Genomic DNA, 113,322 nt, shown 5'->3' on the forward strand with positions numbered 1-113,322 from the left:
TGGTGTCCCAGATGTCTTTTTTCTTTTTGCGCTTCAGGCTGGCCTTCAGAATCTTCTGTTGATCTTCCGGGTAGATGAAAGAAACGTATGGATTGTAATCCTTGCGTCGGGAAACAAGCTTCAGATGATAGACTCTGCGGTCAGTGGGAATGACGGCAGTAGTCACAAGCCCTGCATCAAGGGGCTTGATAAGAATATGTGTAGCTTCCCTTCCCGGAGTTCCGGACTTGCTTAGTGCAATCATCCAGCGTGCGGTATCACCGACAATCACATCATTGACGTTTTCACCAGGCTGAAGTTCCAGATCAGAGGTCATGAACGGTGAGCAGATGATGCTCGGCATGGTAGCCCCGAAGATGTGAACCACTTTGCCGTTCTCCAGCAGGATTGGGTTAATCTTGCGGTTGATCCACTCCTTGGAAAGCTTCAGGGCTTCCCATTCTTTACTATTAAGACGAACGTTTGTTTTAGAGATGTAATCCGGCTGCGCCATCACAGCGGTCGAATAAGACTGATTTTTACCCGTTTTGGCGGCATTTTTTCCAGTTTTAGGCGGTGAATGCTGTGCAAATACCTTGTTCATCAATCCCTGATTAGGATCTTGCTGTTCGGCCTGCTGCTGATTAGGAGCAGCCCAGCCGGAACAGGCTATGAGAACAAGGAATAACGTTAAAATGAGGTGCTTCATTTCGGCTCCTATTGTTCGAGAAGTTTTGCCCAGGATAATTCCGTGACATAAATGCCAAGCGGATTCCTGAGGATCTGGCTTTCTGTTTCTGGGGGAGAGATGCGAACTTTCACAGTCGCTTCGTAATGAGTGCTGGACTGGGCAACACCGGAGTGATTGCGCACGGTTTCCAGCCATTCGATACGCCAGCTTTCTGAGCTGACCGGAAGGGGAATCCCTTTAACATCAACCTCAACGAGAACCTTCTGGCCGCGCTGATATGGGTTGTTTTTCTCGTACCAACTTTTGGTTGCACCACGGGCTGCGCCGGTTACGAATGAAGACATCCGCTTAACCATTTTCTTCTGAAGCCCGATGTCAGCGGTAACGGTCCGCCAGTTGACGATGAGATTGGCCACTTCAGCTTGAATAATACGTTTGGGAACCGGGCCGATTTCATCCGCGCGGGTTACGGAAAGGACTTGGCCATGTTTGTCGACTTCGACGGTGTACGGAACAACCTTGCTTTGTGTTGCCTGCACAAAATTCATGGTCATGGATATGGCGGTAATTAGAAGGCAGCCAAAAGCGAAGAGTCTCCAGTTCTCAGCGCGTTTGATGTATGAACCATATCGTTCAAGCCACTCTTCTTTGGCTGTGAGATATGGGTTTTCAGTAGATTTAGACATAGATCATTACTCCAATTAGTTAGGGAAGCTGGAAGTTGGTGGATGGTCCAGCAGGTTGTTGCATTTTGAAGGCTTCATGATGGGAAGTAATGGTGCTGCGCAGATTGCCCATATTGGTCGCGCCTATGTTGTCCCGGACTGCGCCGCCGAGGTTTTTAAATGCTTGCATGCCTTTGCCGAACCCGGTGGCACCTTGCGATCCGGCCATGTTGAATGCTTCCTTGAGGGTGTCCATTCCGCGCTTAGCTTCGACCGCACCGCCAAGGGTTTGTGCCGGCATTTGCATCGCGGTCATGGTTGTGATCCCGATTGCAGACATTGCAGAAGTCAGCGCGCCTCCGCCGGAAACTTGGGAGACGTTGACTATTTCCGCTACTTTGGCAGGAATGAATTTGACGAGGGCCAGAATGAGTATTGATGAGCACACGACTAGGAAAATGTCGGCGAAGCTATGAGTGTTGAGGCTTGTGAACTTAACGATGAAGTCCATGCTCATGCCCATAAGTAGCTGTAAGGTAAAAAGCTTTGCCGCAACAGCAAGGGAGTATTTGAGATAATTGACCGCGTAATCTTTTGTGAATTTAGAGCCACCAAAACCGAGAAGAATAGCTCCTGCGTTTAAGACGATGATTGATTCACATTTGACCATCACGATTTGTGCGGTCATAAGGGCAAAAGTTACTGCTATTATAATGCAGCAGATTACAAGCCCAAGACTGACATGAGGTTTAGTGATGGTTAAATTGTTCAGTAGGTTGCATATGATGTCATATCCATACAAGAATACAACTAAAGGCTTTGCTTCTGGTGCCCCTGTCTTTGTTGCAACGCTGTTGAAAGAATCAATTAATGCTGTTGTCCATTCCGCGCTATGAAAGACAATTGAAGCCATGAAACTTGCGTAAATAATTAGCAGTACGAACTCAGCGAGTTTCTGTTTCAGGTCGTATTGTTTGAGTGTTGCTTGAATTCCAAGCCACGCTAATTCAATGGTGACTAGATATTTGAAGAGTGTAATTGAATAGCCCTGAATGGTTGGTCCCCATGTTTCGGCTGTGCTTTTAAAGTCGCTAAGTAAATCTAAAGGGAATTTTCTGTTCTGTGAGACTTTTTCCAATTCTTCGGCAAATACTGATTCTGGGAAAAAAAAGATAAATACTATGCAGATCAACAAGCTGAAAATATTGACGTAAATGTATTTTGAATCTATTTTTTTAAAAAATAAAGATAGGAGTTCTAATGCGCTTGTTAATTTCTCTTTTAAATATTTGTTTTTTAACTGTTTTCCTTTCAGCTTGTGATGGGAGTGACGACGTAATAAAGTCCCAAGGAACTGAAAAAAAAGCTCAGGTAAGTGAACAAGAAGTTGATCAAGACACAAAGGCTTACTTTCAGAATAATGAAAGGAAAGAAATCGATGCAATATTGAAAGATATTGGTGAGAAAAAGGATTAAGAGTAATGTGTTTGTTCATGTTACTCCCCTAAGTCCTTTAGAAGTTTGGCTATTTCTTCCTGCTCATTGTTTTTAAAATAGCGCAAGCTATCCAGTTCCTGAATCTGATCAATCTTTTCCTTCTTCTGCTGGATCTGAGCCTGATTCTGGATATGCATAGCCATGAGGGCGCGCAGCTTTCGCATCTCTGAAATTTGGATGGAAGATAGTTGGTTGGCAGCTTCTAATGCCTGCATGCGTCCTTCCGGCGTGCTCAAAAGATCATCTATGTATGAATCAAATTCTTCTGACTCACTGATTTCTTTGAGCTGCTGCCCGGAAAGTTTAAAGGTGGCCTCGGTCGCTTCATCTACTCGACCAGACCACTTGCTGTAGTATTCGTAATACTGGGGATTCACTTCACTGGCGGGAAGTCCAACTAGCTCTTTCGCTGAGTTGAAGTTTGGATAAGCTGCATGATAAATTCCACCTAGCACATCAATATCTGCAACGGTTTCGCGTAATCCCATGGTAAGAGACGCCAATTGTTTAAAGTCTCTGATCACACTGTTTTTTATGGCAAAGGGCAGGCGGACGGTGTTTTTGACCATGTTGACGTACTGATCAATATTTTGCTTCACCATCATGATTTGTTGCTGGGTCTGCATCATTTCTTCAGCATAAGTCCGGTACATGGATTCAAGCTGTTCAATGTTGGTCACGCGCTCCAGCATTTGCAGGATTTTATCACTGCAATTGGTGCAGGTGACGGTCATGGCGCTAGCCGGAGCTGAGTTCATGAGCAGAACAACTGTGAGAATGAAGGTAACTGCTGATCTCATTTTGTGTTTTCCTTGTTTCTGGGTGCCCATTTGAAATCTCCCTGCCTTTCTTCAAGCCATTGTTCCGGCCAGCTTGGGCCATGTTCTTTTTCAAGTTCCTTGATACGGGCGATGTGTCCTTTGCCGGATGAACCGACAAAAGAGAGCGCGACAGGACCGAGGGCTAAGTTTATGAGCCTGCGTCCTTCAGGTGTCACAACGTAGTAGTCGCGTTTTGGAGCTGCTGAGGTAATGATCTGGATCTGGGTGGAGTTGAGGCCTAGACCTTCATAGTGCGGTCGTTGGTCTTTGTCTGATGCACTGGGATTAGCCAGATAGATTTTGGTCGGGCAGGATTCAGACAGAACGCCCATGAGACCCGATTTAGCCGCATCTTCTAAAGACTGCGTAGCCAGAATAACTGCGCAGTTTGCTTTACGCAGAACCTTCAGCCATTCATAAATCTTGTCCCGGAAAACTTTATGGCCAAGCATGATCCATGCTTCATCCAGAATGAGCAGAGAGGGCTGTCCTTTAAAGGACTTTTCTATGCAGTGGAAAAGATAAAGAAGGACAGGAATGAGGTTCTTGTCTCCAAGGTTCATCAAGTTTTCAATCTCGAAGACCATTAAGTTCTCAATGCCAAATCCATCCGTCTTAGCATCAAGTAGATGGCCCATAGCCCCGGCATTGGTGTAATGCTTAATGGCTTCCCTGAGTTCTTCATCCTGCACAAAGTGGTAAAAATCAGTAAGAGAGCGCATGTCTTTCGGGTTGTTCCGGATTGAATTCATTGCCAGATGAATTGCATTGCGATGCGCAGGAAGGACAACAAATCCTTGCAGAGTCACAAGAGTTTCAATCCATTCTTCAGCCCAGGCCTGCTCGGCATCAGAATCAACATTCGAAAGCGGGGCAAAAGCCAGTTCGGAATCATCGCCGGCTATTTCATAGTGAGTTCCCCCGGCAGCTTTGCAGAGCGGAAACATGGACATGCCTTTATCGAAGGCAAAAATGGATGCATTTTTATATCTTCTGAACTGGGCGTTAATAATGCCGAGAAGTGTAGATTTACCGGCTCCGGTCGGGCCGAAAATCAAGGTGTGCCCGATATCGCCAGTATGCAGGTTTAATCTGAAAGGTGTTGAACCATCAGTGGCGCAATACATAAGGGCCGGGGAATTGGCTGGAAATTCCGGTGAAGGGTTAAATTCATTACCAGGCCAGATTGTCGCTAATGGAAGCATGTCCGAAAGGTTCATTGAATTAATGATCGGCCTGCGGACATTTGCATATGAGTTGCCGGGATGAGTTCCAAGCCATGCTTCAAGAGCATTGATTGTTTCAATGCGGCATCCGAATCCTTGACCTTGAATCAGCCGGCTGATGAGTCTGGTATTATCTTCAAGCTCTTCGGGATCTGTTCCATGCAAGACAATGCATGCTGTATAGAAGCCGGCAGAAACTAGGCCGGATTGAACTTCAGCAAGTGCTGTTTCTGCATCTCCAGCCATGTTGAGTGCATCCTGATTCGGTCTTGGATTGGCCTTGTTGAACATCAGGTCGAAAAATTTAAATACCTGCTGCTGCCATGTTTTACGATATAAGGTGAGCTCTTTTTCTGCTTCAAATTGATCCATGCAGATGAAGCGGCTTGAAAATCTGTATTCTAAAGGGATTCCTTCAAGGCAGGATAATATTGAGGGCCAGCTCTCGGCTGGAAATCCGTCTATGGCGATGATCTGGATCTGGTTCTTCCCTATGAAAAGTGAATCGCCGGCGATCAAATCTTTGCAGCCGATAATTGCATCAAGATACATGGGGGTGGAGGGCAGAATTACCGGGTGGTTTTCGCCAGTGGTACATATCTGTAAGAATGTGAGCAGCGGTGAAACTGTTTTGCTGTTTCCGAATTCATCTTCATATGTATAGTCGGCCAGTCTCTCAAGCTGAAGGCAGAGAGAAAGAGAGTCTTCAAGCTGAAATAGTGTTTTCTTGAATTCGTTGATCTGCTTGTCGAGCTGGTTGTGACCACCAGTCTGCCCAGTTGCATATCTTTTGATTTTTTCTTGCCCTAACTGTGGTGTGCAGGTCACAGCCAGAAAAGTACTGGTTGTGTAGAATTCACCGGATTCAAAAATGTTCCTCCGCTCCTCATCGATCATCGCCGTGATTCTATCCGGAAAGTAACTTGCCGCCGGAGCAGGGTAGCCAGTTGCAGGAGTTCGAATGGCCTCAACATGACACATCCAGCCAGAGCCAAGAGGCGCAAGAGCTTGATTTACTCGTGCGCTTATTGTCGCCAGTTCCTGAGGTGTGCTTGATGCTGTATCTTGGGATCTGAATATCCAGCCGGCCAGAAGCGCGCCGTTTTTGCAAAGGACAATTCCATTATCCACCATGGCGGCATATGAAAGTAGGTCCGGTAGGCTTTTCTGTTTATGGCGGTAGTCTTTAAGCTTGAGCATGATTACTTCCTACCTACGCCAAGGTGTAGATTTGGCGGGATATACGGTCTGGTATGCGTTTCTTCTCAGCCATACCTGTGACATTTGAGGATCTTCTTTCGCCATCATCCGAAGCAGAATTACGCTGGTGAGCCAAAATAAGAGAGCTGCGCCGGCAGAGATGAGGTCTTTGCCGACCACGACAAGAATGAAGCTGATCAGAGCTGAAGACATGACCAGTTCTCGTTCCGCACCAAGGACCAGAGTATGTCTATGTAATGAACGGTGAATGACAACCGTCCTTACAAGTAATTCTTGGCTCAAACTCACAGGATTGCTCCTGTGAAGGTAAAAACGGCATTCACTATGGCGGATGCAAAAGCGATAAAGCTAATACCAATAATTATGCTCAAGAACATCTTAAATCCCTCACCAAGCTCAGCCTTTTTCATGATGAAGGTAATCCCAGAGATTGCGAGCGCGATGGCAGAGATTATTCCGCCGACAGGACCAGCTACGGTGCCTAAAACCTTTTCAACCGGTCCTTTGAACTCAGCAATTCCACTGGCTGAAGCTATTTCCGGGAACAGCAAAATTGCCGATAAAAGAAGTAAGGTAATTTTAGTGTTGTTTTTCATTATGAATGTACTCCAACATGTATTTTTGATTTACCGGGTCGTAGCCGGAAACCGTTGCCACTTCAGTAACCGCGCGGCCTGTCCGCGTGCGGCAAATGAAAATTATAAAATCCACGGCAGAGCCGATTAGATGCGGCATGGGAGATTTTGAAGCTTCGGAAATAAGTTGCTCAATACGATAGAGTCCTTCTGCCGCAGAGTTGGCGTGAACCGTTGCGATCCCGCCAGGGTGGCCTGTGTTCCATGCCTTGAGCAGATCCAGAGCCTCCCCTCCACGAACCTCACCTACAAGTATCCGGTCCGGGCGCAGTCTCATTGTCGCCCGGACCAATGTCTGGATGGAGGTGTGTCTGGAGGCCCGGAGAAAAAGCGTGTTATGGGATTGGCTTTGCAGCTCCGCAGTATCTTCAATGATGATCAGGCGTGCGTCCGGCTCAATTTCAGAAATTGAATTGATGACTCCATTAACCAGAGTCGTTTTTCCGGAACCGGTTCCACCCACCACCACAATGTTCTTTTTTGCAGTTACAGCAGTCTTAATTGAGTCCATGACTTCCATGGTCATGATTTCATTTTCCACATAATCTTCCAGTGGGAAGACCTTGCTGGCTTTTTTGCGGATAGTGAAAGAAGCTGCCTTGACGATGGGAGGAAACAATCCTTCAAAGCGACTGCCGTCAATGGGTAGCTCTCCCTCAACTATTGGAGATTCTTTCGTGACTGTGGTTTCCAGAGAACTTGCGACAAGCGAGATGATCATTCTTGTCTGCTGGGGCTGAATTTCTCCAGCTTCTTTCATTTCTTCGCCAAGTTTTTCAACCCACAGTTTGCCATCAGGGTTAACCATGATCTCAACAACCTCCGGATCTTCAAGAGCTGCCATTATGATGGCTCCCATATTGTGACGAAGGTTTTCAATAAGACGGTCATCTTGTTCGTGTGCAGGGCCATTCATTATGAACCCCACACAATGACTGAAAGTGAAACAGCAATAGACAGACAGAACATGACCCCGGCAAAGATAGCTAATCCCCTCACTGATCCAAGGAAGTTGTTCATCTGGCCCTGATGTTCATTGATTACACTCAGGCAGTTTTCGATGTTCGCTTTGACTGCTTTGCTAAGCAGGCTGTTGGTGGATTTGCGCACTTCCAGAGCAAAGGAAGCAACATGTTCTTCCATGTCCTCTGAAAGTTGCTGCTTATGGTTTTGCAGCAGCCTTTCATACTCATCCAGAGCTGCGCGATTTATAGTCACGGCAACGAGGATGGGATCATCCTCATCGAGCAGCAGATTGTGCTCTTTTGCAATGAGATCGCGCACACTCTGAATGGTGAGGGGGGCGTTGTCAGGAGTCTGGTCAGACATCGTAATCCCTTACATTCCGCAGTTCACAAGTTCTGTTCTCATTTCATTCCAGAACATTTTGAGACGCTGCCTGGTCATGATCGGCAGAGTGCTTTCCTGTGCTTCTTGAAAGGACATTTTTGCTGTCAGCAAGTTTTCAATGTCCCGGCCAAAGGTTTCCTTTTTCTTCACAGGAATGCGGACTAATGCGGCAAGGCGATGTGAATTGTCTTTGTAGACTTTGAATTCTTCGAAGCTTTTACCTTTCATGGCGATATGGCCGAAAAAGCCATTGAGCCAGATGTAAATGGGAACCTGAAATGTCTTGAGCAGGGAGCTGAGTCCGCTGAGTGTGTCAGGGAGTGCCTGACCTCCGGTAATTACTGTGTGCAGGTTGATGTTGTGGCCGGCTTCAGCAAGCATCGGGAAGACTTGGTTGTCAGCAAGATAGCTGGCAAGAGGGACGAAAGTAGCGGCTCCGTTATCAATGACCATTTCCGCATCATCAGGCAGGGCCATCATCAATTCGACAAGAGTATCGAATCGTCTGGGATCAATGTCGTCGCCGTCCATGATATCAAGAGAAGTGACGCCAAACTTTTGGTATCCTGAGAATGTTGCGTTTACCGGGTCGGTATCCACGCAGGAGACTTCTTTGCCTGACTCCAGAAGATGTTGAGTAAGAAAGCTGGCGACAAGGCTTTTGCCCACTCCGCCTTTACCTTGAAAAATTGCATTAATAGTAGCCATAGTTTCACTCCTTGTATTTATTTACCGATGAGCTCATCGAGCTTTTCGTCGGTAACGTTCTTTTCGTGGATAAATGCTAAATCGTTTTCAGGCTGCCCTGCATGAGGACCGCCTCCGCGTAGGGGTACAGGGAGTGCGGAGACGGTCCTTACAGCAGGAGTGCCTGTTATGGCCGGGGGTTGGGTGTTTGTCATAGATGCAGGCGAACAATGCGGACTGTAGAGCGCTACGTAATGGCAGAAACGCTGATAGCTAATGGTCATCCTGCCATCACTGGTGAGGTGGTCATGAACAGCTTTGCGGGTATGTCCTGCAAGGAGGTTTTGTTCGATTTCCTTAACAAGGCCGAGATACTCAACCCGTCCTTTGCCTCGCTGGGAAGGTTTGATCTTAGAGGTCATGCAGCCGCTCTTTGTTATATTGATGGAAAGTGGGTAGACTGTGTCCTGAATGTGTCTCAGGGCACGGGAAAAGAGTGCGGTGATAGGCATCATCGCATTTATTGGAAAGATTGCTTTATTAGAGAAAGGTGGGACAGGAGTGGGACAACCCCAGTGATTTATATAAAAAGAGGACTCACCAACTGTTGTTCTGTAGTTGGTAAGTTCTTGATTTTGAATCTTTATTTGCTTGTCGGTGACACAAAGTAGAAGGGCACAAAAAAGGGACCGCGAGGTCCCTTTCAAAGCTTTAGCAAGATGTGTCTTAGAAAAGCGCGAAGCGTATCAACTTCCTAGATGGCCGCAATGCACTTGATTTCCACGAGTCCGCCTTTGGGGAGGCCGCTTACTTCGATGGCGGCCCGTGCAGGCTTGTGGCTGGAGAAAAATTCGGAATAGACTTCGTTTACTTTGCCAAAGTCGTTCATGTCTGTCAGGAAAACATCCACACTGATAACCTTGGTCATGGAGCTTCTGCAGGCTTCGAGGATGGATTTGAGATTTTTAAGGGCTTGCCTTGTCTGGTCCTGTACGTCATCAGAGATAAATTCCCCGGTTTCCGGTACAAGGCCAAGCTGACCACTGACAAAAGCCTGCGAGTTATAGATAGTGGCCTGCGAGTACGGGCCGATTGCTGCGGGAGCATTTTCGGTGTTTACGGTAGTAACGATCATAGCCATTCCTTTAGTTTTTTAAGATTGTTTGGGGAGACCCCATAAATATTTGTCGGCAAAACCGGCCGGAATAAATTTTGTTATCTGGACCAAAGCGGCGACTATCATACAGGACATGATCAGTCGTCCCCAGAACAGGCCGGATACGTGTCCACCTATCATCATGAGCAGCAGGGTGTCTTCAATCAGGCTGTGGCAGATACTCATCAGTGTCAGTGAATAAAAGACATCCTTTTTATCAATGCGCCCTGATTTTGTTTCATGGATGATCATTCCGCCGCCGTATGAAAGCCCCATTGTCAGGCCGACTACGGTAAGAGCTGAAGCCTTGGTGCCGATTCCCATCATGGTCAGGAAGGGGCGCAGCAGGAAATCCATTGCTGCAATTACCCGTAATTTGGTCAGGATACGCATGATTGCCAGCAGGCATAAAATGATACCGAAGATGGAAATCAGGTTGCGCAGTTCACCAAAGGCCCATTCTAAAATTGTTTTTTCGACTGCGGAATTGTCCGGAGTCAGCAGGATGTTTGCAGGTCCCTGCAGAACGTCGAAATTTTGGTAAATAAAGTGAAGTACCAGGCCCATCAGGAATGCAGCCCCCATTCGGATAAGCAACTGGAATCCCAGTTTGGGACCGGAGCTTTGTACTACCCGTAGTTCAACAGGCATCGAGTGGGCGACAAGAATCATCGTGCCGAGCACAGTTGCTTGAGCGGCGGTAAGGGGCTGGTCCTGAGCCAGACTCAAGAAAACGATTAATCCGCTGTATATGTTGTTAATTAATGCAGTAGCCCAGACAAGTCCCATTTCTCCGGGCAGGCCTACCATCTTCATAATCGGTGCCAGCGGGGCGGCTAGATATCCGACCAGATTAAATTCCTGGAGAATTTTGACGGCAATGACTACCGGGATCATGATTTTGAACAGATCGAGACTGATGCGGGCAGCATCTTTGAAGGTAGCAAGAGCAGGTTGAATTAAATTATCTTTGAGAGACATATTGGCAGTGGGTGGAGGTGGGAAAAAAATAAACCGGGCAGACTTTTCAGCCTGCCCGGTTTTATATCAATTTCAGTTAGGCCAGCATTTTGTCTTTCAGGCCATTAACCGCATCATCTTCTGTTTCAAAAAGATCAAAAACTTTGTGCAGGGCGGCAATGTCGATAATTTTCTTTACCCTGTCACTGATGTTGAACATGGCAATGTTGCCTTTTTCTTTCATCAGTTTATTCCGCAGTGTGATCAAGGTTCCGATGCCCATGCTGTCCATGAAATCAACACTGTCCATATCGAGTGCTACATTAAACTGTTTCTCTTCGAAAATGGGTTGAATCTGACGCTGAAAATCGTGACTTACTACGTGGTTCAGTTCGGGAGATTCAATTTTTACAACGGTGATTTCATCTATTTGTTTAAAACTAAGTTCCATTCTTTATTCCTTCTTCAGTAGTTCTATTGCAAGGATCACGGCTAGCAAACTACACCGCCTTTTGATTTCAATCAAGTCTGAGTTTATCCCGGAAAACTGATTTGAAAGGTGGCTCCATTATCATTGAAAAAATGAACTTCTCCATTTAGTTGTTGCGCAAGCGTTTCCACAAGGGTCATGCCCAGAGTTCGTGAACCGCTGATGGAGAAATTTTCAGGTAATCCGACTCCATTGTCTGAGACTTCCAATTTAATTCGGTCGTTATCTCTGTGCATGGAGACTTTTAGTTCACCACCAGAATTCATTTCATAGGCATGGGTCAAAGCATTTGAAACCAGTTCATTGATGATCAGACCGCACGGGATAGCTGAATCAATCCCCATATGGATGTCATTAATATTATAGGTAGGGTTGACTTTGCCATCAACAGAATACGAGCGAAGTAAAAAGTTGATCAGGGTCAGGGCGTATTCACTCATATCAATGCGGGAAAGGTCTTCTGAACGGTACAGCTTTTCGTGCAGCATGGACATGGATCTGACTCTGTGCTGGCATTCTCGCAGCAGGTTGCTTGCCTCTTTATCATCAGTATAGCCGCTTTGCAGGCTTAGCAGGCTTGAGATTACCTGCAGGTTATTCTTGACCCGATGATGGATTTCTTTGAGCATGACCTCTTTTTCAGCCAAAGATGCCCGGACCAGCCCTTCAGATTTTTTACGTGCGGTAATCTCCTCAGAAAGAACTTTGTTCATTAATTGCAGCTCTTCGGTTCTTTCGCGGATTTTGCATTCGAGCTCTTCTTTGTAGCGTTCGTTTTCAACTAAAAGTCTCGCTCTTTCGCGGGTTCGCAGGATTGCATTTTCCAGATCAGTAAGATCTGTGATCGGTTTTGGAATATAGTCCCATGAACCAAGTCTTACCGTGGCAATTACATCCTCAAATGATCCTGTTCCGGAGACTACTATTACCGGAGTTTGAGGTGCTTCCTGACCAAGCTGCTTGAGAACTGAAAGACCGTCCATTTCCGGCATTCTCAAGTCAAGAAGGACAACATCCGGTTCCTGCTCGTGAAATATTCTTAATCCTTCATGGCCATTGCTGGCTTGGAGGACTTCATACCCGCTATCTTCAAGATAGTGTGCAATGGAAAGGCGAACGCTCTCATCGTCATCAATCGTCAGTATTTTAGGCGTTTCATTCATGGACAGTATCCGATTTATAGTTAGATAGGATTTTGAATTGGAATCTGATGCGCATTAATTTGCGATGTCGGTTGTTTGAAGCAGAGGCTTAAGTTATATTAATGCTTGAAAACCTTTATAACTGTGTAATTTTTGATTTTGTGAGTATATATTGTTAATGGCTGTTAGCCAAGCGGATTTTATTTTATGGAGGTTGATTAAGGGTGGATAGAATGAGAATCCTGCTCGTTGCAGCTCCCGGAGATAACCGGGGGGTATATGTTCAGGCTTTAAAAAGCTTTGATTTGGATTGCGACGTTGCCGAGTCCCTTCATGAGATTTCTCGTAAGCATAATAAGGTAAAGTACAACGGATTTTTGATTGATATTCCTACCTTGCTTCGTTCTACTGCTGCGGATAAGGCGGATGCAAATCTTTTGAGCGATAATTTCCCGGTTATGAGACTTAGCTATAAAGCGGCTGAAGGTATAAGGTGTATTCCTACAGGGAAATTTTCCGGGCATGGCACTTCTTTAGAGGAGTTTTTTCGGGAAAGCTGCAGGAACTTTACAGCGAGGTCTTTACGTGGCACCAAAAGGGCGAACAAGGTTTTGAATGTTTTGCTGAACAGGGACATCAATTCCTCTAAAAGCCAGATGGAAAAAAGCGTAGCCTTGAATTTTTCAGCTGAAGGCTGTTTTTTATTTTCTGTTACACGGTGGAAGAAGGGCGATACCCTCTGGGTGGCATTTATGGAGTTGGATGACAAAACTCCAATTAAATCGGAAGTCTTGTGGACTGTGCCTTGGGGAGTGAAATCGCAGATGCCCGGTATCGGGCTGAGATTTATGTCTCTTTCTGAGGAACAAGCGGACCAACTTGATGAATTAATACAGGCTAAGAAGGTGTGACGTGAGTGAATTAAAGGAAGATAAGAATTTTGAGAGACTGCTGGAATGCATGGCTCGCGGAATTCTTGTGGGTGGATCAGTAGGAGCCATTGCGGGATGGTTTTTCATGGATCTCCAGCGAGCATTGTTGCTGGGAATGCTTGTGGGGTGTGTTGCGGGATTAACCATGAAGAATGTACGTGATAAGCGTGACAAGAAAGATTAAACCTTTACATATTTCTAATAAAAAAGGCCGCTTCCATATGGGAGCGGCCTTTTTTATTGTTGTCATAAGGGCTACAGGATCTGACTGAGGAAAGCCTTGGTCCTGTCTGATTCAGGATTGGTGAAGAAGTGGTCCGGGGTGCCTTTTTCAATGAGCATCCCTTGATCCATGAAGACAACTTCGTCTGCAACTTCGCGGGCAAAACCCATTTCGTGGGTAACCACGACCATGGTCATGCCTTCCTTTGCAACTGTCTTCATTACATCAAGAACTTCACCTACCATTTCCGGGTCAAGAGCTGAGGTCGGCTCATCGAAGAGCAGAACCTTGGGCTCCATAGCCAGTGAACGGGCGATGGCAACACGCTGCTGCTGTCCGCCTGAAAGCTGGGTAGGGTAAACTCCGGCCTTGTCGTGGATGCCTACTTTCTTAAGCAGTTCCATGGCTACTTCACCGGCTTCCTTTTTTGTCCTTTTGCGGACTACGGTCTGGGCGATGGTCAGGTTTTCCAGCACGGTTTTGTGCGGGAAAAGGTTGAAGGACTGGAATACCATGCCTACTTCTTCGCGGATTTTGTTGATATTTGTCTTGGGAGAGAGAATATCAATTCCGTCAATGAAGATGTGGCCGGAATCAGCGTATTCAAGTCTGTTCAGGCAGCGCAGGAAGGTTGATTTACCGGAACCGGAAGGGCCGATAACAACTACGACCTGTCCTTTGTCCACAGTATGTGAAACATTGGAAAGGGCCTGCACTTCATGGGGAACATAGAAAGTTTTGTATATGTTTTTTACTTCAATCATTATCTCTGCACCATTTTCTTCTCAAGGTACTGTACAAACATGGAGAAAGCAAAAGTCAGTACGAGGTAGAGCAGTGCACAAAGGAACCACAGCTCAAACGGCTGCAGGCTTGTGGATACCGCTTCCCTTGTGCCTTTGGTAAGTTCTCTGATTGCGATAACTCCAAGCAGCGAGGAGTCCTTGATCATACTGATGAACTGTCCTGCCAGCGGGGGGAGGATTCTCCGGAAAGCCTGAGGCAGGATAATGTGTTTCATGGCATAGTATTTTGACATACCCAGTGAACGGGCTGCTTCCATCTGTCCGCGGTGAACGGACTGAATACCGGCACGAACGATCTCAGCAACATAAGCACCCGCGAAAATTGCCAGTGATGCTATACCGAACCAGAGCGGTGGGATCTGGGGGATATCGTATTTTGCAAGCATGTTGTTGACGAGTGTTCCCAGTACGAAATACCAGATGAACATCTGTACCAGCAGGGGGGTACCGCGGATAAGTTCAATGTAGGTAATTGCGGAAAGCTTTAACGCAGGGTTCTGAGAAATACGGGCCAATCCTGTGAAAAGCCCGAGTATGATAGCGAAGACAATGGCTATGGCACTGACCTTGAGGGTTACAAATAAACCGTCAAGGATGACACCGGGTTTCCATTCTTTTAGGACTCCGATAGTGTCGCCGACAAAAACTGTGTCGTCTTCGTAAACACGTATCCCGGAAGCAGGTATTTCATACTGCTCGGATTCGTGGTTTTCCCCGGTTACAGTAACGATGGCATTTTTCCCCTGCTCTTTAATAGAGGTAATGTTGCCTTCGATATCTGAATTGATATTGATTTCGTCCTGATAATAGAAGTAGTTCGGAATACGCTCCCAACGCCAGACATAATCTACCTGCTGTGTTGCCCAGTATAGGCCGAACATGGTGGCAAACAGGCCGATGAAAAATACAGTCTTCCAGAAAAGTTCGTAGTTCCGGCCTTTGCCGGGAGCTCTCAATGATGTTCCACTCATAATATAAGCCGATTTTTAAAATTTAAGTTCTTACTACAAAAAGCAAAAATTCAGATTGCCGGGAAAGGGTCGATGAATATGGCGCTATCGACCGTTTGTCAACAATCTGAATAAAGGGGCGGATAATCCGCCCCTCATAAAACTCATAGGTGTTACTACATGTTTTTACGCCAGGAGGTGCTTTCGAACCACTTGTTGTAAAGTTTTTCGTAACGTCCGTCGTTCTTGATCTGGTGCAGGAAGTTTCCGAGGAAGTTCAGGAAATCGGGATCACCTTTGCTGATACCCCAGCCCAGAGGCTCGTAAGTAAAAGGCTTGTCGAGGAATACGAGCTTGCCTTCACCCTGTTCAGCCATGAAGATAGCGTTGAAGGGCAGGTCGTAAATCATAGCATCGGCTTTGCCGTTGAGGACTTCAAGAGCTGCGTCGGTTTCAAGGTCGAAAGACTTGTAATTTGCTTTAGGGATAAAGCGTTTTGCAGCCTGTTCGCCAGTGGTGCCGAGCTTGGAAACAATAGTGTACTCAGGCTTGTTCAGGTCTTTGTAGGACTTGATTTTGCCTTCGTGTTTTTTGTTAAGCAGAACAGTCTGACCTACAACCATGAAAGGTTCAGCAAAGTTGATCTGCAGGTTACGCTCCTGGTTGACGGTCATACCGGCGGTGATGATGTCAATTTTGTTGGTAAGAAGAGCGGGGATGATGCCATCGAACTCCATGTTGACCGGAACAAATTTTACACCCATGGCTTTAGCCATTTCACGTGCGAGGTCGATTTCGAAACCGACGATGCGGCCTTTTTTATCAGTCATCTGAAAGGGGATGTATCCGGACGCGATACCGCAGCGCAGTTCACCGCTTTTCAGAACGGAGTTGAGGGTTGATTTCTTGGCCAGATCAATGTCAGCTGCATTGGCAGTGGCTGCAAAGCCGAGTGCCAGCACCATGATCAGCATCATGCAAATTCTTTTCATAGCTGTCTCCTTTAAAGTCCTTGTCTGCGATTAAGTCAAAATGTGTAGTAGAACCGATCAACCGTATTTGCCTTCTGTAAGTACTTCCTTAACAATCATTTCGACCTTGCAGACAGGGCAGGTCGGCATTGATTCCTTAGGGAAATAGACAATCCGGGTTTCACGGCATTTGGGGCAGATCACCTCGACGGCTTCCTGCCTTTCTTCTTTGACTTTGTTTTTCATGAGTAATGCCCCTTTGAAAAAAAGAATCTGGAAAATTAACTTTTTTTTGAATAAAGTTCAAGAAAACATTTTTTTACACGCTTTATAGTTCAAAGAAAACAATATTGTGCATGTAAACCGTTATTGACACCGTTACGGTTTTGTATAATTTTCATGTTTGTTATTTAGAGGGTATTTTAACTTATTTGGAGGAATATTTTTATGAAGAGGATTATAGTTGCTCTGTTGTTGACTATTCTTGCTGCGACACCTGCTCTTGCCGGAAAAAAGGTGATTAACATTGCATCCGACTGCACATGGCCCCCCATGGAGTTTGTCAACAAAGATAAGCAGATCGTTGGTTTTTCTGTCGATTTGATGAAAGCGTGCGCCAAAGCTGCAGGATACGAAGTGAAAATTAAAAACGTAGCCTGGGATGGTATTTTTGCTGGTCTTGCCGCCGGAAAATACGATGCAATCTGCTCTTCCGTATCCATTAACGAAAAACGTAAAAAAGTGATGGACTTTGCTGAGCCTTACTTTGAAGTACAGCAGTCTGTTGTTACTGCTAAAGATTCAACAGCGAAAACTCTTGCTGATTTCAAAGGCATGAATGTCGGTGCTCAGATCGGAACTACCGGATATTTCGCTATTAAAGGTGTAGAAGGCGTAATCCCCAAATCTTATGATGAAATCGGCCTCGCCATGGAAGACCTTTACAATGGCCGTCTCGCAGCAGTTGTTTGTGATGACCCCATCGCTGCTGACTTTGCACTGCAGCAGGAAGAGTATTCCAAGAAGCTCAAAATCGCTTTCATTGTAAAAAGCGATAAAGCTGAGTACCTCGGCGTAGCCGTTAAAAAAGGGAATACCGAAGTTCTGGACCTGATCAACAAAGGTCTTGCTGCTGTAAGAGCAGACGGCACTTACGATAAAATCAAAGCCAAATGGTTCGGCAGCAACTAATTGCAGACCAGCAGGCTTGAGTTGAAAACAAATGGCCGGGATCGGAAGTTAGCCGGTCCCGGCATTTTCATGCAGCCCGGGTATATATATGAAAGAAAAACAAGTTAAGATTGAGGTTACGGACGGGGCCAGCATTCCTGACAGCAGTGACAAAAGTCTGCTGAATGCTTGGTGGGTTTCCTTTATCGGTGCAGTCGGTGTCATTGCCTATTTGATCATTACCAAGCCTGATCCTTACAGGGATATTCTGCTTTTTATTCCTGATGGTATCGTAGTCACTTTTGAGGTTACCATCTGTTCAATTTTCGGGGCGTTGATCATCGGCCTTTTCACCGGGTTGGGACGAATTTCAAGTAATAAATTCATTAACCTCGTGGCTTCAACATATGTAGAAATTGTCAGGGGTATTCCGCTTCTGGTACAGCTTTTCTACATTTATTATGCCATGGGCCGCGTTCTGCAGGTACCGGACATGCTCTCGGCTATCATCGCCATGAGTGTTTGTTACGGTGCATATATGGGTGAAGTTTTCCGCGCCGGGATCGAATCCATTGATGAAGGTCAGACTGAGGCAGCAAGGTCTCTTGGATTCGACAAAAAAGAAACGATGTTTCTGGTCATCCTGCCGCAGGCATGGCGTACTATTCTGCCTCCGGTCGGTAACGAATTCATTGCTCTCTTGAAGGATTCTTCTCTCGTTTCTATTCTGGCTGTTGCTGATATTCTCAGGCGCGGACGTGAATTCGCAGCTGAGAGTTTTCAGTATTTTGAAACCTACACAATGATCGCACTTGTTTATCTGTTGATTACTTTGATTCTTTCAAGAGCGGTGAGCCACATGGAAGAGAGGTTGAATCATTATGACCGCTAATCCCATTATCGAAATTAAGAACGTATACAAATTCTTTGGTGATCTGGCTGCTCTCAGTGATGTTTCACTTGATATCAAGCAGGGTGAAAAGGTCGTTATTATCGGTCCTTCCGGTTCAGGTAAAAGTACATTGCTGCGTTCCATCAACCGTCTAGAGGAAATCAATAAAGGTTCTATTATTGTTGACGGTCTGGATGTTCATGACAAGGAAAATGACATAAATAGCATTCGCCAGGAACTGGGGATGGTTTTTCAGTCTTTTAACCTTTTTCCGCATAAGACTGTTCTGGAAAACCTGACCATGGCTCCGATCCGCCTCAAAGGTATGGAGAAGGAAGAAGCAAAAGCTATTGCCGTTGATCTGCTCAAGAAAGTCGGTATTCGTGAGAAGGCTAATGTCTATCCTTCCAAGCTTTCCGGTGGACAGCAGCAGCGTGTGGCAATTGCCCGTGCGTTGGCCATGAATCCCAAGATCATGCTTTTTGATGAACCGACTTCCGCTTTGGACCCTGAGATGATCGGGGAGGTTCTGGATGTAATGAAAAATCTGGCCCGCGAAGGTATGACCATGGTTGTCGTAACTCACGAAATGGGTTTTGCCCGCGAAGTTGCGGACAGGATCGTTTTTATGGAAGACGGTAGAATCATTGCCTGCGCGCCCCCTGAAGAGTTTTTCAACAGTGCTGATCATCCGCGTTTGAAGCAGTTTTTGGATCAGATTCTTTAATTGCTTTTGTAATTTTGTGTGAGAAAACCGACCCTGAAGATTCAGGGTCGGTTTTTTAATTATTAAATAACCGGAATGTGTTTTCAATTCTGTGAATATTTATTATACCGTGATTGATCCTTATTTTTAATTAAATGCTAATGGGGTAGAGTTGATGGCTGGTAAGCGGATTCTGGTTGTTGATGATGAAAAGATTGTTAACCTTGATATTCAGGCTACTTTAAAACGCTTAGGTTACATTATTGCCGGTGATGCCGTAACAGGTGATGAGGCAATTGAAAAAGCCGGTGCAACCCGTCCTGATTTGGTTTTGATGGATATTAAGCTTCAGGGTGAAATGGATGGAATTGAAGCTGCTAATATAATTATTAAAACATATGATATTCCCGTTGTATTTCTTACAGCTTTCTCAGATGAAAAGACTCTTAGCAGGGCTAAGCTTTCAGGGCCGTTCGGTTATCTGCTGAAACCATTTGAAGAACGTGAGTTACGTTCGTCCATTGAGATTGCTCTCTATAAACATGGTATGGAGCAGGAGTACCGGCAGGCTGTAGCTGATGCAGAAGCAGCCAACGAGGCTAAAAGTTCCTTTCTTGCAACTATCAGTCATGAATTGCGTACGCCCATGAATGGAATTCTGGGATTGAGTGAGATTTTGCTGGGTAGCGGCCTCGCTCCCGAGCAAAAAGAGTACGTTGAATTGATAAAAGGCTCTGCTTCCTCATTGTTGCGGGTGCTTAATGATATGCTCGATTATTCAAAGATTGAGCGGCGCATACTTGAATTGCGTGAAGGTATTTTTGATGTCCGTCAGATTTTATCGCTGGTTATGAATTCTCATGGTCCGAATGCTATAAATAAAGGATTGAACATTGAGTGTTTTATCCATCCGCAGATTTCCGGTGAATTACAGGGTGATTCCGGTAGGTTGACCCAGATTTTAAATAATATAGTCAGCAACGCCATAAAATATACCGACAAAGGCGGGATTACTATCGAGGTTATGCCTGACGATTGTATGGATGATCCATATCCAGCAGGTTCTATCAGGTTGCTCTTTGTTGTTTCCGATACAGGGGTGGGAATTTCCCGGGGCAAAGCTGATTCTATTTTTGAAAGTTTTACCCAGCTTGAAGATTATATGACCCGCAAACATGGCGGCATAGGGCTTGGGCTTGCGATTACCCATAATCTTGTAAATATGTTGCAAGGGGCTATCTGGCTGGAAACCAAACCCTCTCAGGGCAGTAGTTTCTATTTTACAGCTGTGTTCAAAACCGTAACAGGCAATCAGCACAGCAGGCATCCCAAGTCTAATTATGAATGTATGGATTTCAGTAGGTTCAAGCGGATATTGCTGGCTGATGATAATATTATCACCCGGAGGGTGGTTTCTGCTTTCCTTGAAGATGCCAATTGTGAGTTGGAGATGGTTGAGAATGGTCAGGAAGCAATCAGTCTTTTGGCGACAAAGTCTTTTGATTTAGTCATTATGGATATTCAGATGCCGGTTATGGATGGTTTGGAAGCTACACGGCTGATTCGCACCGGCTATATAGATAATGTTGAGCCTCATGTTCCTGTTCTTGCGCTTACAGCCCATGCCATGAAAGGAGATCGGGAACGATGCCTTGAGGTCGGCATGAATGGCTATCTGTCGAAGCCGTTTAATTCAAGTGAGTTGATGCGGGCAATGCTTTCTATTGTGAAAGGTGAAGACCGTGCTGCTCCGGTCCGGGTTGAGCATGATACAGATTGTGAAAACGGAATCAACCTTGATTTAAAGGGTACAATAAGACGTCTGGACGGTAATGATAAGCTTGTCAGGGAAATCTATCGCCATTTCTTAAAGCTTGTCCCAGACCATCTTGCCAAGGTGGATGAGGCTATTGCTAGGACTGATCTGGAAGTTTTGAAGTCAGAGGTGGTCTTTTTGCGTGGTTTGTCACTTGATGTCGGAGCTCACAAGCTTTCTTCCTTAGCAAGTGAGATTGAAAAATATCTTCAGCATGGAAATTTAGAGATTGTGGAAGGTTTGGTTTCCCGGATGAAGAAAGAGGCGGACAATACTTTTGAGGTAATGTCTGATTATATTTTAAAATCGACCTGATTTTAATTGTGCTTGCTATTGTTATCTGGAAGGATGGGCATCCCTTAGCATAATTAATCAGATTCAAGGACTTTTCATGACTCCCCCTCCTGAAGGTAAAATAATTAAATCTCCGGCAATATATACTTTTTTTCTTATACTATTGCTTCTCTCCGCTATTGCGTTGGGATATTCTGTTATCAAGCCTTTCATAAATACGATCATCATTTCAGTTGTTTTGAGTGGTATTTTTTATCCGTTGAGCAAGAAGATATCTTCTCGGCTTGGCGAAAGACCTGCTCTTGGGGCATTTTTAACTGTATGCATTATCATTTTCGCCATTATTATCCCGGCCGTTGTGTTTTTCTTAGGTCTGATAGGGCAGGGGGTTGATTCCGTTACTGCCATTAACGAGTGGTTGCGTACTACGGATTTTTCGACTCTTTTTGACTCACAACATTACAGTACCTATCTGCAATGGTTTGAACAGAAATTCCCATTTTTTGAGATCAGTTCTAGGGATATTCAGTCCAAGGTTCTCGAGATTTCGAGAAGTTTCGGGCAGGCCATGTTGACTTCCGGGACGTGGCTGGCCACTAACATGGCAAGTCTGGTTGCACATTTCCTGATTATGAATTTTCTGGTTTTTTCTTTTTTAAAGGACGGAGAACGGTTTATTGGACGAGTGAGATATCTTTCTCCCTTAAGGGCTGAACAAGAGGATTTTATTATTGAAAGCCTTAGAAAAGTTTCAAAATCAGTGCTTTTCGGGAGTCTTTTTATCGCATTTCTCCAAGGTATTGTCGGCGGAATAGGGCTGGCAATCGCTGGTATCCCGGCTCTTTTTTGGGGTACAATGATGAGTTTTGCTTCCCTTATTCCTGTTCTTGGAACCGGATTAATATGGGTTCCGGCCACAATCTATCTGCTAATTGTCGGAAAATTGAAACTTGCTGTTTTTCTGCTGCTCTGGTGCGGAGTGTTGGTAACAGGTATCGATACAGTGCTCCGCCCCATGATTGTGCGCGAAGCTTCGCGGGTTTCCACCATTTATGTTTTTCTGGCAATTCTTGGCGGAATTAATGCTTTCGGCCCGCTGGGAATTTTGTACGGCCCGCTTATTTTATCTTTTCTGATGGTTATGCTCCACATTTACGGTGTGGAATATCAAGACGTGCTGACCAATAAAAAATAGCTTTTTTAAGACTCTAAATTATTGAGTGATTTTGCACCCGTTTGAAGGCAGAGAGTTAAAGTCTTTTTTTATAAGGTGAACCGTCCGGTGAATAGATTACTTGCGGGAATTCTGTTTTCAGTTTTTTCATTTTCAGCATGCCGGATTTGATCACTTCGTTGACCTTTACAAATGTCGCGACTTTTTCCGGTACGTCTTTGAGCATGATGTATCCATCTCCGCCTCTTGCTAAGTAAGAGTTGGTAGCGATGGAATATTTACGCGTTTCGTTTATGGATTTGTAGTTCCCTGATTTATCCATGATTTTAATATTGGAAACTCGTGAACCAGCTGTTTTGATTTTAGTCGGTTTACCTGTGCTGTTTAATTCCAGCTCTTGAGCTTGTCCGGTTATATCCAAAGTGAATTTTAGGCCTGAAATCTGGAGGAATGCTCCTGAAGAAGCAGGTAGTTTGTGCACTGAACGCTCAAGAATTTGTTTTAGGATCTTCCCTGAAACTTTAATCACAGTCATTTTGTTCCCAAAGGGGAACATTGTGTTGATATCTTGGTCTGTTAGCGGTCCTGCTGGGATTATCTTATTTCCTCTGAATCCACCGCCATTCTGAAACGCGATATCCGTATTGAATTTCTCTCGCATGATGGAACTTACCAGGCTTCCGGCGATTGTTTCACCAGTACGTATGGATGCGGCACGGGTGTCCAGCGCAACCGGGGAAATAGCAACAGGAATGCTCGTGGTGTCTTGTACCTTTGATGAGAGAAATGCTTTTATCCGGCTGTCTTCCTGTGTATTGTCGGTTACCGGAATAATCGTCCACTCGTGCTTATTGATTGCTCTAGCATTCATGTTGATCTTTAAAACGCCGACATAGCGTCCTTGGCTTCCGCATTGAACCATTAAACCGGGGGTAGCAGCGTCGCGGGCGATGATTTCCTGTCCGGGATATATATCTTTGTAGCTTTGTCCGCCGCAGACAATATCTATTTCCGGGACTTCCTGCAGGAGCTGTTTCTGGGCTTCAAGAGGTAGATGGCTTAAAAGAATAATCAGGTCTGTCTTTTGGTTAAATTTTAAATCGTGCGCAGTTTTTCGGGCGGACTTAATGTAGTCGACAGGTATTGAAATCCCTGATCCGGGATTTGATATAAGCTTGAGTTCCGGCAGAATCATACCCATAAATCCGACTTTTATGAAATTACGTTCGAGGATTACTGTGCTGGCTATGTGATTACTTAAGGGATTGCCTTTCGCTATGTTCAGGTTACTGCATACAGTAGGGAATTTTTTGCTTTTCAGGCAATTAGCCAAAAATTTAGTCCCCCTATTGAATTCATGGTTTCCGAGTGTGGATACATCGAATCCCATCATATTCATTGCTTCAAAAACAGTCCTGCCTTTTTCGTTTGTCAGTGATTCTCCCATGAGATCGTCGCCGGTAGCCACGGTTATTGTCGATCCGGGATATTTGTCTCTATATGATTCAAATACTGACTGAATTCTTGCAAATCCTCCGAAAGTACGTACCATGCCGGTACTATGTTGCTCATTTTTTTCTTCCGCTGGAAGCAATTGCCCGTTGAGGCCGGAGGTTGTAAGAATAACCAAGTCCCAGCGGTAGGCTAGGCTGGGAGAAGATGTCATCAAAATGGCAATGATAGCTGCTAAGATAGGAAAAAAGCGCATATTTGTTCCTGTGGCAGTGGCATTTATTTACTGGGTTGTGAGTAGCAACATGTATTACGTATATACTTGTGAATGTGTAAGCTAATCTTTGTTTTTTTTCCAGTCTAATCGTAATAATATATCATCAAATAAGGCAGGTTTCGGTGTTGTTTTTGAGTTATAGAAAAATATTCTCCGCCTTTTTTTGTGGAATGCTGATCCTCTTTTGTTTAGGTGGATGCTCGACCCACAGTGTCCGTATAGAACCTCATGATAAAGGGTATGCCAAGGTAGATGCAGCTCAGGTTTCCGGACTTATAAGTCGTTTGCAGTATCAGGGTGGTGAAGATTTCTCATGGATGGATCTGCAAAAAGGAATTGAACGAAATCTCAGATATTTATCCCGAAAACCGGATAACGGTGTGGCTGCAAAGTACGGACGTATGCAGATTACCTGGGGAATGCTTAAGCGGACCAATGAGGAAATGCTCAGTCTTTTGCCCCTGCTTGAAGAATATCCCGAGCTTTTGGAAGAGAAATTTGCTTGGTATTCCATGGCTCCAAGAACCCTGTTGACCGGATATTATGAACCATATCTGGAGGCATCGCTCGTTCCCCACCCGGATTACCCATATCCGCTCTATAGTATTCCCGGCGACTTGCAGACCCTTGATCTCGGGAAATTCCACCATCGATGGAAAGGGCAGAGTCTAATTTACCGTCAGGAAAATGGTGAGGTGCACCCTTACTATGACCGTAAGGACATTGATTTTGAAGGAGCCTTGGGAGGCAAGGGGCTTGAGATTGCATGGGTTAAAGATTTAGTGGATGTGTTTATACTTCAGATTCAGGGGTCAGGACGTCTTGTCCTGCCGGATGGAAGTGTAAAGCATGTGCTTTATGCCGGGAAAAACGGACTAAAATATGTTTCACTTGGCAAGGTTCTGATTCAGCGCGGCCTTCTTCCCAAGGAAGGAATGAGCATGCAGAAGATCAAGGCTTTCCTTGGTGCCAATCCTGATCTGGTTCAGGAATTACTGACCACTAACCCCAGCTATGTATTTTTTAGGTTGGATGATGAGGGGCCGTTCGGTTCCATGGGCACCCCCCTTACACCCATGGCCAGCGTTGCTGTCGACAGCAAGGTTCTTCCCCTTGGTTCGCTGGCTCTGTTGACCACCCGTCTTCCGCAGCAGGATGGAAGGGGCAAGACTCCTTTTGCTAAGGTCGTTATGGCACAGGATCGCGGTGGAGCTATTAAAGGGACAAGGGTTGACCTGTTTTGCGGGTCCGGTCCTGACGCTGAATACCTCGCAGGGCATCTGACTTCGTGGTCACATGTCTATCTGCCGGTCAGTCGTGCATTTCTGGAAGAACAGGAAGCTGCTAAAGCCGAGTAGTTTTATGCAGGTTCGTATTGTGCATATCTTCCATAATTGCTTTGTGATTGATGCCGGGGAAAACTGTTATGTTTTCGATATTCCGGCAGATCGGTTCAGGAGTAAGAAGGTACTTTCTGCCTTGCAGGAATCTCTTGCCGGACGAAAGGTAACAGCCTTTTTTTCTCATAGTCATCTTGATCATTTTGCGCCGGACTACCGTGAAGTATGCGCGAGCGCAGCTTCTTTGCAGGCCGTGATTTCAGATGATATTGAAGAAATGTACCCCGGTCTTGATTTTGGTGATGCACTTATTGTTGAGCCGGATGAAAAGTATGATTTTCATGGTCTGAGGATTGAAACTCTCATGTCTAATGATTTGGGCGTGGCTTTTCTTTTCAGTGATGATCAAGGGTTAAGGGTCTACAACGGCGGTGATTTGGCCTGTTGGGATTGGGAAACAGCTTCGCAGAATGAACTTGATTTCACCCGTTCATTTTTCCGTTCAGCTGTGGATAGAGTGGTTGATTACGGTGTCCAGATTGCTTTTTCCAATGTGGACAGAAGGCTGGAAAGTCTTGCCGGAGGCGGAGAACTTGCGAGAGCGGTCAAGCCTCAGGTTTTTGTGCCGACTCATTCATTTGGGCGCACACAATGGTTGCAGGGAATACATGAAAGAATGGGAATTGCTGAAGAGAATTGTTTCATCTACCGTCGAACAGGTGATGTTCAATTATATGATATCCAAGTTTAAAGAGTAGAACTAAAAGCCCCCCGGATGCTTATGCTTCCGGGGGGCTTCGTTTATAGTCTCAAAATTTTTCAAGCATGGGCTTAGCCGCAGCCGTTACATCCCTTGCACGGTTCTTTGTATCCGCCCATTCCTTTGGGGATACCGTTGGGACGTACATTGCCCATGGAGAGCAGCTTTTCGCATTCTTTATGGCCGCACTCGGGACAGTCAGCCTTAGCGTCTTTTCCGGGCATTACCAGTTCATCAAATTCTTTACCGCATTTAGGGCATTTAAATTCAAAAATCGGCATATCTACTTACTCCTTTCGGCCTGAAATTTTATGCAAGGGAGCTTTGCTCCGTTTTTTATTGTGTAGGCTTTTAGGGGTAAGAAAAATTTACGTGCTTTTCAAGAGAAATCTATATGCTTTTTGAGAGCAGCGTTCCGCCACCCACCATTCCCAACTGCGCAAAAAAACCGTTAAGCTGGCCGTGAACCTGACCTGCCTGTTTATCCTGCTGTTCCTGAATTGCGGCGGCTTTGTCGAGCAGTGTGTTGATATTCTTTGTTATTTTGGCGAGTTTATCCTGTTCTTCGTCAGACAGGCCGGACTCCTTAGCTTTGTCTTTAAGGGCATCTGACTGCTCATCGAGTTTGTAATAAAGGTTCTTTTCAGCATTGCTAAGTCCGTGCGTTACCAGACTGCCTGCAATTTTTTCCATTTCTGCAAGGATTTCATCCGCCCGTTTGGATTCTTCTTCGTTAAGTTCCTTTTTGGTGGTTCCTTTGATCTCGTCTATCTGTTTATTCAGTTCATCCGCTTTTACCTGTTCTTCCTCAGTCAAGGTTTTAGGCCCGGTGATACCGAATAGTTCTTTCAGCTCTTTCTGAATGGAGGCTTCCTTTTTCTTTTCCGCAGCAGAGAGCACTTTACCTTCAGGGTAGTACATCTTTTTCAGTTCCCATTTAAGGCTTTCAGCTCTTTGACGGTCTGCGCCCTGTGGATCTTTGGTGGGAACAATTTCATAAAGTTCGTCCAGTTTTGTCTGGAGTTCGTCTACTTTCTTTTGTTCTTCAGATGTGAGCTCTTTGGGCTCCTTATCAAGACCGTAAAGTTCATCCAGTTCTTTTTTCAGCTCTTTGAATTTTTTTTCCTGTTCTTCGCGGATAGACGAATCATTGACACCATATATATTATTTAGTTGTGAGAAATATCCATTTACCTGCTGCTGTTCGCTTGAGTCCAATCCGAAACTCATGGTGGCGAATTGCATCTGCAACTGTCTGCGGATCTGAGAAGGGGTTAAGCTACTTGAAATATTAGGTGTTCTTACGCTTTGGGAATTGTTGGCTATGTTTGAAAAATAGCTTCCGGCAGTGCTTGATCCGCTTATAATTGAGCTGGTGAACATTTTCAGGCTCCTGAGAATATTGTTAGGAAATCTTTTCCGTAAATTTATTTTTCTTAATAAAAGCAAATATTGTGCCGAGAGATTGTTCTCTGTGCTCAGTAATTTCTATAAGTGGCTGGGGCTGGGTATTATTTTAATGCAAAAAAATTAAAGTTCATGTTTTGGAAATAACATGGTTGCGCTGGCTGATTATTTGTGAGAATCACGGAGTGTTTGCAGGGAGGATGGATCAAAATTTTTAAAAAAGGTATAAATTCTTGATTTGAAATCGTCCTTGAAGTATAGTCCTTTTTCGTTATAAACACGATCATTTAGGAGGAAAAAAATGAGCGCAGCAACTGAAAAAGTGCATCAGATCGAAGATTACCAGCAGAATGAAGAAAAGCTGGGTGAAGACATCGCATCTGGTGTCGGTGAAACTGCTCAGAAAGACATGGGTAAGGTAGCAATTATCATTTCTTTCATGGCAGTTGTTCTTCTCGTAGTATTTTTCTACGGCCTGAATCAGAATCTGACCAGCCTTACCGCTGAAGTTAAAGATCTGCAGACCGTACGCGGTGACGTGGAAGCCTTGAATTCCCAGATGGCTGTTGTAGACGGCAGACTGGTTGAACTCGAAAAACTTCCCACTAAAACCAGACATATCATTATGGACGGCATTATTGAAGAAATGAACCAGAAAGCTGCTTACGTTGGAGCTCAGCTCAGCGAAGAAGAGCAGGCTAAGCTTGCAAAGGTTCAGGAGCTCCTCAAGGACGTACAGTCCGGCCTCCAGAAATAATAGCTTTGAGCGATCAAAGTTTGGGCGCATCGGGATTTCCCGGTGCGCCCTTTTTTTATATCCATCGGTCCGGTATTTTTTGTTTTGCGTTTTGCGTGTGACTCTGTCTAAGCCGTTGTAGGCTGACGATTAGTTTGATAAAAATCATTTCTAACTTGAATGATTTTATGATTATAAAGAAGCATTCCTTTGATAAGACAAAGATCCAGATTTTTTTGGATAAAGGACGTGAAATAAGATGAAAATAGAGCGGTCGCCATTCAGCATTGCCGGAGAAGAAATTCCTCCTGGACATCGTCGGACTGTCAATATTGCTGCAGCTAAAATGTACAATCGTAATGAGCTGTATATGGACGTCCATGTCGTTCATGGCAGGATTCAAGGTCCCACTGTTTTTTTGTCGGGAGCTGTACATGGTGACGAGATTAACGGAGTTGAGATAATACGCCGTTTGCTCAAATTGAAGCTTCTGAATTCACTGAGGGGAACTCTTATCGCCGTCCCTGTGGTCAATACATTCGGATTCGTGAATAGAACTCGTTATTTGCCTGATCGACGTGACTTGAATAGATTTTTCCCCGGCTCGCCAAAAGGGTCATTAACCGGACAACTGGCTTCTATTTTCATGGAGGAGATTGTTGCCCGTTCAACTCATGGAATAGATTTTCATACTGGAGCAAATTTTAGGAGCAATCTGCCGCAAATAAGAGCCGCAACGAGCGACCCTGTCATTAAAGAAATGGCTATGGCGTTTGGTGCTCCGGTTGTGCTGGACACAGAGCTTCGTGATGGTTCTTTACGGAAGGCCGCATACGATAGAAAGATTCCCCTGCTTCTATTTGAGGGCGGGCAGTCCATGCAATTTGATCCGATTCCCATTAGAGTTGGAACTCAGGGCGTGGTTTCTGTTCTTAGGCACTTGGGTATGCTTCCAAAGGCGAAACAAAAATCAAAATGTACGCAACCGATTCTGGCCAAGAATTCAACATGGGCACGCGCTTCCTCCAGTGGAATATTTCTGCCACGCGTCCAATTAGGTGAAATAGTAGATAAGAATCAGGTTCTTGGACTTGTTACAGATCCTTTGGGTGAGTCTGAACATCAAATTATTTCACCCACAAGTGGGGTAATTATTGGGCAATTGCAGAGTCCGCTCGTTCACAAGGGCGATGCTGTTAGTCACGTAGCCGCTATCAGCGATATGGATGTTGCTGAGACAGCGATTGATTCATTTCAAAATGAATTCGAAATTGAATCAAAAATGCAGGAGTACGAAGAGGGCCCTTTGTAATTACCATATAGCTGACAGCTGTTTTATTCTACTTTTTCTCCGACCCGGTTAGTGAATACATTTTCCAGCGGGACATCCCGGTCGTAACAGATCAGGCCGCAGCGTAGGCAACGTGAGGTTTCGTAGCGTAATTCCTCTTCAGTGAGACAGCCTTCAATTTCCTTGAATGTCGATGTCCGGTCTTCGCCGGTGCAGTTGTGGGGCATTTCAGTGCGTTCTTTATTCTTGCAGCCATCCACATCCTTAAAGAGGGTATAGGGAATCAGGTCACGCATAGTGTTGTCCGCTACGGGTATTTCTCCTTTGGTAAGCAGATAGTGAATCGAACGGGCTGCATGTCTTCCTGCTCCAACAGCCGATATGACCAGATCCGGCCCTGAAACAGCATCTCCGCCAGCAAAGACCATAGGGATTGAAGTCTGCAGAGTCTCCGGGTTTGCATCAATGGTCCTCCAGCGGGTGAAATCGATATTGCATTGCTCTTCTCCTGCGGTATAAAAGCAGGAAAGCTGGGGCTTTTGTCCGATAGCGGAGATGATGGTATCCACAGGATAACGTTCTTCAGTTCCCTCTACCTGCACAGGACGGCGGCGTCCTGATTCGTCCGGTTCACCCAGTTCCATTTTTATACATTCCAGATGAGTGGCTTTGCCTTTGTCGTCAATGATGACTTTGGTTGGTGCGGAAAGAAATACATATTTTACGCCTTCATCTTCGGCACCAATAATTTCTTCTTCGTTAGCTGGCATTTCATTACGTGTGCGTCGATAGAGCAAGGTTACTTCACATCCAAAACGTATGCACGTTCTGGCTGCATCAATGGCTGTGTTTCCGCCCCCGACAACAATTACTCTTTTGCCGATATTCGGTGTTTGGCCGAGTCCTATAGCTGTAAGAAATTCCGTACCGGAAATCACGCCTTGCGCTTCTTCTCCGTCAATGCGCAGGGCTCCGCTGGCCCACGCACCTATACCCATGAAGAAAGCTTCAAACCCTTCTTCAGTAAGGTCGTTAATAGTGAAGTTCGGGCCAAGTTTTTGTTCTGTGCGCACATCTATACCAAGGTCGAGTATGCCTTGGATTTCCCATGCAAGGTCTTTCTTGGGCAGCCTGTATTCCGGGATACCGTAACGCAGCTGTCCGCCAAGCTCAGGCATGGCTTCGATGATTGTCGGGCTGTGTCCGAGACGGCGCAGGTAATTAGCGCAGGAAAGCCCTGCCGGACCGCCACCGATGATTGCGACCTTGTGTCCGGTCTCTTTGGCGCAGGGGATGGGCAGGCGAAGGTTGTTGTTCATTTCCCAGTCGGCCACAAAACGTTTGATCATGTTGATGCCTACCGGTTGATCCACATGAGTGCGGCGGCAGACAGTTTCACAAGGTCGCGGACAGACTCTGCCGCAAACCAGCAGCAGAGGGTTGCGCTCACGGATAATATTAACCGCCCCGGCGTAATCGCCTTTGTCGGCGGCTTCTATATAGCGGGGAATATTGATGTTAGCAGGACATTTCTGATGGCAGGGGGCGAGGCAGTCGTTGACTTCTTCCAGATGCAGCAGTTTGGCACTCATGGAAACAATAGAAAGTACTCCGCGCGGGCATGCTTCCACGCATTTACGACAGGCGCGGCAGGCCAGCGGGTCAACTACAGGCAATCCTTCCGGCCCCATATGGATGGCATCAAATGGGCATACCGCCTCACATGTTCCAAGGCCCAGACAGCCTTCCGGGCAGGTTTTGGAACCGTCATAGAGCAGGGCCTGTGCGCGGCAGTTGTTTGCTCCTTCATAATTGAAAAGTTCTTCAGCACGCTCCCCGCCGGTACAGTCGCGGAAAGCTAGTTCCGGTTCCATATCCAGCACTTCCAGTCCCATGACCGCGCCGACAGCCTTGGCTGTTTCAATGCCGCCGATAACACAGACATTGGCTCCTGATTTCCCTTCCACAACTGCATTGGCCGCACCATTGCATCCTGCATAGCCGCAGCCTCCGCAGTTTACTCCGGGCAGAACGTCCTCAACCTGCGCAATACGCGGGTCCTCTTTGACGTGCAGGATTTTGGAAGCCACAGCAAGAATTGTTGCGGCAGTAAAGCCCAGTCCCATGAGTACGAGAAGTGAATTAAGAATCATAATTAAATCATCCCTTTAAATGCAAAAAATGCAAGAGACATTAAGCCTGCCATAACCAGCGCAATCGGCGTTCCTTTCATGGATTTGGGTGTCCTTGAAACTTCAATCCTTTCCCTGATGGAAGAAAGCACGATCAAAGCAAGCATGAAGCCCAGTCCGGATGCAAAGGAAAAAGCCACGGTTTTGATAAAAGTGAATTCTTCCCGTTGGCAGATGATTGCAATACCCATTACCGCGCAGTTGGTTGTAATGAGCGGCAGGAAGATACCAAGCGATTTGTAAAGTGGCGGTACTGCTTTTTTCAGGAACATTTCCACAAACTGAACTAGTGATGCGATGACGAGGATGAAGGTCAGGGTCTGGAGATATTCCAAACCAAGCGGATCGAGCAGATATTCCTGCACCGCCCATGTGATGGCTGCCGCCATAGTGGCAACGAAGACCACTGCGCCGCCCATGCCCATGGCGACGGAAATTTTCTTGGAAGTTCCAATGAAAGGGCAGTTACCCAAGTATTGAGCAAGGACAATGTTGTTAACGAATATGGCCGATATAAAGAGCAGGAAATATTCTTTCATATTCTGTTTCCTTTATCGGCTGCAAATGCCGCAGGTTTTGCAGTCATGTCGGGGATCATCCAGTACTGCCTGTCCTTTTCGTCTGGCCTGCCAGCTGGTGAATATGTTCATGGCTGAGAGCATAAGCCCAAGGCAGACAAAAGCTCCCGGTGCCTCAATCATGAACGAAAACGGTTTGAAGCTCTCCGGCATGATCTGATTGCCGAAAATGGTCCCGTAGCCGAATAGTTCACGCAGTCCGCCGAGCAGGGTCAGGGAAATGGTGAAACCGATACCCATACCGAGACCGTCCGCAGCGGAAAGCAGGATCGGGTTCTTGGAGGCAAATGCTTCAGCACGGCCGAGGATGATACAGTTGACTACAATAAGTGGAACGAAGATGCCCAGCTGTTGGTAGAGCGGGTAGGCAAATGCCTGCATGAGTAACTCCACCGATACAACCAGCGAGGCCGCGATAACGATGAAGCAGGCGATACGTACCTTGGGTGGTATTATCTTACGGAAGATGGAAACAAGGATGTTGGACATGGTCAACACGAAGATAACTGCCATGCCCATACCGAAACCGTTATCCGCAGTCTTGGTCACAGCCAGCACCGGGCAGAGGCCGAGTACTACTTTGAATGGGGGTAGGTCCTTCCAGAGTCCTTTTGAAAATTCTTTCCATAATCTGCTCATTTTATGACCCCTTTGACCAAGCTTGAGTAATCTGTGGTTTGATCTTCTGGAAAATGGAAACAGCCTGTTTTACAGCTTCAACGGATGCGGTGGAAGAAATGGTCGCTCCGGAAATTCCTTCGATATTTCCGCCTTTGGAAGTAAGTTCAACGGCTGTGGTGTGCCCCTTGAACTGGCTGGTGAATCCGTGTCCGGCTACTCTTGATCCAACACCGGGGGTTTCTTTCATGGTAGTGATGCCGATGCCTGAAAGATTATTATCTGTCAGATTGAATCCTACCATAACTCCTACGTCTCCGCCGTAACCTTTGGCAAAAGTCTCAAGGGCAACGCCGAGAAGCTTACCGTCTTTTATTGCCGGGAAAACAGTAGCCTCGGTTTCCATTCCCGGGATACTGAACTTCTTACGGTCCTTTACCGGGGAATTGTCATATCCGTTGAGCACCTCGCTGATTGCAGGGCCCTGCACATAGGTCAGCACCTGTTCTTCAATGCGGCCTTCAGTGGCTTGCTTCAAAGTAGCGAGGGTCACGCTGAACATCCCGCAAATGATGGTCAGCACTGCGATCATCTTTATTCCTTCTTTCATGACCGCCTCCGCAGGTGGATGTTGGTTATGCCGCCGAATGGTCCGGGTTTGAGTTTATCAACCAGCGGAGTCATCAGGTTTGCCAGCAGAATGGCAAATGGTACGCCGTCGGGGTAAATTCCATAGACCCGGATGATAACAACCAGTGCTCCTCCGATGAATCCATAGGTGAGCATGGGAATATGGCCTGCGGGCGAAGAGGGGCCGTCTGTTGCCAGAAAGAATGCCCCGAAAAGGGTAGAACCGCAGAGCAGATGGTATTCCGGTGAAGCGTACTCAAGGGGATCAATGAAAAAGAAAATTGCTGCTGTCGCTGCAACCCCGGCTATGAAGGCCAGCGGAATGTCAGGTCTAACAATTCTGCGGGCCAGCAGATAAATTCCCCCCAGCATGACCGCTCCGGCCTGAGCTGCCCCGGTGCCTCCAAGCTGGAAGCCGAGCAGCAGGGACTTGAGCGAATATTCATCCAGCGTTTCCGGTCCGAAGTTTTTTAACTGGCTCAATGGATAGGTTAGTTCCGAAGCCAGCATGGTCATGTCGAAATCCATAAGCTCCGGCCATGAAACAGCAAGAACTGCCCAGCCTACCAGCGGTACACAAAGCGGGTTGGTTCCAAGTCCTCCGAAAATCATACGGCCCATGAAAACAGATATGAAGCTGCCTGCAACGACCAGCCACCACGGTGCTGCCGGGGGAATCAAAAAACCGAACATCAGGCCGTAAAGTAAGGCTGTATAGTTGTCAGCTTCAATTTCCCGTTTCATGAAATACAGGCAGATGGTTTCAGTGATCACTGCCGTGAAGCATGAAAGGGCCAATACCCGGACAGCCAGCATCTGATAATGCCAGATTGCAAATGCTGCAGCCGGAAGCAAAGCGATGATTGTTTCAAATGCATCCTGCTTGAATGTCCTTCCGCAATGGGCATGGGGAGGGATGGAGACGGTTAATACGGGGGCCCCGTTTAATGGCTTCATTGCTTCTCCCTCAAATCTTCAATTATCGGCTTGGCCGCCAGTTCTTTTTTAGCCAGACGGATGTATTGCAGCATAGGCCTTTGAGCTTTGCACCAGTATCCGCAAAGTCCGCATTCAATGCAGGAGGCGATATTGTAAGTTAGTGTATTCTCATAAAGACCGAATTCCGAGTGACGTGAAATCATATTAGGCTCAAGTCGGGCCGGACATTTGATAACGCATTCCCCGCAGCCTACACAGGGATTGTCTTTTACAGTAGGTTCTTTGTTTGCTTTGAGTATGGTTATGGCCTGTGTATCAGGGGATACCCCGTGTTTAAGGCTGTAGACGGCTTCTCCTGTTAATGGTCCGCCCAATATGACCCGGTCATGCTCGGCGGGTCTGAAATCTGCAAGCTTGAGCAGGGTTCCTACGGGTGTTCCTACCGGAGTAAGAAAAGGGGTGGAGCCTACTTTCACTATTACTAAGGTAACAGGCTGGCGGCCATGAATGGTCCTGCCGATGCGGTAAAGAGTAGTGGCATCAATTACGCATACCTCGGAGGGCATTTCTTTTCCGGTTATGGCCTTGGTGAGCAGTTCCGGCAGGCTGTTGGGGTAAACCGGATTAATTTCGTGTCCGGTGCATCCGGGAACAGTCCAATCCATTCCGGTGGGGCAGGCCAATGCGCAGGCCTTGGGGGAAATTGCTTTTTTGAGGTAATTAAGCCCTGTGACCATGACATCGGTAAATTCTTCAATCAGATAGCGGTGTCCGTCCATTCCGACTTCATGGGGCATGGCGTTGATTATCAGGGTGCAGTCTTTTTTCAGGCCGCGAACATTGATTCCGCTTTCCCGCAAAGCGTTGAGCATTTCACGGGTTCCTGTTCCGGGAAAGTCAACGGGCTCGGCAACGCGGGTGCCTTCTTCCCTTATGGTGATGAAGTCTTTCTTTACGTCAGTTACTGTGCCGGATATGGAGCTGTGAATTGTCGGCTTACTGCCGGCTTTATCCACTGCCACAGGCTGCGCTTTTGCTACTTTATCATTTCTTTGTACAAGCGGTGCAAGACCGGTGATTTCAAGGCATATTTCAAACGGGCCGCCAAGGTCCTGCTCCCATGTGTTGACTATGGGGCCGCGTTCAGATGGAACGAGTGAAAATAGAGGATTCATATCCAGTCTTCCTTTATTTTAAATGACACTTAGAGCAGTCACTGTCTTTGTAAGGTCCACGTTGCAGTTTCTTATGGCAATCCATGCATTGGTCATGGAAGGCATTTGTCCGGTTGAGCACGAGATCCTTGTCATTTTCCTGATGACATTGGTCGCAGGCGGTGAAATCTCCTGAGTAGTCTTTCATGTCCTGCATCTTATGGCATGGAGTGCAGCCTTTTAACCCTGCTTCGAACATTTCATCGTGGCAGTCTATGCAACGTTCATGGGCGGCATCCCGTACACTTGGTATTTCTGCTGATCCCGAGTTGGTGTGGCAGTTGCCGCACTTCTGAGGTTCTTTCTCGATATCGGTATCGTGGTGGCAGGCCTGACAGTCTTCATCCGCATATTCTTCATGGGCGGCATGATCAAAGTTAAGCTTGCCAAGTTCAGCATGATGGCACTGCACGCAATAGCTGGTGTCCGGGAATGAACGGATATGTTCACGCACGTAGTCTTTATCAAAGGATTCCGGGTGGCAGGAGCCGCAGGGAAGCGGTTCATTGTCGCTGGTTTTACGCTCGTGGTGGCATTTATCACAAGGTATTTCATAATCTCGGTGATGGCGGATGTGGTTGAAAATTACTTTACCGCCGCTGTTTTTAAATAGCACGCGGACCGGAATTTTTTCTTTCTTCTCAGGCGATACATAACCGGCAACAGCCAGTCCGAAGAGAACAATAAGTATAATAGAGATGGGGATAAATTTATTACGCACCGGGTAATCCTTGATTTGTTAAACAATATTAACTGTCTATTGTATACTTAACGCGGATGGAATTGTCCAGCTTTAAAACCTGTACGTATTCAGTGATTCGTATTGTCGTTAATTTGCATTGTAGCATATGTATCAAAAGAAAATAAGCTTTTGGTTAATTAATGATGTTAAAAAATAATTCAAATATAATTTTTACATGTAGTTATTCTTATGCTTTGGTTTTCATAAAATACTTCCTCCTGTGACAAGAAGGACACATTCGACTGATAAGACTCCCTAGTGGAGTGGGTACGTGAGCCCTATTTCAAAATAAAATAATTATCAGGAGAAAGTGATGAGATTTTCCAACAAAATCAGATTATTGATTGCCCTTATGGTCTGTGCCATGTTTATGGCTGCAGCACCTGCATACGCTAAAGACAAAAGAGTCCGCGTATACAAAGGCAAACCGGCCAAGTACGTCTTCCTCTTCATTGGTGATGGCATGGGTCTGCCCCAGAAGGGTGCTACCGAAGCCTTCACAGGCGACCAGCTCCTTATGAACTCCTTCCCCGCACAGGGAATGACCACCACTTACGCTGCCGACAGGTTCATTACCGGTTCCGCAGCTTCCGCAACCTCTATTGCCAGCGGCCAGAAAACCAACATCGGTATGCTCGGCATGGCTCCTAACCAGAAGCACGTTAAGTCCATTGCTGAAATGGCTAAAGCAGACGGTATGAAAGTAGGTATTGTTTCCAGCGTATCCATTGACCACGCAACACCAGCTGCTTTTTACGCACATGTTCCCACACGTGGACAGTACTACGACATTGATGTTGCCCTGTCTGAAAGTAATTTTGATTTCTTTGGCGGTGGCGGCCTGAAAGACGTTACCAACAAGAAGAAAAATTCTAATAATTACAAAGGTAACGCTCTCGAGCTGATCAAGAAAGCAGGCTACAAAGTAGTAACCGACAAAGAAGAATTCATGGCTCTCAAGCCTGCTGACGGTAAAGTCATTTCCTGGAATGCATGGCTTCAGGATTCCAAGGCTCTGCCTTATGCGATGGATATGCGTCCTCAGGACATTACTCTCCCTGAGTTTACCGCCAAGGCAATTGAAATGCTCGATAGCCCCGAAGGTTTTTTCCTTATGGTTGAAGGCGGTAAGATTGACTGGGCCTGCCACGCAAACGATGCCGCAGCTTTCATTCAGAACACAATTGCTTTTGACAATTCCATTGCCAAGGCTGTTGAGTTCGCTAAAAAACATCCTGAAGAAACCCTTATTGTTGTAACCGGCGACCACGAGTGTGGTGGGCTGACTCTTGGTTTCGCAGGTACAAAGTATGGCTCTTACTATGATGCCCTTAAGCCTCAGACCATATCTTTCCAGCAGTTCTCTGATCAGGTTGTTAAACTCTGGAAAGAAGAACACAAAGGTAATGCCAGTTTTGAAGACTTTCAGCCTACTATTACCCATTTCTTCGGTCTTGAGTTCGAAGGTGATGCTAATAAGAATCCCCTTGTTGTAAAGGATTACCAGCTTGCTATGCTCAAGGATGCATATGCTCGTACCATGAAGGACGAGACCGAATTCAAGAATCCCGAACTCTACAATCTGTATGGCGGTTATGATCCCCTGACCGTGACCATTACTCATGTTCTGAATAACAACGCAGGTCTCGGCTGGACCTCCTACAAACACACCGGGGTACCTGTCGCCACTTCCGCTATGGGTGTCGGTTCCTCTTCATTCAACGGTTACTATGACAACGTTGATATTGCTTACAAAATTATGGCTGTCATGGGCATGACTCCTAAAGTTCATGCTGCCATCAACAACGCCGAGTTTGCAGCCAACTAGCAGACTTGTCGTACTTTAGCTGTTTCTGGCGGAGTGTCTTTGGCGCTCCGCCTTTAGCATATCTGATAAATTTCAACCCCTGAGAATATGTCCGGATTATTAAAAAATAGAGAGTTCATTCTTGTCGCTGTCTTTGCAGTGTTGACCGCCATTCTATATTTCATTCCTACTGAATTTGACCAGCGTGTAGCGGAAAATGCCGAGCGTTGTCGGGCGGAAGTTGTTTCCGTTGACAATTCGGATATTGACCAGTTCGGAATGGTAAAAACAGGCCCTCAAATTGTGACCATGAGGATCCTTGAAGGTCGGTTTAAGGGGCAGTTTTTTACCGGAACCAATGAGCTTCTCGGTCAGATGGATAAGGATAAGTTTTTTGTCCCCGGTGACGAGGCCCTTGCGGTAGTGACATATGATATTCAGGGAAAACCGATGTATGCCGTGCCGCAGGATCATTACCGTATTGATCTTGAGCTGACTATGTTGTTGCTTTTTTCTTTTCTGCTGCTTGTCTTCGGTGGCTGGACCGGGGCCAAGGCCTTGTTCTCATTCATGTTCACTGCATTGGTGCTCTGGAAGCTGCTTGTTCCGGCTTTGCTCGAAGGTGTTGATCCGGTCTGGATCACTCTGGGGGTGGTATCAGGACTATGCGCGGTTATCATTTTCATGGTTGCCGGATTGAACCGCAAGGGTTTTGTAGCCTTTCTGGGAGCCTTTCTTGGTGTTTTCACAAGTTGTCTATTGGCGATATATTTTACCGGGGAGTTGCATTTACACGGTGCGGTAATGCCATTTGCGGAGACTCTGCTTTATTCGGGTTTCGGTCACCTTGATTTAACCCGTATCTACATTGCTGCGGTTTTTCTGGCCTGTTCCGGGGCGGTTATGGACCTGGCAATGGATGTTGCGGCCAGTATGGATGAAGTTGTGCGTGCTAATCCACAAATCAGCCATATGCAGGCCCTTGCATCCGGGATCAGGGTTGGCAGGGCAGTTGTGGGAACCATGACCACCACTTTGTTGCTGGCCTATTCCGGCGGATTTATAACATTGCTTATGGCCTTTATGGCTCAAGGGGTTCCGCTGATTAATACCTTCAACTTTGTTTATGTTTCCGCAGAAATCCTAAAGACTCTTGTGGGCAGTTTCGGGCTGGTAACGGTAGCTCCATTTACCGCAGTTGCTGGAGCATTTATTTTCATCAGGAAAAACAAATAGTTCAATAAGACATACTTGTCGGCAGTGACTTCCTTGTGCTAATTTCCCTTAAACCGGATTTTTTGCTGGAGGGAAACAATTTGAAGTTGCGGTTGATTTGTTGTTTTTTGGTGCTGTTCTGCGTCAGCGGGTGTGTTGCTTCGAAAAAGCCTATAGTCAAGGCTCCTGCGGAGATGGTTTCACTACCTGATGTGCGGGAACGAATTATCGCTTATCACGAGAGCGGTAAGTACAAGGAAGATGTTTCGCATAAGGCGGAGTCCGTAGCTGATCTTGCGGTCAAGTCTATTCAGGAGCAAGTGAAGTATCCTGCTGTTGTGATGGTGGTGGAGGATGTCTTGTTATCCACCTATGAAGCGCGCAGGAAGCAGGGTTTTTCAGAGAATGCAGCAGCATATGTTGATTTAGAGTCCCATGTAATTCTAAGTTCTCTTCCGGCGGTTAAACCTTCGGTTGTACTGTTCGAATTCCTGCTGCAAAGGAATATCCCGGTCTTTCTGGTTTCCTATAGATCAGAAGGATTCCGGATTCCATTAATGGAGAATTTGTCCAAGGCCGGATTTTCCGGCTGGCAGAAATTGTTCATGTTGCCGCCTAACTATCCGGAAGGCGCAAATTATTGTGAGGAAGTGCGCAAGGGGTTACAGGGGGCAGGCTACAATATCATCGCTACTATAGGAGTTTTGCCTGAAGATATTTCAGGTGAATTTGCCGGAAAGACGGTTCTATACCCTAACTCTATTTACTCAGAACGTTAAAATAAAACCGGGCTGACCTGAAGGTCAGCCCGGTTTGTTATTAGGTATTCCAAAGGGGATTATCTCCTTTGGTCGCCGGTTTGAATTAAGCTTTGCGGACGTACTTTGCTGCGCTTAAACCAGCCACACATCCTTCGCCGACGGCTTTTGCCATCTGCAGCGGAGGTCCGCAGATATCTCCGGCTGCGAAAATGCCGGGAACATTGGTACGCATCTGCTTGTCTGTTTCAATGAACTTCATGGATTCATCAAGCTGGATTCCAAGCTCTGCGGCGAGGGACATGACTCCCTTTGCGCCCAGTTCGATGAATACGCCGGTTACATCGAGTTTATTTCCATCCTTGAGCACCAGACCGTCAACACCGTTTTCACCGGTAATTTCTTCAACCTCGGCACCTTCGTGAATGATGATGTTTGCGGCTTTGAGCTTTTCCATAAGCTCAGGGGCAAAGTTGAATTCCTTTGAAACAAGGTGAACCTTGGATGCAAGATGGGAGAGGTGGAGTGCTCCTCCCGCAGCGGCACTTTCTCCGCCTGCAATAGCCACTTCTTCTCCGCGGAAGAAGTTGCCGTCGCATTCCACGCAATAGCTCACGCCCTTGCCGAAAAGGTCTTTTTCACCGGGAACTCCGAGTTTGTTGCGGGTGGTTCCGGTGCAGATAATGATCGCTTTGGTCTTGAACTCTTTGGTCTCGGTGGTCACGGTAAAACCGCCACCGCTGAGGTCCATCAGGTCCGGATTCTTGATTTTCAATACGTCTTCGTTGAAGAACACAGCACCGAAACTCTCGGCCTGCTGTTGTCCTGTTCTAAGAATCTGTTCACCGGAAATCTCCAGTGTGCAGCAGAAGTTTTCAATGTGTGCCCACCAGAGGCTGCTCTTGTCGTTTTTACCAAGGATAAGTACTTTGAGTCCCTTTCTTGCTGAATGAATGGCAGCCTGCAGTCCCGCTGGGCCTGCCCCCAGGATGATAATGTCGTAATTGGTTTCGGTCATATTCTAGCTGTCCGTGGTAAGTTGTTGTGTTTTATAAAGTCTAACTGAAAAGGTAAGTTTGAATTTACGAATGACAAGAGATCTTGAATTTCATTATTCCATAAAATCGATCAAGAGTTAAGCTGTTCCATTATCGGGTTACGAAGTGCATGTATCTGATCTGTGTCAGGAAGCTGGCCCATGAGAGTTTCAACGTATCCGCGTTTGATCATTTCCTTGCGGGACCATTCAAAATTCAGATCATAGGCCCAGCTGAGCAGAAGCAGGCGGAAGTCATTCAAACACTTCATAGCCTGATAGGCACCTTGACGGCCTTCTTTTACAGCTTGGAGAACAGCAGGTGTTATTTCACCCGGTCTTTCTTCCAGTCCCATGAGCGGAACTTCATTTCCTGATTCAACCCCGGTCAGGTGCGGAATCAAAACCTTGATGATATCTATTTTATCCGAGTCGCGGACTATTTCAGTGCAAATTCTTAGTTCGTCAGAGAGGAAAGAGGGCAGTGCGCTGCGGTTATGCAGTGCAATGGCGCCGAGGATTATGTTGCGCTGTTTTTTGGGCAGGTCGTTCAATAGCTTGTATTTCAAAACAGTTCTGGCACCCAGAGTTCCGTGGTTGCAGGACTCCGAATCTTTGAATGTTCTGTATTCACTATATTGCGGGAATCTTCCTGTGTCGTGGTAAAGAGCCGCTATCCGGGCCGTTTCAACCAGTTCCGCCGGAAGCGAAAGGGATTTACAGATATTCAGGCTGTTTTCGAAAACATCAAATGAATGGTCGATTTTCAGCTGAATGTCAGGCCGTTCCTTTTCGTTTGCATTCAGAAGGAACGGACTGACGAATTGGCTGAAAATTTCTTTTAAATGCGTCATCTGTCTACAGCAGGATTCTTTTTTTCTTGAATTTATAGTCGATCTCGGAAATTTTTCCTGATTTCAGGTCTTCTTCAAGTTGAGCCAAGGCCTTTTCGCGCATTTCAGCTGCTTCACGGTCGAGGTCCGGGTCTCTGAACTTCCCGTTGGGACCAAAAAGAACACGCAGGAAAATTATAATTACACCGAGTATTGCGGCGACGAAGAGCATTTTAGTAATGGAAGCCCAGAAGTCCCCGTACCCCGGACCGAAGGGCCAGTGGTCCCAGTGGGGATTGGCTTCGTATTTTCCTGATATAAATGAAAATATGGATGATATGGTTTCGATCATGAATACGTCCTGTTGATTTTTTTGTGAATAATTACCCCTCATTTCAACTCTGCGCAACATAAACCGTAACTGATAATTTTGTGTATATAATTGCATATATAATTCCAGTGTGTTTTAATTGAATGCTATTGAAGTCTACAATGGGATGAGGAGACGATATGAGGATTTTAATTGTTGAAGATGAGCTTGCGAGCAGGAAGTATCTTACACACGTGATGACGAGCTACGGCCAATGTGATGCCGTTGAAAATGGTGCCGAAGCGCTACAGGCTTTTATTGACGCTTTGGAGTCCGGTAGTCGTTATGACCTGATTTGTCTGGATATTATGATGCCGGAAATGGATGGTCAGGAAGCCTTGAAAGAAATTCGTGAGATAGAAAAAGAACACGGAATTCCTCATAATCTTGAAACCAAGGTTATGATGACCAGCGCACTTGATGATCCTTCCAATGTGGTTGAAGCGTACTATAAAGGTGGAGCTTCTATTTATCTTACGAAGCCTCTCGATGTGGAAAAGATACGTGAGGCAATGGTTGAGCTCGGATTTCTGAAAAAAAGTATGGAATGATTCCGATATTGCTGGACAGGTGGCGTTAGCGTAATTATCTAAAGGACTGCGGCTTCGGTCGCGGTCTTTTTTTATAACTTAAGTAAATGAGGTATTAGATGAAACTACTCGGGTATTTGGTTCTTCCTCTTACCGTTGTCTGCCTGCTGGCTGTTATGGCTGGTGATGCCGATGCGAAAAGAATGGGCGGGGGAAAATCCTTCGGCAGCAAGCCATCTTTTTCAAAAACTTACAATAAACCGACATCAACAGCTACTTCCCAGAAGCAAGCAAGCGGTGCTAACAAACAGCAGGGCGGCATTGCCCGTCCCGGTATGGGACTCCTCGGCGGTCTGCTGGCCGGTACTTTTCTCGGTTCCATGCTTGGTGGATTCGGTGGAATGGGAGGCGGTTTCTTCAACCTCCTGATCATCGGTCTGCTTGTTTATCTCGGATTTAAATTTTTCAAGTCTCGCAGTCGTGGGACTGATGATATGTATAGGCAGGGTAATTATCAGCGTGGTCCTGATTACTCTCAGCCGAACCAGAACAATACTAATGCTGATCCGTATGCCCGCAGGGAGCAGACAGCACAGAACGCGTGGGATCATCTTTCTTCCAAACCTTCTTCACAGCAGGCTCCTGAGGCTGCAGCACAGCAGAGCGGTCCTACTGTCAATATTCCTGCCGGGTTTGACGAAGAGGATTTTCTTGAAGGAGCAAAAGCAGTTTACACCCGTCTCCAGAAATCATGGGATAGCCGTGATATGGCTGACATTGAGCAGTTTGCAACAGCCGGCGTGGTAAATGAAATCAAGCAGCAGGCCAAGGAAGATCCCGGTCCGTCTCAGACTGACATATTGATGGTCAATGCAAGACTGCTGGAAGTCAAGGAAGAGGCCGGCGTTAACCATGTTACTGTCTACTATGATGTTCTTCTTCGCGAAGATTCCTCTCAGTCTCAGCCTTCGCAGGTGCGTGAGGTATGGCATTTTGTAAAGCCTGTAGGCTCCGATGGAATGTGGAAACTGGATGGTATTCAGCAGCTTGAAGAATAATGAATAGAAATAATTAGTCGTTTGGTAATTAGTTTTTGCCTACGGCTGATCTAGTTGATAATAGTAAGGGTATCGCTGAAAAGCGGTACCCTTTTTCATTTTAAAATTTGTAGGAATTGTTTGAAGTGGCACTAAGTATGCGGGTGGGGACTGTATGGGATTAAAAATTGTCGAGAGAATAGATAAAGATCTACAGGGTCTTATTCCGGGGTTTATGGAGATAACCCAAAAAGAGATCAAGGATTTGGAGCAGGCATTGGCGATAGGGGAAATGTCTGTTGCAGCGCGTATAGGTCATAACATCAAAGGCTCGGCCTTGAATTATGGCTTTGTACATCTTGGGGATATAGGCAGAAGAATAGAAAGCAGCGCAGCGCAAAACCGCCAGAAAAAGGTCCAGGCTGAATTGAAGGTGCTTAGGGATTATGTTGATCGTGTTGAAGTTATATTTGTGTAGCAGTGACTGTTACCAAAGAAATCTATCCAGTTCCAGCTTGAATGTCTTCGGGTGAATACACTCAATAATTTCAAGACTCTCACCCTTTGCGTCATTGCCGCACTTGGATAAGTCTATAAATTCAGGATGAATAGCTCTGAATCTACTGCTGAATACTACCTTCACTTGAGGCAGAAGCGGGGCCTTGGGGGTGTTGGTCACTACCACGCCGTAACGTCCGTCGGATAGTTTTACAAAGCAGCCTACAGGATAAATCCCCACACATTTTATGAAGCTTTCCAGATATCTGGGATGAAATGACGTATTTGCCATGGAATAGAGATGTTTAATGGCCGAGTTCGGCGTCATGGCTTCCCGGTATGGGCGATCTGATGTCAGTGCGTCATATGAGTCGCAAATGGAGATGATCCGCGCATACTGAGGAATGTCGTTGCCGGACAATCCTTGCGGGTATCCTGATCCATCGTATTTTTCATGATGTGCTTTTATTGAGTTAATGATGTTCTGAGGTGAGTTTTGCCCGGAAAGGTATTCGCATCCTTTTAATGGATGAAATTTAATTTTCTGGAATTCATCCTTAGATAACTTGCCCTTCTTGTCCATAAGGTTTTTCGGCAGCCAAAGCTGACCGATATTCATCAGCATCGCGGTGATTGAAAGTTCTTCGACCGCTTCTCTCGAAAGCCCGATATAACGTCCAAGTATTGCACTGAGAATCGCAGTGTTCAGACTGTGGGTGTATAGGTATTTGTCCGCACGCGCCAATACGGTAAGGCTTGCTGCAGCGCTATTGTTTCTGTCAATAGAATCAATCAGCGGACTTACGCCTTTTTTGTATTCAGAAATTTCAAGCGAGCCTTCCTGTTCCACTGTTTCAAATATTCTCTGAATATAACCTAGGGCATCGTTGTATGCCTCGCGGGCAAAGAGAATTTCTTCGGAGTATGTAGTCTGGGGAAATGAATTGATAACGGAACTTTTTTCAGAATCAATCAAGACTTCATTAATGTTTAGCTGCAGAATGGCAGAGATGTCTGCTTTTGAGGATACTGCATGGTTGGAAAGCTCGGCAGGCAGACTGGGGTAGCCATTAGCTGAACAAACGACAAACATGCCTTCTTGAAGGTTTGTGGTCTTGATTTTTTCTAACATCTTGTGGTGCTTAATATTTAGGGCTGAAAATACCCGTCTCTCCTTAGCTTTAAATACACCCGAAGTATTAGGCAGGGCAAGAGAAAAGTGCGCATGCCACGCTACGTGGCTGTGGGATGTTACTCCGTCACTGTACGCACTATAATCTTTTTTTAGTAAGGCGACTCAGTTCGCATATTTTATTTTGTTTTGATTCTATTTCCACATACCCTCCGTCGAGATTTTTCCATCTATACATAAAAGATAATCATTGAATTTGGTTTGTCTATGTTGTTTTTGTGGTGATGATTTGTTTGATCAGTTGATCAAATTGTTTAAACTATTGAACATTATATTGTTCAATTGCATGTTGACTTAGTTTATATGGTAGTTTATTATTTGTTTAATTAGTTAATGAACAACAAATGAGCAAGGTGTATGTCAAATCAGTACTTAAGTTTGAGAGAGGTTGGCAGGAGGTTGGGTATTCCTCCGTCAACTGTGGTTTACTATAAGGATAAGTACTCGAAGTTCTTGCCTTCAGTAGGTGACTCTGGGCGTAGGCAGAAGTACTCTGTAGAGGTAGTTGAAATCTTCAGGAGGATACGTGAGATGTATGGAATGAATTGGTCAACTGAACAAATTGAAAATGAATTAAGTTTAAAGTTTGGTATGTTAGTACAAAACATAAAAAATGATCAACAGTTGATCAATGGGGCCGGACTTGAGTCCAGTTCGGATATGGAAACGGTGATAAAGGGGTTGTCGTCAGTACTTGGTAAGGTCTCTGATTTGCTCTCCAATCAAGCTCTCTTCCAGGCTGAATTGCGCGATTTGCGCGAAGAGGTCTCAGTGCTTCGGACAGAAAAACGCAAGCTTTCTGCAGAAACAAACGAGAGAATTCTGGATATGGCCATGGAGATTGGTCGTTTGAAACGTGATCGCGCTGAGTTGTTCAGGTTGTTGCGGGCGGGAGAATCCGGACCGGATGAATCTTCATTTCCTTCATCAGATTATTTAGAGCGCCCTTTAGTTATTCGTAACTCCGAGGGAGAGTATCTCGGTGTATCCGGGAAGGGGCGGAAGCATTTTTCTTTGGAGGATTTTGTCAAGTTACTTGAGAATAGTGTGAACTCGCATATGAGTGTTGATCTTGAGTGGCAAGAAAAGGATGGTCAATGGATTCTTGTTATTGATGCCAGTGAAGTGCAGTCTTCGCAGAAAAAAATTGTGCTTGTGACCGAAGAAAATATAACACCGAATAAGAATACTGTTGTTCGTATTGATAGCATGGAAATCAACGGCAAAGCTGTCCCCGGTGCTCTTTTGTTTAGTCTTTTCAGGCAAATAAGAGAGAGCTTTGATCGCTAGATTGTTTTGGCTTTTTTCTAGAAAAAGTCTTGATATATTTGTTTAATATAGTTATTAAGTGAGTGTTATCAGTAGAGGAGTATTCTTAGGAGGATAAGATGCCGCAGGTTGCAGCTAGAATCACACATGATCATGAGCAGTGGCTTAAGAACTATTTCAAGACCAAGAGTGCAGGGGCTGAATTTATTTTGCCTTGGGCTGTGGATATGTTTTTTAAGTCCATGCGTGCAGTTGCTCAGGAGCTGAATGTCGCTGAATTGAAAACAGTTCTGGAAGCTTATCAGGGAGTGAAAATTCTGCCCAACCAATGCAAAGGAGCATATCTTTTTTTGCAGGTTGAAGAAGCTTGTGAAACAGAAAGTGTACACAACAATCACGGTGTGAGTTGGCCTAATCTTGAGGCTAAGTTGAAACGTCTTTCAGATGTACATTCCACCGCATTGATGATCTGGGCTTCTGCCTATTGGGTGAGCAAAGTCTGGAATGGTGTCAGTTTTGAGGAATATATCAAACTGACTTGCAGTTAAAATTTTTTGATTTGTTAGTATCTTTTCCGGGCGGACTATTTTGTCCCGGTGTTTTCGTTGCTGAAAGCGACTAGACCCCGCTTTCCTAAATCTCTTAGAAATGAAGCTGTTGCAACTTCTGCTTCGCGGGGCAGAACCTGATATTTTTGTGCAAAAGCAGCTGCTATTTTGCGGACACTGTTTTTTCCGTCAATCATATCCCAGACCAAAGTTCCCATTTCATCAAGTTCCAATTTTTTTATGGGAGCATGTCCGTCTTTCCACATTCCGAATCTTTTTGCCACATCAGCGAAAAGCGGTTTCAGACGCAATGGATAAGAGAGCATTATCAGCCCATTTTCCATGCGTTTCTCAGTTATATTCCGGTTCTTCAGGGGCTTGCAGGCCATGGCTTCGCCCCTGGTCATTTCGGGAACAACTAGTTTTTTCTTACTGAATAATTTCATAATTCCTGAAAATATTTTTTGCTCTGTCTTCCGCTATATGCTGGCGTGATTTGACCATCACAGCCATAATGCGGTTGCTTTCTTGCGTATAGCGGATTTCAATCTGTCCGTATGGACGGCGTTTAGAATTTAATTTAGCCAGCGCAAGTTTGGTGGCAGAAGGACTCTTTTCCTGACCGAACATACAGGTAGCTCCCTTGTCGTATTCAAGCTCAGCTATGGAAAGTCCTAATGCTTTAATATCATCTTTGAAAAGTTCTCTGGAAAACTCTCCGAGAGTGCTGTCTTTGAGGATCACATCGGCAGGGCTGAAACGGAAAAGTTCTATGGTCTCTGTCTGGTCAGTGAGAGTAATATTGAATCTACCGGGCTTGAATTCGAATGATTCGAGGTCCATTGATCCTGGTAGAGCTGCCTTCATATCGTAAATCTGCCAGAGTCGCTCAGAATCCGATTCGTGTAATTTGAGGCTGCTAAATAATTTTACCGCAGCATCGTCGATCTGGTCATCACATTTGCCGATGAATTGCACCAGCATGACTTTAGAAGCATTCTTACAGTAGAACATAACCCCGCGGCCTGTAGCGAGATCAGACTGCCAGTAAAAGCCAGTAGTATCGAATTTTTTAAGCGGTCCTTTCCATGAAGAGGGCAGGACTGTAGATTCTATCTTGAGCCCTGAGGACGCCTCAATTTTTTTGGCAAGCTGTCTGAAATACGTCTTTTCCTTATACGTTCTGCCGGCATCATACCAGCGAAGTTCAATACAAGGATACTCTCCATTGTCGAGTTGCAGGAACTTTTTATCAATTCCGCTAACCTCGAAGTTGGACGGGATTTCAAAACTGATGCCGTCCCAAGCTATATTCTTAAAATCCATTATCTGTTCCTTATGGAAAACTTTCCGTCTAACTGTATGGAAAGTCGAAAATCATATTGATGCAAATACAATGCGGATAATCAAGCCGAAGCAAGGTTACCTAAAACATTTTCCAATCATCCGCAAAGTTTTAATTCTTTTTCAGAATTGTTTTAAACAAAGAGTCGGATTTGATTAGTAAGCCATTTTTCCTAGCGATTTAAGGATAAGAGTGCAACCCATGGCAAACATACCTGTCAAACCCATGCCGCAGGAGAAACCTGCCAGCAGAACCGGGGCATACTGCCGCCACATGGCTCCGTATTTTTTCTGGAAGAAATATCGGCCGATCAAAGCACCGGCAACTTCCAGAATAAATCCGTGGGGGGTGCTTTGTCCAAGTCCTCTGACAACACCATATACCAGCAGGACCGGTAATCCTAGCGAATTAAGTATGGCGTAAAGCACAAGTCCCAGACTGATCCCGCCCATCACTACCGGGCCACTAAGGGCCTGAAAGAACAGTGAGTTGCCTTCAAGGGTAGATGTCTGCATGAGCAGGGTGTTAAGGGCCTGCAGGTGCCAGAGTTCCTGTGCATAAGGGTAGTTTGATGAAGGAATGGGTGCAAGTTGCCAGATGAATTGCGAGAAGAGTAGACTGGCAACCATAACCACCGGAAAAACCACAAGCTCAGCCTTGATGATACCCCGAATGGATGTTCCGGTCAGTTCGATTTCGCGGAAATGAACAGTCGCTTCACCGTAGTTATGGATCGGGATCGGTGCGTACCAGATTTCAATGCCCTGATAACCGAAGAATTTTGCTCCGGCGATGAAGCTTGCTTCTCGTACCAGCGGCAGGCTGACAAACTGTCCGGCAATACCTTCCATTCGAGCGGTGATGTAAGAAATTACCGGGGTGTAGATAAAACCGTAGAGCAGAAAGAAAATCCACGGGAAATTGGGTACCAGCAGTAAACTCATACCTACATAGGCAAGTGTTGAGAATACATAGATGGCGATGGAGACCCAGAAGTTGATGTCCCCGCGTCCTTCCGGCGGTTCGAAAAGTTTACTCCACGATTCCCGGTGCTTGGCATGTTCTCCACGGAATGATTTGACCACGTACCAGATACCGATCAGACCGATAGCCAGACCGAGACCGATGGAAAAACTCATATAAAAGTCGAAGTTGTTTGCAAAGACTGTTTCAACAGTCTCCATACCCGGATGCCAGCGGTGCAGGATGCCGTGCTCGTAAAGAAACGGGTTCGCAACAAAAGTAATGATGATACCGATTAAACCGCCGATAACAGCCCAAAAGGGTAGAACCATACCGATAAAGAATAGACCGAGGTCAAACTGGATACCGGTGGCAACGGCTGGAAGTATTCTTTCCGTATAGGGCGTAAGCTCAACCCACGGGATGGGAATAATCCTGATCGGCTCGGTAAATAATAATCCCGAAACAGCGGGCAGGAGTACATAAATTGTACCGAATGCCAGCCCTATGACTCCGCCCACAGAGAAGACCCGCCATTTCCAGCTGGCCTTTTTTTCTTCGGTGGATTCAGCCAAAGCCATGGTACCCAGAGCACCGACAGGAGCCATGGGAAAGGGAAGTTTTTCCACATCGGATGTGATGCGATAAAGGGCGTATCCCAATCCGAAATGGTCAATTCGCTGTACTATCTGCGCACCTACCAGCAGCAAAATCGGTATAAGCCAGTCGCGATGGAAGAAGGTTCGCTCAATAAGAGAATCTGATCCCGGTTGCGGGGCAACCCACGTCGGGATGAATTCGGTCAGGCCCAGCATGCGCGCTGCGTCCGATTGCACCAAATATTGCTGCCATAGCAGACCTGAGAATGGCGAGGCCAGCGCCGCTCCGGCCATGTAATAAAGCAGGAATATTTCCTGTTGTTTCAGTTCCGTATATGAACGTTTTGCAATTTCAGCGAAAAGAATGATGGTTACCCAGCGGGCAGCAGGGCCGATGCCCTGACCGATGACTAACTGCAGGTACATACTTCCCGGCATCATCAGGAAGCCGATGAAGATGGCACCGACTACGGTTTTCCAGTCAAAGCCCTCTTCAAAATGGGTCGGGGTTTTTAGTAGATCCCGATATTCTTGTAGCTCTTTATCATTATGCATGTGTATGTCTCATTATGCTTGTTAACTGGATTTAGCCGGGAAGAACCTGATAACTTTGTCCTGCGTAAAGTCCGTAAAGAGCCCATGCTCCGCCCATTAGGAAATCACCCATAATCAGGCCGAAGAAGAGATAACGGACCCGCTTGAATAATCCCACTCCGCCATAGCGAAGGGTCAGCTGGTTGCAAATCCATCCGAGGAAAAAACTGAACCAGAGAATTTTCATGGCAGAGCTGTAGGCGGTCAAGTATCCGATGGGATGCAACGGCCACCACGGCAGTCTGTTATAAGCCAGTATCAGTACAAACATAACCAGTGCGCCCACAGTGGCGAAGGTGGTTACCCAGTGGGAAGTTGCTGCAGGCTCCTGAATTATACGGGCTACGTTGTCGTAGACGTTCATGGATGTGCGGGTTGCCCAGTCCAGTTGTAATTCTCGGATACCATACTTGTAGCAGACCATAAGCATAGCCCCGAAAGATACGATTACACCCAGCAGCAGGATAATGGTTATGCCAAGCAGGAAAAGCCGTTTATTTCTGATCCATTCATTGATCTTGGAGCCGTGCACCAATGAGGGCATAAGCGATTCCCTGAGGTCAACAAAAAGAATTTTCTGGCATATGGCGGTGATGGCGATTCCCACCGAGCCGAAGAACTTAGAACCGAAAATTGTGGTTACACAGTCAATTGGCGCCGCAGTCAAGGTAAAGTAAGCGATGCCGCCTTGGCAGATTGCCTTGGATGCCACCAGCGTAAATATGAAAAATGCCAGCAGGACAACTACAGCCACCAGCATGGGGATACCGAAATATACGCACCATGCAGTGAGCAGCAGGCCGGAAACTGCAAGACCCCAAAAGGAGAAGCGCAGGGACATCCATTCTGCTTCGCCGCGAGTAGAGTCCGCTCCGAAAGCTTCCTTGATGACTTGTTTGAGATGTTGGCGGGCCAGCCAGATGATAAAAAAGAAAAATACAAGGTAGGCCCCGATCATCTGGGTTTCTTCCGGTCGTGTAAGGGTCGGGCCGAAGGTTACGCCCAGAGCGGAGGCGGGAATGTTCAGACCTGATGCACTCAGGATTCCATAAAACAATCCACCAAGCAGGAAAAAGAACCAGAAGCTGAAAGAAATTTGCCTTGAAGCCAGAAAGGCGAATCCTACAAATGCGGGATAAAAGTAGATTTTAAGCTTGTGGAAACCTGAAAACAGTCCGGTTTTAGCAAAATATTTACCGGCGAGAAGCAGGGTCGGAAATTCCGGCACTGAAGGAATGTAGAAATGCAGACCATTGATCAGATGCAGACAAATGCAGAAGATCAGTCCGATCAGGAAAAATTTATTTCCAAGAAATGATCCGTATAATCCCTGATCCATGGCTTCTTCCATGAAACGGGGCAGCTGCAGAAGAGGGAAGTTCAAGCGTTCATTTTCCACCCATTGCCTGCTGAAAATGTTAGTCAGGCAGAGCATCATGAAATAGCATAGCAGGATGAAAGCTCCCCACCACATGAGCGGAGTAAGCCATGATCCCCAAGGGATGGAATTGAATATTTCAAGGTTGCCCATGAATGGACCTCCTTTGATACCGTTGTATAGCTGCTCCACTGCTTTGGGATCGGTGGGGTGCAGGGATTCCGGCAGTAGCGGCTGTAACATCTCCTTCCATCTGTTGCCTATAGTGGCAAAGTGGAAAGGTGCGGTCAGGTTGATGAAAAAAGTTCTGGCTAATCCGGTGTAGGAAATGCCGGAGACAATGACCATAAGGATCCACATGGTCATCAGATCAAGACCGGTCAGCAGCGGGCGAGAACGCAAGACCTTACGATGCAGTGCGCAGATTGCGGTCAGCCATGCCAATATGAAAAACGGCGCCAGCGGGAAATGTCCACCTGCCAGTGGGGTCGCGTTCAAGTAGGTGTTGTTAAAAGGTGTAAAAGCGCAAATGAGCAGCCCGAAGAAGGTGCCCAGCAGAATCGCTCTTTTCCTTATTTTACCATGCATCTGAGGAATCCTTATATTTAGAGGTCTGCAAGCTTTTTACTAGTATTCAGTCCGGTAAAACCGAAGGCCATCATTTCCGGTACCTTTTCGCGGAAGCTCTTTTGTTTTTCCGGGTCTAGTGAACGCCAGACCAGGAATTGTTTTCTGATGGCGTTGATGAAGTCTTTATTCAATCGTTTCCATGCACCTATTTCACCAGATTCGCGGGTAATGAACAGGACAGCTTCAAGAAATTGCGGATGAGCTGTGGCCGGTCTGAAACGAAGTTCGACCATCTGCTTTACACCGAAATCAAATGGAGCAAGCCAGACCCGCACATTGAAACGGAAACAGGTTATGTGGTCCGGGCATCCGTCCAGCAAATTACAGACTGATTCCGGCAAAGGTTCCTGACTGAAGTTTACTTCGATTTCTGAAGTGGAAAACAAGCCGTGAGAAACCTCGGTGTGTGATTCAAGGTATTCAAGCAGGAAGCCGCCTGCATCCTGCTGCTCAGCATGTTTGAGCAGGAAGGGCAGCGGTGCTTCGATGGTGTTGGTATCGGTGTCCGGCATCTTCCATGAACGGTTGACGTCCGGAATGGCAATGTTTGCCGCTACCTTGGAGGGGTAGATGACCGAAATAAGGGTTACGGCAATAACCAGCAGCATTGCAGCTACTCCTGCCATGGAAGAATAGTTGGCGGTCATGCCTGCCCAGAGAGGTGTCCCGGCCAGCAGTCCTGAAGCTGTCTGTGCTATCAGATAACCGACCACCACACTGATTACAGCAAAGGCTATGGCCTCGGCAATAAACAGGAATGAGACATGAGTCGGGGCCATTCCGATGGAAGTGTAAACCGCAATTTCCTTTTTACGTTCATAAACACTGGTTATCATGGTATTAAGAACGATCAAGGCGGAAATGATCAACGGGATCATTATGTTGCCCATACCCGAATAATTCATGGTGTCAGAGGCCTGACAAATGTACGTACCGCTCTTACTGCAAGAGAATATCGGCAGTCCGTATCGGTCAGTCATGTTATCTACGGTTTCCGTTGAGAATTTTCCTGATACAGGTGCGATTGCCACTGCCTTGAGAGTGCCTCCCATTGCCATGAGGGTTTCATAAGGGATGATGGCGGTAACCTCACCGGGAATGTGGGTATAGCGGCCCTGAAAAGTATCGATATCTTCACCGGATTCAATGGCTTCAGCTTCAACTTCACTAAGCTCCTGTGCTGCGGCGGACGGAAAGATGACCGGTGTCATGGGTTCTCCGTCAAGGTCGGTGTGCTCGCTGAATTTTTTGCCGTCAAAGATACCTGTTAATACGAACTTGCTTCCCCATACATTTATGATGTCTCCGGCAGATGCACCGAGACGGGAGGCTATCTTTTGAGAAAGCAGAATCTGGTTTGTTTTGTTGGGGGCAAGCCAGTTGCCGTCCACAAGAATCTTGTCGATTCCACTGACAAGTGGCTCTTTAGCGCCAAGACCGACAAGACCTTTTACTTCTTCCTGCTTGCCATCGAAACTTACAGGAGTGATAGCAGATGTGGTTTTGTCTTTCAGCTCCATCCAGCCGCGTGGAACAACAATGCCGTTTTCGTCAAAGTCGTTGCTGACAATGCCTAGTGTTTCTCGGGGTAGGTCATGCCAGCCTAGATTCTTTAAGAACAGGCCATGGTAGGGCTTGTTCTCGCTGAATTTCACGTAAGTGTGCTGACGCAGAGATTTTACCGCGGTAAAGCTCATAATGGTGAAAGTCAGGATAGTAAGGGTCAGGCAGGTTAGAAAGGTCCTGAGTTTTCTGCGGCGCAGGTTGCTGACCCCGATGACAAATGCGGAGGTAAAAGCCTTCCATTTGCTGATCTCGGAGGTCTGGGTTTTATGTGCGCGTTGTTGAAGCTGGATCATTTCCTTCTCAAAGCGGAAAAAGATGATCAGTGAAACCATAATTGAGAGGCCGAGAATAAAAAAAGCCAGAATTACAACCATGGGGCTGTAGGTCAGCTGAAAGGCCGGATGCACTGAGTAGATAACCGCAATAACTGCCAAAAGGATTACCAGAAAGCCTACGATCCGTTTGTGGATATCCGCGAATGAAAAAATCAACCTTTCCATGCAGTATGCAAAAGGAATGAACAGGGCGATATAGAAGAGAACCCCAACCAGCACATCTTTCTGGGTCTGGTCCACATCAAGGTAAACCTTGGAGGCCAGTGCCCAAGCGCTGCGGGCATTGGTCATGAAGTCATCGTAGCGCTGTTCTTTCCATGCTGTTTCCGCCTCGGCCAGGGCTTTGGTCCCTTTTTGTTCCAGAGTCCTGATCTGCTGGTTTACTATGCCGTGCGATTCAAGGTTCTTTATGCGCGGATCAAGCAGGGTCCACATATCCTTTGCCGCGCGATAGTCGGTCGCCGGGATAATGGGCCATTCCTTGAGGTTGTATCCTTTACCTGCCGGATCAGTCGGTTTGGACTGAATGAGGATCATTTTGCGGTTCAGAACCGTATCGGAAAGAGTCATCTTCAACGGGATATCCGGCTCAAGAAAGACACTTGCAATGGTTGATGAGCGGGTATCAATACGGCTGTACCAGTAATGCATGGGCGCTGCATCGCGAGTTCCGTCCAATACCTCCACTTTGGTCATATAGCGGAAAGTCCGCGGGGTCAGCAGGTCGAACAGGGTTGTCTGACGGCAACCGAACATAACAAGCTTGGTTTCCATGTCCAATCTGCGCATTTTCAGCCTGTAGGCATTTTTACCTGTCTGTTCCTTATCAATGGCCCAGACAATCCTGCCGTCATCGTTGTATTTATAACCTTCGATGATAAGTTTGGACTGAACCAGTTTCTTGGAGGCAACTCCTTTGTAGTCAAAATCGCCTTCGGAATCGGACAGGGCATAAAATCTGGTCTTGCCCTGAAAAGCCATGAAGACGGCTCCGGGAGCAGGCTGGTCCGCGAAAAGTTCACCCTGACGGATGAAACGGGCCTTGCCGTTGACCATGGCGTAGCCTTTGCGCGGCATTTTGGTGGTTAAGGGGCCTTCGCTGTTTGAAATCTTACGGATTAGTCCTTCTGTGAATTCGGCCTGTTTTTCAATGTTGTCCCAATTCACATTTTCAATGGTATCGAAAGGGGTTCCCCAGTATTCGCGCCCATCGTTTACAGTGGCAAATGTGAATCCGAGTTTGCCGGACATAGTGGCGACTTCACTGCTGAACTGCGGTTGGTCAAGTAACCATGTCTGCCAGGGGCGGGTCCGGTCCGGGCGCAGGGTGTCTTTGTACATCCCGTCTGTACCGGTAAGTTTTTCCACTTCCGGTACAGCGTCTTCAAGAATGTCATTTATGCGTGAAAATGTACGTGAAAGGTTGATGCTCGGGCGAAGTTCATAGAACCAGCCTTCGCTAAAAGCTCCTACTCCCTCACCATGGCTGGAAAGATGGAGTGATATAGCGCAGACCATTTCTTTCGAGCGCACGATCTTGCGCAATTCACGGGCACTTTTAATCGCGCTGAGCTGTTGTGTTACATCCTGCTTGGTCTTGCGGATCTTTTCTCTTACCTGAGGAAAAAGGTCTTTTACTGCCGCCATTTCTTCAGATGGCAGGTTGGAGTAATCTGTTTTCCATGAGATTCGGCGCAGAAGTTTGCGTTTTTCATCCAGTTTATCGATTCTGGCCTGATCAGCATTTTCCTGCAATCTGAGCTGCATGAGTTTCTTACTGACAATGTCCACTTCATCTTTGATCTGGTTCTTCAGGGTTTCGTAGAGCAAAGTGAAAAGCTTCGGATTCTCAACAGCTAGCTCAGCCGCAAGCGGATTATCAAGCTCAAGGCCATCAAGGATTTTAGATGCATCATTCTTTTTGTTGCGCAGTTCCACCTTAATCTTTTTGAGTGTCTTGCTTTTACCGGAAACAGCAGAAGCATATTCCCTTATGCCGCGCAAAGACTGGGCATGTCCGGTAGTTGCCAAAAGCAGTACCGAGCGTTTCGGCGGATTGGCGGCCATTTTTTTGCCGATTTCAAGAAGCGAGGCAATGGAAAGGGCTTCGTCCGCCCCCGGTGAATCCCCCATGACATATGAGGAGCTGTCGAAAAAAGCTTCGATTACGATAAGCTCCTCGTTCATTTCGGGGTCACTGCCTTGAATCATGCAGTATACGTTTTCAGCTTCAATCCGTTTCCATTTGCTTTGCGATTTGAGTTTTCCGGACTCGGCAATAAGTTTATTTCCGATTCCTGCATCGAATCCCAGCTCATTGTGTGCGTCTTCAGCACTCATGTAGTAACGGGGGAAATCCAGAGGCGAAAGCTCCAGCTTTTCTTCGAAAAATCCTTTTAAGGTCGGACCGTTATCAACATAAATAAGGGCTGATGCCCCAAGACTGGCAGCATTGAGCCAGTTCTTGCCGGAATCCATGTCCATAAGCACAATGGCATCTTTGACCGGAAGTCCGTTGAAGTCATTGAGTCTGCCTTTGCCCACGTAAACGACCGGTCCGCTGAGACCCTCAACAGGAGTTGCGGGTGGAGAAATAGCATTGAATTTGGCAGGTCTGATATTGATCTGTTTTCCATTGTCGATACTGAAGACAGTATCTTCGGCAGTCATGGTCGGAGCGAGGAAAAGGTGTTTTCCGGTTTTGAAATCACCGAGTTCCTCAAATTTCATTTCAATATAATCGGCAGCTCTTCTTGCGCCCAAGGAACCGAAAGAGCGGTCTCCGAAAGATGCAAGATCTGTGATGGTCTGCTGAATGGATTCAGCTGAACTATAGGCCTTTCCGGGTGCTCCTGCACATAGCATAAGTAGAGCGGACAGCAGGAATATGGCAATTCTGCTGCGCTGGCGCGGAAGGATATTTTCAGATGACAGTATGGACATTAACGGGTGCCTCCGGTGATCAGGCCATGCGGATGCAGCCCACGTCGATGTTGAGCTGGTCGCGGTGTTCAATTTTTTTGATCAATCCGTCTTCGATCCAGACAACCCGGTCCGAGGCGTTGAGCATTTTGTAGTCGTGAGTTGCGGTGATGATGGTCACACCTCGCTCCTTACTAAGCTCGTTCATCAGTTTGATGATTTCTTCCCCGGTGGAAAGGTCGAGGTTCCCGGTGGGTTCGTCCGCGAGGATGATAGCCGGGTCGTTGGCCAGCGCTCTGGCAATGGCGACGCGCTGCTGCTGACCTCCGGAAAGTTCCTGCGGTTTGTGATTGTAGCGTTTGTGGAGTCCGACAAGATCAAGCAGTTCTATGCCTTTGGCTACTGCGGCGTCGTTATGTACTCCGGCGAAGATCATGGGCAGGGTGATGTTTTCCAGCGCAGTCATAACCTGAATGAGATTGAAGGTCTGGAATATATATCCGATTTTTCTGTTACGCAGCCATGCGAGTTCAAAGGCATCCAGCTGGGCAATGTCCACTTCATCGATGTAGACTTTGCCTTCGGTTGGTTTATCCAGCCCGCCGATCATGTTGAAGAGAGTGGATTTACCGGAACCGGAAGGCCCCATAATGGAAAGATATTCCCCGGCAAAGATTTCAAGGTCCACTCCTTTAAGTGCTTGAACATCAGTACTGCCGAGTTTGAAATTTCGCTTAACTCCGGTCACCCGGACGATGGTGTGCTGGTCGGCCATTTTTCTCGCCTTTTATATTAAAGTTGTTGTTCCGTTTGAAATTTATTCGGTTTCTGGAATTTATTCTTCCACCCGCATGGCTTCAATGGGCCGCATGCGTGCAGCAATGAAAGCCGGATACATTACACCAAGCAGGCTAAGCCCGAAGCCTACGCCAATGGAATAAAGGAGTGACATACCGACTTCATCAACAGGAAGCATGGTCAAGGCATCAAATCCAAAGCGGAGCATGCCAACGAGGATTGCGATAATTGCTCCAAATAAAGATCCGAGCAGAGCTCCGGTTGTTCCCTGCATTGAGGCTTCGAGCAGGAATAGACGCAGAACAAAGCTGTCCAGTGCGCCGAGGCATTTCATAGTCCCGATTTCACGGAAGCGTTCAGTCACAGCCATAAGCTGGGCGTTGATGATTCCAACGGTGCAAACCAGCAGCGAAAGGATGACGATCCAGCGCTCTTTGGCACTGCCGCCCGGTTCATAGCCGGATTTATCCAGTACCTTGATCAGTCCGGGGTCGCCTGAGTTATAGAGTCCGTTGGATATATCCGCACCCACGAGAACATAAGCCAGAAAAGAGACTGCCAGAATCAGGCTGGTTACGGTGACCATGTTTCGTAAGAAACGTGATTTTAGGCTTTTTACACTGATTTCAAAGGACTTTTTAAATGGCAGAACGACTTGAGCCGCAATATCCGGCTGATCGTTTTGATTTTGGAATGGAATTTTCTTTTTCGACATGTCTTGCTCGGTAGATATGAATGTATCTGATCTCATGATTCGCCCCCGTGAATCATGAGTGAATGTTTAGCTGTCAGCTATTTATAAATAACTGAAACGGGCTGAAATGCAAAGGGAAAATGCAAAGTCCAGCACTACTTCCTCGTTATAAGTTTTTATTACGACGAGGATACAGTGGATTATGCTTTTTGAGTATTACAAAGCTGCAAATTTGATTACAGCAATGTAATTAAAGAAGGTCACGTATGTCTTTTACGCGCAAGCCGGGAGTGATGTTTATTTTACCGAGCAGGTAATGGAGGAAAAGCTGTGAGGTTTTATTCATACGCTGATGATGGAGCATAAAACCCGCGCAGCCGGATTTGCCAGCTTCTTTCATCAGGTCTTGCAGAGTCTTCAGTCCTTGCTCAGGGGAAGATTCCTTTATTGTGTGCAGGTCAATATTAACCGGTATGTCCGGCAGTTCCTGCGGAGGATTCGGGTAAACATTGGTGCTTCTGGAAATAGCACTGAAGCCTAGTTCAACAAGGCTTTTCATTGTTTCTGCTGAGCAGCGGTTCCATGGCGGGGTGAATAAGGGACTGAAGTTGTTGCCCAGCAGCCTGCCCAGTTTGGCTTTACCTCTGCATAGTTCTCCGGCGACTGCATTTTTATCGCGAGAGGGCCCGAATTCGAATTTCTTGCCGGTCTGCTCGTGATTCATGTGACGGTAGCCGTGCTGATGCAGAGCCCACAGCTTTAAATCAGGACCTAATTCTTCAAGGAGCATGTCCCGGCGCTGTTCGTTCAGCCATGAAGGGGCAACAGCCAAGGCCAGAGGGGTGTTGTGCTCTTTAAATATTTTTATCATGGCGGAAAATTGTTTACCCGGATAGCCGATATCGTCAGCTCTGAAGAATACATCACAACCATCGTGCGGAATACTTGCGATGAAATCATCCCACCAGAGATCAAAGGATTCTGTGAGGGTGGAAAGATTATTCTTCCAGATTGCTGAAACGGGTCTGCAGGACATTAAATTTTCCTTAGATCTCTGATTAAATCTGCCGATTTGCTCGCGCCTTTCAGATTGATGCCGTGATCAGTCCTGTTGCGGCTTTGGCCTAGCAGGTCACTTATGGTTGTAGTCATTGTCGGCATGTCAGTTGAATCAAGAATTTTCAACGGTATATACTTCGCAAGTCTTTCCGCGCGCATACGTTGTTCATGATTCTGGGCAAAGGGAAATACTGCAGAGGGAATACATGAGGTAAGGATATCCATACAAGTATTATATCCGGCCATGGAGATCATAGCATCTCCGGCGGAGAGCAGGTCGGTGAAGTCACTGGCAAAGCGTTGAATGGTTATATTCTTGTATGGTTTTGCAGTGGCGCAGAGGGCAGCGTATTTATCATCATTCAAAAATGGACCGCTGAGCATCAGCAGTCTGCATTTATCTGTGTTAAGTCCAATGAAAGATTCCAGCGTTGCCTGCATCAGCGGTCCGCCGACTTTACCTCCCCCCGCACTGGCAATGAGTAGCTTTTCGTCCGTGCTTAAATTCAAATCTGCACGGATTTCATCACGCCTATTCTCTGCAGGTTTTCGGGCTGCAAAACCAGTGTATTCGCATGGAATTTCAATTTGTTTGAAAGCCTGAAAAGTTTCATCCAGTGCGGCAATTTTCGGGTCGGCATGTATAAGCAGCAGATCAAAATATTTATTCAGGTATTTTACAACACGGGCTTCGTGTTTGCCTCCGTCGTTGCGTTCCACGAGGATGTCCCGCAGGGAACAGACGACCTTTACGTCTCCGAATTGACCTTCTTTGACGGCATCCAGAACGGGCAGGAGTTCAAAACGGAAGGCTTTGCGTCCAAAGGGGAAAAGTTCAATGAGAAATACATCCGGCTTTTCCTCTTCGAATATTTTAAAAAGTCTAGCGCTGCGCTCTTCTTTGACTTCTTCAAGGTCACGGCCTTCTTCGGTGGGCATCAGTCCTCCGAAATTTTCATTCATACATAGTCCGGGTAACTGCCGGTATTCCACATTGGGTGGTAGATGTTGGTCCGGGCGTTCTCCTCCGGCTACAAAAAGGACTTCCTCCTTGTCTAAAGCTTTGGCTATTTCAAGGCTGCGGAAAAAATGACCCATGCCCAGCACGTGCTGGCAATAATGAATTATTTTCATAACTCGTCGTTCAGCCTTTCAATGGAAAGTTTGCCGTTCCAGTTCAACCAGTGCAATTTGCGTCTTTTGAGCAGTTTTCTTTCTTCGGGCATGAAGTCGTGGTCCAATAATTTGTAGATGACTGATTTAATTACACCTTCGTGCGCGACTGTCAGAATTTTTATTTCGTCTTTGTCTACGGTGTTAAGAACTTCGCTTATTCCTTCTTCTAGGGCTTTAAGGCCGCGCTCGGCGCATTCTGTTCGGTTCTCGCCGTTGTTAGGGGTAAAATGCCAGCCTTTGGCGACTTCTTCATCCAGTTTGCCGGGAAATTTTGCATGCAGTTCATCCATGGTTAAACCGGACCATTCTCCCCAGTCCTGTTCGCGCAGGCCGGGAAGGTGAAGGGTGGGCAGATTCAGGCCTTCAGTGATAATATTGGCGGTCTCGATTGTTCTGCCCAGATCGCTGGTCAGCACCGCATCAAATGTATGCGGTTCAAGGGTATCTCTCCAGCCTGCAGCCAGTTTTCGTCCATGTTCTGTAAGCGGAGAATTGAAATGGCCTTGAATACGTCCTTCTTCATTCCATTCAGTAACCGAGTGGCGGATAAATGCGATTTTTACTGATTTCATTAATCTTTCCAGTGGCTGATGGTGATTAGTTTTTGTTCAACTTCATGAAGGTTGCTGTTCAGGTCGAAATTATTCCTTACGTGTTTTGGAGCTGTTTTTGCCAATTTTTTTCGCAAGCCGTTGTCAGTGAGAAGTCTATTCAGGTTGGCAGACATGGCCGGGATATCCTTTTCCGGGGATAATAATCCTGTTTCCCCGTGAACAACCGCTTCTTTAGGGCCTCGTGTCGAGTAGGCCACTACCGGAAGTCCGGCACATTGGGCCTCAAGGTAAACCATACCAAGCGCTTCATTTATTCCCGGGTAGGCGAAAATATCCGCTGCACTATAGTATTTGTACAGTTGATCGCGTTTTACCTGACCGAGGAAGACTATTCTATTTTCGGCTTTTTGGGCTGCCAGCTTTTCAAGACGCTGGCGTGCTTCTCCATCTCCGGCAATGAGCAACATTGCATCAGGGACTTTCCTGCTTATCGGAGCAAAAGCATTGATCAGATCAGTGATGCTTTCAGCTTTGACATCTTCACGGAGCATGGCAGTGCTGAGAATAATCTTTTTTCCGTTCAGTTCGTATTTATTGCGTATCTCTTCAGAGCCCTGCGGGCAATAGTTGAATTTATCCGGTTCAATGCCGGGATATGTGCGTGAAAGCTTTTCCGGGAGAATGATCCGAGAAAGATTGTGGAAATCGATGGTCTTGTTAGCAAAGACATGGTCGGCGTGAAGCAGGGCATTTTTGTTCGCCATGTAACCGGCCCAAGTTTTATAATTTCGGCGGTGTTTTGTGGCGAACACTCCCTGATAGATTGCGTAGGGTATGCCTGTTTTTTCGGAGATATAAGGCCCCAGCAGGTCCGGTGATTTGTAATAGCTGTGGTAGGTCAGCCAGAGATCTGGCTTAAATTCTTCAATCCGTTTTAAGGTGCGTTTGAATTCAAGGTAGAGAGCAGGCCATTTTAAAGGCTTCTGAGTGATATGGCGAAGCCTGAAGCGGCTGGCAATGAGCAGTTCATGGCCTTGGGAACGCAGGAAATCATGCAGAGTCTTCCCGATGATCAAATCCCCGGAAGGAAGCGGATGATCAATGGGTTTATGAGGAGCAAAAAAAGCAACTTTCATCTGCATGGCTCCCTAAATTGTTGCCTCCGGCGGCTTAAACCCTTTTTGCAAAAAGGGTTTAAGAATCCCAAAAACTTTTATTAAGCTTCGCTGTTTCTAATTTCGAAGCCCCTCATGGTAAACTTTATGTGAAGCTTACTCAAAATTATGCTTTAATACCGTACTGTTCGTATACATCCGCCAGCTTGTTGATCCAGTAGCGGTTGTCGAAAATTTCGTGAACCCTTTCTTTTGCTGCAGGGATCAGGCTCTTGCGCAGTTCCTGATCGGTGAGCATGCGTTCCATTGCATCAGCCATGGAGTCAGAGTCTCCCGGCTCAACCAGCAGACCTGTTTTGCCATTCTCGATCAATTCGGGAATACCGGAAACTGTGGTGGCAACAACAGGTACGGACATGGCCATACTTTCAGCCAGCACGTTGGGGATGCCGTCTCGGTCACCGTTGGGTGCGATTTCACAACCAAGGACAAAGAGGTCTGCCGTGCGATAATGTTCAAGCACTTCCTCATGAGGTTTTGTACCCAGCCAGTTGCATCTGCCGTTCAGTTTCAGATCATCCAGCAGCTTAAGGGTTTCTGCGCGCTCGTCTCCGTCACCAACGATGTTATAGTTGAAGTCTACACCTTTTTCTTCAAGCTTTTTAAGGGCCTTGAAGACTGTGGGCAGACCTTTTTTTGTGGTGAAGCGAGCTACAGTGAAAATTTCATAAGGGCCGGAACAAGTGAGTTCCTTGTCGGAACTGAACAGATTCAGGTCAATGCCGTGGTAAACCTTGTGGATAGGTTTGCCTTCCGGAGCGATGGATTGCAGATAATCGCAATTGTATCCGGTGCAGGTCACTGCGAACTTGGCTTCGGAAATCTTGGCGGTGATTTTTTCCGGCTTCTGGGTGTAGATATCCTTGGCATGTGCAGTAAAGCTGAAAGGCAGGCCGGAAAGCCGGCTTGCATTTCTGGCTACAGAGCAGGGGGAGTGTGCGAAATGAGCATGGAAATGGAAAATATCTGATCCGGGCAGAATTTTTTCTACAATGTATTCACCTTGGAGCATGTGCTTGAATGAAGCTTCACTTCCGGTCTCGCGGTAGACATTCCATATTCTGTCGATGCGGGCTGTAAATTCTTCGTCTTTACCGTAACGCTCATCTTTGAGGCCCGCATCCATGTCCTCGGAACCGAAAAGTTCTTCAAGGCATCCTTCAAGTGTGGAAGGCAGATATGAAACTTCAGCCTTGATTTCAGAAATGGACTTGTGGGTAAAGTTTTCACGCGGTTTGCGCATGGAAATGATATGAATCTTGACTCCTCTCTGTTCGAGAAGTCTGATCTCATTAGAAATAAAAGTCTCAGAGATACGCGGGTATCCCTTGAGAATCATCGCAAGGACGGGCTTTTTGGAATGTGTCATTAGCAGTTGTCTTTAAAATAGCCCACACGGTCATGCATGACCTCAAGGCCTGTGAAGTTGAAGTTATTAATGGCTTCCCGGATGGAATTGGAATTATTCAGCAGATGGTTGATCTTTTCCATAATTGTGTCAGGTCCAAGCTTGTGCCAGGGCAGAAAGTCTGCAAGGTTTTGCTCTTTCAATACATTGGCGCGAATAGTCTGCTCAAGGCGCGGAGTCTCCCGGGGGACGATAAGGCTGACCTGCTTGTGTGAAAGAATTTCGCAGATAGTGTTGTAGCCGCCCATGCTGACTACGAGGTCGGCATTACTGAAAAGCTTCTCCATTCTTCTATAAAAATGGTAGAAGGTTACGGAAAGATTCTTTGCCCTTTTTGAAAGGTCAAGGCGCTGTTCCTTGGACATGAAAGGTCCGGTGACCATTACGGTCCTGAAGTCCTGCGGATTATATTTTTCAAGGGCTTTCAGGTAGGCATCCATCATGGGATAGCCGTCACCGCCGCCTCCGGCAGTAATTACTACCAGCTTTTTGCCGTTCTTCCTTTTATCCGGGCAGGAACGGTTGTGGATTTTCCGGGGAATGTATCCGGTGAAAACCATTTTTTTGCTGATGGATTCAGGAATAGCGTATTCCTTGATGGGATCGTAATACTCTTGATGCCCGTAGACCCAGATTTCTGAATACAGATTATCCAGAACATCATATATGCCTTTGTCGGTCCAATCCTTAATAGTGCTTTCGGAGTCATCCATGATATCACGCAGGCCGAGGATAGTTCGGGTCTGGCCGATCTGCTTCATCCATTCGAGGGTGGGCATGATCTCATGCTTCATCCCTTTAGGAGCCTTGTCTACAATGAAAAGGTCCGGTCGGAAACTTTTGGCTGTAGCATCAATGATAGACTGTCGGATGGACATAGCATGAACAGGCTCGATTTTGATGGAATGCGGGACATAAAGATCGTTGGATTTTTTGATCATTCCGGGTACACGGACAAAATCAATCTGTTCAGGAAATTCGAAGCGTCCCACAATGGGGGAGCCTGTAAGGATGAGTATGTTTACCCCTTTGCATCTCAACTGTGATGCGATTGCCATCGTACGACGGATATGCCCAAGACCGTAGGTGTCGTGGGAGTACATTAAGATGTTGTAAGTCTTGTCCATTTATCGTACCGATTCTCAGGGGTTAAATCGTTTCCGCAAAAGGCGGAAATTATATTGCATCGTTTTAGTCGTTGGCATATCTAGCGGAAAGGATAATATATGTAAATCCTTAAAAGCGACGATTGCATGCGTGCTAATTTCTATTATTTTTTTTAATCAGAATCAATCCCTTTTCTGTATTTTTGTCGATATGGTAAATACTTTTCATTTTACTGAAATAATTGTGATTATTTTTTACAAGGTTGTCTGATGGATTCGAAATTGGATGTTTTGATTTATGCCCATGATGGACGGGGGCTGGGACATGTTAGCCGCAGTGTGGGGATTGGTCTTGCATTGCGCCGGTTATATCCCGAACTTTCAGTGCTTTTGATTACAGGGTGTTCTACCACGGCGGAGTTGGTTGGAGATGGATCTTTAGATTGGATTAAGCTGCCATCCTATAAAACCAACGTCACAGCCGGGAAGTCTTCTGGAGTAAAAGGCGATTCCAACATTGATGATAAGCTGCTCGGTGAGCTTAGAGCACAAAATATTCGCGATATTGTAGCTGCATACAGTCCGAGGGTATTTCTTGCAGATCATACACCACAGGGCAAACATAAGGAACTGTTGCCGTCCCACGATGTCTCGCCGGAAACTGTACGTGTTTTAGGAATCCGTGCTGTTGTGGGGGAAGTTGGCAAGGTCTGGTCTGATTTTTCATCCGATGTTTTTTCCGGAACATATTCCAAAATCCTTTGGTATGGTGATTCATCTGTAGCCGGTGCAGGAGAACTTGAACGTTTGAATGCACATTATGGAGTTAAGCCGCATGAGGCGGGTTATGTCTCCCGTTTATCCGAGTTGCGCTTTTTGAATAACGGCAATGAAGAAAGGAGTAGGCTGGCCGGTGTTATTTCTGTGCCTTGGTCCGGTGAAGGTTCTTCAGTTCTTTTGGATAAATTGGCACAGGCTCTTAGTAATATAGATGTGTCCCACGGTGATTGGAAAATTTATATGAATCTGCGTGAACGCGAAGCCATGGCGGCAATCGATAGTTTTGATGGACTCAAGCATGTCAGTTTTGAGCAGGTGGGGCCTAAATTTCTCTGCGATTTACGCAATTCCCGCAGCGCGGTTATCTATGGCGGATACAATAGTCTTACCGATGTTATGGTCTGTAATGTTCCTTCACTTGTTTTATTGCGTGGGATGAAGGATGGCGAGCAGGAAGATCATGCAGCGGTGCTGGCCGGAAGGTCTTCTGCAATCCAGAATGTATTTTCAGATCAGACTGTAGCAGTTGATGAACTGCGTGAATCACTGCTTAAGTGTTTGGAAGCGGATGTGGATGAGTCTTCAATCAACTTAGATGGCGCTGAAAATGCGGCCCGTTATCTGGCGGAGCTGGCTGGAGGGTGTTGTGCTGACCGCTAGTCCTGAATTGAGAAAGAAATTGCGCGGGTTGACCAAGGAGTTATCCTGTCACGAAATGAAGCAGTGGGAGAAAATTCTCGCGCCGCTTGATCGTAATATGCGTATTCTTGAGGTCGGTTGCGGCCGGGGCGGAAAGACCGATTTCTTGCGGGCGCAGGGGTTCAGCAATATTCTCGGGGTTGAGAAAAATGAATTTCAGGTTCGCGAATGCTGCAAGCGTGGTTTGAACGTTGTTACCCTTGATGAATTTGCAGAGCAACACGGCTCGGATCAGTTTGATTTTATAGTCCTTTCTCACATTATCGAACACTTTGATTTCGCGGGTTTGGTGGAATTTATTGATGGTTATCTGGCCTATCTGAAACCGGGGGGCTTGTTATTGATTGCCACTCCTATGCTTCATCCTCATTTCTGGTTGGATCTGGATCACCAGAAGCCGTATTATCCACAAGGTATAAAGAATTTTTACAGTGGTGCGGACGAGCAGGTCGGGTTTACCTCAAAGTATCGTCTTAAGCTTAAAGATCTCCGCTTCAGGAAAAGTCCGTTTCGGGTAAAGAATGACCGCAGCCTACTATTAAAGAAGAACGATCTGCCGATGCTGCTGTTAAATGTGGTTGGTGCAGCATTGTTTAAAGTAAGTTTTTCTTTGCTGGGATTTAAAAGTGGATGGGTAGGATTATATAAGATGCGTACCTGACTTGCATTTGTTTAAAAAAGTGCTTGCGTATGACTTATAGTTGGACTATTGATTTTTGAACGTTTTAAATTTTTTACGGATTTTTAAAGAGAAGAACTGGAATGCTACTATCTACCCTCGACCATATTAACGCCGTCGTCGCAACCGTCACCAACGTGGTGATGGTCGTGATTTCTGTCGTGGTCGTGCGAGGCTTAAGTGAGCCGGAGGGAAGGTTGTAAGCAGCAGTTTACATTCACAAAGTGTAGTTGTAACCCCCCGCCGGCTCAGCCGACGGGGGGTTTTTTATTATCATCAGGAAATTGTGAGGGTGCGAAAATGGAAATCAGCGGTGCTAAATTGGTTATTAAACTCTTGGAACAACAGGGGATTGAAATTGTATGCGGTATTCCCGGTGGTTCCAATCTGCCCATCTACGATGCCTTAAGGGATAGCTCGATCAAGCATATCCTTGCCCGCCATGAGCAGGGTGCCGGATTCATGGCTCAGGGTATGGCCCGTACTACCGGAAAGGCTGCCGTTTGCATGGGCACTTCCGGTCCCGGCGTAACCAATCTACTCACCGCCATTGCTGATGCAAGACTTGATTCCATTCCCATGGTCGCAATTACCGGTCAGGTAACCAGCACTCTCATCGGTACGGATGCTTTTCAGGAAGTTGATACCTACGGCCTGACCATTCCTATTACCAAGCATAATTTTCTGGTTCAGTCCGCAGCCGATCTGCTGGAGATTATTCCCGAAGCTTTCCGGCTTGCGGAGTCCGGCAGACCCGGTCCTGTTGTTGTTGATATTCCTAAAGATGTTCAGAAAGAAATCATCGATATTTCTGAGATTTCGAATGCTATTTATCAGAAGCCGGAGAGAGCTGAGGGTGATGGAGAGCTGATCGAAAAAGCCGTAAGCATGATTAATAAATCCCGCAGGCCTGTCATTTATGCCGGGGGTGGTGTTGTAGCTGCTGATGCTTCTGCTGATCTGCTTAAGTTTGCGCGCAGAAACTCCATTCCGGTTGTAACCACACTTATGGGCCTTGGCGCATTTCCTCACGGAGATCCTAATTATCTTGGCATGCTCGGCATGCACGGTTCCCGTTCCACCAATATGGTTATGGAAGAGGCTGATTTGATTATTGCGTTGGGCGTTCGTTTTGATGATAGGGCAGTTGGTAAAGCCTGCGAATTCTGCAAGCATGCCGATATACTGCATATTGATATCGACCGCTCTGAAATTGGAAAAATCAAGTCTTCCAACCTTTCCATTGTAGGTGATGTTGGACATGTTCTGCACGAACTGGTTGAAAAGGTTGAAGTTTCAATCAGGATTGGATGGAGTGCACGCATTGCGTCCATCCGCATGATGTATCCTGATATCCGTCCCGATGAACAGGATACTTTCCATCCGCTCAACTTGATTAGGGTAATGGGCGAGACACTTCCCGATGATGCCATTATTACCACTGACGTAGGCCAGCACCAGATGTGGGTTGCGCAGGGGTATCCCTTCCGCAAGCCCCGGACTTTGCTGACTTCCGGCGGACTCGGAACCATGGGCTTCGGTTTACCCAACGCAATTGGTGCGGCATTGGCTAAGCCGGATAAGAAGGTTGTCTGTGTTAGTGGTGACGGTTCTTTTCTGATGAATATCCAAGAGCTCGCCACTCTTGCCGAGCAGCGTTTGAACGTTAAGGTTCTGATCATGAACAACAATCGGTTGGGACTGGTTCGTCAGCAGCAGGAGTTGTTCTTTGAAGAGCGTTTCTTTGCTTCAACCTTTGAAAGCAACCCCGATTTTGCATCTATCGCCAAAGGGTTCGGGCTTCCTTCATTTGATCTCGGTGAGCAGGAAAATCCGGAATTGTTTCTGCGTAAGGTTCTGGGACAGGATGGTCCTTGCGTAATCAATATCCCCATTAATTTTGAAAACAAGGTTCTCCCCATGGTTCCGCCTGAGTGCGCCAACAGGGAAATGATAGGAGGCTAGTCATGTGTAAGCATAATTTTGTTATTGATCTGTTGGTACGCAACCATGCGGGGGTTATGAGTCAGATTACCGGTCTTTTTTCCCGTAGAAACTTTAACCTTGAGGGAATTATCTGTGGTCCTGTCGGAGATGGCGGACAGAGCCGGATGATCCTTACCGTTGCCGATGACAGCAAGCTTGAACAGATCATGCTGCAACTTGAAAAATTATACGATGTGCTAAAAGTGGAGCAGGTTGAGGGGCATCCGCTCACTGAGGTTTTGAGCCAGCTTTAGAACAATAAATAAGGCCGGAGGTTATCCGGCCTTATTTATTTGTCATAAGAAAACTTTTGCTGTTGAGGATTTTCCAATCCTTAGTGGCTTTGCAGTAGAACCCGCCTTGGGTGAGCAGCTTTTTTATTAAACCATTTTGGCGCATTTTTTTTATGCCTATTTGCAGGGACTTGAATATTTTTTCGCCATCAGGATGCTGTTTTGACACAATAAAGTGCCTGCTTTCAGTTAACGAAAATTTGATTCCTTTAACAGGAACAAGGGTTATCCCGTAGCGAGTAACGCTCATGTCTTTTGAATTTTGAAATCCAAGCGGAATCCAGTCAGCACGTCCAGCCTTGATCATCCTGAACAGACAATCCTTGGTGGGACCTTTCTCAATCTCTTTTATCCCCATATCCTTCAAGGTTTGACATTCGTTGGACCAGTGAATCCCAACCAAAGCTTTACCTGCCTTTCTCAGGTCTTCAATCGTACGGACATTCAGGACTTTGTGATTGCCGGGAAGACAGAATATTCCTTTTTCAAATTCTCCATCTTCAATAACCGGGGCGCTGACATATATTTTGTCTCTATATTTCAGATGTTCAATAGAACTGAGGTTGAATAGATGTGAGCTGACAACTGCATTTCCTTTGATCAACTCATCTTCTTCTCGTCTGACATTAGGCGTTTGTATGAAATTCACTTGGGCATCAATTCCCCCAAGTTTGAGAGCATTTTTCAAGACCATCAAGCTGGCAATGCATCTGGTCTTGATTTCAGGAGGAAGCTGATTTTCTGAAAATGGAACTGTTTTGGCTGAGTCGGGAAGGTTGTCGTATTTTTCAACTGCGTTTTTGGTTGTAGCAACTGCAACTAGCATTTTCCCCTTAGCTAATGCAGGGAAAGAGTAGACAACAGCCAGAAGAAAAGCTGCGCTAAATATGAGAGTTGCGTGATTTCTGCTCATTTGCCTGAAACCATTCTATTCTGTTAAGTGCTTTTTGATTAATGTTTGAATAATTTGATTAGTTTTGGTTTTGCACTAATGTTCAGTGATAATCAAGTGTAAAATGAATAAGGCTTATGGGTAGTGTTTAATTAACTAATAATTACAATGGTTAATGTTGATATTTTTATTCGGCCTATTTTGATACAATATTCATCGGATAGACTTTAACTCTTCCATGTTCCAATCTTTAAATGTAGGTGGAGTTGTGACGCATGCGAAGAGTTGCTTCCATTCACAGACGGCTGTCAGTTCAACTCCGCGTTGAATTATAGAAACAGGTTTATCAGAAGAAACAACGATAACAATCAGGTTATCGTGCTCGGCAGTAAATCGCAGGGCGGAGTTAAAACGCGCTCCTCTGGCTCTATTTTCTCCGGATACAGCTTTACCGTCCAGAAGACATGCAAAGCCATGCAACTTCAAATCCTTACAAATGTGGACCGCACCATCAAGTCTGGTTAATGACCGGGCGAGCCCGCGTATCTCCGGCTCACGCAGATCCAGCGGTGCTTCTATGGTCTGTCCGGCAATGCTAACCGGATCATCATTAAAATCGATAACCAGCGTGCAGCCGTGGCTGCGATGGTTTGCCGTGGTAATCATCTGGGTAACCAGTTGAAAAAGGCTGTGACGCGTATCCGCACTTAGGTCCTGCTCCAGAAGGAATTCTTCTAGATGAACAAGGTTGGGCTTATAGTTGGTGGAAGAAAATTTGGCATCTGCAAAGCTGCATACTGCCTCAGTCCCTAGATAGACCATTCCCCAATCGCCTTTGAACTGAACGGAAATGGAATTATTCGTTGGCGGTATTGCTGCAATTCCGACTATGCACTTTCCGTCTGAAACCAGTTTACGGCTGGAACTTTCCACGGATTGGAGCAATTTGCGGACATGTTTATGATTTTTAAGGGAAGGCCTTTCGTTTTCCGGGAATTTGGCCATGTATTTGATTGAATCAAGTTCCGAATGTTCAATGAAGATCAGCTCCCCGCGAGCCCATGCCCCTTCTTCACGGGTTTTGGAGATTCCCAGTACTGAATCCAGAATGGGGTAAACGCGCAGTTGTGTATCCCAGCCCATAATGCGGTTGCGCTGGTCTACAATGTAATCGCGCACAGCATGAGTGGAATATTCACGCAGAAGGTGCCCGGAGCTGTCTATGCGTAATATATTCTGGGTGGCAAAATCCTGCGAGAGAAGCAGGGCCGCATATTCCATCCAGCTTTCAGTGGGGCCGATGGAACACATGTCCGGGTGCTGCTCGGTAAACCAGCATTGGTAGAATATACTGCTGGAACGGGCACTACAGGAGATTAACCCAGCAAGAGCAAGGTCCTTGCTGCGGACAACTTCTATGAGTTTTGTATTGTCATCATGGTTGCCGCCTTTGCGCCAGTCTTCGGAGTCGAGATAGTACTCCTTGAGTTTGGGCTGGTGTTCCCTAAGCAGATCCTGCGGATCATAAATACGCAAAGGATCATCAGGGGTCACCGCATAAATCAGGGCTGTACGGCTATTGGATGAAAAGTGGGAAAGTCCGTCCCGCAGTCCGTCCATAATGTGAAATATACACAGGTTGGCAAATGATTCTGAGCTCATAGAGTAATCCGATGTTGAAGTTCAGGTTAGGCATATCTTATATTAATTGCCTCCCGTTTCCAACAGGAATTACTTCGTTTTTTTCTTCTTGGTGAACCTTTTACCGTTGTCTTTTCGGTTAAATTTTTTGCCTTCTCCAGCAGCTTTCGGCCCGTCTTGGCGCTTGGTGTTTTTCTTGTCCTTTTTATGTCTGGGACTGGACTCCTGTGGCCTCTCGGGGGACGGCTTTCTTTTGCCCTGCTTCCCTGCGCGCGGGTCCCGGCCGGGATCAGGAATAAGGATGCGGTGCTGCTTCAAGCGTTGTGCATCTGTCTTTGCTACGTAAATTTTATTACCGGCAGGATCGGTTTCGCAATAGAACATGGCGGTGGCAACAGTTCCCGGAGTCGGGATAAAACATTGCACCTGACGAGGTTTCCAGCCTCGCGCGGCCAGCCAGGAAGCCAGATGGCGCATGTCACTATCTGTGCAGCCGGGGAAGGCGCTCATCAGGTAAGGGATGACATATTGTTCCTTGCCCGCTTTTTTTGATTCAACGGCGAACATCTCCAGAAAGCTCTCAAAGATGGGCAGGTCCGGTTTGCGCATATGTTTGAGCACCGAAGGCGCAATGTGTTCCGGCGCTACTTTCAGCTGTCCGCCGACGAATTCCTTGAAAATATCTTTCAGACTGGTTTTGTCCTTTTGACCCAAGTCGTAGCGTACACCGCTGGCAACACGCACATGTTTGATGCCGTCCATTTTCTGCGCATCACGTAACAGTTTCAGGTTTGCCTTCTGGTCATACTTGAAATTGGGGCAGACCTTTGGAACGAGACAGCTTTTGCGTTTGCATTTACCTCGTTCAAGTGTGCAGTTCGCATTCCACATGTTGGCGCTGGGGCCGCCGATATCGGAGACAGAACCCCGGAAATCAGGGTGATCCTGCATGCGCTTAAGTTCATCCATGATCGACTTTCTGCTTCTGGAACGGATATGCCGTCCCTGATGCATGGCAATTGAGCAGAATGAGCAGCCACCGCCGCAACCACGGTGTGAAGTGATGCTGAACTCGATCATATCCGCAGCCGGAATGCGTCCTTTATCTTTATAGATAGGGTGGGGCAATCGGGCGTAAGGCAGGCTGTACAGCCAGTCCAGCTCCTCGGTGGAAAGATATTGTGATGGTGGAGTGAGGACAACATGACGTTTATCAACCGGCTGAATGGCCCATGCATCACCGAAGTGTACCTGCTCTTCAAGGGCTAGGGTGGCGGTCATCAGCTGATTGGCTTCCTCAACTATCTCTTGATGTGAGGGGAGTTCGATCAATTCTGCTTCGGAGTCCACGTCTTCCGGGCTGCCCATGAAGGCTGTACCGGGAATGCCTTTCAGGTCCGCAGCAGAAGGCTCTTCCGCTTTGGATAGACGGACAGCTGCATCAAGCATAGCCCGTTCACCCATACCGTAGACGAGCAGGTCGGCTTTGCTGTCCATAAGGACAGGTTTGCGGATTTTATCGGTCCAGAAATCGTAATGGGAAATTCGCCTGAGTGAAGCCTCAATACCTCCGATTATTACCGGGAGACCTTTGAAAGCTTTTTTGATCAGGTTTGTATATATGATACATGCACGGTTTGGGCGTGCTCCGGCTTTGCCGCCGGGGGTGTAGGCATCATCACTTCTTTTTTTGCGGAAAGATGTATAGTGTGCGACCATGGAATCCAACGCTCCGGCGGATACACCAGCATAAAGGCGCGGGCGTCCCAGTTCTTCCAGTGCCTTGGGGTTGTTCCAGTCTGGTTGGCAGACTATGGCTACTTTGAAACCGTGTGCGGAAAGAACTCTTCCCAGCAGCGGGATTCCGAAGCTTGGGTGATCTATATAGCTGTCACCGGATACAAGAATAATGTCCGGTCTATCCCATCCCAGCTTGTCCATTTCCTTTCTGGTCATGGGCAGGAATTCAGGCTGGGACTGCTTTTTTGCGATAATGCTTTTTGTCATGGGGCATACATATAGCCGAACCCTGCAGCTGGCAAGGATCTTAATACGTTATTTAAAGGGGAGTTTAATTATAAATTTCGTCCATTCTCCGGGTTGCGACTGTACATCCATAGCTCCATCATGTTGATCAGTGATAATAAAGTATGAAACTGAGAGCCCCAGTCCTGTTCCCTTACCTATTTCTTTGGTGGTAAAGAACGGTTCGAAAATGTGTTTGCGTATATCCTCAGGCATTCCCGGACCGTTATCAATAATTTCAACTACAGCGTTGTGATCCTTTTTATATATTTTGCACGTGAATCGTGAGGGAGCAGGTGATTTAGTCATAGCTTCGGCGCCATTTTTCAGGATGTTAAGGAAAACCTGTTGTATTTCATTACCTTCACAAAGAACTGGAGCCATGTTTGTTTCGTATTCTCGAATGATCTCAATTTGTTTAAAGTCGTATTCCTTTTTTAAATCATAATCGCTGGAGGCGAGCTCTATTGTTTTGTCCAGCAGTTCCGACAGTTTTTGCGGAGTGAAGTTCTGTTCGCTTTTACGGCTGAAAGCAAGCATATTGCGAACTATCAAAGCAGCTCTTTCTCCTGCTTGATTAATACCGTTCAGCATGCGTGGGATTTCTCTTTCATCCATATAGTTACGCATGCTCTCCAGAGAGATATCATGTTTCTCAGCCACTGAAATGTTAGCTTTCAGGTTATCGTAAAGGCGTTTTTTTATGTTAGTCGCATGTCCCAGAATACCGGAAAGTGGGTTGTTGATTTCATGCGCCATCCCTGCGGCGAGCCCTCCTATAGACATCATTTTTTCCGATTGAAGCATCATGCGTTCAAGGTTGACCCGTTCAGTTACATCGTCAATACGAATAACTGCACCGCGTACTCCATTTGCAATGAGCGGATAGATTGTCACATCTTCATATGCTGTTTTGTCGCCTTCAGGGGTAGGTCTGTTTATATATGACTGTTTACGGCGCGTTGTAATGGCCTTGCGAATACGTTCCATTTCTGAGCCGAGTGTAGGCATAGTTTCTTTAAGGTTTGTTCCGATGGCTATGTCCTGTCTGATGCCGGAGACTAATTCAGCTTCTTTATTCCATTGTGTGATTTTGCCCTCGGGATTAACCCCAATCAAAATAGAAGGCATTGAGTCTATTATGTTTGCAAGATAATTGCGCAGGCTTGTGATCTCTTTTTCCACCTCTTTGCGTTGTTCAATTTCATAAAAATTACGCATGGCTTTGGAGGCTGAGTCAGATAGAAAGGCTGCGAGAGAAATATTATATTTGAGGATTTCTTCAACCCTTTTCCGGGTAAATCGTGGTACTTCATCAAGCGCGGTTAAGTATTTTTGCTTATCGAATCCATACTGTTCAGCTTGTCTTATGAAAAAATCTCGGTCCGGTTCTTCGTTTTCATAGAAAAATTGGCCTAGGAAAAAGGTTGCCACATGGTGCTCCATACACATAATTGGTACGCCGATATCCCAGATTCCGTTTGAACATTTGTATCCATAGTGCGTACCTTGTCTTATCTTGTTTGTAATAGCTGTGTCGCTGGCAATACATTTGGCACACGTATCAGGGTGAACCCGATGAAAGTCGGTACATATTTTTTGCCAGCCTGCACCGGCATAGATTTCTCCCGAGACGGCATCGATTACACCGGAAGGCATTCCTGTGGCTGCATAGCTTACATCCATCATGTTTTGCAGTTCATCAATCTCTACAAGGTCTTTTAGTAAAAGATCGGAGAGTTTCTTTTTTATCGTATCTGAGCATTCTTTTTTGAGTAGTGAAATTTTCATAGTCAACCTTGAATATATTAGAGAAGATAATAATGTCTTATGGTTCACAGCTATATAAATAAAACATAATGGTGGTATCCTGTCTATATTTCAAAGCATACAACTTTTGAAATTTGCACATATTGACCCGGAACAAACTGCTGGGTAAAATCCCCAAATCAAAATTACAAAAATTGCCCAAGGAGGCATAATGAAACCGCTTCCATGCGTTTTGACTATTGCAGGCTCTGACTCCGGCGGGGGGGCTGGGATTCAGGCCGATCTTAAAGCTATTTCCATGGCCGGGTGTTACGGGGCAAGTGCTATAACCGCGCTTACCGCCCAGAACACAACCGGGGTAACCGGAATTGAAGCTGTCTCTCCTGAGTTTGTAGCCCTCCAGATAGAAACGGTTTGCAGTGATATAAAAGTAAGTGCCGCTAAAACCGGGATGCTTTTTTCCGCTCCCATCATCAGAGCTATCGGTGAAACCCTCAAAGATAAAGACTTTCCGTTGGTTATTGATCCGGTATGCGTAGCAACCAGTGGAGCCAAGCTGCTGAAAGATGATGCTGTTGAGGCTATGAAAGAGATTTTTCCGCTGGCAGAGCTGCTCACTCCCAATGTGCCTGAAGCTGAACTTTTTACCGGAATGGAAATCAAGAACCGTGAAGATGTGTTCAAGGCGATTGAAATCCTGCTGGAGATGGGACCGAGGGCTGTACTCGTAAAGGGTGGGCATTTCGATTCCGTTGCAGCAACTGACTGGCTGGGCATTAAAGGGCAGCAGCCTATTCCTCTTATGCAGCAAAGGGTAAAGACGAAGAATAGTCACGGCACCGGATGTACTCTTTCCGCCACCATCGCTTCCGGTTTGGCAAAAGGTTACGATATGGTAACAGCCGTACGCAAGGCTCAGGAATATCTCAACCTTGCTTTGCGGGCCGGATTTGATCTCGGTGAGGGAAGCGGGCCGCCGAACCATCTTGCTCCCATGCTGATTGAAGAGATGAAGCAGGGACTTTTATCCGATCTGCATGAATTCGGTTTACGCCTTGAATGCATGCAGGGATTAAATGACTTGATCCCCGAAGTTCGCATGAATGTGGCTGTTGCCCTGCCGCATGCCGGGGACCTTGATGATGTGGCTGCGTTTAGCGGAAGAGTTTCCTGTACCCGCAAAGGCGAGGTGATGGTTTGCGGACATCCCGAATTCGGAGCCTCCAACCATATTGCCAAAGTTATCCTCTGTGCTCGTAAGTCAAATCCCCAAGTAAACTGTGCTGCGGGATTGAGGCTCAATGAACGGATAATCGCTTCTGTTGCCGAGTGCGGATTTGTTGAAGCATGGTTTGACCGTGCAGACGAACCCGGGGAAATTCCCGGAACCGAAGAGAACACCCTTGAGTGGGGTACCTGCAAGGCCATGTCCGAACATCCTGAGCCGGAGATGATTGATGTGGTCTGTGATTCAGGAGCAAAGGGAGTTGAGCCGTGTCTGCGTCTTTTAGCAAAGGATTTTGAAGACATGGAAGCTAAGCTCAAAAAGCTGCTTGCGGCCATGTCCGGTTAATAGAAGTTGCCGTTTCTATAGAATTATTTTCGATTTTTGTTGACAAGTGATAGCCCTGCTTATATTAACGCAACGGCTGCACGGGACAGCGAGCTTTCATTTTTAAGCAATGTGAGCAGTTGTTCATTAAAAAGCCCATAATATTTGGTTGCGAGAGTGGCGGAATTGGTAGACGCACTAGATTTAGGATCTAGCGGCCTAGCCGTGAGAGTTCGAGTCTCTCCTTTCGCACCATTGTAAATATAAACACCCCCTTACAACATCATCCGCATAGATGTTCCAAGGGGGTGTTTTTTTGTGGAGTTTGCAACTCACCCGTTAAGCATTTTAATTTTCCATAATAAACTTCCATGAACAAACCCATTCATCCGGGTGATCATCAGGTGGGCAGCCAATGCATTCGCATTTTATTTTCGAATCAATTTCTCTGGAGAAACATGTATATTCAGTAATTCCACCTGATTTACACGGGTAATCAGCCAGCCCCTTACGCTTACGGGCACTTTGTACCCGGCAGTCTGTCATGCGGAAAACAAAAGAATTATCTGTTTCATCGGTAATTTCCCAACGATTGAGATGAGCATACATACGCACCTTAAGAGCAGCCTTAAGGCCTTCCAGCCCCCCGTTTTTAGGGAGCCCTAAGATGTCTTTGGCTCTTCGAGCTTCTAATGGAGAGAATCTGGACCAACATGTGTCATTAACCCGTTTAGCTGTGGTCATATCCGCTTGATGTTCAATGGCTTGAAACCAGACTCCGTCCGCTGCAAGCCATGCTGATCGTAACGCCATCCCTAGCTTTTCAACAGTCTCTTGATCTGCGCTATCCAAAATAGATTGTGGGCTTACTCCGAGTGCCCGAGTCAACTTTCCGGAAAGAATCTTAAAGAATTTGTCACCGGCCTCTTTTTCCGCGTCTAATGCTGCCTCCAACCCAAGTTGGTGCACGCTTTCTGCCATCCAAAGTCCGTAGTGGCTTGTTAATTGGCGGATAACTTCAGTGATATCCTCTAGTGTAGTCGGCTCCTTAGTATCCATGTGTTTACTCCATATCAGCTAGAATGTGTTTTCTTTTTATAACAGCATAATGTGTCTGGATGCGCAACAAGGTCGCCTGTTTTGCCCTTCAAATTCCTCCCCACCTAATGTATCCATACCCCTTATGAACCACCTAAAAAAATACGCAGACCAAGTTAAATTCATATCTGATGAAATGAAAGCAGGGCACATGAATATGGCGCAAGGAGCTATTCAGTTGCAGGCGGTAGCAACCCTAGCGGAGCAGGATGCTGCTGAGACTGAGGATGAGCAGTATGCCGCTAGGCTGCGTAAATTTGCGGAAATGATTTATGATGTGATTGATAAGATGAACCCGGAGCATCGGGTTATGCAGTAGCGTTTGTCTGTGGAGTGAATATTTAAAAAGCCCCTGTCTTGATAGGCAGGGGCTTTGTTTATTCTTGGGTTTGGTTTGATTGCGTGATGACCGTCTGGTTGGTTGCGTTCCCGTTCTGGGGAGGCTCAACATTCTTTATGTGAAGAGATAGTGAGATTCCCAGAATGATCAGGCCGGGCAGGATGTAGAATAATCTCTTGGCTTTCTTGGCGTGGGCTATGATTACACCTATGGACGTTGCAAGCACCCCGATCTGGCCGAGAATATCGACCAGCATAAACGGCTTACCTTCAGGCAGAGTCACAATATATACGATGATTGAAACTATGCAGTAGAGTGAAAAGAAAACGCCTAGTCCGCTATGGCCTTTCTTCTTTGCATAAAATGATATTCCGATGATGCTCAGCAGGGTGAGTCCAGCGAGTATTACTGTAAGCAAGGTTAACCTCGTTTTGTCTGTTGTTTATGTCTCCATTTTTCAGTGAAGTGGATGAAACTGTCAAGTTAAGTTGGGTGTGTTGAGAATTATGGATAATGTATTTTTTAGAGTGACTGTTCTGAGTGTCACCCTTCGTTTGCAATGATCTTCAAATGAAAATAATGATCTTTTTGAATCAAAAACGGAATAATTTAATCCGTAATCATGAAATATCCGTACAATCTACGCTGAAAAAAAATATCTTGTACACAATGCACAGGGTGGTTAAATAGTAGCCCCTTTTTACGTTTTAGGTTGTTTTTGTTTTCTTTACTTGTTCAAAAAGGATTTATTGTGATTCAGACAGAGACTTTGCTTACTTTTGGTGTTTATCTGGTCTTCCTGCTGGCGGTGGGTTGGTATTTTTACAAACGTACATCTAACATTGAAGGTTACATCCTTGGCGGACGTGGACTCGGCGGATGGGTTACTGCCCTTTCCGCACAGGCCAGTGATATGTCCGGCTGGCTGCTCATGGGGCTTCCCGGCGCTGTTTATCTTGGCGGTATGACTGAGGCTTGGATTGCTATCGGCTTGTTTGTAGGTACCGCATTGAACTGGATTTTTGTGTCGGCCCGTTTGCGCGTTTACACCCAGATGACCGACACCCTCACAATCTCATCCTTTTTCGAAAAACGTTTTAATGATCCTACCAGCCTGCTTCGAGTCGGTTCTGCGGTCATTATCCTGATGTTCTTTACCATCTATTCTTCATCCGGTCTGGTTGCTGCCGGTAAGCTCTTCGAATCCATGTTCAACATTGATTATTCTATTGCTGTTATTACCGGGGCAGTCGTAATTGTATCATACACTTTTCTGGGTGGTTTCATGGCCGTGTGCTGGACTGACTTCTTTCAGGGCGGTCTGATGTTCTTTGCCATTGTGCTTGTTCCGGTTCTTGGGACAATCGATAACGGAGGTATCTCGGTTATCGAAGCTGAAATGGCTGCCAAGAATATTTCCACCAGCCTTTTCCATAATGGAGCAGGAACACCTCTTTCCATTATCGCAGTAATTTCCACTATGGCTTGGGGACTTGGGTACTTCGGTCAGCCGCATATCCTGACCCGTTTCATGGGTATCAGTTCTATTAAAGAGTTGCCCAAGGCCACAGCTGTTGCTCTTGTCTGGGTTGTGATTTCTCTTGCCGGAGCTGTTGTTGTAGGTATGGTCGCTATTCCCATGTTCGACGGCCTCCACGGCGGCGAGCAGGAGAAAGTCTTTATTTACATGATTTCCAAGCTCTTCAATCCCTGGGTGGGCGGCGTGCTGCTGGCTGCTATCCTGTCCGCGATTATGTCCACCATTGATTCCCAGCTGCTTGTTTCTTCATCCGCACTGACCGAGGATTTTTATAAAAAAATCCTGCGTCGTGATGCTTCTGAAAAAGAACTTATGCTCGTGGGACGTCTTTGCGTTCTGGTCATTTCCATCATCGCCATGAGTATGGCTCTGACTCCGGGTAACACTGTTCTTGGGCTCGTTTCATACGCCTGGGGCGGATTCGGTGCTGCTTTCGGTCCGGTTGTCCTGTTCTCTCTGTTTAGCAGAAAGACAACATGGATTTCCGCACTTTCCGGTATGATTGTCGGTACTCTTGTTCTTATTTTCTGGAAGGACGCCGGCCTTGGCGCAACTATGTACGAGATTGTTCCCGGATTCGTTGCAAACTTTCTGACCATCATGGCTGTGAATATGTTTATTCCGCAAAAGGATGAACAGATTCTGGCTGATTTTGATGAGATGAAGGCGGCCCTTAAGAAATAAGAGCTTGTTGTTTAGCTTAGTTATGTTTATAAGGCTCTGCCCGCTTTAGGGCAGGGCCTTTTTTTATTGAATCAAAGAGTGTAGGCTGAGCTTTACTCGTCTGCATAGAATATATTTTGGGCAGTTGTTTGCCCGGTGAGGTTAACATGTTGGATTTTGAACGTAATAGTATTGTGTTGGTTACATGTCCCAAGAATTTCAGCCCGTATCTTGCGGAAGAAATGGGTAGGCTGGGCTACAAGGTCCGTGCCGAGCTTCCTGCAGGGGTAGAAACCAAGGCATCCCTGAATGACTGCATGCGCCTTAATCTCTGGGTGCGCTGTGGGCATCGGGTACTGTACCAGCTTAAGCGTTTCAAAGCCGATACTCCGGATCAGATGTATAATCAGGTTAAGGAAATGGTCTGGGAGAAAATTCTTACTCCGGACAGTTATCTGACTGTAACCTCATCTGTTCGCACCGAGACTGTTAATGATTCCCGCTTTGCCAACGTGAAAGTCAAGGATGCCATTGTTGACCGCATTCGCGAGAAAACAGGACGTCGTCCTTCTTCCGGTCCTGAGATGTCCGGCATTGTTGTTTTTCTGCATTGGAAAGATGATGAATGTACTGTTTATCTTGATACTTCCGGCGTGCCTCTTTCCCGTCGCGGTTACCGCAAATTCCCGGCCAAGGCTCCCTTGCAGGAAACTCTGGCTGCGACCCTTATCCGTGCTGCCAAATGGTATGGTCGCGGGAACTTTGTTTCTCCCATGTGCGGTAGTGGAACCCTTGCTATTGAAGCTGCACTTGTGGCCTTGAACGGAGCTCCCGGTTTGATGCGTGACAATTACGCTTTTATGCAAATTCCCGGATACAACCCTGAGTATTGGGATAATCTCTGCATTGATGCTGAAGACAGGGAGCGCGATTCCATTGAAGGGAAGATCATTGCTACCGACATTGATCCTGAAGTAGTTGAGGCGGCAAGAAAGAATGCCCGTGCTGCCGGGGTTGAGCATCATATTGAATTTGATGTGTGCGATTTCCGTGAAACTCAGGTTCCTGACGGGGGCGGTGTAGTCATCATGAACCCTGAATACGGGGAGCGTCTTGGAAGCAAAACCAAGCTTGAAAAGATTTACACTGCTATCGGTGATTTCCTGAAGAACAAGTGTCAGGGATACAAAGGTTATATTTTTACCGGAAATCTTGAGTTGGCTAAATTTATCGGCCTTAAGTCTTCGCAAAGATTGATATTCTATAATGCTAAGATTGAATGCCGTCTGCTGGGATTTGAAATTTTCGAAGGCAGTCGCAAGTCACGCTACTAAGATTTTTTCTTTAAAGTCTTGAAAATAATTTTTTTAGAAGTTAATTCCTAGCATGATAGTTGTGTAGTGATGCCTACAGCAGTTGTCAGCATTTTATCTAAGTAATTATTTTGGGAAGTTAAGGAGATTTTTTATGCCCCGGATTCTCGTCGTAGATGATGATCCAATTTCACGTCAGGTTCTTAAAGCAATGCTTGAGAAAGAAGGGCACCTTGTTACGGAAGCCGAAGATGGAGTTAAGGCTGTAAAGGGGTACGACCGTAATCTGATCGATTTGGTTATCACAGATATTTTTATGCCTGAGAAAGAAGGCGTACAGACCGTCAGGGAATTGATGAAGGAAAACCCGGATATAAAGATTATCGCAGTGTCCGGTGGCAGTTCTTCTGCAAATTATGATTCGCTTGATTGGATTAAGATGTTTGGGGTGAAATACACTTTCACTAAACCTTTTAATGCTAATGCTATTTTGGCCGCTATAGATGACCTTCTCGGATCATAATTTTAAACTTGATTTTAATCTGTTGCATCTTCGCTCATCCTGCCGTATTCCATCTTTCAAAAAAAGAACGGGAAATATTTAATGGCAGATAAACAAACATTTAGGGTTAAACTTGAATTTGATGATGTAGGGTTGGCCAGCGTGCTGTTCGGTGCTCAGAATTCAAATCTTGATCTTATTTCACGCCAGTCGGGTGTCAGGATTGAAAGCAGGGGGAATTCTCTGCAGCTTATTTCTGAAAATGAAGAACTCATCGATCCGGTGGCAAAGGCATTTACCCAGCTGTATAAGTTGCTGAAGTCGGGCAAGGAGGTCTTTCCGCAGGATGTGGAAGCCGCTTACCGTATTCTCTGCCGTGACCCTAAGGCTGATTTGATCAAAATTTTCCGTGACGAGCTTTTTGCGGTTTCGCCCAAGAAGACGCTTACTCCGAGAACCCTGACCCAGCGTGCTTATTTTTCCGCCATACGTGAAAATGATATGGTTTTCTCGGTCGGTCCTGCTGGAACCGGTAAAACCTACCTTGCTGTAGCCATGGCTGTTTATGCCCTGCAACGCAAAGAGGTTAACAGGATCATTCTGACTCGTCCTGCTGTTGAAGCCGGGGAAAAGCTGGGGTTCCTGCCCGGCGACCTCGTGGATAAGGTCAATCCCTACATGCGTCCTCTTTATGACTCCCTTTATGACATGCTCGATATGGGTAAAGTGCAGGATATGATCGAGGAGAATATCATTGAGATTGCTCCGTTGGCCTTCATGCGCGGACGGACCCTTTCCAATGCGTTTGTTATCCTCGATGAGGCTCAGAACACCACGCCCGAGCAGATGAAAATGTTCATCACGCGTCTGGGATTCGGTTCCAAAGCTGTCGTAACCGGTGATATCACCCAGATTGACCTGCCCAACCGTGAACCTTCCGGGTTGGTTGATGCCATCAATATTCTCCAGGATGTACGTGGCATCAGCTTTATCAAGTTTGAAGATTCAGACGTTGTCCGTCATCCGTTGGTTGCGCGGATTGTCAAAGCTTACGACTCCTACGAGTGCAGGGGCAGTAAGTAATGGGTGTGAACTTGAGTATGGCGTGTTCGCCTGATGCGAATTTTCCCCTTGCGAAAAGGGAATTGCTGCGCATGGCGGACATGTTGCTTGAGGTTCTTGGGTTGGAAGGCTTTGACTTTGATCTGAAAATAGTCAATGATGCCGCCATTGCAGAAGTTAATGAAGAATTTTTGGGATGCGTAGGGCCGACAAATGTGCTCAGTTTTCCTTTTTCCGAGACACCAGATCTGGAAAAGAACAGTTTTTTAGGAGAGATAGTTTTGTCTGTGGATACACTTGCCCGTGAAGCCCGTCTCTACGGCCAGCAGCCGGAAGAGCATACTGTAAGGCTGCTTGCGCATGCGCTGTTGCACCTTGCCGGGTATGATCACGGTCCAGAAATGTACTCCCTTACTGACACTGCTGTCGAATCCGTATCTCCTGAGGTTCGACAGCGAATCTTGGGTTGGCAATAGCTTAAAAGCCAACCCGTCCCCTTGCAGCATGATCCCGGCCGGGATTGTCCATGTGCTGCGCATGAGCAAATCTCACTTTTTGTCCTCTTTTTTAGACCATGATCATATATTTTATGGTTTACAATGGCGGGTCTTATAGGCAATAATTCCCGATTGCAATTTTTCATTGTCATTTAAGGCTCACCTCAAATATATCTGGAGTTTTACGATGATCAGACATCTTCTCAAAATTAATGATGTTCCCCGTTCAGAACTCGGCCAGCTCCTGCTTCGCGCAAAAGAGCTGAAAGATAATAAAATCAGGAATAACGCCCTTGAAGGGAAAACCGTTATCATGATTTTTGAAAAAGCTTCCACCCGTACACGCGTATCCTTTGACGTTGCTATTGAGCAGCTCGGCGGTCATTCTATTTTCATGACCCCTGCTGAATCTCAGCTCGGCAGAAGCGAACCGCTGGAAGATACCGCACAGGTCCTTTCCCGCTATGCGGATGCGCTTGTTGTCCGTACATTCGGACAGGATAAGGTACGCACCCTTGCTGAGTACGGTTCTGTTCCGGTTATCAACGCCTTGACTGATAGATATCATCCTTGTCAGGTTTTGAGCGATATGCTGACTATCTACGAAAGAACTCCCGATCTTGCGAACGTGCACGTTGCCTGGGTCGGTGACGGTAACAATATGGCTCATTCCTGGATTAATGCTGCCATTTACTTCCCGTTCTACCTGACACTTGCTTTCCCCAAAGGATACGAGCCCGACCACGATATTCTTTCCCGTGCCTTGTCCATGGGCGCAAAGATCAACCTGAGTTATGATCCGGTTGAAGCTGTTAAAGGCGCGCACTACGTTAACACTGACGTTTTCGCTTCCATGGGCCAGGAAGAAGAGCAGAAAAAGCGTGAAATGGCTTTTGCTGCTTATCAGGTTAATGACGAGCTGCTCAAGCACGCTGATCCCGATTGTAAAGTAATGCATTGCCTGCCCGCACACCGCGGTGAGGAAGTTACTGCCGAAGTTCTGGACGGTCCCAGATCAATCATTTTTGATCAGGCTGAAAACAGACTTCATATGCAGAAAGCTATCCTCGAATGGGCGGTTAATGGCATTGAAGTGGACTACGATGCAGTAGAAAAGCTGCTCGGACCCGTTCAGGCTGTCCCGCACATGCATACTATTGAATAAGAATAATTATATTTTTAAGGATTTATAAGATGAGTAAAATTGATAAAGTAGTATTGGCTTATTCCGGTGGTCTGGATACCTCCATTATTCTGAAATGGATCAAGCAGGAGTATGACTGCGAAGTTATTACCCTTACTGCTGACCTCGGTCAGGGTGAAGAGCTTGACGGTATTGAGGAAAAAGCACTCAAAACCGGTGCAACTAAAGCTTTCGTAGAAGATCTGCGCGAAGAATTTGCACGTGATTTCATTTTTCCCGCTTTCCGTGCCGGTGCCATCTATGAAGGTCGCTACCTGCTCGGTACTTCCATTGCCCGTCCTCTGATTGCCAAGAGAATGGTTGAGATTGCGGAAATGGAAGGCGCACAGGCTCTGGCCCACGGCGCAACCGGTAAAGGTAACGACCAGGTTCGTTTTGAACTGGGCGGCATGGGCATGAACCCCAGGCTTAAGCACATCGCTCCTTGGCGTGAATGGGATCTTAAGTCCCGTACCGATCTCATGAAGTTTGCAGAAGCTAACGATATCGAGATTCCCAACACTCGCAAAAAGCCTTGGTCCATGGATGCCAACATGCTGCACGTAAGCTTTGAAGGTGCAGAGCTGGAAGATCCTTGGAATGCTCCTTCCCCGGAATCTTACCGTTACTGCCGTCCCATCGAAGAAGCACCGGATGAGCCTGAAATCATCACTATTGATTTCGAAAAGGGTGATCCTGTAGCAATCAACGGCACTAAGTATTCCCCGGCAGCTCTGGTTGAAAAACTCAACGAGCTGGGCGGTAAGCACGGTATCGGCCGTGTGGATATGGTTGAGAACCGTTTCGTGGGCATGAAGTCCCGTGGCGTGTACGAAACTCCCGGTGGAACCATCATGCACATCGCGCACCGTGACCTTGAAGGTCTCTGCATGGACCGTGAAGTTATGCACCTGCGTGACAGCCTGATCCCCAAATATGCTGAAATGATCTACAATGGTTTCTGGTTTGCTCCTGAGCGTATCGCGCTGCAGGCAATGATTGATGAAACCCAGAAGACCGTAACCGGTACTGTAAGACTGAAGCTCTACAAGGGTAATGCAATTCCCGAAGGCCGTAAGTCTCCTTACTCCCTGTACCGTGAAGATCTCGCTACCTTCGAAGAAGACGAAGTATATAACCAGAAAGACGCTGAAGGCTTCATCAAGCTGGTTGGCCTGCGTCTCAAAGGCAAGACTTCCTCCGGTTCCGAATGGATCAAAGAAGGCGATGTCGAAGACGTAGATTAGTAACGCTCTTAATTGCCCGGACGGACGTGAGTTCGTCCGGGTTTTAAATATTTAGCCTGTTCCCGGCACAACCGCTGACGACAGGCTTTTTCTTTGATAAAAAGAATTGTGCCTCCTTTAAGATGGGAGGGATGGAATTAAAAATTTCGCAACAATAAAAGTCTCCAGTGGCGAATCCCCGTCAAAAGTTTTTGAAAGGATGGGGTCTGGGGAAGGGAAAACTTTTGCAAAAGTTTTCCCTTCCCCAGCCGCCGGAGGCTTCCGAGGTAAAAAAATGGCAGATAATAAATTATGGGGCGGCAGGTTTGCTGCTAAGACCGCACAGTCTGTTGAAGATTACACTGAATCCGTAAGCTACGACCAGAATTTGTACCGCGAAGATATTTCCGGCTCTCAGGCCCATGCCAAAATGCTCGCAGAGCAGGGCGTGCTGACCGCTGAAGAAGCCGAAACTCTGGTCAAAGGTCTTGATCAGGTGCTGGAAGAGATTGAATCCGGCAAATTTGAATGGAAAAAGGAGATGGAAGATCTCCATATGAATATCGAAAGCAGGCTGACTGAAATTGTCGGTCCTGTGGGCGGTAAACTGCATACCGGACGCAGTCGTAACGATCAGGTTGCCACTGATTTCCGTCTGCACGTACTCCGTTCTTTGGAAGCATGGAAAACCGCTCTCGAAAAGCTGATTGCATCTTTTACTGCCAAGGCTGATGCGAACAGGGAAGTTCTGCTTCCCGGCTACACTCATCTGCAGCCCGCACAGCCCGTGAGCCTCGCGCATCATATGCTGGCTTATGCATGGATGTTCAAGCGCGACCACAGCAGGGTAGTGGATTGCATTAACAGGGCTAATGTCTGCCCGCTTGGTGCTGCCGCTCTTGCCGGTACTACCTATCCGCTTAAGCCGGAGACTTCTGCAAAGTACCTCGGTATGGAAGATACCTTCCGCAACAGCCTTGATGCTGTTTCCGACCGTGACTTCGTAATGGAAGCTATGTTTACCGGAAGTCTGGTCATGACCCACTTGAGCCGTATCTGCGAAGAACTGATCATCTGGGCCAACCCCTGTTTTGGCTTCATTAAGCTGCCTGATGAATTTTCCACCGGATCATCCATCATGCCTCAGAAGAAAAACCCCGATGTATGTGAACTTATGCGTGGTAAGACCGGACGTGTCTACGGCGATCTTTTTTCGTTGATGACCATCTGTAAGGGTTTGCCGCTGGCTTATAACCGTGACATGCAGGAAGACAAAGAGCCTTTCTTTGATTGCGATAAGACCGTGCATGCTTCTGTAGTTATCATGGCAGATATGATGGATGCTATGGGCTTTAATCCTGTAAATATGGAGTCCGCCCTCAAAAAAGGTTTCCTCAATGCTACAGAGCTGGCTGATTATCTCGTGGGTAAAGGCATTCCTTTCCGTGAAGCTCACCACATCACCGGGTCAGCTGTTGCTAAGGCAGAAGCGGAGAGCAGGGGACTTGAGGATATGAGTCTTGAAGAGTTGAAGACTTTCTCTGATAAAATTGAAAAAGACGTCTTTGAAGTACTTTCTTACGAAGCAGCAGTAAGACGCAGGGTTTCACCCGGAAGCACAGGACCCGAATCCGTTGATTCTCAGATTGCTGAACTTAAAGCATGGCTTAAGAAATAATCTGTATTTTGAACAGAAAGATTAAGAGGCCGGAAGATTTGTAGAATTCTACAAATCTTCCGGCCTTGTTTTGTTTCGGGAAATTAAAAAGAATGATTAAGAGTTGTTTTTTAGGTATTCAAGGTCACGTTTATCAATATTCTGAATGTGATTAACAAGCCAGTCTTCTAAAGCATCAGTCATTTCCTGCGCTAAGTCCCCATCTTCTGCAATGCATTTTAATTTGAGTTCTTCCAATTTCTCACCAAAATCCTGATGATATCTTTTGTGTTCATCCAAATTAGGAACACCTGCTTCTTCCATCATTCTTTCTTCCGATTCAAAATGATAGAGTGTGTAAAGGTGTATTTCGTCTATTAAGCTTGAGAGATGGGAGGGGTTACCTTCAAGAGGTTTTTTCCTTATCCTTTCGAGAAGAGTGAAAAAGGTTTGATGCTGATTGTCAATAACTCCGATACCAGTATGGAGTGGTTGTCCGGAAGTTGTCTTGCTGTTCATGATATATCCCGATAGAATAGATATTACATTTCTGATTTAAACCGTACGTTGTTACCATAAATATATTGGATTATGGCTGAATTTGTACAGTACAATTTCCAGATATTGTTTTGGGATAAAAATTTTGGAGGAGCTGAAATATATAGCAAAAGAAATGGCGGAAGTGTATAGGAGTCGAACCTACCGACGAGGGTTAACCCGTCCACTGGATTTGAAGTCCAGGCGCAACACCGGTTACGATACACTTCCGCTTCGAAGAAGAATTTGCTAACAATTTTGATGGCAAAGCGCAAGTACAATAATATTTTTGAATATGACTTGCCTTTTGCCAAATTAGTCTTATTAATAGCTGATTGAAACTGAAGAAAAAATGTAAATACAGTCCGGTGCTTGCCGCATATTGACAGGCTTAGGCAGGCCGGACGCATATCCAAGGAGATAGACTTTGAATAGTTTTGCCAAGAATCTCTTGGTCTGGGTAACCATCATGCTGGTGATGATTGTTTTGTTCAATCTGTTTAACCAGCCACAGACTTCCCAGCTCAAACTTTCCTACACCGACTTTTTGAGCAGGGTCGATGAAGGTGAAGTCCTTCAAGTTAAGATTCAGGGGCAGAAAATCAGCGGGGTTATGGTTGGTGACAAGCGTTTTGTCACGTTTAACCCTGATGATCCGGCCCTTGTCCAGCATCTGCTGAAAAACAAAATCGAAGTAGTGGCTGAGCCGGAAGAAGAGGCTCCGTGGTACATGACTTTGTTCATATCATGGTTTCCTATGCTGCTTCTGGTCGGGGTTTGGATTTTCTTCATGCGTCAAATGCAAGGAGGCGGTGGAGGTCGTGGCGGTGCCATGTCTTTCGGCCGTTCCCGTGCGCGGATGATTAACGAAGAAACAGCCAGAGTCACATTTGAAGACGTTGCCGGTGTTGATGAAGCCAAGGAAGAACTTTCCGAGGTTGTTCAGTTCCTCAGCGAACCCAAGAAGTTTACCCGTCTCGGCGGACGTATTCCCAAGGGTGTTCTGCTGGTGGGCCCCCCCGGTACCGGTAAAACCCTGCTTGCCCGCGCTGTAGCCGGGGAGGCCGGTGTGCCTTTTTTCTCCATTTCCGGTTCAGACTTTGTTGAAATGTTTGTCGGTGTTGGTGCTTCCCGTGTGCGTGACCTTTTCGCACAGGGTAAGAAAAATGCACCTTGTCTGATTTTTATTGATGAAATTGACGCAGTTGGACGTCAGCGTGGCGCAGGCCTCGGTGGCGGGCATGATGAGCGTGAACAGACTTTGAACCAGTTGCTGGTTGAAATGGACGGTTTTGAGTCCAACGAAGGTGTTATCCTCATCGCTGCAACAAACAGACCTGATGTCCTCGACCCCGCGCTGCTGCGTCCCGGTCGTTTTGACCGTCAGGTTGTTGTACCGACCCCTGATGTTCAGGGCCGTGCACACATCCTCAAGGTTCACACCCGTAAGACTCCTCTTGCCGGTGAAATTGACCTTGATGTTATTGCCCGCGGAACCCCCGGGTTCTCCGGTGCTGATCTGGAAAACCTTGTTAACGAAGCAGCTCTGTATGCTGCAAAGAATAATCAGGACTATGTCAAGATGGTGGATTTTGAAGAAGCCAAAGACAAAGTCCTCATGGGCCGTGAACGCCGCAGCCTGATTCTTACCGATGAAGATAAAAGAACCACTGCTTATCATGAAGCAGGTCATGCTCTCATCGCCAAGCTGCTTGATAATTGCGACCCCGTACACAAGGTAACCATTATCCCTCGTGGCCGCGCTTTGGGTGTAACCCAGCAGCTGCCTGTGGATGATCGCCATAACTACAATAAAGCATACCTCGAAGATACTTTGGTAATGCTGCTCGGTGGACGTGTGGCCGAAGAGTTGATCCTCGATCAGGTTACCACCGGTGCCAGCAACGACATTGAACGCGCTACCAAGATGGCCCGTTCCATGGTTTGTCAGTGGGGTATGAGTGAGAAACTCGGTCCCATGACTTTCGGTGAAAGTCAGGATCAGGTTTTCCTCGGCAAGGAATTGGTTCAGCATAAGGATTTCAGTGAAGATACTTCCCGCCTCATCGATTCCGAGGTTAGAAGAATCATCGACACTGCTTATGAAACAGCCAATAAGCTGCTCAGCGAAAATGCGGAAATGCTGCACAGGGTTTCCGATGCTCTTCTGGATCGTGAGACCATCAGCGGTGCTGATATTGATATCCTCATGGAAGGTGGCGAGCTTGCTCCGGTTGAGACTGTTACTCAGACTAAACCTTCGTCCCCGGCAAGGGCGTATGGTTCTGCCGGTAAATCCGGGTACACTCCTGTTTCCGAATCCGGAAAAGAAGAAGATTCAGATAAGGGAGATTTCTCCTTTGATGAACAGCCGGAAGAAAAAGAAGAGTTCAAGCTCTCAGAAGAATCTGAAGAGACTGAAGTTAAAGAAGAGAAAGTCGAAGAAGCTAAAGCTGAAGAGTCCAAGGCTTCTGAAGATAAAAAAAGTTCCGAATAAGGAATCAGGATTTATGTCCCGTAATTATTCATGGACAATTAAAGGGGGGAGGGTGTTAGGCCCTGCCCCTTTTTTTATTGCCGGTATTGTTAATGTTACCCCTGACTCTTTTTATGACGGGGGAGTGAATTATGATCCGCAGCAGGCTATAGAGCATGGCCGGCTGCTGGCAAAGCAGGGCGCAGATATTCTCGATGTAGGCGGTGAGAGCACAAGACCTTTTGCCGATCCCGTTTCCATTGAGGATGAGTTGTCTCGCGTAATCCCGGTTATCAGTGAACTCAGTCGCGACTATGCTGTATCGGTTGATACAGTGAAGAGCGATGTTGCCAGACTGGCCGTTGAGGCCGGGGCGGCAATAGTAAATGATGTTTCTGCCTTTGCTCAAGACCCGGCACTTCTTGATGTTGTTGCCGATCTCAAACCCGGTTACGTCCTTATGCATAGTCAGGGAACACCTGAAGAGATGCAATTGTCGCCGACTTATGATAATGTCATAGAGGATATTTTGAGTTTTTTTGAAAAAAGTCTTGAAAAACTCGTAAAATCAGGCTTACCGGAAAATCGAATAGTACTTGATCCCGGCATTGGTTTTGGAAAGACACTTGACCACAATCTTGAGATTTTACGCAAAATTGATCGGTTTATGGATTTGGGATTTCCTATCTATATGGGGCTTTCAAACAAGTCTTTGTGGGGTAAGTTGCTGGGGCTTGAAGCTGGAGAGCGACAAAATGCCACTCAGGCAGCAACTGCAGTCCTCGCTGCCCGGGGTGTTCCCATTCACCGGGTGCATGAAGTCGGACTGACCAGCCAGACATTGAGAATAGTGAAGGAGATCGGCGGAGATAATTGATGTTTGAATTTCTAGGCTTTCAAATTTCCTGGAAAGAGCTGCTGGACATCGGGCTGGTAGCTATTGTCTATTTCTACATCATCCTGCTGGTGCGTGGAACTCGTGCGGCTGCTGTAATCTGGGGGTTGTTGCTGGTTCTTCTGGTTTATTACCTTTCCGATGTCTTTGGTCTTTATACTCTCAACTGGCTCTTGACCAATTTTTTAAGTTCCATTTTTCTTGTAATTATCATTCTTTTTCAGCGGGATATCCGTAAAGGTCTGGCCCAGATGGGGGCAGGGCGTTTCTGGCGTAAGCAGGATTTTGAGCTCGCGGTTATTGATGAAATCTGCACCGCCATGGACTCCATGGCCCGTCAGAAGATTGGAGCTTTGCTGGTTATCCAGAAGAATGTCCCCTTAGGTGATATCCTTGAAAAGGGAGTTGAGGTTAATGGCCGGGTCAGCAAGCAGTTGCTGATAAATATTTTCTGGCCTGATACCCCGTTGCATGACGGGGCCGTGGTCATAAAATCTAATAAGATTGTTGCGGCCTCCTGTATTTTGCCTCTGGCGCATGTTTCGACCCGCCAGAGTGCTATTGGCACTCGCCACAGGGCGGCATTGGGCATCAGCGAGGAAACTGATGCCATTGCTCTTGTTGTTTCCGAGGAACGGGGAACCATGTCGGCGGCAATTGGTGGTAAGTTGACCACCAGCCTCGACATTGTCCGCCTTAAAAGGGTTCTGAAAAACGTTTTGACTTGATGGTATGAAAGTACAGCACTGGAAAATAGCAGCTTTGGCCGTCATGATGGCCGTCTTAACCTGGTATCTGGTTACCGGGCGTGATCTTGTTGAGACATGGGTAGAATTTCCGCTGGAGATAATTAACCCTCCTCAGGGAATGATTATTCAGGATGGTATGATAAGCAAAGTTTCAGTGCGTTTGCGCGGACCTAAAGGCTTGATTCGTAACCTTGATACCAAAAAAACGGCCTACTCCCTTGATACCGGTCATCTGGTTGTGGGAAATAATCCGGTAACTATTGTGCCGGAAAATATGGGGCTGGGCAGTGCTCTTGAAGTCGTGGAGATCAGTCCTTCGCATATAAATCTTGTCATGGATATGTTTGTGAAGAAGCGGGTCCGGGTGGTTCCCTCATGGGAGGGAGAACTGCACCGCGACTATACCTTGAAGAAAAAATACAGTGAACCGGATGAAGTTACTCTTCGCGGTCCGGCTTCTGTGTTGAAAAAAATTGAACAGGTCAAAACTCAGCGTATCATGCTGGATACGGATTCTCCGGGTAACTGGCGAGGTGAAGTTCCCCTGCAATTACCGGACACTGTGGAATCCAATCCGGGTTTAGTCAGTGTGGGACTTGATTTTGCGGTTCGCTCAGGAAAGATGTGGGTTAAGGTTCCGTTATATATTTTAGGGCCTGATGATGTTGACTTTGCGCCCAGCCAGAATTACGTCAGGCTGCTTGTGGAAGGGCCTAAACCCTTCTTCAGGAAAAAAGGATTCAGAGATGAGATTACAGCTTCAATTGATTTGAATGCAACGATCCCTATTGGGGATAACGTTGTTTCCTATGAAGTTACTCTGCCTAAAGGCTGTTCAGTAACAAAGAGAAAACCAGAAGCAATAACTGTAACTATAGCGAGGCAGGAGCCGTAAATAATTTGAACGGCCTGCATTTTTTTGGAGAGATGGATGAGTAAACGTTTGTTCGGAACTGACGGTCTGCGCGGTCAGGTTAATATTTTTCCCATGACTGCTGAGGTGGCTCTGCGTATGGGCCTTGCGGCCGGTTCTTACTTCCGGAATGGAAAACAGCGCCACAAAGTTATTATCGGTAAAGATACCCGCCTTTCGGGTTATGTCTTTGAATCTGCATTGACTTCTGGTCTTTGCGCTATGGGTATGGATGTTTTTCAGGTCGGGCCCATGCCGACTCCGGCAGTTTCCTTTCTGACTCGGAACATGCGTGCTGATCTCGGTATTGTTATTTCCGCTTCCCACAATCCGTTTATGGATAACGGTATTAAATTTTTCGATTCCAGCGGTCACAAACTTCCCGATGCGGTTGAAGATGAAATCGCTGACATGGTTCTTTCTCAGGATACCCAGTGGGATTATCCGCAGGCGGAGAAAGTCGGCCGTGCATACAAAATCGAAGATGCCCGCGGGCGCTATATTGTCTACCTCAAGTACAGCTTCCCGCAGGATATGACCCTGAATGGCGTAAAGCTTGTTCTGGATTGCGCCAACGGTGCTGCCTACAGTCTTGGACATATGTTCGAAGAACTGGGCGCGGAAGTTGTGCGTATCGGTGATAAGCCCAACGGCCTTAATATTAATGATAAATGCGGTTCCCTGTACCCTGATATCCTTGGACAGAGGGTTGTTGAAGAGCATGCTGATCTTGGTTTGGCTCTTGATGGTGATGCGGACCGTTTGATTGTTGTTGATGAAAAAGGGCAGGTCCTTGACGGTGACGTGATCATGGCCATGTGCGCAGCTGATCTGATGGAGCGCGGTAAGCTTAATCATAATATGCTGGTAGCGACCGTTATGAGTAACATGGCCCTGGAAAATTTCATGAAAGAAAAGGGCGGAACCCTGCTGCGTACCCCGGTCGGTGACCGCTATGTGGTAGAAGCCATGCGCCGCGAGGGAGCAATCCTTGGCGGAGAGCAGTCCGGCCATCTTATTTTCAAAGAATTCAGCACCACAGGCGATGGCCTGCTTGCAGCCTTACAGTTATTGCGTATACTATGTGTGAAGAACAGGCCGCTTTCCGAACTTTCCGGACTACTTGAACTTTATCCGCAAAAATTACAGAATGTTCACGTGAAGCGGAAAAAGCCTTTTGAAGAAGTTCCTGCTGTGCAGGAAGCACTCAAACAGGTAGAGCAGGAATTGGCCGGAAAGGGACGTGTTCTGCTTCGTTATTCCGGTACTGAATCCGTAGCCAGAGTTATGGTTGAAGCGGAAGACAGTTCCAAAGTTGAACTTTATACTTCCGAGCTTGCAGGAGTTTTGGAAGAGCATTTACGTTGATAATTAGTTCAGTTGCTGGTTAAGCACTGATATCATAAGGAGATCGTAACCAATGGTCATCAAGAAAGTTATTGTTCCGGTTGCTGGATGGGGTACAAGATCATTGCCTGCCACTAAGAATATTCCCAAGGAAATGCTGCCTATTTTCAAAAAGCCGGTTGTGCAGCATGTGGTTGAAGAGGCCATGTCCAGCGGACTGACCGATGTTGTTTTTATTAACAACCAGAACAAAAAGATCATTGAAGACCACTTTGACTACAACCTTTCTCTTGAAGATGTGCTTATGCGCGGCGGCAAGACCGAGGCCCTTGCGGAAGTTCGCAAAGTAGCTGAGATGGTTAATATCATTTCCGTACGGCAGAAGAAACAGCTCGGTCTCGGCCATGCAGTTCTCTGCGCCAAGGAAGTCTGCAAGAACGATCCCTTTGCCGTAATGGTAGGTGATGACCTCATGTTCGGTATGGAGCCGGGTATCAAACAGCTTATTGATGCAGCCCGTACTGAAAACATGGCAGTTGTCGGCGTTATTGAAGTTCCTGATAACAAGGTTGACCGTTACGGTATCATTCAGGGTGAAGAGTTCGCTCCGGGAATGTATCGTGTGCGCTCTCTGGTTGAAAAACCGGCAATCGGTCAGGCTCCTTCAAGACTGGCAATCGTCGGGCGCTATGTCCTGCTGCCTGAGATCTTTGATCATCTGGAAAGCCTTGAGCCTGGTGTGGGTGGAGAAATCCAGCTCACTGATGCTTTGCAGGGACTGGCTCAGGATAACAAACTGCTGGCCGTGAAACTTCGCGGACAAAGGTTTGACGCCGGGGACTGGGTAGATTATCTTACCGCAAATATTTACTTCGCCCTTCAGGACGAGGGGCTGCGTGATGACGTTGTAGCCAGATTGCGGGAGCTTTTGTCTTGTTCGTAAAGAATTTAAATACTTATGTGATACTTACAGTCCTTGCCGTGTGTCTGTTTATTAGCAGCCCGGCAAGGGCTTTTTTTCCGTCTGATGAGGATATAAATGATACAATGTACCAGAAATACGGTGCATTGAGTTCATTTGAAGCGGAGCTGACTTTTCCTTCAGAACCGGGAACCACACTAGTTATTAAGCGTGGTCACGATCACTGGCAGCAGACTTTTACCGAGGCAGGCAGCAATGCTACTGTCGAGGCTAGATCTGTCGGGCAGTATTTTAAGACAATTGCCCAATGTCCTGCCACGGCGGAAATGCCTGTTTCCATGCTTCAGTTTTGGGCTCCTGATGATCCGGTTTCCGACTGGATGTCCATCGGCATGAATAATGCCACCAAAAGCTATGGTTTCCATGAAGATACTCCGGCCTTTGTTTTCGGTGCGGAGCAGGGCGATGATAGCTCTTTTCAGATCTGGTTTGATAATGAGAGTTTTGCACCGCTTAAGATAGTTCTCGGTCCCCAGCAGGAAATCAGTTTTGGCACTTATTCAAAGTTTGCAGGTTTTATGCTGCCCCATACCGGGACTTTGAAAATGGGCGAAGATGTTCTTGATTTCAATATCCAGTGGAAAAGCATTCGTAAGAAGATGTCCCCGGCTGTCTTCTCTCCGGTTGCGATTAAAGAATCCAAAGGATGCGGAGTTCCTGCCGGACAGGTGTACGAATTTTTGAAGAAATGCCTCAGACTTAATAAATCGGAATAAAAATGACTATACTCTGGCAGGCCTGCCTCGCCAGCCCACCATATTCAATTTACACTTACGAAGCACCCGCCGACCTTCCCAAACTTATGGAAGGACAGCGGGTTCTCGTGCCTTTGGGCCGTTCCGTGCGCGTAGCTTTCCTCATTGAAACAGTGGAAACTCCGCCGGAGGGGGTAGAACTCAAATCCATAATCTGGCCTTTAGAACGCGAATCCTTACTAAACTCCAATCATTTCAAACTGTATCGCAATATCGGTGCCCGACAAATGCAGCCCTTGGGCAAAGTGCTGGAAAATGTCGTGCCCAAGCGGTTCCGCAGTGCCAAAGTTTCTTTCAAGGTGGCAGACCGGGCGTTCCCTGCACGGTTGAAGGCTCTAGATATCGGGCGTATGTCTGCTGAAAAGCGTATGGAGCTGGTTAAAATTTATGATGAAGGGCGGATGAACGTCAGTCTGCCTGCCGCTATTGAAAAAGAAGAGTACGTAAGTCTTACTTCAGATCCTCCGTGGCCGGTGCGTCCCAATGCTGCCCGTCAGTTGCAGATTCTCGAATTTATTTTTGAAAACGGTCCCCGTGAAAAAGGTTTCCTTAAAAATATTATGGGTGACTGGACCGCCGGAGTGATCAAGAAGCTTCATTCCGATTCTCTGGTCAAGATCGGCCCTCCGCCGGAAGAAGAGCGTAATCCGGCCGAGAAGTGTGCTGCTACAGGACCTAAGTGGGATTTTACGCCATCGGAGCAACAGCAGGGAGCCATTGATGAACTGCTGGCGGCTCTTGATGAACCGAAGAGCACGGTCAAACTTCTGCACGGAATTACCGGGAGCGGTAAGACTCTCGTCTATATGACTGCGGCACGTAAGTGTCTGGAGCAGGGCAAATCCGTGATCGTTTTGGTACCGGAGATAGCCCTTGCTTATGCTCTTTGGAACGGAATCTGTCCGCTATTTCCTGAAGCGCGTAAATATCTTTATCATGGCTACCAGACCCCGGTGCGTAAGGAAGCGATCTTTCGTGCATTAGCTGAGGATGATAGTCCGGCATTGATTGTGGGGACTCGGTCGGCTTTATTCCTTCCGGTGCGTAATCCCGGCTTGATTATTCTGGATGAGGAGCATGACGAATCCTACAAGCAGGAAGAACGTCTGCCATATCAGGCCAAGGAAGTTGCCTATGTGCTGGCCCATATGACAGGAAGTCTGCTGGTGCTCGGTTCGGCAACACCCGACATTAAGACCTTTCATGCCGCGCAGCAGGGTGCTTTTGAAGTTATCTCCATGGAAAAACGGGTCGGTAAGTCCATGCTTCCTGCGGTTAAAGTTGTGGATACCAGCGCCATTAAGAACCCGGAACAGCCTTTTGCGCCCGAAACTGAAGTCCGCTTGAAAGAGGTGGTCGCTAAGGGGGAGCAGGCTGTGGTCATGCTCAACCGCCGTGGCTTTTCGCCTCTGATTTATTGCACAGATTGCGAAGAACCGTTCAAGTGTCCGCATTGTAATGTGAGCATGACATATCATAAGGGCCGGGAGCGTGTGATTTGCCACTATTGTGGTAATGCTTACCATTTCCCATTGCCGTGCTCGATCTGCGGTGGGAGCAATCTTCTGCCGCTTGGTGGGGGTACGGAGCGGCTTGAGGAACAGGTCGCCAAGGCTTTGCCGCCGGAAACAAAAATTCTGCGCATGGACCGTGATTCAACTCGCAGACAGGAACGTTTAGATGAAATTCTGAAAAGTTTTGCACGTGGCGATGCGCAGGTATTGGTCGGCACACAGATGCTTTCCAAGGGGCACAACTTTCCCGGCGTAACACTGGTGGTGGTTTCCGAGGGCGATCTCGGGCTCAACCTTCCTGATTATCGTTCAGCAGAGCGTACCTTTCAGTTATTAGTGCAGGTTTCCGGTCGAGCCGGTAGGGGCGAGAAGCCGGGTGAGGTAATTATCCAGACCCGTAACCCGCAGAATCCAATCTGGGGAGCAGTAACTTCCGCCGACTACAAAACTTTTTTTGAGAAGGAAATCGAGAAACGGCGCAGGTTCCGTTATCCACCGTTTACCAAGCTTACTCTGATCCGCATCAGTCATCCCATGGGTTGGGAAGGTGAACATCTCTGTCCTCCGTTTTTCAGTCAGATTCGTGAGGCCGCAAAAGAGTACGGTATCATGGCTATGGGGCCTGTGCCCGCTCCTCTGGCTCAGTTGCGTGGACGTAAGCGTTTCAATTGCCTGCTTAAGTCTGATGATTGGATGAAGACCAGAGAGCTCTATGCCCAGATCTTGCGCGGAAATCCTGATAAGAAACAGATTCGTATCACCATGGACCTTGATCCGGTGAATATGTTGTAATTGATACGCTTCGCGTTTTGATAGGTGATTTCGCCTCCGGCGGCCAAAAGAGCTAAGCCCCTTTGGAATCCCTAACAGTTGTTCTTACAGTTCATCAGAGATTCCGGGATAATCAGCAAAGCATGTCATGGCCCCGGAACGATGCAGAGTGTTTTGTAGGTTATTGGATATTTCGCTGATTGTAATATTTTTATCGGCTTCACGAAATTTCCGGCTTAGGAAACAGAGTGCCTCCATCCCCTTGACTGAAGCTGAATCAGTTTTGGATAAATCCAGTGTGGGAACAAAATTGCGTTCTAGCATACGATTTCCGGTACGAATTAAATCGGGTGCAGTTCCGGCATCAAGGGTGCCTGAAATGGTTATATTTGGTGGGGTGCTGGTTTCATCACAGCTGACCGAAGATGGCAGGGACATGGATGCTGTGCGTTTGATTCCCTCCAGATAGTTGATCTCATCGCGTAGAAGAAGCAGCGGGATAAAAATATTGTCCAGTTTGTCAGCAATCTTATTTTTATCAACATCATGTGGAATGCAGATTAGCACGCAATCAGGCAATTGTTCATAAATTTTGGGAATACAACTGCTGATTGATTCCGGTGGGGCAGAGATCAGCACAATATCGGGTTGCAGGTTGTTGGCGCTGCCTACAATTGATTGGATATCTATCTCGTCCAGATCACCCGTTGTTTTGAAATGGGTAAACAGGTCCCAAGACAGGGGAACGTAGCCGTCGCGGACAAGAATATCCGTTTTCAGTGCACTTTCTGAAACGTGGAGCAGGCTGAATCCGTAATGGGCGCAGATGCGGGCAATCTGTTCCGGGAATTCAAAATATTCCAAGGGCATTTTCAGCTTGATTTCAGCTTTTTGAGATAAGTTGATAATCTCTGAATCCGTTGGGAGGATGAAGTCAGCATAAAAAGGGCACATGTGTGGAGATTTTGCATAATCCAGTAGCCATGGGAATGATGGCGCAAAGATCATGGTTTTCTCTTTTGCGCCGGCCCGTTCTCCCACGGTGAGCATGAGCTCATTGAAATCCATGTTAAAAAATGGAATTCCAAAGGCCAGTTTTATACGATCCGGATTATCAAATATTTCCATTTAAATGTCTTTTCCCCAGTTTATGCCTTTGTCCCATTTAACCTTGCCCTGAACCTTTTTTTGTTTGCGCAGCAGGATGTATATAGCTCCGGCACCGCCATCCTTTGGCTGGGCAGTACAGAAGGCAAGTACTACGCGTCTGAAGGGATCACGGGTCAGCCACTCCTGAATTTCACGTTTAAGGACTGAATGACCTCCGGGTGAGTTCTTTCCGCGCCCGGTAACGGCCAGCACGCAGCGCTTACCTTGCAGAAAAGATTCGCGGATGAAAAAAAGCAGATTGTCGAAAGCCTGCTCGGAATTCATGCCGTGCAGGTCAATGTGGGATTCGTAGCTGAAAGCTCCCTGTTTTAGTTTCTGGAAAACCTTGGAGTCAGTTCCGCGAACGTAACCGAACATGAATTCATCAGAATATTCCAGCTCAAATTCAATTTTACCGGAAACAAGGCTGCTCAAATATTCTTTGCCTTCATCTTCATCTGACATTTTGGGCGCAGGGGTCGGTTTTGGCTTTTTGGGTGCGACGGTGGAGCGGTCCATGCGCTCAACACCAGCCATAGCATCCATGAATGCCTGATCATCATCCACTTCGATTTCCTTTTCTTCCCATTCCACAGGGGAGGGCTTTTTCTTCACTGCTTCAAGTGCTTTTCTGACCGCCTTCGGTACATGTTCTTCTTTTTTATCTTTTTTGAATTTCAAACCTTTCAGATCAGAAAGGGAATTAATTTTCTTTTTAGCCATAAAAATATCTCCTGAAAAAATGAGCTATCAAATTAGTCATTATCCGGTACGAAGTAAATCTTTGTGTTCAGGAAATTTGAGTTTTTTTATTTTATGGCTTGACTTTTCAGGAGTCGTTACCATTTTTCATGTCGTGCGCGTTAATGCCAATTCAGGATATTGTGAAATTAATCATTATTTATTCTGGACTTGAAAAGTGAATTTTATTAGCTCTTCAAGGCGTACTTAATTCGACTAAATAACTCCATTTTTGGCTATTCGCTTATAAAGTGAGGAATTTCAATGCTTAAGATAGAAGACTTGCACGTCAATATCGGCGACAAGGAGGTCATCAAAGGCCTCAACCTGCATATACAAGAAGGCGAGACTTTCATTCTTTTCGGTCCCAACGGTTCCGGTAAGACTTCCCTGCTTATGACCCTGATGGGTTTCAGCAACTATAATGTTACCAAGGGCAAGATTACTTTCAAAGGTGAAGATATCACTTACGCCCCCATCTATGAGCGTGCCCGTCTTGGTATCGGTATGTCTTTCCAGCGTCCTCCGACCATTCACGGCCTGAAAACCCGTCATCTGGTAAAGATGTGCGGTAACGGCTCCAATGTGGATGTCGAGATGCTTGCTGAGCGCGTCAATATGACCAATTTTCTCGATCGCGATATCAACTCCGGTTTTTCCGGCGGTGAAATCAAGCGTTCCGAACTTCTCCAGCTTATGGCTCAGAATCCCGGCCTGCTGCTTTTCGATGAGCCTGAATCCGGCGTTGACCTCGAAAACATGCATCTGATCGGTAAAATGGTCCGCACTCTGCTCGATGGCGAAATCAAGCCCTGCCTTGATCTGAGCATGAAAGAGCAGAAGATGAAAAAAGGTACTGATACCTGCGGCCTCATTATTACCCATACCGGACACATTCTGGATTACATCAATGCTGACCGTGGACAGGTTCTTTTTAACGGACACCTCTGCTGTGAAGCCAGACCTCGCGACATTCTGGAGCACATCCGTAAGTACGGATACAAAGAATGCGTGAAATGCTTGAACTAGCAGTTTAAATCCACGGAGAAATATCATGAAGAAAATTGATCTGAACGATTATAAATTTGATGGTCTGGAACACGCAGTAATTGAAGACCTTTCCTCAATTGAAACTGAAGAAAAAGAGCAGTTGATCATGGCAGGTGTTGACGTTGATGCTAAAGACGTCAGTGCTACCTTCATGCAGGTTGACCACTCTAACGTGCACTGTGGCAGCAACGACAAAGACGTTGAAGTCATGGATATCAAGAAGGCTCTTGAAAAATATGACGGCCTGCCTGATTACTTCTTCAAACTCATTGATAAAGATAAGGACGAGTTCACTCGTAACGCTGCAGATAATCTGCACGGCGGTTATTTTGTCCGCACCAAAAAAGGCGCCAAGATTGAAAAGCCTGTTCAGTCCTGCCTGTTCCTCAAGGCTGAAAATTCCGGCCAGAACATCCACAACATCGTGGTTGTAGAGGAAGATTCCGAACTGCACATCATCACCGGATGTGCTGCTGCTCACGACAAGTTCTCCGGCGGCCATTTCGGTCTTTCCGAATTTTACGTTAAAAAGGGCGGTAAGCTTACTTTCACCATGGTACATAACTGGGGTGAAAACACAGTTGTACGTCCCCGCACCGTGGGTGTTGTTGAAGAGGGTGGATCTCTCATTAACAACTATGTGCTCATGAAGCGTGTTAAGGACCTTCAGTCCTACCCGACCATCTATCTGAACGGTGAAGGCGCGGTTGCCCGTTTCAATTCCGTTCTGGTTGCACCTGAAGGTTCCCATATCGATACCGGAACCCGCATTATCCAGAATGCACCCAACACCAAAGCGGAAACCATTTCCCGTACTATCACCACCGGCGGTACCATTATTTCCCGTGGTCATATTCAGGGTAACCATGTTCCCGCACGTGGACACATCGAGTGTCAGGGCCTTATCCTCGGCGGTGGACGCATCCATGCTGTTCCCGAACTGGAAGGTACAGTTGAAGGTGTTGAGCTTTCCCACGAAGCCGCAGTTGGTAAAATTGCGCAGGAAGAGATTGAATATCTCATGGCTCGTGGAATGGATGAGGACGAAGCAACCTCAACCATCGTGCGCGGTTTCCTGAACGTTGATATCATGGGCCTGCCTGAAAAGCTGCAGAAAGAAATCGATAAACAGATCGAGGAACTTGACGCCAACGAATCCATGTAGGCTTATTGACATATTATTGAAAAAAGTGTCCTTCCTGTGGAAGGGCACTTTTTTTTGTTGATTTTAAATTTATGTCTTTAAAAAAATGATGGTTAGGACATGCCGGGATATAAGGTTCATGTAAGCGGTTCGATTGTGGCCGGCGCGCTGGTTCTGCTTGGACTGGCTAATATCGGTCTGTATGCGATTGATCCGCAGCAGGTTGTTGTTTTGTTTGTACTCTGTGTGCTGGGTGCGCTTTTCCCGGATATTGATACAGATTCAAAGGGAAAGAGGATTTATTATTCAGGCATGCTGCTTTTGTCGCTTACTCTGATTTATTTTGATCACTTTCAATGGGCGGCATATCTTGGGATTCTGGCAATGTTGCCCGGTATAAGTGCGCATCGAGGCTGGACGCATACATGGTGGGCCATGTTAATGGTTCCCATGCCTATGTTGCTTTTGCCGTACTATGTTTATGGGCAGCCGTTTCCGACTCTGCTGCCGTATTATGTGGCGTTTGTGATCGGGTATTTTTCACATCTGCTGCTGGATAGGGAATTATAAAATAAACGGGATTGAGCGTATTGCACAATCCCGTTTTTGTTGTTTTATTCGAAAATTCAGCACGAAAGGATGTACTGATTTTTCAGGAGGAGTGTGGTTTAGTCGTCGTTTTGCTCCAGTGCTTCCATCAGGCTGATGGTCAGCTTGAGAAAGTCTGCTTCAGTCAAGATGCCGATTAACCCGTTCTTTTCATTTACTACGGGAAAACAGCCGTATTTGTGATCCAGAAGAAGTACAGCCGCTTCTTTCAAAGAGGTGCTTTCTGAAATGGTTTTAATGTCTGTCCGCATTATTTCTCCGACAGGGATTCCTGAATCAATCTCTCCCTGAGTGGCAGGATCAATGTCTGCCAGTTGCGAGATTGTGGCTCGAAGGATGTCGCGGTGGGTTACAAGCCCTATAAATTCACGTTCATCATTTACAATGGGGATATGTCTGATGCGTTGCAGGTCCATAAGTGACCTGGCCATCTTTAAGTTATCAGATTCACTTAAGGTGAAAAGTTCCGTAGTCATGAGATCGTTGACTTTCAGCATGGTTTCCTCCTTTTGGCCTTACTATAATCTCTCTTTATGTCGCTTTTGTGTCAAGATGTATGTGGAAAAAACAGCTTTAAATGCCAATTCATGCCATTCAGGTTGACTTGGCCGCTAAAATCTGATTTTCAACTGCAAACAATGAATTAATCCGGCTGTGTTATTTGTTCGGGAATTCATCGTTAAAAATAAATTTTCAGGCCATACCGTGATCGGTTTTCGGCTGACGGGGGATAAGTGCGTATAGACCCAAAGCGCTCAAGATTGAAAATGGTGGAAGAGCAGATTGCAGCCCGCGGTGTTGCGGATAAAAATGTGCTTGATGCCATGCGTAGAGTTCCGAGACACATGTTTGTACAGGACGCCCTTGCTTCACGTGCCTATTCTGACAGTGCCCTGCCTATCGGCGAAGGGCAGACCATATCCCAGCCTTATATTGTCGCTGTTATGTCCGAGTTGCTGAAAATTGAGCCGGGTCATAAGGTTCTGGAAATCGGAACCGGGTCCGGGTATCAGGCTGCCGTACTTGCAGAAATGGGGGCGGAGGTTTTTTCTGTGGAAAGAATTCGTAAGCTCTTTATCTCTGCGCGCAAACTTCTGTTCGATATGAGATATTTCAACATCCAGCTAAAGTTGGATGACGGGACAATGGGCTGGCCGGAAAACGCTCCATATGATCGTATTATTGTCACTGCCGGTGGTCCTGAAATACCGCAATATCTCATAGATCAACTGGCTGATCCGGGGATACTGGTTATTCCCGTTGGCGGGCAGAGACGAGTACAACGGCTTATGCTGGTTACCAAAACAGACGGAAAAATAGAAACCACTGACATGGGCGGCTGTGCCTTTGTTGATCTTGTGGGCAAACAGGGCTGGTAGGTCATAATGAATTTTATCCAAGCTTGGAAGAATGGCCCCGGGCCCGAATCAACTCGTGATTACCTTGTGCTTATCCTTAAAGGGATTTGTATGGGTGTGGCTGATATCATCCCCGGTGTTTCCGGTGGGACGATGGCTTTCATCACCGGAATTTATGACAATCTAATTGATTCCATCCGTTCTTTTAACGGCAAATTTATCAAGAGCCTGTTTAAATTTGATCTTGCCGGAGCTGTCGCCGAGGCTCATCTTAGATTTTTGATCCCCCTCCTGTTTGGTATCGTAGTGGCTATGGTTTCCATGGCCCGAGTCATTCATACCTTACTTGGTACACATCCGGTACAGGTCTGGTCCTTATTCTTCGGTCTCATTGCTGCGTCCATTCTGGTGGTAGGCAAAAGAGTCGGAGAGTTTTCAACTAAAAATGTCCTCTCCGGTATTGTTGGTGCCGTTTTCAGTTATTTTCTTGTGGGACTGATTCCGGTAACCACTCCCGACACTCTCTGGTTTGTGTTTCTCTGCGCTTCTATTTCCATTTGTGCCATGATCCTGCCCGGCATCAGCGGAGCGTTTATTCTTTTGCTCTTGGGCAAATACGAATTTATCACCGGAGCTATCCGCAATCCCACGACCCTTGAGAATGGGGCCATTTTGATGGCTTTTGTCTGCGGCTGTGCTTTCGGTATTTCTCTTTTCTCCCGTGTCCTGCACTTTCTGCTGGAAAAACATCATGGTTTGACCGTGAGCCTTTTGACCGGTTTTATGGCCGGTGCCATGCGTAAGATATGGCCTTGGAAAGAGGTTCTCGATTCTGTGGTGATTCGGGGTAAAACTCATGTCCTGAGCGAGGCAAATGTTTTGCCTCCGGCTTATGACGGGGAATTTGCGAGTGCCGTGCTGCTGATGGTTGCCGGATTCGCAGCAGTGATTATCTTGGAATGGGTATCTTCAGCCAAGGACAGCTGAAGTTGACCGGGGAGAGGGTTCCCCGAGTTTTTAATATACAACAAAGGCATAGATATGAGTTCATCATGTAGTTCCTGTTCTTCTGCTCCTCAGAAGGGCGGCGACAAGAAAGCGAGTGCTGCGCATGCTCTGCAGAATGAGTTGATTTCTTCAACTCTGCAGAAAATCAAATACAAAATTTTTGTAATGAGCGGCAAAGGCGGTGTAGGTAAAAGTTCTGTGGCGGTCAACATCGCTGCAGCCCTTGCAGACAAGGGTTTCAAGGTCGGTATCCTTGATGTTGACATCCACGGTCCCAGTGTTCCTCACCTGCTTGGTATTACCGGGCAGTTGGATGTTGAGCGCGGAAACCTCGTTGTCCCCAAGAAGGTAAACGACAACCTGCATGTTGTTTCCATGGAATCCCTGCTCAAGGACCCGGATCAGGCTGTCCTCTGGCGCGGTCCCATGAAGACCTCCGCTATCAGGCAGTTCATTTCCGACGTGCAGTGGGGCGAGCTTGACTTCCTCGTAGTCGATTCCCCTCCGGGTACTGGTGATGAGCCCATGACCGTACTTAAAACCATCCCCGAATCCCTTGCAGTGGTTGTTACCACCCCTCAGGAAATTTCTCTTGCCGACGTAAGAAAGGCCATTAACTTCCTGCAGTACGCTAAAGCCAACATTATGGGTGTGGTCGAGAACATGAGCGGACTTGTTTGTCCTCATTGCCATGAGAATATTGATCTCTTCAAGAAGGGCGGCGGTGAAGAACTTGCTGCTAAATACGGCCTGCCTTTCCTCGGCGCGGTTCCTCTTGATCCTACCACTGTTGTAGCTGGAGATCTCGGTAAACCTGTGGTTCTTCTTGAGGAAGATTCCCCGGCCAAGCTTGCTTTCCGCAAAGTGGCTGATGAGATTGCTGAAGCTGCTGAGAGCAGTTTTGAGGTTGCTTCCAGCACTCATACCTAAGAAAAACGCCTTTTTTTGGGCGTATTCTCATTGCCGGGTTGACATACGGTCATCCTCGGCACAGAATCATGCAGTTCATGTAGGGGGCCGTTTTGCGGCTCCCTGCATTACACAAAGGCTTGCAGGCTTCAGGGCAATTGCTCTGACTAAATGAATTTCACGACCCGGGACTCCTTATGTTCAACCTTGCCAATTCCCTGACTCTTGGACGCATTCTTGCCGTACCCGTAATTGTAGCTCTTCTCTACTATCCTAATAAATTGACCATGTTTTTGGCGGCCTTTGTCTTTTTTCTGGCATCGCTGACCGACTTTTTTGACGGGTACATTGCCCGCCGCAGCAATCAGGTTACCAACCTCGGAAAATTTCTTGATCCGCTGGCTGACAAGCTGCTTATCTGTTCCACACTGGTTATGCTTAGCTATATGGGATACGTAAGTGGTTGGATTACTGTAGTTATTATTTGTCGTGAACTTGCTGTTACCGGACTCCGTGCTATTGCAGTGGATATGGGACTTGTTCTTGCGGCTGATAAGTTCGGAAAACTCAAGACCGTTGTCCAGAGCTTTGCTCTCGGTCCCTTGCTCCTGCATTTCCCTTATTTCGGAATTGATATGCATCAGCTGGGAATGTGGATTCTCTACGTGGCTGTCTTCCTGACTGTTTTTTCCGGCGCTAATTATATGTACAATTTGCACAAAGTCTGGTTAACTAGTGAATAATTAAAAATTATTAGAAAAACGTCACAGACAGGACTATCAATGAACGGCAATGACCGACATAATCTTGTGCTAAGACTCAATAATTGTCTTGAAACAATTCTTGAGATGGAGCAGGAACTCGAAAAGCTTGACTTAAACAGCAGGTTTGTTGAAGAACTTGCTGTTCTTAAAGGGTTTATGAGTAAAATGGAAAAAATCATGGTAAGCGAAGCCGAAGTTGAACGGATCGAGTCTGCCACAGATAATTTCCTGAATGAACTCCGAGTTCCACTGGGGCAGGTTGAGTCACCTAGAAAAATATTTACCCGGCTTCAGTAGGAGCTTGATTAATGCTGCGACGTAGAGTCTTGCTGGGGGTGCTGGTAGTTATCAATCTCGTGCTGCTTATTCGGCTCGGGATGAGCGAGCAGGGATTTTTCGGTTATATTGAGCTTGATGATAAAGTTCAGGATCTCGAACGAAAAATTGAAGCTGCTGATAACCGGACCCTCGAGCTAAGCAGGGAGATCAGACGACTTAAGACTGATCGGGACTATCAGGAGAAAATCATCCGCAGTAGGATGAATTATGTTAAGGAAAATGAAGTGTTATATATCTTCCCCAAATCAGGGGAACTAAAGACTCAGGGAGCAGGTGCAGATGCAAAGCAAGATTGAGTGGTATCAGGAAGTTCTGGCTCTGGAGCCCAGCTCGAAAGTGTTTTTCCCTTTGGCACGTCTTTATGTTGAAATGGGCAATCTCGAAAAAGCTGTAACCACTCTCAGGATGGGACTTGATAGGCATCCTGACTACTTGGAAGCACGCCTGTTGCTGGTTGAAACCCTTGCCAAACTTGGCCGGGATTCTGAGGCAAAGGCCGCAGTCGCTCCGCTGACCAGACTTTTTTCTTCCTACCCCTCATTCTGGAAAATGTGGGGTGCTTCTGTTTCTGAAGGTAACGACGATGTTGCCGGAGCAATGGCTTTTCTTTTTTCCGCTCTTCATGGCTCGCCCATGTCATGGTCCGACGTTATGGCTGAAGGTATCAAACAGCTGACCGGAGTTTCCGTTGGCGAACGGGTTCAGAAATCTGAGCCTGCTGTCTCCAAAAAAGAATATGAGGCTCCGGGAGATTTTACCCGTCCTGATCCGGAAGAAAGCGCATTGTTGGCTGATGAAATTTCCGAAGCCGCAGCTCTTGTTGATTTTGATGGAGATTCCGGCGAAGACTTAACCAATCCTGTGGTTTTGGACAATCTCAAGACCAAGACCATGGCAGAAGTTCTTGCTTCCCAAGGTGATCTTGAAGGTGCTCTAGAGATTTATCGCGACCTGCTTTGTAAAGCATCGGACGGGGATAAAGAGGAATTAATGTCTTTTATGGCCGATATTTCAAGCCGTATCAGTCAGACCCCTATAGACGATGTTGCTGGTGATGACGCAAGCAAGGATCCTTATTTCAAACACGCTAAAAGTAAATTGATGAGCACCCTTGAACTTCTTGCTGAGCGCCTTGAAGCAAGGGCTTCCAGATAAGAACTATTCTGATTTTCGGTCTTATTTAAAGATATAACTTAATAATATACAGAAGGATTCGTGCTTATTAAGCACGGAATCCGGGTATGAGATATGGAATTAAAGAATTCTGTGCGCTCTGTCGCACTTTTTGTTTTTCTGGCGGTTATGCTGTGTGCAAGTGGTTGTGAATATGGCAGTAAGGTCTGGCACGATGCACAGCGGACAGTAGACCCCAACCCCGAAATCAATCTTGAACACGCTGGGATTGAAAATCCCGACGACAATAAGCTGGCTCTGCTTTTCACTCCGGTTGATGCAAAGATTCTTTCCCTTTGTGAGAATCTTTCCACTGTTGATTATCATCCTGATGAAAACTGGTTTAAGCTTCTTTTTATGCGTTTCCCTTGGATAAGCGGCGTTTTGACCGTTGATGATGAGGCCAGCATTCTCGTTAAGTTACCTGAGGCCGAGATCAAACCTTTTAAGCCCGGTCCGCTCATTGAGTATGAAGGTGATTGGAATGAGATCAACCTGAAGTCTTTTGTCAGCTATTCCGAGTTTGGTCCTGAAATGTATTTGGCAACTCCTTTCTTCAAGGATGCTGTATTTAAAGGACTTGTTGTAGTTCATTTTGATCCTCGAATTCTTTTAAATTTTTGTCCGGATCCTACGAAGTTGATAATTATGCAGCCTGATGGCGGCGGCGTCTGGACCGGAGCAGAAGATCTGGACAAAGAAGCACTTCTCAAAATTGATTGGGATGAACTCCTTGATAATAAGGTCAGGGGTGTGGTTTCGGTAGCCGGGGTAAGATATGTTTGGCTGGCGCGTTATGTTGGCGACACCCAGATAGTCTATCTGACTAAAGCGGTTTCGAAAGAAGATGAGGATGATGGCATACTCTTTTTCTAAAATTTATAGGTCTTATCTGAAAAATCTGGTATTAAAGCTTAATTCTTTCTGAAAATCGCGCAGCAGGGACATTCCGAAGGAGGATAAATGACCCAGCAGATTACTGTTACTGAGCACCTGTTACTGCACCAGAAACAAATTCCCGGAGCTACCGGGCAGTTTACTCATCTTTTTAACGAACTTGTCCTTTCGGCAAAAATTATTTCCAGAGAAGTAAATAAAGCCGGACTTGTAGATGTTCTGGGTTTTACGGGTGAAGTTAATGTTCAGGGTGAGGAAGTAAAAAAGCTTGATGAATACGCTAACCGGATTCTGATTCATCGTATGGCTCGTTCCGGTGTACTCTGTGCTATGGCCTCGGAAGAAAATGCGGATATTATTGATATCCCCCACGGCCTTCCGCAGGGAAACTATATTATTATATTTGATCCTCTGGATGGCTCCTCAAATATTGATGTTAATGTCAATATCGGAACAATTTTCTCTATTTTCCGACGTAAGAGCAAGCTAGGCACTCCTGTTCAATCCACTGATGTTCTTCAGGCCGGGTGTGAACAGGTTGCGGCCGGTTATATTCTTTACGGTTCTTCTACCATGCTGGTTTTTACTACCGGGGATGGCGTTCATGGTTTTACTATGGACCCCGGTGTTGGAGAATTTCTCCTGTCACACCCAAATATGAAGATTCCTGATACGGGTAATATCTATTCTGTTAACGAAGGATATTGGCCGTATTGGTCTGAAGCTACAAAGAAGGTTGTCGGGCATTTTAAATCCAGAGATAATATTCATGGAAAACCGTACAGCCTGCGTTATATCGGCTCCCTTGTGGCAGATTTTCACCGTAACTTAATTTACGGTGGAGTTTTTATGTACCCGGCTGATGATCGTGATCCAAAAAAGCCGCGCGGTAAGCTGCGCCTGCTTTGTGAAGCATCTCCTATGGCTATGCTTATTGAGCAGGCTGGAGGACGGGCTACTGACGGAACTCAGCGTATCCTTGATATTGTTCCTGATGATCTGCATCAGCGTGTGCCTTTGTTTATCGGTTCTAGGCACGAAGTTGAGACTATCAGCAATATTTACAAGGAGCACGAGAGCTAATGCTCTGTCTTGGTATTGAAAGCTCCTGCGATGAAACAGGTCTTGCCCTTGTCCGGGACGGAAAGTTGGTTGCTGAGAAGCTTGCATCACAAGTTGATGTGCATGCTGTATTCGGAGGTGTGGTACCAGAAATAGCATCCCGTGAACATCTGCGTGTTCTTCCTGTACTTCTTCGCGAGTTGTTGAAGGAGCAGGGGCTGACTATTGATGACATTGATGTTGTTTCCGTTGCCAGAGGTCCGGGGCTGCAAGGCTGTCTGCTTATGGGTGTAAGTTTTGCTAAAGGTCTGGTGCTTTCCAGCCGGGCAAAATTAGTAGGTGTAAACCACCTTTGGGCGCATCTGACTGCTGCCGGTCTTGAGCAGGACTTACAGTTTCCTTCTTTAGGATTACTTGTGTCCGGTGGACATACCCATATCTATCTGATTGAAAGCCCAACGCAATTTACTTTGCTCGGCAGAACATTAGATGATGCTGCCGGGGAAGCTTTTGACAAGACGGCAAAGTCTTTGAACCTTCCCTATCCCGGCGGTAAGCTGGTTGATGAATTGGGCCGGCAGGGTGTTGTTAATAAAAAGCTTTTTCCTGTTCCGTATATTAATAATGACAATCTTGATTTCAGCTTCAGCGGTTTGAAAACAGCAGTGGCTAATTACGTTAATCAGAATTCCGGTTTGCGTCTCGATGCTATGGGAGTTCCTGAAGAAGGAACTGAAGATCCTGCTATTTCAGAAGA

Annotated in this window: 110 protein-coding genes and 2 tRNA genes (2 of these 112 cut by a window edge); 55 read left to right on the top strand and 57 right to left on the bottom strand. The window is 46.5% G+C overall.

Annotated features, from left to right (window positions below; genetic code table 11):
• The 15 genes from trbG to ACNI23_RS04170 all read right to left on the bottom strand — a co-directional run.
• Positions 1-688, bottom strand: partial view of a P-type conjugative transfer protein TrbG gene (trbG, locus tag ACNI23_RS04100; protein ID WP_420246937.1) — the 5' portion only. Its footprint begins 317 nt before the window's first position; the window shows 688 of its 1,005 coding nt (coding positions 1-688); it begins with the start codon at positions 686-688; the stop codon falls past the left edge of the window.
• 8 nt (positions 689-696) lie between these two features.
• Positions 697-1,356, bottom strand: coding sequence for a VirB8/TrbF family protein (locus ACNI23_RS04105; protein WP_420246938.1), 660 nt, complete (start codon positions 1,354-1,356; stop codon positions 697-699).
• A gap of 19 nt (positions 1,357-1,375) precedes the next feature.
• The gene (gene trbL / locus ACNI23_RS04110; protein ID WP_420246940.1) at positions 1,376-2,830 is read right to left on the bottom strand and encodes a P-type conjugative transfer protein TrbL; all 1,455 of its coding nucleotides are present in this window, start codon (positions 2,828-2,830) and stop codon (positions 1,376-1,378) included.
• Between the two features lies 1 nt (position 2,831).
• Positions 2,832-3,632, bottom strand: coding sequence for a P-type conjugative transfer protein TrbJ (gene trbJ, locus ACNI23_RS04115; RefSeq protein ID WP_420246941.1), 801 nt, complete (start codon positions 3,630-3,632; stop codon positions 2,832-2,834).
• Positions 3,629-6,079 (bottom strand): VirB4 family type IV secretion/conjugal transfer ATPase, encoded by a 2,451-nt coding sequence (locus ACNI23_RS04120; RefSeq protein ID WP_420246942.1) that lies wholly within the window; start codon positions 6,077-6,079, stop codon positions 3,629-3,631. Before ACNI23_RS04120 ends, trbJ begins: the two co-directional genes overlap by 4 nt.
• A 9-nt stretch (positions 6,080-6,088) precedes the next feature.
• A complete protein-coding gene (gene trbD / locus ACNI23_RS04125) occupies positions 6,089-6,388 on the bottom strand; it encodes a conjugal transfer protein TrbD (RefSeq protein ID WP_420246943.1) in 300 nt (99 codons plus the stop codon).
• Positions 6,385-6,696, bottom strand: coding sequence for a TrbC/VirB2 family protein (locus ACNI23_RS04130; protein WP_420246944.1), 312 nt, complete (start codon positions 6,694-6,696; stop codon positions 6,385-6,387). The genes trbD and ACNI23_RS04130 overlap by 4 nt, the downstream gene beginning before the upstream one ends.
• Positions 6,680-7,651 carry a P-type conjugative transfer ATPase TrbB gene (gene trbB, locus ACNI23_RS04135; protein WP_420246945.1) on the bottom strand — a complete coding sequence of 324 codons (972 nt, stop codon included), beginning with the start codon at positions 7,649-7,651 and terminating at the stop codon, positions 6,680-6,682. The genes ACNI23_RS04130 and trbB overlap by 17 nt, the downstream gene beginning before the upstream one ends.
• Positions 7,651-8,064, bottom strand: a complete 414-nt coding sequence (locus ACNI23_RS04140; RefSeq protein ID WP_420246946.1) for a hypothetical protein — start codon at positions 8,062-8,064, stop codon at positions 7,651-7,653. Before ACNI23_RS04140 ends, trbB begins: the two co-directional genes overlap by 1 nt.
• A gap of 9 nt (positions 8,065-8,073) precedes the next feature.
• Positions 8,074-8,793 (bottom strand): P-loop NTPase, encoded by a 720-nt coding sequence (locus tag ACNI23_RS04145; protein ID WP_420246947.1) that lies wholly within the window; start codon positions 8,791-8,793, stop codon positions 8,074-8,076.
• Between the two features lie 17 nt (positions 8,794-8,810).
• Entirely contained in the window at positions 8,811-9,287 is a 477-nt protein-coding gene (locus tag ACNI23_RS04150; protein ID WP_420246948.1) for a TraK family protein, read from the bottom strand.
• Positions 9,288-9,526: 239 nt separating this feature from the next.
• A complete protein-coding gene (locus tag ACNI23_RS04155) occupies positions 9,527-9,907 on the bottom strand; it encodes a RidA family protein (protein WP_420246949.1) in 381 nt (126 codons plus the stop codon).
• A gap of 18 nt (positions 9,908-9,925) precedes the next feature.
• Positions 9,926-10,909 (bottom strand): hypothetical protein, encoded by a 984-nt coding sequence (locus ACNI23_RS04160; RefSeq protein WP_420246950.1) that lies wholly within the window; start codon positions 10,907-10,909, stop codon positions 9,926-9,928.
• Positions 10,910-10,985: 76 nt separating this feature from the next.
• Entirely contained in the window at positions 10,986-11,339 is a 354-nt protein-coding gene (locus ACNI23_RS04165; RefSeq protein ID WP_420246951.1) for an STAS domain-containing protein, read from the bottom strand.
• An 83-nt stretch (positions 11,340-11,422) separates the two neighbouring features.
• Positions 11,423-12,541, bottom strand: coding sequence for a histidine kinase dimerization/phosphoacceptor domain -containing protein (locus tag ACNI23_RS04170; protein ID WP_420246952.1), 1,119 nt, complete (start codon positions 12,539-12,541; stop codon positions 11,423-11,425).
• Positions 12,542-12,897: 356 nt separating this feature from the next.
• Between ACNI23_RS04170 and ACNI23_RS04175 the strand changes: the two genes are divergently transcribed.
• Entirely contained in the window at positions 12,898-13,431 is a 534-nt protein-coding gene (locus ACNI23_RS04175; protein WP_420246953.1) for a PilZ domain-containing protein, read from the top strand.
• Position 13,432: 1 nt separating this feature from the next.
• Positions 13,433-13,636: a hypothetical protein gene (locus ACNI23_RS04180; protein ID WP_420246954.1), complete on the top strand. Its 204-nt coding sequence runs from the start codon at positions 13,433-13,435 to the stop codon at positions 13,634-13,636.
• Positions 13,637-13,707: 71 nt separating this feature from the next.
• Here ACNI23_RS04180 and ACNI23_RS04185 read toward each other — a convergent pair whose 3' ends face one another.
• From ACNI23_RS04185 to ACNI23_RS04200, 4 genes are all read right to left on the bottom strand, one after another.
• Positions 13,708-14,439 (bottom strand): amino acid ABC transporter ATP-binding protein, encoded by a 732-nt coding sequence (locus ACNI23_RS04185; protein WP_420246955.1) that lies wholly within the window; start codon positions 14,437-14,439, stop codon positions 13,708-13,710.
• Positions 14,439-15,452 carry an amino acid ABC transporter permease gene (locus ACNI23_RS04190; RefSeq protein ID WP_420246956.1) on the bottom strand — a complete coding sequence of 338 codons (1,014 nt, stop codon included), beginning with the start codon at positions 15,450-15,452 and terminating at the stop codon, positions 14,439-14,441. The genes ACNI23_RS04185 and ACNI23_RS04190 overlap by 1 nt, the downstream gene beginning before the upstream one ends.
• A 155-nt stretch (positions 15,453-15,607) precedes the next feature.
• Positions 15,608-16,423, bottom strand: a complete 816-nt coding sequence (locus ACNI23_RS04195; protein ID WP_420246957.1) for a transporter substrate-binding domain-containing protein — start codon at positions 16,421-16,423, stop codon at positions 15,608-15,610.
• Positions 16,424-16,480: 57 nt separating this feature from the next.
• The gene (locus tag ACNI23_RS04200) at positions 16,481-16,648 is read right to left on the bottom strand and encodes a hypothetical protein (RefSeq protein ID WP_420246958.1); all 168 of its coding nucleotides are present in this window, start codon (positions 16,646-16,648) and stop codon (positions 16,481-16,483) included.
• A 201-nt stretch (positions 16,649-16,849) separates the two neighbouring features.
• Between ACNI23_RS04200 and ACNI23_RS04205 the strand changes: the two genes are divergently transcribed.
• The 5 genes from ACNI23_RS04205 to ACNI23_RS04225 all read left to right on the top strand — a co-directional run bounded on the left by ACNI23_RS04205 (position 16,850) and on the right by ACNI23_RS04225 (position 22,475).
• Entirely contained in the window at positions 16,850-17,593 is a 744-nt protein-coding gene (locus tag ACNI23_RS04205) for a basic amino acid ABC transporter substrate-binding protein (protein ID WP_420246959.1), read from the top strand.
• Positions 17,594-17,681: 88 nt separating this feature from the next.
• A complete protein-coding gene (locus ACNI23_RS04210; RefSeq protein ID WP_420246960.1) occupies positions 17,682-18,464 on the top strand; it encodes an amino acid ABC transporter permease in 783 nt (260 codons plus the stop codon).
• A complete protein-coding gene (locus tag ACNI23_RS04215) occupies positions 18,454-19,191 on the top strand; it encodes an amino acid ABC transporter ATP-binding protein (protein WP_420246961.1) in 738 nt (245 codons plus the stop codon). The genes ACNI23_RS04210 and ACNI23_RS04215 overlap by 11 nt, the downstream gene beginning before the upstream one ends.
• Before the next feature lie 154 nt (positions 19,192-19,345).
• Entirely contained in the window at positions 19,346-21,301 is a 1,956-nt protein-coding gene (locus ACNI23_RS04220; RefSeq protein WP_420246962.1) for a hybrid sensor histidine kinase/response regulator, read from the top strand.
• 76 nt (positions 21,302-21,377) lie between these two features.
• Complete coding sequence (locus ACNI23_RS04225) at positions 21,378-22,475, top strand: AI-2E family transporter (protein ID WP_420246963.1); 1,098 nt, start codon at positions 21,378-21,380, stop codon at positions 22,473-22,475.
• A gap of 55 nt (positions 22,476-22,530) precedes the next feature.
• Here the strand turns inward: ACNI23_RS04225 and ACNI23_RS04230 are convergent, their stop codons facing one another.
• Positions 22,531-24,162, bottom strand: a complete 1,632-nt coding sequence (locus ACNI23_RS04230) for a bifunctional metallophosphatase/5'-nucleotidase (RefSeq protein WP_420246964.1) — start codon at positions 24,160-24,162, stop codon at positions 22,531-22,533.
• Positions 24,163-24,305: 143 nt separating this feature from the next.
• On the opposite strand from ACNI23_RS04230, the gene mltA reads away from it, so the two are divergent.
• Both mltA and ACNI23_RS04240 read left to right on the top strand, forming a co-directional pair.
• Complete coding sequence (mltA, locus tag ACNI23_RS04235) at positions 24,306-25,541, top strand: murein transglycosylase A (protein WP_420246965.1); 1,236 nt, start codon at positions 24,306-24,308, stop codon at positions 25,539-25,541.
• A 4-nt stretch (positions 25,542-25,545) separates the two neighbouring features.
• Positions 25,546-26,274, top strand: coding sequence for an MBL fold metallo-hydrolase (locus ACNI23_RS04240; protein ID WP_420246966.1), 729 nt, complete (start codon positions 25,546-25,548; stop codon positions 26,272-26,274).
• Positions 26,275-26,354: 80 nt separating this feature from the next.
• On the opposite strand, the gene ACNI23_RS04245 is transcribed toward ACNI23_RS04240, so the two are convergent.
• Complete coding sequence (locus ACNI23_RS04245; protein WP_015851609.1) at positions 26,355-26,564, bottom strand: FmdB family zinc ribbon protein; 210 nt, start codon at positions 26,562-26,564, stop codon at positions 26,355-26,357.
• Between the two features lie 109 nt (positions 26,565-26,673).
• Positions 26,674-27,666 carry a hypothetical protein gene (locus tag ACNI23_RS04250; protein WP_420246967.1) on the bottom strand — a complete coding sequence of 331 codons (993 nt, stop codon included), beginning with the start codon at positions 27,664-27,666 and terminating at the stop codon, positions 26,674-26,676.
• A 325-nt stretch (positions 27,667-27,991) separates the two neighbouring features.
• Between ACNI23_RS04250 and ACNI23_RS04255 the strand changes: the two genes are divergently transcribed.
• Together ACNI23_RS04255 and ACNI23_RS04260 are read left to right on the top strand one after the other, a co-directional pair.
• Positions 27,992-28,447, top strand: a complete 456-nt coding sequence (locus tag ACNI23_RS04255; protein ID WP_420246969.1) for a hypothetical protein — start codon at positions 27,992-27,994, stop codon at positions 28,445-28,447.
• Positions 28,448-28,685: 238 nt separating this feature from the next.
• Positions 28,686-29,738 (top strand): succinylglutamate desuccinylase/aspartoacylase family protein, encoded by a 1,053-nt coding sequence (locus ACNI23_RS04260; RefSeq protein ID WP_420246970.1) that lies wholly within the window; start codon positions 28,686-28,688, stop codon positions 29,736-29,738.
• Positions 29,739-29,761: 23 nt separating this feature from the next.
• Here the strand turns inward: ACNI23_RS04260 and ACNI23_RS04265 are convergent, their stop codons facing one another.
• Genes ACNI23_RS04265 through ACNI23_RS04295 form a run of 7 tightly spaced genes read right to left on the bottom strand, consistent with a single transcriptional unit; the run spans position 29,762 to position 36,609 of the window.
• On the bottom strand, positions 29,762-31,870 hold the full coding sequence (locus ACNI23_RS04265; protein ID WP_420246972.1) for an FAD-dependent oxidoreductase: 2,109 nt from the start codon (positions 31,868-31,870) through the stop codon (positions 29,762-29,764).
• Between the two features lie 2 nt (positions 31,871-31,872).
• Entirely contained in the window at positions 31,873-32,448 is a 576-nt protein-coding gene (locus ACNI23_RS04270; protein ID WP_420246973.1) for an electron transport complex protein RnfA, read from the bottom strand.
• A gap of 12 nt (positions 32,449-32,460) precedes the next feature.
• Positions 32,461-33,126 (bottom strand): electron transport complex subunit RsxE, encoded by a 666-nt coding sequence (gene rsxE / locus ACNI23_RS04275; RefSeq protein WP_420246974.1) that lies wholly within the window; start codon positions 33,124-33,126, stop codon positions 32,461-32,463.
• Position 33,127: 1 nt separating this feature from the next.
• A complete protein-coding gene (rnfG, locus tag ACNI23_RS04280; RefSeq protein WP_420246975.1) occupies positions 33,128-33,715 on the bottom strand; it encodes an RnfABCDGE type electron transport complex subunit G in 588 nt (195 codons plus the stop codon).
• Positions 33,712-34,692, bottom strand: a complete 981-nt coding sequence (locus ACNI23_RS04285) for an RnfABCDGE type electron transport complex subunit D (protein ID WP_420246976.1) — start codon at positions 34,690-34,692, stop codon at positions 33,712-33,714. The genes rnfG and ACNI23_RS04285 overlap by 4 nt, the downstream gene beginning before the upstream one ends.
• A complete protein-coding gene (locus tag ACNI23_RS04290; protein ID WP_420246977.1) occupies positions 34,689-35,849 on the bottom strand; it encodes a 4Fe-4S dicluster domain-containing protein in 1,161 nt (386 codons plus the stop codon). The genes ACNI23_RS04285 and ACNI23_RS04290 overlap by 4 nt, the downstream gene beginning before the upstream one ends.
• A gap of 13 nt (positions 35,850-35,862) precedes the next feature.
• Positions 35,863-36,609 (bottom strand): cytochrome c3 family protein, encoded by a 747-nt coding sequence (locus ACNI23_RS04295; protein ID WP_420246978.1) that lies wholly within the window; start codon positions 36,607-36,609, stop codon positions 35,863-35,865.
• Between the two features lie 334 nt (positions 36,610-36,943).
• Here ACNI23_RS04295 and ACNI23_RS04300 point away from each other — a divergent pair, with 334 nt between their 5' ends.
• The 3 genes from ACNI23_RS04300 (at position 36,944) to ACNI23_RS04310 (ending at position 40,431) form a co-directional block, all read left to right on the top strand.
• Complete coding sequence (locus tag ACNI23_RS04300; protein WP_420246980.1) at positions 36,944-38,458, top strand: alkaline phosphatase; 1,515 nt, start codon at positions 36,944-36,946, stop codon at positions 38,456-38,458.
• Between the two features lie 87 nt (positions 38,459-38,545).
• Positions 38,546-39,673: a YibE/F family protein gene (locus ACNI23_RS04305; protein ID WP_420246981.1), complete on the top strand. Its 1,128-nt coding sequence runs from the start codon at positions 38,546-38,548 to the stop codon at positions 39,671-39,673.
• A gap of 80 nt (positions 39,674-39,753) precedes the next feature.
• Positions 39,754-40,431 (top strand): HAD family acid phosphatase, encoded by a 678-nt coding sequence (locus tag ACNI23_RS04310; RefSeq protein ID WP_420246982.1) that lies wholly within the window; start codon positions 39,754-39,756, stop codon positions 40,429-40,431.
• An 85-nt stretch (positions 40,432-40,516) separates the two neighbouring features.
• Here ACNI23_RS04310 and ACNI23_RS04315 read toward each other — a convergent pair whose 3' ends face one another.
• The 3 genes from ACNI23_RS04315 to ACNI23_RS04325 all read right to left on the bottom strand — a co-directional run bounded on the left by ACNI23_RS04315 (position 40,517) and on the right by ACNI23_RS04325 (position 42,631).
• Positions 40,517-41,428, bottom strand: coding sequence for an NAD(P)/FAD-dependent oxidoreductase (locus ACNI23_RS04315; protein ID WP_420246983.1), 912 nt, complete (start codon positions 41,426-41,428; stop codon positions 40,517-40,519).
• A 110-nt stretch (positions 41,429-41,538) separates the two neighbouring features.
• Positions 41,539-42,300: an HD domain-containing protein gene (locus ACNI23_RS04320; RefSeq protein ID WP_420246985.1), complete on the bottom strand. Its 762-nt coding sequence runs from the start codon at positions 42,298-42,300 to the stop codon at positions 41,539-41,541.
• Between the two features lie 4 nt (positions 42,301-42,304).
• The gene (locus ACNI23_RS04325) at positions 42,305-42,631 is read right to left on the bottom strand and encodes an SHOCT domain-containing protein (protein ID WP_420246986.1); all 327 of its coding nucleotides are present in this window, start codon (positions 42,629-42,631) and stop codon (positions 42,305-42,307) included.
• Between the two features lie 158 nt (positions 42,632-42,789).
• Here ACNI23_RS04325 and ACNI23_RS04330 point away from each other — a divergent pair, with 158 nt between their 5' ends.
• The 3 genes from ACNI23_RS04330 (at position 42,790) to ACNI23_RS04340 (ending at position 44,694) form a co-directional block, all read left to right on the top strand.
• Entirely contained in the window at positions 42,790-43,200 is a 411-nt protein-coding gene (locus tag ACNI23_RS04330; protein ID WP_420246987.1) for a response regulator, read from the top strand.
• A gap of 98 nt (positions 43,201-43,298) precedes the next feature.
• Positions 43,299-44,237: a Tim44 domain-containing protein gene (locus ACNI23_RS04335; RefSeq protein WP_420246988.1), complete on the top strand. Its 939-nt coding sequence runs from the start codon at positions 43,299-43,301 to the stop codon at positions 44,235-44,237.
• Between the two features lie 154 nt (positions 44,238-44,391).
• Positions 44,392-44,694: an Hpt domain-containing protein gene (locus ACNI23_RS04340; RefSeq protein WP_420246989.1), complete on the top strand. Its 303-nt coding sequence runs from the start codon at positions 44,392-44,394 to the stop codon at positions 44,692-44,694.
• 9 nt (positions 44,695-44,703) lie between these two features.
• On the opposite strand, the gene ACNI23_RS04345 is transcribed toward ACNI23_RS04340, so the two are convergent.
• Positions 44,704-45,846: a cyclic di-GMP phosphodiesterase gene (locus ACNI23_RS04345; RefSeq protein WP_420246990.1), complete on the bottom strand. Its 1,143-nt coding sequence runs from the start codon at positions 45,844-45,846 to the stop codon at positions 44,704-44,706.
• A 417-nt stretch (positions 45,847-46,263) separates the two neighbouring features.
• Here ACNI23_RS04345 and ACNI23_RS04350 point away from each other — a divergent pair, with 417 nt between their 5' ends.
• Both ACNI23_RS04350 and ACNI23_RS04355 read left to right on the top strand, forming a co-directional pair.
• Complete coding sequence (locus tag ACNI23_RS04350; protein WP_420246991.1) at positions 46,264-47,196, top strand: MerR family transcriptional regulator; 933 nt, start codon at positions 46,264-46,266, stop codon at positions 47,194-47,196.
• Positions 47,197-47,294: 98 nt separating this feature from the next.
• On the top strand, positions 47,295-47,723 hold the full coding sequence (locus ACNI23_RS04355) for a hypothetical protein (protein ID WP_015851631.1): 429 nt from the start codon (positions 47,295-47,297) through the stop codon (positions 47,721-47,723).
• Between the two features lie 35 nt (positions 47,724-47,758).
• Here ACNI23_RS04355 and ACNI23_RS04360 read toward each other — a convergent pair whose 3' ends face one another.
• The 13 genes from ACNI23_RS04360 to ACNI23_RS04420 form a co-directional block, all read right to left on the bottom strand.
• Positions 47,759-48,169, bottom strand: a complete 411-nt coding sequence (locus ACNI23_RS04360; protein ID WP_420246992.1) for a PqqD family protein — start codon at positions 48,167-48,169, stop codon at positions 47,759-47,761.
• Positions 48,153-49,049, bottom strand: a complete 897-nt coding sequence (locus tag ACNI23_RS04365; RefSeq protein WP_420246993.1) for a hypothetical protein — start codon at positions 49,047-49,049, stop codon at positions 48,153-48,155. Before ACNI23_RS04365 ends, ACNI23_RS04360 begins: the two co-directional genes overlap by 17 nt.
• Before the next feature lie 174 nt (positions 49,050-49,223).
• Complete coding sequence (locus tag ACNI23_RS04370) at positions 49,224-51,185, bottom strand: peptide transporter (RefSeq protein ID WP_420246994.1); 1,962 nt, start codon at positions 51,183-51,185, stop codon at positions 49,224-49,226.
• Between the two features lie 31 nt (positions 51,186-51,216).
• The gene (locus ACNI23_RS04375) at positions 51,217-53,190 is read right to left on the bottom strand and encodes a DUF6785 family protein (RefSeq protein ID WP_420246995.1); all 1,974 of its coding nucleotides are present in this window, start codon (positions 53,188-53,190) and stop codon (positions 51,217-51,219) included.
• Positions 53,191-53,207: 17 nt separating this feature from the next.
• A complete protein-coding gene (locus tag ACNI23_RS04380; protein ID WP_420246996.1) occupies positions 53,208-58,076 on the bottom strand; it encodes an FtsX-like permease family protein in 4,869 nt (1,622 codons plus the stop codon).
• A 19-nt stretch (positions 58,077-58,095) separates the two neighbouring features.
• Positions 58,096-58,830, bottom strand: a complete 735-nt coding sequence (locus tag ACNI23_RS04385) for an ABC transporter ATP-binding protein (protein WP_420246997.1) — start codon at positions 58,828-58,830, stop codon at positions 58,096-58,098.
• 60 nt (positions 58,831-58,890) lie between these two features.
• Complete coding sequence (locus ACNI23_RS04390) at positions 58,891-59,568, bottom strand: ABC transporter permease (RefSeq protein ID WP_420250553.1); 678 nt, start codon at positions 59,566-59,568, stop codon at positions 58,891-58,893.
• 229 nt (positions 59,569-59,797) lie between these two features.
• Entirely contained in the window at positions 59,798-60,583 is a 786-nt protein-coding gene (locus ACNI23_RS04395) for a polysaccharide deacetylase family protein (RefSeq protein ID WP_420246998.1), read from the bottom strand.
• A complete protein-coding gene (locus ACNI23_RS04400) occupies positions 60,583-61,740 on the bottom strand; it encodes a glycosyltransferase family protein (protein ID WP_420246999.1) in 1,158 nt (385 codons plus the stop codon). The genes ACNI23_RS04395 and ACNI23_RS04400 overlap by 1 nt, the downstream gene beginning before the upstream one ends.
• Positions 61,737-62,354: a histidine phosphatase family protein gene (locus ACNI23_RS04405; RefSeq protein ID WP_420247000.1), complete on the bottom strand. Its 618-nt coding sequence runs from the start codon at positions 62,352-62,354 to the stop codon at positions 61,737-61,739. The genes ACNI23_RS04400 and ACNI23_RS04405 overlap by 4 nt, the downstream gene beginning before the upstream one ends.
• Positions 62,354-63,472 carry a glycosyltransferase family 4 protein gene (locus ACNI23_RS04410; RefSeq protein WP_420247001.1) on the bottom strand — a complete coding sequence of 373 codons (1,119 nt, stop codon included), beginning with the start codon at positions 63,470-63,472 and terminating at the stop codon, positions 62,354-62,356. Before ACNI23_RS04410 ends, ACNI23_RS04405 begins: the two co-directional genes overlap by 1 nt.
• Before the next feature lie 145 nt (positions 63,473-63,617).
• Positions 63,618-64,880: a glycosyltransferase family 4 protein gene (locus tag ACNI23_RS04415; protein ID WP_420247002.1), complete on the bottom strand. Its 1,263-nt coding sequence runs from the start codon at positions 64,878-64,880 to the stop codon at positions 63,618-63,620.
• Complete coding sequence (locus tag ACNI23_RS04420) at positions 64,880-66,046, bottom strand: glycosyltransferase family protein (RefSeq protein ID WP_420247003.1); 1,167 nt, start codon at positions 66,044-66,046, stop codon at positions 64,880-64,882. Before ACNI23_RS04420 ends, ACNI23_RS04415 begins: the two co-directional genes overlap by 1 nt.
• 249 nt (positions 66,047-66,295) lie before the next feature.
• Between ACNI23_RS04420 and ACNI23_RS04425 the strand changes: the two genes are divergently transcribed.
• The 4 genes from ACNI23_RS04425 (at position 66,296) to ilvN (ending at position 70,423) form a co-directional block, all read left to right on the top strand.
• Positions 66,296-67,465: a hypothetical protein gene (locus ACNI23_RS04425; RefSeq protein WP_420247004.1), complete on the top strand. Its 1,170-nt coding sequence runs from the start codon at positions 66,296-66,298 to the stop codon at positions 67,463-67,465.
• Positions 67,452-68,165 (top strand): class I SAM-dependent methyltransferase, encoded by a 714-nt coding sequence (locus tag ACNI23_RS04430; protein ID WP_420247005.1) that lies wholly within the window; start codon positions 67,452-67,454, stop codon positions 68,163-68,165. The genes ACNI23_RS04425 and ACNI23_RS04430 overlap by 14 nt, the downstream gene beginning before the upstream one ends.
• A 318-nt stretch (positions 68,166-68,483) precedes the next feature.
• Positions 68,484-70,148, top strand: a complete 1,665-nt coding sequence (gene ilvB / locus ACNI23_RS04435; RefSeq protein WP_420247006.1) for a biosynthetic-type acetolactate synthase large subunit — start codon at positions 68,484-68,486, stop codon at positions 70,146-70,148.
• Positions 70,149-70,150: 2 nt separating this feature from the next.
• Entirely contained in the window at positions 70,151-70,423 is a 273-nt protein-coding gene (gene ilvN, locus ACNI23_RS04440; RefSeq protein ID WP_015851648.1) for an acetolactate synthase small subunit, read from the top strand.
• Between the two features lie 31 nt (positions 70,424-70,454).
• Here ilvN and ACNI23_RS04445 read toward each other — a convergent pair whose 3' ends face one another.
• From ACNI23_RS04445 to ACNI23_RS04460, 4 genes are all read right to left on the bottom strand, one after another.
• Entirely contained in the window at positions 70,455-71,375 is a 921-nt protein-coding gene (locus ACNI23_RS04445; RefSeq protein WP_420247007.1) for a hypothetical protein, read from the bottom strand.
• Positions 71,376-71,567: 192 nt separating this feature from the next.
• Positions 71,568-73,016, bottom strand: coding sequence for a DNA integrity scanning protein DisA nucleotide-binding domain protein (locus ACNI23_RS04450; protein ID WP_420247008.1), 1,449 nt, complete (start codon positions 73,014-73,016; stop codon positions 71,568-71,570).
• A 69-nt stretch (positions 73,017-73,085) separates the two neighbouring features.
• Positions 73,086-75,002, bottom strand: coding sequence for a YgiQ family radical SAM protein (locus ACNI23_RS04455; RefSeq protein WP_420247009.1), 1,917 nt, complete (start codon positions 75,000-75,002; stop codon positions 73,086-73,088).
• 48 nt (positions 75,003-75,050) lie between these two features.
• On the bottom strand, positions 75,051-76,811 hold the full coding sequence (locus ACNI23_RS04460; protein ID WP_420247010.1) for a PocR ligand-binding domain-containing protein: 1,761 nt from the start codon (positions 76,809-76,811) through the stop codon (positions 75,051-75,053).
• Positions 76,812-77,001: 190 nt separating this feature from the next.
• Here ACNI23_RS04460 and thiD point away from each other — a divergent pair, with 190 nt between their 5' ends.
• Both thiD and ACNI23_RS04470 read left to right on the top strand, forming a co-directional pair.
• On the top strand, positions 77,002-78,363 hold the full coding sequence (thiD, locus tag ACNI23_RS04465) for a bifunctional hydroxymethylpyrimidine kinase/phosphomethylpyrimidine kinase (protein ID WP_420247011.1): 1,362 nt from the start codon (positions 77,002-77,004) through the stop codon (positions 78,361-78,363).
• A gap of 150 nt (positions 78,364-78,513) precedes the next feature.
• Positions 78,514-78,597, top strand: a tRNA-Leu gene (locus ACNI23_RS04470).
• A gap of 93 nt (positions 78,598-78,690) precedes the next feature.
• Here ACNI23_RS04470 and ACNI23_RS04475 read toward each other — a convergent pair.
• Positions 78,691-79,401 carry a DUF6125 family protein gene (locus ACNI23_RS04475; protein ID WP_420247012.1) on the bottom strand — a complete coding sequence of 237 codons (711 nt, stop codon included), beginning with the start codon at positions 79,399-79,401 and terminating at the stop codon, positions 78,691-78,693.
• 190 nt (positions 79,402-79,591) lie between these two features.
• On the opposite strand from ACNI23_RS04475, the gene ACNI23_RS04480 reads away from it, so the two are divergent.
• Positions 79,592-79,759: a hypothetical protein gene (locus tag ACNI23_RS04480; protein ID WP_420247014.1), complete on the top strand. Its 168-nt coding sequence runs from the start codon at positions 79,592-79,594 to the stop codon at positions 79,757-79,759.
• Positions 79,760-79,817: 58 nt separating this feature from the next.
• Here the strand turns inward: ACNI23_RS04480 and ACNI23_RS04485 are convergent, their stop codons facing one another.
• Complete coding sequence (locus tag ACNI23_RS04485; protein WP_420247015.1) at positions 79,818-80,198, bottom strand: hypothetical protein; 381 nt, start codon at positions 80,196-80,198, stop codon at positions 79,818-79,820.
• A 333-nt stretch (positions 80,199-80,531) separates the two neighbouring features.
• Between ACNI23_RS04485 and putP the strand changes: the two genes are divergently transcribed.
• The 8 genes from putP to argH all read left to right on the top strand — a co-directional run bounded on the left by putP (position 80,532) and on the right by argH (position 89,444).
• Positions 80,532-82,004, top strand: a complete 1,473-nt coding sequence (gene putP / locus ACNI23_RS04490; RefSeq protein ID WP_420247016.1) for a sodium/proline symporter PutP — start codon at positions 80,532-80,534, stop codon at positions 82,002-82,004.
• A 146-nt stretch (positions 82,005-82,150) separates the two neighbouring features.
• Positions 82,151-83,317, top strand: coding sequence for a THUMP domain-containing class I SAM-dependent RNA methyltransferase (locus tag ACNI23_RS04495; protein WP_420247017.1), 1,167 nt, complete (start codon positions 82,151-82,153; stop codon positions 83,315-83,317).
• 133 nt (positions 83,318-83,450) lie between these two features.
• Positions 83,451-83,819, top strand: coding sequence for a response regulator (locus tag ACNI23_RS04500; RefSeq protein ID WP_015851658.1), 369 nt, complete (start codon positions 83,451-83,453; stop codon positions 83,817-83,819).
• An 81-nt stretch (positions 83,820-83,900) separates the two neighbouring features.
• Entirely contained in the window at positions 83,901-84,881 is a 981-nt protein-coding gene (locus ACNI23_RS04505; RefSeq protein ID WP_420247018.1) for a PhoH family protein, read from the top strand.
• Entirely contained in the window at positions 84,881-85,336 is a 456-nt protein-coding gene (gene ybeY / locus ACNI23_RS04510) for an rRNA maturation RNase YbeY (RefSeq protein WP_420247019.1), read from the top strand. The genes ACNI23_RS04505 and ybeY overlap by 1 nt, the downstream gene beginning before the upstream one ends.
• A gap of 208 nt (positions 85,337-85,544) precedes the next feature.
• Positions 85,545-86,522, top strand: coding sequence for an ornithine carbamoyltransferase (argF, locus tag ACNI23_RS04515; RefSeq protein WP_420247020.1), 978 nt, complete (start codon positions 85,545-85,547; stop codon positions 86,520-86,522).
• Between the two features lie 29 nt (positions 86,523-86,551).
• On the top strand, positions 86,552-87,787 hold the full coding sequence (locus ACNI23_RS04520; protein ID WP_420247021.1) for an argininosuccinate synthase: 1,236 nt from the start codon (positions 86,552-86,554) through the stop codon (positions 87,785-87,787).
• Between the two features lie 274 nt (positions 87,788-88,061).
• Positions 88,062-89,444, top strand: coding sequence for an argininosuccinate lyase (gene argH / locus ACNI23_RS04525; RefSeq protein ID WP_420247022.1), 1,383 nt, complete (start codon positions 88,062-88,064; stop codon positions 89,442-89,444).
• A gap of 96 nt (positions 89,445-89,540) precedes the next feature.
• Here argH and ACNI23_RS04530 read toward each other — a convergent pair whose 3' ends face one another.
• Positions 89,541-89,942, bottom strand: coding sequence for a bacteriohemerythrin (locus ACNI23_RS04530; RefSeq protein ID WP_420247023.1), 402 nt, complete (start codon positions 89,940-89,942; stop codon positions 89,541-89,543).
• 155 nt (positions 89,943-90,097) lie between these two features.
• Positions 90,098-90,191, bottom strand: a tRNA-Sec gene (locus tag ACNI23_RS04535).
• A gap of 196 nt (positions 90,192-90,387) precedes the next feature.
• On the opposite strand from ACNI23_RS04535, the gene ftsH reads away from it, so the two are divergent.
• From ftsH to priA, 8 genes are all read left to right on the top strand, one after another.
• A complete protein-coding gene (ftsH, locus tag ACNI23_RS04540; protein WP_420247024.1) occupies positions 90,388-92,457 on the top strand; it encodes an ATP-dependent zinc metalloprotease FtsH in 2,070 nt (689 codons plus the stop codon).
• Between the two features lie 13 nt (positions 92,458-92,470).
• The gene (gene folP, locus ACNI23_RS04545; RefSeq protein ID WP_420247025.1) at positions 92,471-93,313 is read left to right on the top strand and encodes a dihydropteroate synthase; all 843 of its coding nucleotides are present in this window, start codon (positions 92,471-92,473) and stop codon (positions 93,311-93,313) included.
• Positions 93,313-94,059, top strand: a complete 747-nt coding sequence (gene cdaA, locus ACNI23_RS04550) for a diadenylate cyclase CdaA (protein ID WP_420247026.1) — start codon at positions 93,313-93,315, stop codon at positions 94,057-94,059. Before folP ends, cdaA begins: the two co-directional genes overlap by 1 nt.
• A gap of 4 nt (positions 94,060-94,063) precedes the next feature.
• The gene (locus ACNI23_RS04555) at positions 94,064-94,975 is read left to right on the top strand and encodes a CdaR family protein (protein WP_420247027.1); all 912 of its coding nucleotides are present in this window, start codon (positions 94,064-94,066) and stop codon (positions 94,973-94,975) included.
• Positions 94,976-95,011: 36 nt separating this feature from the next.
• Positions 95,012-96,361: a phosphoglucosamine mutase gene (glmM, locus tag ACNI23_RS04560; protein ID WP_420247028.1), complete on the top strand. Its 1,350-nt coding sequence runs from the start codon at positions 95,012-95,014 to the stop codon at positions 96,359-96,361.
• 52 nt (positions 96,362-96,413) lie between these two features.
• Complete coding sequence (galU, locus tag ACNI23_RS04565; RefSeq protein WP_420247029.1) at positions 96,414-97,283, top strand: UTP--glucose-1-phosphate uridylyltransferase GalU; 870 nt, start codon at positions 96,414-96,416, stop codon at positions 97,281-97,283.
• 104 nt (positions 97,284-97,387) lie between these two features.
• On the top strand, positions 97,388-98,038 hold the full coding sequence (locus ACNI23_RS04570) for a hypothetical protein (protein WP_420247030.1): 651 nt from the start codon (positions 97,388-97,390) through the stop codon (positions 98,036-98,038).
• Between the two features lie 2 nt (positions 98,039-98,040).
• Complete coding sequence (priA, locus tag ACNI23_RS04575) at positions 98,041-100,383, top strand: replication restart helicase PriA (protein ID WP_420247031.1); 2,343 nt, start codon at positions 98,041-98,043, stop codon at positions 100,381-100,383.
• An 84-nt stretch (positions 100,384-100,467) separates the two neighbouring features.
• Here the strand turns inward: priA and ACNI23_RS04580 are convergent, their stop codons facing one another.
• Positions 100,468-101,490, bottom strand: a complete 1,023-nt coding sequence (locus ACNI23_RS04580) for an STAS domain-containing protein (protein WP_420247032.1) — start codon at positions 101,488-101,490, stop codon at positions 100,468-100,470.
• On the bottom strand, positions 101,491-102,234 hold the full coding sequence (locus ACNI23_RS04585) for a Smr/MutS family protein (protein WP_420247033.1): 744 nt from the start codon (positions 102,232-102,234) through the stop codon (positions 101,491-101,493). It abuts the gene before it with no gap.
• A 282-nt stretch (positions 102,235-102,516) separates the two neighbouring features.
• Between ACNI23_RS04585 and ACNI23_RS04590 the strand changes: the two genes are divergently transcribed.
• The 3 genes from ACNI23_RS04590 to ACNI23_RS04600 all read left to right on the top strand — a co-directional run bounded on the left by ACNI23_RS04590 (position 102,517) and on the right by ACNI23_RS04600 (position 105,016).
• Entirely contained in the window at positions 102,517-103,281 is a 765-nt protein-coding gene (locus tag ACNI23_RS04590; protein ID WP_420247034.1) for an ABC transporter ATP-binding protein, read from the top strand.
• A 25-nt stretch (positions 103,282-103,306) separates the two neighbouring features.
• Positions 103,307-104,467 carry a SufB/SufD family protein gene (locus ACNI23_RS04595; protein WP_420247035.1) on the top strand — a complete coding sequence of 387 codons (1,161 nt, stop codon included), beginning with the start codon at positions 103,307-103,309 and terminating at the stop codon, positions 104,465-104,467.
• 99 nt (positions 104,468-104,566) lie between these two features.
• Positions 104,567-105,016, top strand: a complete 450-nt coding sequence (locus tag ACNI23_RS04600) for a metal-dependent hydrolase (RefSeq protein WP_420247036.1) — start codon at positions 104,567-104,569, stop codon at positions 105,014-105,016.
• A 98-nt stretch (positions 105,017-105,114) separates the two neighbouring features.
• Here the strand turns inward: ACNI23_RS04600 and ACNI23_RS04605 are convergent, their stop codons facing one another.
• Positions 105,115-105,552, bottom strand: a complete 438-nt coding sequence (locus ACNI23_RS04605) for a CBS domain-containing protein (protein ID WP_420247037.1) — start codon at positions 105,550-105,552, stop codon at positions 105,115-105,117.
• A gap of 237 nt (positions 105,553-105,789) precedes the next feature.
• On the opposite strand from ACNI23_RS04605, the gene ACNI23_RS04610 reads away from it, so the two are divergent.
• The 10 genes from ACNI23_RS04610 to tsaD form a co-directional block, all read left to right on the top strand.
• Complete coding sequence (locus ACNI23_RS04610) at positions 105,790-106,434, top strand: protein-L-isoaspartate(D-aspartate) O-methyltransferase (RefSeq protein WP_420247038.1); 645 nt, start codon at positions 105,790-105,792, stop codon at positions 106,432-106,434.
• A gap of 6 nt (positions 106,435-106,440) precedes the next feature.
• On the top strand, positions 106,441-107,400 hold the full coding sequence (locus ACNI23_RS04615) for a DUF368 domain-containing protein (RefSeq protein ID WP_420247039.1): 960 nt from the start codon (positions 106,441-106,443) through the stop codon (positions 107,398-107,400).
• A gap of 54 nt (positions 107,401-107,454) precedes the next feature.
• Positions 107,455-108,351, top strand: a complete 897-nt coding sequence (locus tag ACNI23_RS04620; protein WP_420247040.1) for a P-loop NTPase — start codon at positions 107,455-107,457, stop codon at positions 108,349-108,351.
• Positions 108,352-108,527: 176 nt separating this feature from the next.
• A complete protein-coding gene (gene pgsA, locus ACNI23_RS04625) occupies positions 108,528-109,073 on the top strand; it encodes a CDP-diacylglycerol--glycerol-3-phosphate 3-phosphatidyltransferase (RefSeq protein WP_420247041.1) in 546 nt (181 codons plus the stop codon).
• Positions 109,074-109,112: 39 nt separating this feature from the next.
• A complete protein-coding gene (locus tag ACNI23_RS04630; RefSeq protein WP_420247042.1) occupies positions 109,113-109,391 on the top strand; it encodes a hypothetical protein in 279 nt (92 codons plus the stop codon).
• 11 nt (positions 109,392-109,402) lie between these two features.
• Positions 109,403-109,729 carry an FtsB family cell division protein gene (locus tag ACNI23_RS04635; RefSeq protein WP_420247043.1) on the top strand — a complete coding sequence of 109 codons (327 nt, stop codon included), beginning with the start codon at positions 109,403-109,405 and terminating at the stop codon, positions 109,727-109,729.
• Complete coding sequence (locus tag ACNI23_RS04640; RefSeq protein WP_420247044.1) at positions 109,713-110,588, top strand: tetratricopeptide repeat protein; 876 nt, start codon at positions 109,713-109,715, stop codon at positions 110,586-110,588. Before ACNI23_RS04635 ends, ACNI23_RS04640 begins: the two co-directional genes overlap by 17 nt.
• Before the next feature lie 93 nt (positions 110,589-110,681).
• On the top strand, positions 110,682-111,482 hold the full coding sequence (locus ACNI23_RS04645) for a hypothetical protein (RefSeq protein WP_420247045.1): 801 nt from the start codon (positions 110,682-110,684) through the stop codon (positions 111,480-111,482).
• Between the two features lie 87 nt (positions 111,483-111,569).
• Entirely contained in the window at positions 111,570-112,586 is a 1,017-nt protein-coding gene (gene fbp, locus ACNI23_RS04650; RefSeq protein ID WP_420247046.1) for a class 1 fructose-bisphosphatase, read from the top strand.
• Positions 112,586-113,322: the 5' portion of a tRNA (adenosine(37)-N6)-threonylcarbamoyltransferase complex transferase subunit TsaD gene (gene tsaD / locus ACNI23_RS04655; protein WP_420247047.1), read on the top strand. It continues 334 nt past the right edge of the window; 737 of the gene's 1,071 nt are visible here — the first part of the coding sequence; it begins with the start codon at positions 112,586-112,588; its stop codon lies off the right edge, out of view. Before fbp ends, tsaD begins: the two co-directional genes overlap by 1 nt.

Source organism: Maridesulfovibrio pacificus (SeqCode), from assembly GCF_048612815.1.
In the GTDB taxonomy this organism is placed as follows: domain Bacteria; phylum Desulfobacterota; class Desulfovibrionia; order Desulfovibrionales; family Desulfovibrionaceae; genus Maridesulfovibrio; species Maridesulfovibrio pacificus.

What these genes read in the sequence shown, in the direction of transcription:
- ACNI23_RS04380 (WP_420246996.1), bottom strand. Translation starts at nt 58,076, where the DNA reads ATGTCCATACTGTCATCTGAAAATATCCTTCCGCGCCAGCGCAGCAGA.
- ACNI23_RS04320 (WP_420246985.1), bottom strand. Translation starts at nt 42,300, where the DNA reads ATGACGCATTTAAAAGAAATTTTCAGCCAATTCGTCAGTCCGTTCCTT.
- ACNI23_RS04395 (WP_420246998.1), bottom strand. Translation starts at nt 60,583, where the DNA reads ATGTCCTGCAGACCCGTTTCAGCAATCTGGAAGAATAATCTTTCCACC.
- ACNI23_RS04130 (WP_420246944.1), bottom strand. Translation starts at nt 6,696, where the DNA reads ATGAAAAACAACACTAAAATTACCTTACTTCTTTTATCGGCAATTTTG.
- ACNI23_RS04305 (WP_420246981.1), top strand. Translation starts at nt 38,546, where the DNA reads ATGTCCGGATTATTAAAAAATAGAGAGTTCATTCTTGTCGCTGTCTTT.
- ACNI23_RS04210 (WP_420246960.1), top strand. Translation starts at nt 17,682, where the DNA reads ATGAAAGAAAAACAAGTTAAGATTGAGGTTACGGACGGGGCCAGCATT.
- ACNI23_RS04500 (WP_015851658.1), top strand. Translation starts at nt 83,451, where the DNA reads ATGCCCCGGATTCTCGTCGTAGATGATGATCCAATTTCACGTCAGGTT.
- ACNI23_RS04205 (WP_420246959.1), top strand. Translation starts at nt 16,850, where the DNA reads ATGAAGAGGATTATAGTTGCTCTGTTGTTGACTATTCTTGCTGCGACA.
- ACNI23_RS04580 (WP_420247032.1), bottom strand. Translation starts at nt 101,490, where the DNA reads ATGGAAATATTTGATAATCCGGATCGTATAAAACTGGCCTTTGGAATT.
- ACNI23_RS04620 (WP_420247040.1), top strand. Translation starts at nt 107,455, where the DNA reads ATGAGTTCATCATGTAGTTCCTGTTCTTCTGCTCCTCAGAAGGGCGGC.
- ACNI23_RS04350 (WP_420246991.1), top strand. Translation starts at nt 46,264, where the DNA reads ATGTCAAATCAGTACTTAAGTTTGAGAGAGGTTGGCAGGAGGTTGGGT.
- ACNI23_RS04270 (WP_420246973.1), bottom strand. Translation starts at nt 32,448, where the DNA reads ATGAAAGAATATTTCCTGCTCTTTATATCGGCCATATTCGTTAACAAC.
- ACNI23_RS04410 (WP_420247001.1), bottom strand. Translation starts at nt 63,472, where the DNA reads ATGAAAGTTGCTTTTTTTGCTCCTCATAAACCCATTGATCATCCGCTT.
- folP (WP_420247025.1), top strand. Translation starts at nt 92,471, where the DNA reads ATGTCCCGTAATTATTCATGGACAATTAAAGGGGGGAGGGTGTTAGGC.
- ACNI23_RS04325 (WP_420246986.1), bottom strand. Translation starts at nt 42,631, where the DNA reads ATGATCGAAACCATATCATCCATATTTTCATTTATATCAGGAAAATAC.
- ACNI23_RS04400 (WP_420246999.1), bottom strand. Translation starts at nt 61,740, where the DNA reads ATGAAAATAATTCATTATTGCCAGCACGTGCTGGGCATGGGTCATTTT.
- ACNI23_RS04570 (WP_420247030.1), top strand. Translation starts at nt 97,388, where the DNA reads ATGTACCAGAAATACGGTGCATTGAGTTCATTTGAAGCGGAGCTGACT.
- ACNI23_RS04360 (WP_420246992.1), bottom strand. Translation starts at nt 48,169, where the DNA reads ATGAAATTATTCAGTAAGAAAAAACTAGTTGTTCCCGAAATGACCAGG.
- ACNI23_RS04460 (WP_420247010.1), bottom strand. Translation starts at nt 76,811, where the DNA reads ATGAAAATTTCACTACTCAAAAAAGAATGCTCAGATACGATAAAAAAG.
- ACNI23_RS04150 (WP_420246948.1), bottom strand. Translation starts at nt 9,287, where the DNA reads ATGATGCCTATCACCGCACTCTTTTCCCGTGCCCTGAGACACATTCAG.
- ACNI23_RS04120 (WP_420246942.1), bottom strand. Translation starts at nt 6,079, where the DNA reads ATGCTCAAGCTTAAAGACTACCGCCATAAACAGAAAAGCCTACCGGAC.
- ACNI23_RS04375 (WP_420246995.1), bottom strand. Translation starts at nt 53,190, where the DNA reads ATGCATGGTAAAATAAGGAAAAGAGCGATTCTGCTGGGCACCTTCTTC.
- ACNI23_RS04365 (WP_420246993.1), bottom strand. Translation starts at nt 49,049, where the DNA reads ATGGATTTTAAGAATATAGCTTGGGACGGCATCAGTTTTGAAATCCCG.
- ACNI23_RS04140 (WP_420246946.1), bottom strand. Translation starts at nt 8,064, where the DNA reads ATGTCTGACCAGACTCCTGACAACGCCCCCCTCACCATTCAGAGTGTG.
- ACNI23_RS04600 (WP_420247036.1), top strand. Translation starts at nt 104,567, where the DNA reads ATGCCGGGATATAAGGTTCATGTAAGCGGTTCGATTGTGGCCGGCGCG.
- ACNI23_RS04450 (WP_420247008.1), bottom strand. Translation starts at nt 73,016, where the DNA reads ATGAGCTCAGAATCATTTGCCAACCTGTGTATATTTCACATTATGGAC.
- argH (WP_420247022.1), top strand. Translation starts at nt 88,062, where the DNA reads ATGGCAGATAATAAATTATGGGGCGGCAGGTTTGCTGCTAAGACCGCA.
- ACNI23_RS04170 (WP_420246952.1), bottom strand. Translation starts at nt 12,541, where the DNA reads ATGAATGAAACGCCTAAAATACTGACGATTGATGACGATGAGAGCGTT.
- ACNI23_RS04645 (WP_420247045.1), top strand. Translation starts at nt 110,682, where the DNA reads ATGGAATTAAAGAATTCTGTGCGCTCTGTCGCACTTTTTGTTTTTCTG.
- ACNI23_RS04255 (WP_420246969.1), top strand. Translation starts at nt 27,992, where the DNA reads ATGAGCGCAGCAACTGAAAAAGTGCATCAGATCGAAGATTACCAGCAG.
- ACNI23_RS04225 (WP_420246963.1), top strand. Translation starts at nt 21,378, where the DNA reads ATGACTCCCCCTCCTGAAGGTAAAATAATTAAATCTCCGGCAATATAT.
- pgsA (WP_420247041.1), top strand. Translation starts at nt 108,528, where the DNA reads ATGTTCAACCTTGCCAATTCCCTGACTCTTGGACGCATTCTTGCCGTA.
- ACNI23_RS04445 (WP_420247007.1), bottom strand. Translation starts at nt 71,375, where the DNA reads ATGAGCAGAAATCACGCAACTCTCATATTTAGCGCAGCTTTTCTTCTG.
- ACNI23_RS04455 (WP_420247009.1), bottom strand. Translation starts at nt 75,002, where the DNA reads ATGACAAAAAGCATTATCGCAAAAAAGCAGTCCCAGCCTGAATTCCTG.
- ACNI23_RS04480 (WP_420247014.1), top strand. Translation starts at nt 79,592, where the DNA reads ATGAATATGGCGCAAGGAGCTATTCAGTTGCAGGCGGTAGCAACCCTA.
- ACNI23_RS04195 (WP_420246957.1), bottom strand. Translation starts at nt 16,423, where the DNA reads ATGAAAAGAATTTGCATGATGCTGATCATGGTGCTGGCACTCGGCTTT.
- ACNI23_RS04530 (WP_420247023.1), bottom strand. Translation starts at nt 89,942, where the DNA reads ATGAACAGCAAGACAACTTCCGGACAACCACTCCATACTGGTATCGGA.
- ACNI23_RS04155 (WP_420246949.1), bottom strand. Translation starts at nt 9,907, where the DNA reads ATGATCGTTACTACCGTAAACACCGAAAATGCTCCCGCAGCAATCGGC.
- ACNI23_RS04405 (WP_420247000.1), bottom strand. Translation starts at nt 62,354, where the DNA reads ATGAAATCAGTAAAAATCGCATTTATCCGCCACTCGGTTACTGAATGG.
- ACNI23_RS04185 (WP_420246955.1), bottom strand. Translation starts at nt 14,439, where the DNA reads ATGATTGAAGTAAAAAACATATACAAAACTTTCTATGTTCCCCATGAA.
- ACNI23_RS04230 (WP_420246964.1), bottom strand. Translation starts at nt 24,162, where the DNA reads ATGCGCTTTTTTCCTATCTTAGCAGCTATCATTGCCATTTTGATGACA.
- fbp (WP_420247046.1), top strand. Translation starts at nt 111,570, where the DNA reads ATGACCCAGCAGATTACTGTTACTGAGCACCTGTTACTGCACCAGAAA.
- ACNI23_RS04330 (WP_420246987.1), top strand. Translation starts at nt 42,790, where the DNA reads ATGAGGATTTTAATTGTTGAAGATGAGCTTGCGAGCAGGAAGTATCTT.
- ACNI23_RS04555 (WP_420247027.1), top strand. Translation starts at nt 94,064, where the DNA reads ATGAAAGTACAGCACTGGAAAATAGCAGCTTTGGCCGTCATGATGGCC.
- ACNI23_RS04505 (WP_420247018.1), top strand. Translation starts at nt 83,901, where the DNA reads ATGGCAGATAAACAAACATTTAGGGTTAAACTTGAATTTGATGATGTA.
- thiD (WP_420247011.1), top strand. Translation starts at nt 77,002, where the DNA reads ATGAAACCGCTTCCATGCGTTTTGACTATTGCAGGCTCTGACTCCGGC.
- ACNI23_RS04285 (WP_420246976.1), bottom strand. Translation starts at nt 34,692, where the DNA reads ATGAAGCCATTAAACGGGGCCCCCGTATTAACCGTCTCCATCCCTCCC.
- ACNI23_RS04370 (WP_420246994.1), bottom strand. Translation starts at nt 51,185, where the DNA reads ATGCATAATGATAAAGAGCTACAAGAATATCGGGATCTACTAAAAACC.
- rsxE (WP_420246974.1), bottom strand. Translation starts at nt 33,126, where the DNA reads ATGAGCAGATTATGGAAAGAATTTTCAAAAGGACTCTGGAAGGACCTA.
- ACNI23_RS04215 (WP_420246961.1), top strand. Translation starts at nt 18,454, where the DNA reads ATGACCGCTAATCCCATTATCGAAATTAAGAACGTATACAAATTCTTT.
- ACNI23_RS04145 (WP_420246947.1), bottom strand. Translation starts at nt 8,793, where the DNA reads ATGGCTACTATTAATGCAATTTTTCAAGGTAAAGGCGGAGTGGGCAAA.
- cdaA (WP_420247026.1), top strand. Translation starts at nt 93,313, where the DNA reads ATGTTTGAATTTCTAGGCTTTCAAATTTCCTGGAAAGAGCTGCTGGAC.
- trbL (WP_420246940.1), bottom strand. Translation starts at nt 2,830, where the DNA reads ATGAACAAACACATTACTCTTAATCCTTTTTCTCACCAATATCTTTCA.
- ybeY (WP_420247019.1), top strand. Translation starts at nt 84,881, where the DNA reads ATGGGTGTGAACTTGAGTATGGCGTGTTCGCCTGATGCGAATTTTCCC.
- ACNI23_RS04355 (WP_015851631.1), top strand. Translation starts at nt 47,295, where the DNA reads ATGCCGCAGGTTGCAGCTAGAATCACACATGATCATGAGCAGTGGCTT.
- ACNI23_RS04390 (WP_420250553.1), bottom strand. Translation starts at nt 59,568, where the DNA reads ATGTCGAAAAAGAAAATTCCATTCCAAAATCAAAACGATCAGCCGGAT.
- ACNI23_RS04415 (WP_420247002.1), bottom strand. Translation starts at nt 64,880, where the DNA reads ATGACACATTCCAAAAAGCCCGTCCTTGCGATGATTCTCAAGGGATAC.
- ACNI23_RS04220 (WP_420246962.1), top strand. Translation starts at nt 19,346, where the DNA reads ATGGCTGGTAAGCGGATTCTGGTTGTTGATGATGAAAAGATTGTTAAC.
- ACNI23_RS04240 (WP_420246966.1), top strand. Translation starts at nt 25,546, where the DNA reads ATGCAGGTTCGTATTGTGCATATCTTCCATAATTGCTTTGTGATTGAT.
- ACNI23_RS04635 (WP_420247043.1), top strand. Translation starts at nt 109,403, where the DNA reads ATGCTGCGACGTAGAGTCTTGCTGGGGGTGCTGGTAGTTATCAATCTC.
- ACNI23_RS04190 (WP_420246956.1), bottom strand. Translation starts at nt 15,452, where the DNA reads ATGAGTGGAACATCATTGAGAGCTCCCGGCAAAGGCCGGAACTACGAA.
- galU (WP_420247029.1), top strand. Translation starts at nt 96,414, where the DNA reads ATGGTCATCAAGAAAGTTATTGTTCCGGTTGCTGGATGGGGTACAAGA.
- ACNI23_RS04265 (WP_420246972.1), bottom strand. Translation starts at nt 31,870, where the DNA reads ATGATTCTTAATTCACTTCTCGTACTCATGGGACTGGGCTTTACTGCC.
- ACNI23_RS04595 (WP_420247035.1), top strand. Translation starts at nt 103,307, where the DNA reads ATGAAGAAAATTGATCTGAACGATTATAAATTTGATGGTCTGGAACAC.
- trbB (WP_420246945.1), bottom strand. Translation starts at nt 7,651, where the DNA reads ATGAATGGCCCTGCACACGAACAAGATGACCGTCTTATTGAAAACCTT.
- ACNI23_RS04105 (WP_420246938.1), bottom strand. Translation starts at nt 1,356, where the DNA reads ATGTCTAAATCTACTGAAAACCCATATCTCACAGCCAAAGAAGAGTGG.
- ACNI23_RS04260 (WP_420246970.1), top strand. Translation starts at nt 28,686, where the DNA reads ATGAAAATAGAGCGGTCGCCATTCAGCATTGCCGGAGAAGAAATTCCT.
- ACNI23_RS04245 (WP_015851609.1), bottom strand. Translation starts at nt 26,564, where the DNA reads ATGCCGATTTTTGAATTTAAATGCCCTAAATGCGGTAAAGAATTTGAT.
- glmM (WP_420247028.1), top strand. Translation starts at nt 95,012, where the DNA reads ATGAGTAAACGTTTGTTCGGAACTGACGGTCTGCGCGGTCAGGTTAAT.
- ACNI23_RS04605 (WP_420247037.1), bottom strand. Translation starts at nt 105,552, where the DNA reads ATGCTGAAAGTCAACGATCTCATGACTACGGAACTTTTCACCTTAAGT.
- ACNI23_RS04475 (WP_420247012.1), bottom strand. Translation starts at nt 79,401, where the DNA reads ATGGATACTAAGGAGCCGACTACACTAGAGGATATCACTGAAGTTATC.
- ACNI23_RS04425 (WP_420247004.1), top strand. Translation starts at nt 66,296, where the DNA reads ATGGATTCGAAATTGGATGTTTTGATTTATGCCCATGATGGACGGGGG.
- ACNI23_RS04615 (WP_420247039.1), top strand. Translation starts at nt 106,441, where the DNA reads ATGAATTTTATCCAAGCTTGGAAGAATGGCCCCGGGCCCGAATCAACT.
- ilvB (WP_420247006.1), top strand. Translation starts at nt 68,484, where the DNA reads ATGGAAATCAGCGGTGCTAAATTGGTTATTAAACTCTTGGAACAACAG.
- ACNI23_RS04630 (WP_420247042.1), top strand. Translation starts at nt 109,113, where the DNA reads ATGAACGGCAATGACCGACATAATCTTGTGCTAAGACTCAATAATTGT.
- priA (WP_420247031.1), top strand. Translation starts at nt 98,041, where the DNA reads ATGACTATACTCTGGCAGGCCTGCCTCGCCAGCCCACCATATTCAATT.
- ACNI23_RS04200 (WP_420246958.1), bottom strand. Translation starts at nt 16,648, where the DNA reads ATGAAAAACAAAGTCAAAGAAGAAAGGCAGGAAGCCGTCGAGGTGATC.
- ACNI23_RS04385 (WP_420246997.1), bottom strand. Translation starts at nt 58,830, where the DNA reads ATGGCCGACCAGCACACCATCGTCCGGGTGACCGGAGTTAAGCGAAAT.
- ACNI23_RS04640 (WP_420247044.1), top strand. Translation starts at nt 109,713, where the DNA reads ATGCAAAGCAAGATTGAGTGGTATCAGGAAGTTCTGGCTCTGGAGCCC.
- ACNI23_RS04520 (WP_420247021.1), top strand. Translation starts at nt 86,552, where the DNA reads ATGAGTAAAATTGATAAAGTAGTATTGGCTTATTCCGGTGGTCTGGAT.
- argF (WP_420247020.1), top strand. Translation starts at nt 85,545, where the DNA reads ATGATCAGACATCTTCTCAAAATTAATGATGTTCCCCGTTCAGAACTC.
- ACNI23_RS04160 (WP_420246950.1), bottom strand. Translation starts at nt 10,909, where the DNA reads ATGTCTCTCAAAGATAATTTAATTCAACCTGCTCTTGCTACCTTCAAA.
- ACNI23_RS04585 (WP_420247033.1), bottom strand. Translation starts at nt 102,234, where the DNA reads ATGGCTAAAAAGAAAATTAATTCCCTTTCTGATCTGAAAGGTTTGAAA.
- ilvN (WP_015851648.1), top strand. Translation starts at nt 70,151, where the DNA reads ATGTGTAAGCATAATTTTGTTATTGATCTGTTGGTACGCAACCATGCG.
- rnfG (WP_420246975.1), bottom strand. Translation starts at nt 33,715, where the DNA reads ATGAAAGAAGGAATAAAGATGATCGCAGTGCTGACCATCATTTGCGGG.
- ACNI23_RS04340 (WP_420246989.1), top strand. Translation starts at nt 44,392, where the DNA reads ATGGGATTAAAAATTGTCGAGAGAATAGATAAAGATCTACAGGGTCTT.
- ACNI23_RS04315 (WP_420246983.1), bottom strand. Translation starts at nt 41,428, where the DNA reads ATGACCGAAACCAATTACGACATTATCATCCTGGGGGCAGGCCCAGCG.
- trbJ (WP_420246941.1), bottom strand. Translation starts at nt 3,632, where the DNA reads ATGAGATCAGCAGTTACCTTCATTCTCACAGTTGTTCTGCTCATGAAC.
- ACNI23_RS04345 (WP_420246990.1), bottom strand. Translation starts at nt 45,846, where the DNA reads ATGTTAGAAAAAATCAAGACCACAAACCTTCAAGAAGGCATGTTTGTC.
- ACNI23_RS04165 (WP_420246951.1), bottom strand. Translation starts at nt 11,339, where the DNA reads ATGGAACTTAGTTTTAAACAAATAGATGAAATCACCGTTGTAAAAATT.
- ACNI23_RS04420 (WP_420247003.1), bottom strand. Translation starts at nt 66,046, where the DNA reads ATGGACAAGACTTACAACATCTTAATGTACTCCCACGACACCTACGGT.
- ACNI23_RS04250 (WP_420246967.1), bottom strand. Translation starts at nt 27,666, where the DNA reads ATGTTCACCAGCTCAATTATAAGCGGATCAAGCACTGCCGGAAGCTAT.
- ACNI23_RS04335 (WP_420246988.1), top strand. Translation starts at nt 43,299, where the DNA reads ATGAAACTACTCGGGTATTTGGTTCTTCCTCTTACCGTTGTCTGCCTG.
- ACNI23_RS04495 (WP_420247017.1), top strand. Translation starts at nt 82,151, where the DNA reads ATGTTGGATTTTGAACGTAATAGTATTGTGTTGGTTACATGTCCCAAG.
- ACNI23_RS04590 (WP_420247034.1), top strand. Translation starts at nt 102,517, where the DNA reads ATGCTTAAGATAGAAGACTTGCACGTCAATATCGGCGACAAGGAGGTC.
- ACNI23_RS04290 (WP_420246977.1), bottom strand. Translation starts at nt 35,849, where the DNA reads ATGAATCCTCTATTTTCACTCGTTCCATCTGAACGCGGCCCCATAGTC.
- ACNI23_RS04300 (WP_420246980.1), top strand. Translation starts at nt 36,944, where the DNA reads ATGAGATTTTCCAACAAAATCAGATTATTGATTGCCCTTATGGTCTGT.